Source organism: Phytomonospora endophytica (assembly GCF_014202425.1).
GTDB classification, from domain to species: Bacteria; Actinomycetota; Actinomycetes; order Mycobacteriales; family Micromonosporaceae; genus Phytomonospora; species Phytomonospora endophytica.
This window is the reverse complement of the sequence record NZ_JACHGT010000017.1, coordinates 115344-214495: the sequence shown is the minus strand read 5'-3', so window position 1 is coordinate 214495 and position 99152 is coordinate 115344. Positions and strand designations below refer to the sequence as shown.

The following is a 99152-nucleotide window of genomic DNA, read 5'->3' as shown; positions in this document are numbered from 1 at the left end:
CACCTACCCCACTACATGATCCCCGCCATCTTCATCCCACTCACAACACTCCCTCTCAACAACAACGGAAAACTCGACCGCAACGCACTACCCAAACCCGACAACAACAGACCACAAATCCAGCAAAAATACCAACCCCCAGCCCCCGGAATCGCCACCACCATCGCCAACACCTGGACCCAAATACTAGGCATCCACAACATCGGCGCAAACGACAACTTCTTCGAACTCGGCGGCGACTCCATCCTCACCATCCAAGTCGTCTCCACACTCGCCAAACACGGCATCACCATCACCCCCAGAAACATCTTCGAACACCAAACCATCAACGAACTCACCACCATCGCCACCCACAACACCAACACCCCCACACCCACACCCACACCACAAAACAACACGCCACTCGTCGAACTCACCGACGAGGAACTGGCCGGCTTGTTGCGACCCGATTCGAATCGAGGCACCCCATGAACACCGACTCCACCGCGTCGCAGGGAACGTTCGCCGTTGTCTTGAACGACGAGGAGCAGTACTCCATCTGGCCCGAGACCCGTGCTATGCCCACCGGCTGGCGGCACGAGGGGTTCACGGGCTCACGCGAGGCCTGCCTCGCGCACATCGACGTCGTGTGGACGGACATGCGCCCGCTGTCCATCCGATGACGCCGGGGGCAGCCGAATGACGAGGCGGGTCTGGGTCACGCTAGGCGGGCAGCGGAACAGCTCGCACCAACTTTTCCTCTTTCCTTGCGCCGGCGGCGGAGTGGGTTCGGTAGCGCCGCTCGCCGGGGAGTTGTCGCAGGAGTTCGCGGTGTCGGCGTTGCGGCTGCCCGGGCGTGAAGACCGGTTCGCCGAACCGCCGATGGGCGACCTCGGGGAGGCGGTCGATCTGGTGGCGGCGGAGTTGGAACCCATGCTGGACGGGCGTCTCACGGTCATGTTCGGGCACAGCTTCGGTGCCCTGCTCGCCTACCTGACGCTCCTTCGCCTGGGCCAGCCGGACTCGGTCCAGATCCTGGCGGTCGCAGGCCGGCAGGCACCGCACTTGCCTGTCGAGGGAATGCGGCTCCAGGACCTGCCGGATTCCGCTCTCCTGGCCGCGTTGGACGAGGCCGGCGGACTGCCGACCGGAATCGGGCGGGGCGAGACCGCCGATCTGCTGTCGCCGATCCGGGCGGACTTGGCGCTCGACGAGCAGCACACCCACGACGCACGGCTGCCCGCGGTCCGCCCGCTCCTGTTCGCGCTCAGCGGATCGCGGGACCCGTGGGCGGCTCCCGGAGCCGTCGGTGCCTGGTGTGAGCGGGCGGCGGACGGCTTCACCCATCTTCGGTGCGATGCGGGTCATTTCTTCCCCTCCTCGCACGCCACTGTGATCCGCCGCAGGCTGGCGGCACTCCGAGACGGAGTCGAGGACTGACATGACCATCGCGTCAACCGGACTCGCCGCGGCGGGTATAGCGGAGCTCCTGCCGCTGGCCCCCTTGCAGGCGAGCATGCTGAGCCAGGAAACGGACCCGTCGAACACGTCGATCAACATGGTGCAGCAGGTCTACCTGGTCAATGGTTCCTTCACCGTCGACGACATCGCGGACACATGGGCGGCGGTGGTCCGGCGCCACGACGGCCTCAGGACGCGATTCGCCTGGCGGGGTCTGCGTGCCCCCATCCAAATCGTCGACGCCGCCCCGCAGGCGGACCTCGCCGTCGAGCGGTGCCTGACGCTCGACGATTGCCTGGCCGCAGACCGCGACCGGGGCTTCGACCTGGAACGCGGTCCGCTCGTCCGGCTCATCGCCCATCGGGCACCCGACGGGTGGCGCCTGATCCTGAGTTTCCACCACGCGGCGCTGGACGGGTGGAGTGCAGCCCAGGTCGCCGGCGAGCTCAGCGGAGCGCCACAACCGGTCCAACGGGCCCGGTACGGCGACTACTTCCGGTGGTTGCGATCGACTGACGACCGGGCCGCGCTGGACTTCTGGCGGGCGGATCTGGCGTCGGTCGGTCATCCGACCCTGGTCAGCCGTACCGGGGACCTGGGCTACGGACGACCGGAGACCATCTCGTGGGAGCTGGCCGCGAACACCGGCCGCGAGTTGCGGACCGTCGCCCGGGACCACGGTCTGACGCTCGGCACCATCGTCCAGAGCTGTTGGGGCATGGCACTGGCTGACCACCTCCAGGAACGCGATGTGCTGTTCGGTGTCGCCACCTCGGGCCGACCGGCCGAACTCGTCCACAGCGACACGATCGTCGGAATGCTCATGAACACCCTGCCCGCACGGATCGAGATCCGACCGGATCTGCCCTTCACTCGCTGGGCGGGCGAGTTTCAGCGTCGGCAGGCGGAACGGCGCGAGTGGCAGTGCCTACCGCTGTCGGCGGTCCGCGGATGTGTTCCGAGCAGCAGCCGACGGCTGTTCGACACGATCATCACGATGGAGAACTATCCGCACGGAGTGCCGGACGAGCACGCCTGGTGGCTCACGTTCGAGCGGACCGTCGAGAACAACGGGTTCCCGCTCACGTTGTCGGTCGGGGTGGCGCCGTCCCTGGCGGTCGAGTACAGGTACGACCCCGCGGTGCTGGAAGGGTCTGAGGTGGGGCTGCTGGCCGAACGTTTCGCCACTGCCGTCGAGCACGTAGCCCGCAGGCCGGGGGCCGCCCTCGGCGCGTTCGAGCCGCCTTCGCGGGCACCGGCGCGGCAGGACGGCCGGTACGTCGACCGGGGCCGAGCGACCTTGCACGGGCTGGTCGAGGCCCGGTGCGACCGTGCTCCCGAGGCCGTGGCCGTGCAGACCCGGCATGGGGTCACCACCTACCGAGATCTCGATGTCCGTGCGAACCGGATCGCGCACCGACTACGGCGGCAGGGTGTTTCGCCTCGATCGGCGGTCGGGATCCATCTCCCGCGGGGGGCGGACCTGGTCGTGGCGATACTGGGAGTGCTCAAGGCCGGCTGCGCCTATGTTCCTTTGGATCCCCGCTATCCGCGTGCCCGCCTCAACGCGATGGTGGCGCGGTCCGGACTCGTTGCCGTCGTGACGCATTCAGAGCTGGGGGAGGACAGCCGAGCATGGTCGTCCGGGGACGCGCACCGGGAGTGCTTGATGGTGGACGACCCCGCCCTCGGAGAGGAGGAGGATTCCCGGCCACGGCTCGCCGTTGATCCGCTGGACCTCGCTTACACGGTGTTCACCTCGGGGTCCACGGGCGCTCCCAAGGGTGTCGCCGTTCCGCACCGGGGCGTCGTCAATCACGTGCTCGGGGTGGGCGAGATGCTCGCACTGGTCCCTGAGGATGTCGTGTCCGCCTTGACCTCGGTCAGTTTCGACCCGTCGGTGCGTGAGATCTTCAGCGCGTTGGCCCATGGGGCGCGGGTCGCCATGATCGGCGACGAGGAGAGCCGGGTGCCGTCCCTGCTCGCGCGATGTCTGCACGATGCGAGGGTCACCGTGGTACCCGCGATCGTGCCTTCGCTGCTCGAACGGCTGGTGGAGCACCTCGGCGGCGATGACGCCGTGCGTGCCCTGGTCACCTGCGGGGAGTCGCTGCGGGTGTCGCTCGCCGCGCGCACCGCATCCCGGCTCGGTTGCAGAGTCGCGAGCATGTACGGGCCCACGGAGTCGTCGCTGGCGGCCTCCCTCGCTTGGCACACGGATACTGACGGTGGCGCTGATGGCGCCATCCTCCCGTTGGGACAGCCGCTGCCGAACTACGCGGTGCACCTGCTCGACGAGCTTCTCCGCCCCGTCCCACAAGGCGCTGTCGGGCAGATCCATGTGGGCGGGCCGGGGGTTTCTCGGGGCTACCACCGTCAGCCCCGGGAGACGGCGGCGGCGTTCCTGCCCTGCGCCCTCGGAGGGAGCGCCGGCGGGAGGATGTACGCGACCGGGGACTTCGCCCGGCAGCTCGACGACAGCACGCTCATGTTCATCGGCCGTCGCGACAACCAGATCAAGGTGAACGGTGTGCGTCTTGATCTCGCCGAGGTCGATGCGGCGATGCTCGGCGTTCCAGGTGTGCGCGCGGCGGCGGCGGTCGTGACCGGTGACCGGAGGAAGAGGATCGCGGCCTTCGTGGTCCTTGATGAGGGCGCGGACGTCGAGATGGTTCGACGCGCCGTCCGACACCAGTTGCCCCCGGCGCTCGTACCCGATCGCGTTGTGGGTGTCGGAGCTCTGCCCCGGCTGCCGAACGGGAAACTGGACCGGCGGACGCTGGGATCGATGGTCCCCGCGGAGCAGGCGCTGGTCGAGTCCCGGCCCCCGGTCAGCCCGGAGGAGGTCTCCGTCGCGGCCTTGTGGTGTGAGGTGCTCGGGACTGGGCCCGCCACAGTCGACGATGACTTTTTCGCGCTCGGCGGTGATTCGCTCCAACTCGCCGCCGTCTGGAACCGGCTGCGAACGGACTTCGGCGCCGACCTGTCCCTCAACGCCATGATGCACGTGGCCACCGTCCGCGACCAGGCCCGCCGTTGCGCGCATCCGCCGGTGCCATCGGCCGCCGGTGCCGATGTCGCACGCATGGTCCCGATCCGGCTCACGGCTCGGCAGCGCGCTGACGAGCGGATCGTCGCATTCCACGACGGGACCGGCTCGCTCAGCCACTTCGCCGCATTGACGTCGAAGACGCGCGGCGATCTGCCCTGGTATGGGATGACCGTCACCGGAATGCTCCCGTCCGGCACCGCGCTGGCCGACCTGCTGGGCCGGTACACGGAGATCATCCGGCGGTCCGGTGGTCAAACGTTGTCCCTGATCGGATACTCGATGGGCGGGGTGATCGCCGCAGGGGTCGCCGACCGACTGACCGCCGGCGGCGGCACGCTCCGGAGGCTCGTGCTCATCGACGCGGTGCCGCCTCGCCCGGCGGACCTCCCCGAACGACTGCTCCGCCGAGCGGCCCTGGAGTCGCTCGCCCGCGCCGACAGCGCGGAGGAGATCGCTCGTCGACTCCGTGAGGCCGAACTCCCAGCCGACGCGATCGCCCTGTCCTCGTCCTCGCTTCGTCGCCTACTGCACCAGCGGACGGTCCTCAACGAGGCCATGATCTCGGCGGCGTCCATCGACGAGCCGGCGCCCGGATATGCGGGCAGGGCAGTGCTCATTGTGGCCGGAAAACCCGGATCACCCAGGGTCGTGGAGATCGAGACGGCCTGGCGTGCACGGTATCCGGCACTCGAAGTTCGAACCATCGACAGCACCCATCACGGCATGTTCCAGGCCGACACCATTCATCAGCTGACCGAGCTCGTCGATACGGCGCTGACTGGTCCGTGACACGCACCCCAAGGAGGCGATGACCATGAGCACGAGCGAGAAGCCGGCGTTGGACACCGGTAGTACGGAGTCTCAAGCCGAGAGTGTCGAGATCGAGGCCGCGTTGGCGAAGCATGAGGCGGTCGCTCGGGTGTCGGTCACCGCGACGGGCACGCCCTCGGGATCGAGGAGGTACTCCGCCCACGTCGTGGCGCGTTCACCCGCGTCGGTCTCGTCGGAGGAACTGCTCGCCTGGGTCACCGACCGGGTCCCGGAGCACCTGGTCCCGTCCTCGCTCACCGTGTTCGATGTGCTGCTGCACAAACTGAACGACGTCGACGCCGAAGCACCGGCGGCCTCGGACCGGGCGACCGTGCTGTGCGAGCTGTTCGCCGAGGTCCTCCAGGCGCCGGCGGTCGGCGTCGACGACGACTTGTTCGCGCTGGGCGGCCACTCGCTGCTGATAGTCCGCCTGATCGGACGCATTCGAACGCGTCTGGGGATCGAGGTCGGTTTCCGCGATCTGTTCCAGGCTCCCACCGTCAACTCACTGCTCCGCCGGATCGACGCCCGAGCGGCCGAGAAGGCGTGATCCTCCCCGACATCTCCCTTACTCCTGCTGTCTGAAACGGGTGACCGGCATGGCCAATCACTTCATCTCCACCAACGATGTCTCCAACGACGTACTGCGAGCCCTGGTCGACCGGGCCGTTGAATTCGGGCATGGGCGGGTTCGGCAGACCTTGACAGGGAAACTCGTGGGACTCTATTTCCGGCGATCCTCCACCCGCACCAGGACGGCCTTCTGGACCGGTGCCCTGCGCCTCGGCGCGCAGGTGGTCACCTTCGGTCCCAACGACCTTCAGGTCACGACCGGTGAAACGTGGGGTGACACGACACAGGTCCTGTCCGGCTACCTGGACGGTTTCGTCGCGCGGACGAACGACACCATGGAGGAACTGCGCGAACTGACAGACCAGAACCAGATGGCCGTGATCAACGCGCTCACCGCCCACGAACATCCCACGCAGGCCATCGCGGATCTGACCACCATCACCGAGGAGTTCGGCGACCTCGGCGGCGTGCATGTGCTCTATGTCGGCGAAGGCAATAGCACCGCCGCGGCACTGGCGTTCACCCTTGGCCGGATACGCGGGGCCCGGCTGACAGTCCTGAGCCCCCGGGGTTACGGTCTGCCGGCCGACAGTCTGGAGATCGCCGGGCGCCTCGCCGGCGACAACGGCGGGATCGTGGAACAGCGATTCGAGCTCGACGACGCGCCGACCGACGTCAACGTCGTCTACACGAGTCGCTGGCAGACGATGGGCGTGGCGAAGGCCGATCCGAACTGGCAGCTGGGCTTCACCCCGTACCGGGTGACGCAGGAACTCATGAAGCGGGTATCGGGCGACGACACCATCTTCATGCACGATCTTCCCGCCGTCCGTGGCGGAGACGTCGACGACGCGGTGTTGGACGGCCCGCAGAGTCGCGCGTTCCGGCAGGCGTACCACAAGATGACGGCGGCGATGGCCATCCTCGAATGGTGCGTCGGCACCGAGACCGGGGACCCGGCGTGAACGCGAACCGTCTGGTGCACCGGCTGGTGCGGGACCGCGCGACCTTACATCCCGATGCCATCGCCGTCGAGGACGGAGCGGTCAGGCTGACGTACGGCCAGCTGAACAGCAGGGCCGATCGGATCGCCGCCCGACTGCGCGCCGAGGGGGTGGGACCCGACCACTTGGTCGCCGTGTGTCTGGACAGGTCGGCGGAGCTCGTCGTCGCGATGCTCGCCGTGCTGAAGGCCGGTGGGGCCTACGTACCGTTGGACGCGGACTATCCCGCCCGGCGATTGGCGTTCATCCTGGCCGACACGCGGGCGCGATGGGTACTGACGAGCAGAGAACTCGCCGAGTGCCTGCCCAACGGGCCCGGGCTGGGCGTGCTGTACATCGACGAAGACGCCCCTTCTGCGGATTGGTCCGCGGGCGCCGTCGACATCGACGTTGCTCCCGGGAATCTCGCGTACGTCATTTACACCTCCGGGTCCACGGGGGAGCCGAAGGGCGTCGCCGTCCAGCACAGCGCGGTGACCTGGTTGGTGGACAGCATCGAATACATGCGTGTCGACGAGCACGAATGCCTCGCCCTCGCTTCGAGTCCCGCATTCGACGCGGTGACTTTCGAGGTGTGGGCCGCGCTGGCACACGGCGCACGGATCGCCGTGATGCCCCGCGAGGTCCTGTTGACGCCGCACCGGCTCGGTCCGGAGTTGCGCCGACTGCGTGTCTCGATCCTCTACGTCACGGCCGCGCTGCTGTACGAGCTGTCGACAGAGGCGCCGGACTTCGCCAGGGGCCTGCAAGCGCTCGTCTTCGGGGGGCAGGTCGCCGATACGGCCGGGGTGATGAGAGTGCTCGAAGCCTCGAAACCGCAACGGCTCATCCAGGTGTACGGGCCGACGGAGACTACCGTGTGGTCGTCCTGGTATCTCGTGCGCCCTGGGGACGGGAGCCTTACCCGCATCCCATTGGGCACGCCGATCACCGAGACGTCGGAACATCTCCTGGACGAGGATCTCCGTGTGACGCCCATCGACGTGCCGGGCGAGATCTATATCGGCGGGAATGGGGTGACCCGGGGCTATTTGCACCGCCCGGCGCTCACCGCGTCGCGGTTCGTGCCCGACCCTTTCGGTTCGGGCCGGCTCTACCGCACCGGCGACCGGGCGTGCCTGCGCGCCGACGGCTCCGTCGAGTTCCTCGGCCGGACCGATCGCCAGGTCAAGGTGCGCGGCTTCCGGATCGAGCTGGGCGAGATCGAGGCGGCGCTGACCGCGCACCCGGGGATCGCCGCCGCCGTCGTCGAGCCGGATCCGCGCCCAGAGCAGCAACGGCTGGTCGCCTACATCGTGCCGGTCGGCCCGCCGCCCAGCTCGGTCACGTTGCGCGCGTTCCTCGGTCGGACCCTGCCCCGATACATGCACCCGGGTGCGTTCGTGCACCTCCCCAGGCTTCCGCTCGCGCCGAACGGCAAGCTGGATCGCGGTGCGTTGCCGGCACCGGACGTGACGAGAGGGCCTGTCGTACCTCAGGTATCCATTCCCGACCTTGAGCGGTCTCCTCATCGACAAGGGCGTTCATGACTTCCACGCGAAATACCGAATCCATGGCCGTTCCAGCGCGCTCCATCGGCAGGGACTCGTGCGTCGGCCATCACGGCGAGATTCTTCAGGGAACGTTTCGGATCGCGGGTCGCCTGGTGCGGGCCCTGGTCACCCTGCCGACGCCCGAGGTGGTGGCGGAAGCTTCGGTCGTCCTCGACCACCTCCGGCCCGACATAGTCGTGTCTCCGTCATCGAGGAGGAAGGCCGCCGCGGCCGCCGAACTCGCTTTGCGGACACTCGGCGTCGGTGGAGGATGCCGGGTCACGCTTCGAAGCAATGCACCGGCCGGCATCGGCGTCGGTACGTCGACCTGCGATGTCGTCGCGACGATCCGTGCGGTCGCGGCGGCCGCCGGTCGGACTCTCAGCGCGCTGGAGGTCGCACGCCTGGCCGTGGTCGCCGAAACGGCGTCGGACTCGGTGATGCTGCCGGGTGCCGTGACGCTGTTCGCTCATCGCGAGGGCAGGGTGCTGGAGGTGCTGGCGGCCGCGTTGCCTCCGCTGCTGATAGTCGGCTGCCACACCGGGCCGGCGGGTGGAGTCGATACCCTCGGCCTGCCGCCGGCGCGTTACACCGATGACGAGATCGCCCGGATGAACGTGATGCTGGGCGGGTTGCGCCATGCCGCGCGGCGGTCCGATGCGGTGCTGCTGGGACGGATCGCGACGCTGAGCGCTCAGATGAACCAGCGGTTCCTGCCCGTGCCGCAATTCGCGGAGCTGTGCGGGATCGCCGACGCGGTCGGCGCCGTCGGCGTCCAGGTCGCACACAGCGGCAAGGTGGCCGGCATCATGTTCGACAAGCGTGATCCGGCTGCGGACAAGGCGGCGGAGCTCTGCCGGCGGGAACTGGAGTCGATAGGCATTTCGAACTCCTACCAGTTCGTCCCCGAGATTCCGAGCATGCCGTCGGCCGCCGGTTTCAGCACCGACTGGCTCCGGCGGACCGGCGTCGCCGACCTGCGGCACTCGCAGGGCGTGCCGGTATGACGGCGACGAGGTTCGGTCACGGGCCGACGCGAGCTTGGCCGCCCGCGACCGTACACGGGCTCATCGAAGAACAGGCGGTGAGATCCCCTGACCGGGTGGCCTTGGAACAGGGCGAACGGCGCGTCACATACGCGGAGCTCGACCGAGCCGCCGGGGTACTTGCCGCGAGACTGCTGGCCAAGGGCGTGACGCCGGGCAGTGTGGTGGGAATCCTGGTCGAGAGGTCGCCGGAGACGGCGGTGGCGATCCTGGGTGTGCTCAAGTGCGGCGCCGCGTACCTGCCACTGGATCCGACCCACCCCGAGGAGCGGGTCGAGTACATCGTCGGGCACGCCGGGCCGATGTTCGTGCTCACCGGGACGAACATGGACAGGCGGCTCCCCGCGGGTGTCGAAGCAGTGCCGCTCATGGCCCCCGACGTCGAAGGCGGGAACGTGGCCCCGTCCACCGGCGGACTCCTCGATCCCGCGCACCTCGCCTACGTGATGTACACATCGGGTTCGACGGGCCGGCCCAAGGGTGTGATGCTCCCGCACTCCGCGGTGGTGAACTTCATCCGGACGGCGGCCGAGGACTTCACGCTGACGGCCCGCACCCGGTTCCTGCAGTTCACGACCTACACGTTCGACGTGTCGGTGTGTGACCTGCTCGCGCCCCTGGCCGCCGGGAGCACCGTGGTGTTCCCCCCAGCCGACACCGACCTGGCGAGCGCTGAACTACTGAGCCTGATGCGCGTGTCGGCGGTGACGCATGCGATCGTCACACCTTCTCTTCTCGCGGTGCTGCCCGATGCGGAACTTCCCGACCTGTGCACTCTTGCGGTGATCGGTGAGGCGTGCACCCGCGATGTGGCCGTCCGCTGGGGTCGCGGCCGCCGGTTCCTCAACACGTACGGACCCACGGAGGCGGCGGTGCTGTGCAGTTTCGGTGAGCACCTGCCGGCGCAGGGGCCGCCGCCGATCGGACTCCCGACGGCCAATGTGGACCTGTTCGTGCTCGATGAACGAGGGGACGTGGTGTCTCCGGGGACGGTGGGGGAGTTGTGGATCGGAGGGCGCGGCCTCGCTCGTGGCTATTTGGGGGCGCCGGCGCTGACTGCGGACCGGTTCCGGCCTGATGCCTACTCCGGTCGGTCTGGTGCCCGGCTGTACGGGTCGGGTGATCTGGTGCACTGGCTGCCCGATGGAGAGTTGGCGTATGTCGGCCGGGTCGACGATCAGGTCAAGGTCCGAGGCTTCCGTGTCGAACCGGGTGAGATCGAGGAGGCGCTGGTCGCCCTTCCCGAGGTACGGGCGGCCGCGGTGATCGTCAATGGGGACGGGGCGGGTGCCAAGTTGGTGGCGTTCGTCGTCAGTGACGGTTTCTCGACGGAGGAGCTTCGGGCGGGCCTGCGGCCGGTGTTGCCGCAGTACATGATCCCGTCGGTCTTCATCGCCATGGACACGCTTCCGGTCAATTCCAACGGGAAGGTGGATCGTCCGGCGCTGCGCGCCGTCGCGTTGCCCGAGGGGCGCGCGGGCCTTCCGTACAGTGCGCCACGGGGTGTCCTGGAGGAGGATCTCGCCCGCGTCTGGTCGGCGGTGCTCGTGGTCGATCCGGTAGGTCGCGATGACCGCTTCATGGACCTGGGCGGCACGTCGCTGCAGGCCACCCAGGTCGTGTCGAGAGTCCGTGCCGAACTGGGGCTCCATGTGACCGTACGTGCGCTGTTCGAGGCCCAGACGATCGCCCGGCTCGCGCCGGCCCTTCAGGATGCGGCTCCCGGTCGTGTTCTTCCTGCCGTCCGGCGAGGCGCGGGGGCCGCTGTCCCATCTGTCGCGCAGCAGGCTCTCTGGCTCGACTGCGAGATGCGGCCGGAGCTCAGTGTCGCCTACAACATGCCGGCGGTGCTGCGGATCCGGGGCGAGCTGGACGTCGGTGCGCTCCGCGCGGCCCTGGGTGATCTGCTGGCTCGCCACGACGCCCTGCGCACGGGGTTCTGTTTCGATGGTTGGAAGTTGGCCGCCCGGGTGGTCGACGCGGCGGAGCCGGAACTGCTCCTGATCGACGCGGTGTCCGAGGCCGAGGCCTTCGAAGTGGCGCGAGGAATGGCGGCGCGGCCGTTCGAGCTCGGCAATCCTCCATTGGTGCGCTCGGTCCTGGTTCGGCTCGCCCCCGGTGACCATCTCCTGGTGACGGTCTTCCATCACCTGGTGTTCGACGGGTGGTCCTTGCGGGTGTGGGACGACGACCTCGCCGCCTGCTATGCGGCGAGGGTCGCCGGTCGGGTACCGCGGCTGTCGGCTCCGGTGCTGCGTTTCGCGGACTTCGCACACTGGGAGGAGGAGACCGAGTCAGCCGGTGCGATGAGCGAGGGCGTCTCCTACTGGCGGCGCCAGTTGACCGGTGCACCCTCGGTGCTGGATCTGCCCACCGACCATCGGCGTCCGGCGGAGTCGAGTTCGCGTGGCGGGCAGGTCCGTCGTCCGGTCGACGCCGAACTTCACAAGGGCATCGCGGCACTTGCCCAGGAGGCGGGTGCAACCGCCTATGCGGTGCACGTGACGGCGCTCGCCGTGGTTCTCGCTGGTCTGACGGGGCGGTCCGAGCTGCTCATCGGCTCGCCGGTGGCGGGTCGTCCGAGTGCTGCGTTGGAGAAGGCGATCGGCTATTTCGTTAACACGGTGCCGCTGCGGGTCCGGTTGGACGCGGCCCGAACGTTCGGCCAGACGGTCGCGTCGGTGGGGTGGACGGTGGTGGACGCGTTGGAGCACCAGTACGTGCCGTTCAGCCGGATCGTCCGCGAGGCCGAGGTCGAGCGTGCTGTGGGGGGCCGGCCGCTCATCCAGGTGGTGCTCACCTATCAGGGGATCCGGCGCCCTTCGGCGGGGTTGTCGGGGCTGGTGGTGGAGCGGGTGGCGCTGCACAACGGAACCTGCAAGTTCGATTTGATGCTGGATGTCGAGGATGTTTTGGACGGTGGTCTCTTGAGCCTCGATTTCGATGTCGATCTGTTCACCACCGTGACCGCCGAGCGGCTGATCGATGAGTATCTGGCAGTGCTGCGTGCGGCGATCGCGGATCCGCGCCTGCCGGTGTCGCATGTGCTTCCCGGTTTCGAGGGGTGAGCCGGGTCGGGATCGTCCACTATGGCGGCCCGACCCGGTCGGGCCGTCCTCAGGTGGGCGGCGCGTTGTCCTCGGTGTCGTCGTCGGTCGCGCCCGAAAGGCGTCGAGTCGGCAGGGCCAGGACGAGCACGACGGCGAGCACTGGAATCGCTGCGCCGGTGAGGAAGGCCGTGACGGCGTTGGTGTGGCTGACGAGCACGCCGCCGAGGGCGTAACCTCCGGCACCGCCGAGGCCGGTCGCGGAGGCGAGCCATGTGAACGCCTCAGTGCGGTTGTGCGGGGGTGCGAGCCGACCACAGATCGTGGCCAGCGTGGTCGCCGAAGGTGAGACCGCGAGGCCGGCGAGGAACATCAGGGGATAGAGGACGGCGAGGTTGTGTCCGATCACCAGGGTGCAGAATCCGAGGGCGGTGAGGCCGAGCAGGACTCCGCACTGCTTCTGGACACTACCGGGCCAGTCCCGTGCACCGAAGGTAAGTCCTCCCACGACGCTCCCGGCCGCCCAGATGGCCAGCAGGACTCCGGCCGCGGACGCTGAGTTGAGTTCGATGGCCCGGGCGATGATCGCGACCTCGATAAAGCCGATCGCCGACATCTGCATCGCCACGATGAGCAGTAGCGGAACCAGGCTCCACAGTCCGCGGCTTCGATTGCCTGCCCTGGTGGGCTCATTCTTTGCCCGGCCCGCCGTGGCGGCGAAGAGACCGGTGCCGATCAGGCTCACGACGACGGCGAGCAGCAACCCCGTCTTGGGCGAGGCCAGCGCCACCAGGGCGGCGACGAGCGCGGGGCCTGAGATGAACATGAGCTCCGTGCCGATCGTGTCCAGACTCATGGCGCTGGCCTGGTCGCTCGGGCGGTCGAAGCCTCGGACGAACACCGAGCGGATGGCCGCGCCCAGGGGTGGAGTCGATACGCCGGCGATGGCTGCGAGCGGCCAGATGAGCCCCGTGGGCGCCATGACGATCGCGATGATGCCGGCGGCGTTGATGATCGCGGCGACGATCAACACCGAGGGGCCTCTGCGGTCGACCATCCGGCCGATGACGGGGAAGCCGAAGCTCGCGGTGAGCGCGTAGATGGCCACCACTGTGCCGGCGCCCCCGAACCCGCCGAGTTGTTGCCGGGCGAATAAGAGCAGCGCGAGCGGGACCATGGTCTGGGTGAGCCGGGCGATCAAGGAGCCGAGGAACGCCCATCGGATCGTCCGGTGCGAGATGACCACGATGTACCGGCGCAGTCCAGTGGGGGTGGCCACCGGAGGCGAGGAGGTCCGGTTCGAGGTGGCGCTCATGACCGCCGTCCTCTGGGCATGATCTGCGGGAACCCGTTGAGGATCAGGCGGACGGGTTCCTGCGCATCCGAGGACGCGAGCTCGGCGCGGCGCACATGTTCGCGGGTGATCGCCTCGACTTCGAGCCCCCAGGCGCACAGTTCGGCGGGCGACATCAGCGCGGTGCGGCTGTACATGGTCACCGAGGAGTTCCATCCGGCGTGGCTCTCGTCGTGCAGGGTCACGTAGTCCTGCAGCAGGTCCTGGTCGCGTTGGAGTCGGACGCGCATGAACTGCCCCTGAGCCTCCTCCAGTTCGGGGTCGTCGGTCGGTGTGTCCTCCAGCGGCACGTCGGTTTCCCAGGTCGCCCGTTGCCAGGGGCGCTCCCGAAGGCTGGTTCCTTCCATGATGGCCGGCTCGACCAGGCCCTGAGCGGCCAGGATGTGCAGGTGGTAGGAGCAGACCTTCGGGGTGAGGCTGAGGAGTGTGGCGCATTGGCTCGCCGTCAGTGTGCCCTGCACGCGCAGGAGGTCGAGGAGAGCCAGGCGCGTCGGGTGCGCCAGGGCCCGCAGTCCTGCCAGCGTGGTCACGGATCTGATTGTGGAAGACATATTCCGGAACAGTACTTCCGACGTTGTTCGCAGTCAAGGGACGGTCGTGTGCAGCGCCGCCACAACAGCGGGTTCCCCAGCGTCGGCTGGACCAGTCCGACGCTGATGGCGAGCAGGGCGGCCTGAAGCCGATCGCGGACGCCCAGCTTCTCGAACAGATGCGACGAGTAGGCCTTCACCGTGGTCTCCGCCAGGTGCAGTTTGCGGGCGATCTCCTCATTCGACAGTCCTTCGGAGATCGATCCCAGAACCGCCAGTTCGCGGTCGGTGAGGCCGCGTAGCTCGGGTGAAGCCGTCGGGTTCGCGTTCGCCGGAAGGAGTACGAAATTCGACAACAGCTGCGTGACGAAGCGGGGCGACAGGAAGAAGTGCCGCTCGGAGATCGAGTTCATCGCGACCGGAAGTTCGTTGTGCGCCGTCGACTTCCAGATCACTCCGTCCACCCTGACGGACAGGGCGGCCAGGAGGTCGTCGTTGGTCGCCTCGCGCGCCAGTAACAGGATTCTCGGCATCGTCCCGGTCATCAGCTCCCTCATCCGCACGGCGAATTCGATACCGTTGAGCGGATCGAGGCTGAGGTCGTAGATCATCAGATCAGGGCGCTGTCGGCGCGCGAGATCCAGTGCCTGCCGACTGTCGACCGCCTGGCCAACGACATTGGCTCCCAGGCGTGACTCCAGAAAGTGGCAGAGGCCCATGCGAGTGAATTCCTCGGATTCGGCCACCACGACCTGTACGGCGTCCGGCTTGTCGGCCTTGTTCGAACTCTTCTGATCGTTTGCGCGTGCGATGGCTGAGCCTTTCCGGGCGAGGATGCGAACGGCTGCGGGATCGTGCGGTTCAACGGCGTCAAGATTCCGTGGATCCGGCCTGGTCGGCGACGGTCACCTTGCGGGCGCCGGCGTTCACCTTTTCGTGCGCCGGCCGGGCGGCAAGGGGAGTCGTCGAGGGCGTCTCGATGGCCTCGGCGGCCTCGGTACCGGCCCTCGCCGGGTCGGTGTGCCTATTCCGCCGGGCGGCAGAGGTGGACTCGTCGGGGGAGTCGTGCTCGTGTTCCCGTGGCCGGAGGACGTCTTCCAGAGTCCGCGGTTCGTCGTTGTCGGCGGCCGTGCCGGGGTGACCGCCGATGCCTTACGGGATCGATGGCGCCGTCGGTTCGCGGGCGCCCTGCCGAGCATCGGACTTGCGCCGGCGGTGCACGACGGTGGCCGCCTCACGACGAGAACGCGCCTTCGCGCTGAAACATGGATGCGGTCGGCGTGTTCACCGGTGCTTCGCGCATCGGGCTTGAGGCCTGCTGCTGTCGGCTGCATGAGTTCCCCGTCGACTGGTTTCTGGGCATGCTGACGCCAGGGAGTTCATAAATGGTTCATGACTCCCTAGTTGGCCAGATAAAAAGGCGAGGAATGCGTCCTATTGGGCATTAGGGCGCCATGTCCCTCTTGCGAGTCGACGGCTTACTAGGTGGATCCGTGGGCTTGGGGTGCCTCGGCGGCGTCCGCAGGGGTGACCGGGCGGCTATTCGTGCCGCCTCGCAGCTTATGGGCTCGACGGGCAATGGCGATGTGACTCGCCAGTGTCTGAGTCATATTCTTTTCCTCCACGATTACGGGGGGCACCTCGTCTTGGATTCAGACCACCGTAGCGAGATGACCACTCATCCGGCAACCTTAGTGTGACCTGGATCACAGTACCGGCATTTTGATCATAGGGCATGGTGACATAACGTGCGAGTTTCATTCCCGGTCGCCTTCTATGTGGACTGCACGCTCGAGAATTTTCTCAAATGGCTGCAATCGAGGTGGGAAGCCGTCGGCGCTTACTTCTGGTTCCTGGAAGTCGCCATCCTGAGGGCGCAAGATACGGACGAGTATGGCCCTGCCGCGTGCCTTCTCATCGAAGGTGCCCGTCGTATCGCCCGCCTGAGCGGCCATGTCGTCACTCGGTTCGACGCAGACTCCGGCGCCGACGGTCATGCCCAGAGCGATGACCACGATGACGCTGAGGAAACGTGCCGCCGCCTTCCAACTTCGCTTCCGAGCTTTCTTCGACGCCTCATGCCACGTCGCGGCGACCAGCACACGCAAAGGGCCTCGGCAACCACCGCAGCCTCCCCAACACCATCGCCCGCCTGATCCCCACACCCCGCGCCAGCGACGCAACCAAGGGCCCCCGGCATCGCGGCTGCAAAGGCAACCCCTCCCTGCCCGCCGTCGCCCACGAGATCCATCGCACCTGGACGACGAGACATTGGGGCTGTTCGCGCTGGCCATCAAGGCCTGGGCACCAAGGTGATCGGCCGGCCCCGCCGCCGCCGACCCAGACCGGCACCACGGGCACTCCCGTGCTATCGGCGAGATTCGTCGAGTGGCTCATGGGGCTCGCGCCCGGCTGGGTCACCGAACTCGGACTTCCGCGCACGCGAGCGATCTGTGTCCTTGTAAACGGTGGGCTAGTACGTCAGGCGGAGGCGGAACCTCAACTTCTCCTGCGACCAGACACCAGGTGAACACGGCCGGGCCATCGACGAGTTCCAGAACATGATCGAGGCCTCAATGATGTCAATAGAGTCGCACTCCGGAATTGCTCAGGAGAAGCCGTCGGTGCCCTGGATGACGTGGAACAAGCCGTCTGGTCGCCGAACACGCCGCCTTTGACCTAGAACAAGTCCTGACGGTGTCCGCCATACCTGGCCGTCACTGGGGTCGCCGGTTCACGGTGGCCCGATTGGCAGAGGGCAGTGCGCTGCGGCTCAATACTCGGGCGGCACCAAGGGTTGATACGACCTCCGGTAGGTCAATCGCATCGATTTCATGACATATTGTGCTCCGTCGGCTCGGGCGAGCCGCACGGGAGGAAACCATGACGATCACCGAACATCCTCACGCCGGGGCAACTCAGCTCACCGTCTCCCTGGGTGGCGACACACTCGGCATCGCCGACATCGCGGCCATCGCCCGCCGGAGCGAGGCGGTTGCCGTGACCGTGGCGGCCGACGCGCGCGAGCGCATGCGGGCTTCGGTGGCCCTGCGAGACGACTTGATCGCCACCGGACAGCCGATCTACGGTGTGACCACAGGTGTCGGGAACAGCGTGACCACGCACCTGAGCCCCGAGCGGGCCGAGTACATGATGGCCGTCGGCTTCCGCAAGCTGCTCGTCGGCAGCGGGCCCGCGGCCGCACCCGATGTCACTCGAGCGATGATGCTCGTACGCGCCAACTGCCTGGCCCGGGGGCATTCGGCCATCCGTCCCGAGGCCGTCGACCTCATCCTGGCCTTCCTCGGCCGGGACATTCTTCCGATCGTGCCCGAGTGCGGATCCGTTGGTGCCAGCGGGGATCTGGCCCCGCTCGCCTACCTGGTCGAGGTGTTGACCGGCGGGGGCACCGTGCTGCATCGGGGGCTGCGGCGGAGCACGACCGAAGTGCTCGCTGAGGAGGGACTGAGCCCACTTCGGCTGCAGCCCAAGGAAGGGATGGCGCTGCTCAACGGGACGTCCTTCATGGCGGCGTTCGCCGCGCTCGCCGTGCATGATGCGACCGAACTCGCGCTGGTGTCGGACGTGTGCACGGCGTTGGCTGTTGAGGCGCTGACCGGCAACATGGACCACTTCCACCCTCGACTGCACGCTCAAAAGCCCCATCCCGGGCAGGTGCGGAGCGCCGCCCGGATCAGGTCCCTGCTGGATGGATCCCGGCTCGCGGTCACCCATGCCGACATCCTCGCGGCGACACCGACCGTCGGGAGCGGCGAGATCCAGCGGGTCGAGCGTGGGGTGCAGGATCGGTATTCGATCCGCTGCGCCCCACATGTCGCCGGTGTCCTCGCCGATACCCTCGACTGCTTCAAGACCTGGGTGGAGGTCGAAGTCAACTCCTCCAATGACAACCCGCTCTTCGATGTGGATCTAGGGATCGTCCACAACGGCGGGCACTTCTACGGCGGCCACATGGGCCAGGCGGGAGACGCGCTGAAACTCGCGGTCGCCAACGTCGCCGATCTCCTCGACCGGCAGCTCGCGCTCCTCGTCGACGCCAAGTACAACCGGGGGCTCCCTGACAACCTCGTTCGCCACCATGCCGTCGACGATCCGCGTGCGGGGATGCATCACGGACTGAAGGGCACCCAGATCGCCGCGTCCGCTCTCACCGCCGAGGCCCTGTACCGGGCCGCGCCCGCCACCCTCCACTCCCGATCGACCGAAGCGCACAACCAGGACAAGGTCAGCATGGGCGCGACCGCCGTCAGGGGCGCCCGTGACGTTGTGGAGCTGACGGGCAGGGTCGCTGCGATCCACTTGCTCGCCGCTTGCCAGGCCGTTGACCTGCGGGGCGGGCCGCAGATGTTGGCCGATGGCACCCGTGCGGCGTACGAGGCTGTCCGTGGGCTCGTGCCCTTCGTCGATGTCGAGGGGCGGCTGGACGAGGATCTCGCCTCGATCGCGCGGTTCGTCGCCGAGGGCGGGGTGGGGCGAGCGGTCGCCGGGTCGCTCCCGAACTGCTGAAACCGCCGCGAGCGGGCCGTGGCGCTGGTTAACGTGAGGCCCAAAGGGGGAAAAATGGAGAAGATCAAGAGGGTGACCAGCGCGCTCATCCAGTTGGTGCGTCACCGACGCGGTGAGGTGAGCGGCGCTTACAGCGGACCGTACGCGGTTGAAGCGAAGTGCGGCTGAAGGCCGTGTCGTGGGAGCGGCCGTCGGCCGTTCCCGCGATGCCCTTGGCTCGGGGGCATCGGCTCCTCGGCGCGGGTTACACCTACGAGCTGGATCGTGTGAGTGCCCTGCGGCGCTGGGCCGAGGAGCTCGGGGACGTCTATCGTTTCGGCCCTGAGTCCGTCGTCGTCAACGATCCCGACCTTGTGCAGGATGTTCTGGCAGCGACAGGCCGCGACTTCCACGCTGCCACGCCGCTGATCGAGGACCGCGGTGACGCGGAGGAAAACCGCCTACTGTGGATGCGGGGCCGGCGGCAAGGCGGCCGCGGCATGCACCCTGATGTCATCAACGGCTGCGGGCGCAAGCTTGATGACGGCCTGAAGCGTGCGCTCCGCCGAATCGCGGGACGAAGGCTCGACCTCGTCGAGGCGTGCGAGCGTGTCACGGGTCATGTGGTCACCGACCTTTGCCTCGGTCCCGATGCGCCCGACTTCTACGAGGAGTTGGCCGGCGCCTCGACCGACATCCTCGCGGTGAGCCGTACCTTGAACACCCCGCTGTGGCAGACGAAACGGCGTTTTCGTCGTGCCGCGGCCGCCGAGGAGCAGCTGAAGGACAAACTTTGGCGGCTCGTGGAAGCCCGCCGTGCCCGGGGCGGACCCTACACGCACGATGACATGCTCGACGTTCTCCTGTCGCGACAGCGCCCCCTGCCCGGCGAGGTCATCGCGGCACTCCTGCGCATCACGCTCATCGGTGGGCACGGAACGCCCGGTGCGGCATTGGCGTGGATCGTCACCGTGCTCTGTCGGCGACCGGATCTGGCCGCACGCGTCTGCGACGAGGAACCGCAGTGGCGGGCACAGGCGGCTTCGGGAGGCGTGCGACTACCGCCCTACACCGTGGCGGTCGTCAAGGAGATCCTGCGGATGTACCCCCCGACGTGGTTGCTGGCGCGCAGCACTCCCCGCGATGTGGAACTAGGCGCATGGACGTTGAAGGCGGGCTCGAAGATCGTCTTCAGCCCGTTGCTGATCCAACGGGACCCCCGCTGGTGGTCCGCTCCGAACGAGATCAAGCCGGAACGATGGCTGGAGGATGCGGTGCCGCCCAGGCGAGGTGCCTACCTCCCGTTCGGGGGCGGACCGCGGGTCTGTCCGGGGGCCAGGCTGGGAGTGGCCGTGCTCGCGGTTGCGGCGCTACGGATCCTGAGTGACTACCGGATGACCGTCACCGGATCCGCTGAGCCGTCGCCCGATGTGCTGTACGTCCCTCGGGATTCACAGCTGCTGATCGAGCCGGTGTAAAGCCTCAAGAGCGGACGTTCGGCCAGGCCATTCGGTGCCGACGGCAGGGGTCTGCCCACGGTTCTGCGGCGGTTGTCCCCAGGCGAGTCCGCACCTTCCGTCTTCTTTCCGCCGTCCTCCGAGGAACGTCGTCGGGGACTTGGCTCGCGCGGTAGCCTGCGACAGAAACCTACTGATATCGGGGGAAAACGTGAAGACTTTCACGCGTCGCGGCATTCTGGCTGTCGGGGCCGCCATAGCCGCAGCACCGCTCGTTCGCGGTCTTCCGGCCTCGGGGGCGCCGATCACGTTGCGGTTCGGTGTTCTGGTGGACAGCAGCGGATCCACCTCCGTCCACGGACAGCGCCAGTTGCTGGGCATCCGCTATCAGGCCGACGCCATCAACAAGGCGGCGGGATACACCCGCGTTGAGCTGCTGGTCGAAGACACCGGCGGTGACGAGGCGCAGACCAGGGAGGGCGTCGCCCGCCTGCTTGAACAGAAGCCGAACGCCCTGATCGGGACATCGACACCGTGGACCGGCCGCATCGTCGCCGAGGCCGGCCAGGCCGCCGGCGTGCCCGTGGCCATTCCGAGTCTCGGTCCGATACCGACTCAGTCTTGGGTCTTCCGTGTCGGCCCTGCTTACCGGCGGTTCGCCCCTGGGTATTTTCGCACCGTGGCCCAGCAGGGCCGGACCGTGGCACTACTCAAACTCGATGCGCTGGATGGCCCCGCAGACCGTGAGATCGACGCCGCCGCGGCCGCCGAGGCCGGGGTGGACATCCTCCAGACCTTGGCCGTACCCGCCGGCACCACCGAGCTGACCGGTCCCGTCCGTGAACTGATGGCCCTCGGCCCGGACGTCCTCGGTATCAGCGTCCTGCCGCCGTCCAACGGTTCTGGTGTACGCGATGCGCGCGCTGCGGGCTGGAACGGACCGATCTGCGTGACGCCGAGCGCCGGACACCCCGGCTTCCTGGCTACCGCCGGTACCGCCGCCGAGGGGGTACGCATGTACGGACCGTGGCTGCTGGCGTGGAGGGACGCTCCCGTGACCTTGCCCAACTACGTGAACATGACCAGCTGGGCCGAGGACTTCGAGGCCGTCAACGGTGCGGTCGGAAGTTACGCGGGCTTCGGCGCCGATGCGGTCGGCATTCTCGACCAGGCCTATCAAGACGGCCAGGATCCGGCCGTCGCGCGCGAACGCCTGGAGACCATTGAATATCTGGGAGCCAGCGGCACGATCCGGATGGCCCCGGAGAACCACGCCGGAGTGACCGACGAATCGTGCACATCCATGGAGGTGCGAGAAGGGGTATGGAAGCCGGTCGAATGAGCACCACCCTCCTGCCGGTCCTCGGCGGAATTTCGGTATCGGTCACGGCTGTGCCAGCTTGATGCCGTGCTGATCCCGGAAATGTCCATCCGGAAGAACTGTGCGGCACATGGCCGGCGTGGTTCGCCCACACCGGTTCGCCGTTGGTTGGAAGTGTGCACTTTCCACGGCGGCTGAAATCCGACACCGGGTGGCGCTTTGTGTGCTCGTCACGGGGATGCCGATCTATCTAGAATTGCCTTGGGTAGGGGTGCTCGGGTCCTCGGGTGGTGGGTAACGTGCGCGTGGTCGAGGGCGAGTCCTCCACGGTCATCGGCAGGTCCCTGGCCATTCTCGAGGTGATCGGCTCGACGCGGCGTCCCTTGAGTTTGTCGGAGATCGCCCGGGGGGCGAGGTTGCCGAAGACGACGACGTTGCGGTTGCTGGGAACGCTGGTGGAGCATCGCGTGGTCATGCGAGGTCACGCCGGGTACGGGTTGGGCTCTCGGCTCCAGGCGGCCATCGAGGGCGCCCACACCGTCGGGAGGCGCCTGCGTCGTCTCCTCATGCCGTACCTACTCGAATTGCATCGGGTCACGGGCCTGACGGTCAGTCTCGGAGTGCTCAACTATTACGAGGTCCATTTCGTTGAAACGCTGCTCACCCACCGTCAGTTCGCTCGAATGCGAACCACCGGCGAACCTCTGCCGGCGCACCGGACGGCGAGCGGCAAAGCCATCCTCGCCTACAATCCAGAAGCTTTGGCGAGGTTGGCCGATCTTGCCGAATATGACGAACTGGTCGAGGAGACCGTTCTGATCCGCGGATCGGGGTTGGCCCACACCGATCCCGGCCTCGCATCAGGTCTGCAGGGTGTGGCTGCTCCGATCTTCGCGCGGTCGGGGGTCGCCGTGGCGGCGATCAGCATCGGCGGTATGACTCCAACCGACCTGATCGGCCAAGAGGCCGTGGCCGCTCTGCGCAGGGTGGCGCACGCCGCCTCGGTGGAGGTGAGACGCAGCCATCGCAGGCGGCCTTCCGGTTCACGTCAGGGGGCGGTGTCGGCCCGCAGGCGTTCCTAGCGTGCGCAGCACGGACACTGAGCCTCACCTGGAGGTGTTCCGCTCATCGGAACGGCGACTGGCCGAATTCTCCAGCGGCGGCGATCGTCGAAGTTGTCCCGCACGATCAAATCGGCTGGGAGCTCACATGACTTCGAACGATACGTTCCTCGACCGGGTGACGGTCGTGGCAGAGGAAATCGCCTCGGGCGAAAGGAGGGTCCATCAGCTCCCCGACGACCTGAGCGCCGAGCAGAAAGGCGAGGCGCGGCGAAGGGCGTTGGAACTGCACAGCGGCACGACTCTCGACGCGATCGGCGACTACTGCCTCGATGCCGCTCTCGTGTCGGCAAAGCACTGCGAGAACTTCATCGGTGCCGCACAGGTGCCGATGGGTGTGGTGGGGCCCTTGTCGATGTCGGGCCGGCACGTCGACGTAGAGGAGCGGATCTTCGTTCCCCTGGCCACCACCGAAGGAGCCCTGCTGGCGAGTACCGCGCGCGGCTGCCGGGCGATCAGCGGCAAGGTCACCGTGGACGTCGAGGACACCGGGATGACACGGGCACCGGTGTTCCGGACCTCCGGCATCACCCACACCCGGCGCCTTCTCGACTGGGTCGCCGAACACACGCCCGACATCCGGTCGCTCGCCGAGCAGACCAGCCGACATCTGCAGCTGACCGGCATCCAGCCGCTGGCCGTGGGAACGACGGTCTTCCTGCGTTTCGCTTTCACCACCGATGACGCGATGGGCATGAACATGGTGACCCTCGCCGTCGACCAGGTGGTGACCGAACTGATCGAACCGCAGACGGGCGCGCAGTGCGTGGCACTGTCGGGCAACGTGTGCGTCGACAAGAAGCCCGCCTGGATCAACGTCATCGAGGGCCGGGGCAAACGCGTCTACGCCGAAGCCGTGCTCGACGCCGAGACGCTGGAGGACACCCTCAAGACCAGCGCCGAGGCGTTGTGCGAGGTGCAGTATCGCAAGAACCTCATCGGCTCGGCGATGGCCGGAGCGATGGGCTCCAACGCGCATCATGCCAACCTGGTCGCCGCGCTGTTCCTGGCCACCGGTCAGGATCTGGCGCACGTGACCACCGGCGCCACCGGAATCACCTGCGTCGAGGCCAGGCCCGACGGCGCCGCCTACGTGTCGGTGTACCTGCCCGAACTCACGCTCGGAACCGTGGGCGGCGGGACCGCTTTGGAAACCCAGAAGGAAGCCCTGGGACTGCTCGGAATCCACGGCGGAGACGATGGACGCACGGCACTGCGGCTCGCCGAGATCCTCGGCGCCACCGTCCTGGCCGGTGAGGTCTCGCTCTTGGCGGCCCTGGCCTCCCGAGACCTCGCCCGCGCACACCGCACACTGGCTCGGTGACACCGTGACCACGACGGCGAGTCGACCCCAGACCGTGGTCGCGACCGCACCGGGAAAGATGATCTTGATGGGCGAGCATTCCGCCGTCTACGGTGGGCCGGCGGTGGTCACGACCGTGGGGATGACCTGCCGGACGTCCGCCGATCGGCCGAACTCCGGCGCGGTGCGGCTCACCCTGGACGACGAAGCCACGCTCGTGGACGCATCCTGGGACCGCCTGCGCGAATACGCCGCACAGGCCGGCGACGACCAGGTGCGCCCCACGGTCTTCGACCTCGCCGAACCCGAGCACGCCCACCGCATCCACCTGCCCCTGATCGCGCTCGGTGAATTCGCGGCGGCGCATCCTCCATGTTCACTGCCGCCGTTGAACTTGCGGATCACCTCAACCGTTCCGCCCTCCCGTGGGATGGGCAGTTCGGCGGCCCTGGCGGTCTCCGTCCTCGCCGCTCTCGGGTCGGTGTGCGGGACTTCAGGCGGCATCGAGGCTCTGGAACCCCTCATCGCGGCCGTCGAACAGCGACAACACCACGCAGCCTCCGGCATCGACCACCGCACGATCATGCTCGGCCGAACGGTGGCGTTCCGACGGCGCGGAGATCGGTCGCACGGAGTCCCGGTTCCCGACAAGACAGAGGTTCTGACCCGGCTCGCGATCTACGACACCGGCCCCACAGAGGCGACCGGGCAGGTCGTCGCCGGTGTCCGGCAACACCTCCTCCACGATGAGCGCCGTTTGCGCCAAGTGCTCGACGCGATGGCGAAGCGCACCGATACCTTCATCCGCGCGCTCGACGGCGACGGCGACGCACGGGCCGTCACCGAGTCCATCACCTCTTACCAGCGCGGCCTCGAAGCACTCGGTGTGGTCCCCGACCCCATCCGGATCCTCGTGCGGCGAATCGAAGCGGCGGGCGGCGCGGCGAAGATCTCGGGCAGCGGCTCACTCACCGGCCCGGGCGCCGGCGCACTGATCGTGTACTGGCCACTCGGCCCGCCCTCGGTTCCTCTCAACGCGCTCGCGCCCTACCCGCGAATCGTCGCGCCACTTGGTGTCGATGGACTCAAGGTGACAACATGCCCGTGACCGCCGTCGCTCCCGCCAATATCGCCTTCATCAAATACTGGGGCCTGGCCGACCGCGCCTTGGGTGTGCCGGCGAACCAGTCGCTGTCAATGACCCTGTCCAGATGCGTCTCCCGCTGCACCGTCGACACGATCAAAGGACCCGACGAGGTGTGGTGGCACGAAGACGGCCGGGCCAGGCCGGCGGATCCGGTATTCGCCGCGCGTGTCGTCGAGCACCTCGACCGCCTGCGCGCCTTCGCCGAGGTCGACGTCTCGATGCGGATCATCACCACCAACAGCTTTCCGACCGCAGCAGGCATCGCCTCGTCCGCATCCGGCTTCGCCGCGCTGACCCTCGCGGCCCTCACCCGGGTCGATGCGGCCGTGGATCCCGGTCGGCTCTCGATACTCGCCCGCAAGTCGGGATCGGGTTCAGCGGCGAGGTCCGTTCTCGGCGGATACGTCCTGTGGCCGGAAGACTCCGAGGACCCGGCGTCGGCGGCGACGACCTTTCTGCCACGCGAGCACTGGGCACTGTCCGATGTCATCGCGGTCGTCGACTCCGGCCCGAAGGCCACCAGTTCCAGGGAAGGCCACTTCAGAGCCTCGACGAGCCCACATTTCGGGCGCCGTGTGGAACTGCTCGGCGAGCGGCTCCAACGTGTCCGCACCGCGCTTCGCGAACGAGACTTCGCCACCCTCGCCGAGGCCGTCGAGGAGGAGATGTACGAGATGCAGGCGATCGCCACGACTTCCCGACCGCCGTTGCGCTACTGGCGACCGGGCACCTTGCGCGTTCTTGAACGCATCGAGGCGCTGCGCGCGTCCGGCGTGCCCGTCTGCGCCACGACCGACGCCGGCCCGAACGTGCACGCGTTGTGCCCCGACGACGCGGTTACCGCTGTCGCCGCAGCGCTCTCCGACGACTGCGAAACCATCATCATCGACAAGGTCGGCGCGGGCCCGGCACTGTCCTCCGAACACCTCGGAATGCCCACATCACCAGGCACAAACGACTGATCTTTCCATTCGGTGGGCGGCCGCCTGGCCGCGGCCCGGATTGTCGGCCACCGTGTTCGCCCTGCACGCGGGGTTTGGGTGGGAATGGTGAATCAGCCGGCCCGGAATGAACCGCATCCTGCGGCGGTCAGGCGTCGACCCTTCACGCGGGAGGGCCGGTGCGCGCCACAGTCCTGTTCCCCGCGTGAGTATCCACTCCAGACATGAGCGAGGGAACCAATCGAAGGTTCGCGAGTGGCGCCCTTCGAAAAGGAGGAAACGTGAAAGATATCGACGTTGGTGGCTCGACTGAAATCGAGCCGGAAAAGGGTGGTTCCGCAAAGGAGACGGGCAACTCGCCGTACTCGCCCGAAGGTACAAGACCCGGGTGCCCGAGCGGCACGGGCTCGGATGCGCAACGAGTTCTTATCACCGGTATCGGCCTGATCATGCCCGGTGCCACCAGTGCCACGGACTTCTGGCGGCACCTGGCCGATGGGCGAAGCCAGATGACCCGGGTGCCCCGACTCGTCGACGCCGGCCTGCCAACACAAACGGCCGCAGTCGTCGACGGGTTCGACTACCGCTGCCACCTGCCCGATCTGCGGGAATCGTACGCGGCGAAGTACTCCCGTGAACAGCTGATCGTGATCGCGTCGGTCGCCAACGCACTACAGGACGCCGGGGTAGTCGACGGGGACATCGATCCGCAACGGATCGGCGTGGTCGGTTCGTCGTCGCGAGGGCCCGTCCAATGGTGGGATGAGACGCTCGGCATGGGTCAGTCCCCGGGGCCCCAGGCGGCCCTGAAGAGTCTCCCCGGATCGCCCACCAGCCTCGCCGCGATCCACTGCGGCCTCCAGGGACCCGTCGTCACGCTCAGCAATGCCTGCGTAGGTGGCAGTCAGGCGATCGGCATGGCGCTCGACAAACTGCGGTCCGGGGAGGTCGACGCGATGTTGGCGGGCGGGTACGAGTTCCCGGTCACCCGGTCGGTGGTCGAGTCGTTCCTGGCGCTGGGCGACGGGGTGCTGTGCCGTGCGACCGATCCCGACGACACGATGCGGCCCTACGACAAGCGCCGCCGGGGATTCCAGTTCGGTGAGGGCTCGCTGTGGATGTTCCTGGAGACCGCCGAGTCGGCCAGGCGGCGCGGAGCCGTCGCGTATGCCGAGATCACCGCGCAGCGCTCCGGTTGCGAAGCCGGGCACCCGACGACGATGGACTTGACCGGTGCGCACGGAGCGGCCCTCGTGAACCGCACCCTGGCCGACGCGGGAATCGAGGCCGCCGACGTCGGCTACATGTGTGGGCACGGCACCGCCACCCGCTATAACGACGCCACCGAGTGCCGCATCGTCGACCGCGTGTTCGGCACCGAACCGGGTACGCGCCCGGCGCTGGGATCGGTCAAACCCGTCTACGGGCACAGCTTCGGGTTGTCCGCCGCCGTCAACGTCGCCGCGACCGCCCTGATGTTGCACCGGCAAGTCCTTACGCCGACCGTGGGATGCGTCCAGGTCGACCCGGAGTGCGCCGGCGACCACGTGCAGGGCGGTGCACGACCACAGGCGTTCCAGCACGCGCTGTCCTTGGCGTTCGCGCTCGGCAGCCAGACGGCGGTGGTCGCGCTGAGCCGCGCGCCAGAGGCCATGCGCCGGCCACTTTCCATGGCGGGGGAGTTGGCATGCGGATAGCCGAGCCGGGTGTTCGCGCACCGCTGAGCGGGCGCGTCCCCGTCGCCGCCGGGCCCGACGAACTGGTGACGACACATCTGCGTCCGGGTACGCACTTGCACTTCGCCCTGACTCCTTCGAGGCCCAATGCGCTGATGCACGCGGTGTGCCGGACCTTCGAAGGGCGTGGTGAGTTCACCGTCAGCATCCCGGCGATCTACTCCAGTGCGCACGCCCTCGCCTTGTCCGGTGCCGTGCGGAAGGTCATCACCTGTTTTCTGGGCGAGACGGACCCGTCGCCGCGGCCATGCGGGCTGTACCGCGATCTCCGGCAGGGGCATCCGTTCGAGGCCGAACTGTGGTCGCTGTTGAGCTTTCAGCAGCGACTCATGGCAGGCGCACAGGGATTGCCTTATGCCGTCACCCGTTCTCTGGCCGGGACAGACCTGGTCGAGGGCAAGGAAGGCGACTTGTGGGCGGTGCCGGATCCCGGTGCCTGAGGTTCCCCCGGCTGTTCGGAGACTTTTGATCATGGTCTGATGGACCTGTAGGAGGTTTCCTTGTCCGCCCCTCGTAAGTACCCCCAGGAGCTTCGTGACCGGGCCGTGAGGCTGTATCTGGACTCCGATCCCAGGCCGGTGATCCGGCAGTTGGCGATGCAGCTGGGCATCCACCCCGAAGCGTTGCGCAACTGGATCCGGCAGGCCGAGGCAGATGCCGGCCACCGCTCGGACCGGGCAACCACAGCCGAGACCGAAGAGCTGCGGCGGTTGAGGAAAGAGAACGCCGAACTCAAGCGCGCCAACGAAATCCTGAAGGCCGCCTCAGCGTTTTTCGCCTCGGAACTCGACTGAGACCCGGCGACGGTCATGAGCCTCGTGAACGAGCTCCAAGACCGCTTCGCAGTCGAGCCCATCCTCAGGGTCCTCGCCATCGCCCCCTCCACCTATTACGGGTGGCTGCAACGCGAGAACGAACCGTCGATGCGGGAACAGGAAGACCGCGGGCTCTTGTCGGTGATCCACGAGATCTGGGACAACTCCGGCGCCACCTATGGCAGTCCACGTGTCCACCAGATCCTCAAACGCCGCGGGATCTACGTGTCCCGCAAACGCGTGGAGCGCCTGATGCGCGAACACGACCTCCAGGGCGCGTTCCTGCGTCGTGGCTGGAAAGGCGGGTCCACGAAACCCGACCCGCGCCATGATCCCGCCCCCGACCTGGTCAACCGCGACTTCACCGCGCCGGCCCCGAACAGGTTGTGGGTCGCCGACGCGACCAGGATCACCACCGGCGAAGGCATCCTCTGGCTGGCCGCGGTGCGTGACGCGTTCTCCAACCGCATCGTCGGCTGGAAAACCAGCCACCGCTGCGACACCGACCTCGTCCTCGGCGCCCTCGAATACGCCACCTGGTCCCGCGACATCGGCGCCGGCGAGCTGATTCATCACTCGGATCGCGGGTCGACCTACACGTCGTTTCGGTTCTCGCAACGCCTGGCAGACAACGGGATCGCCGCATCCATGGGCTCGGTCGGCGACTCCTACGACAACGCGCTCATGGAGAACTTCTTCTCGACCTTGAAGACCGAACTCGTCTACCGCAGCTCGTGGCGGACCCGTGATGAGGCCGACAACGCTCTGTTCGCCTATATCGATGCCTGGTACAACACCGAACGCATCCAAGCCCGCCTCGGCTGGCTATCGCCAGCCGAATACGAGACCGCCTGGCTCAACCAACCCCAACCCGCCCTGACACCCACATAACCCTCCGACAAACCGGGGGAACCTCAGACAGCGCCAATAACGGCTGGATGTACTACCGATACATCCGTAACCAGAAATCGGGCTACTGTGTGGACAACCGCAGTGACGACACTGACGGGCTAGCACTGTGGCAGGCGATCTGTCACGAAAGTGCCTTGGCGCAACTGTTCCGACTGAAAGACGCATGACCTCGAACCTGGTCAGCACGCTGCCCTCAAGGCCCGGCTGGCGGCGCCCGTACCGCCCCCGGTTGTCCGATCAGGACCGCTTCTGCTTAACTGCCCGTTCCCGAGGACAGGTACGACCTGCCGGTACGGAGGGACCTTCCGGCGGACGGGACTTCGGTTGCTACCCGATCCGGGAGGCTCGTCCCGTCGAGGGAGGCTACGTCTTCTATCACGATGCGGGGACCCCGTTCGACGAGGCAGGCTTCGCCTACCACCTCCGGCTTCGGCGGCCACACTCCGGCGGCACCGTGACCCCTTCAGCAAGCCGGGGGAACGGCACGATGCCCCGCGCGAGCACTTCGCCTCGGAGATGGCGCCGTTCAGGCGGCTTTGAACGCGAACCGCGAGGGCTGGAACCGGTTGGTGACGTCTCCGTTCAGGTCGTGGCCGACGAGTTCCAGGCGCTGTGTGGTCGTCGGGTCCAGGCGGTCCATGTGCACCCAGACGATGTCGGGGCTAAAGGCCGACTCGAATGCGTAGACGCGCTTCGACAGGTCGGCGAGGGTGCGCCAGATCGTCATGGAGATGTTGGGCCGACTGGGGTCGGGTGTGCCGAAGGGCTGTGCGGCGTTGCGCATGACGCTGAGGAGGGCGGCGTAGCCGCGTTGCGGGTTGTCGACCTTCGGTAGCCGGTCGGTGTAGTAGGCGGCGCGGACGAACCGGTCGGCGGCTTCGGTGGTGCCGGGCAGTGGGAGTTGTCCGCCGAAGCCTTCGTACTGTTTGAGGTGCTCCAGCTGTGCGCTGAACGGCGGCGAGTTGGTCATCACGTCGTAGTGGTCGCCGTGGTGGACGTCCAGGCGTCCGTCGAGGTACTCGAAGATCGCCGAGTCGCCGCCGGCGTCATCGATGGCGAGGTGCACCGTGGCCGTGGTTCCTGACGGGCCGCCCTGTGGACGCACTTGGAACGGGTGCCGCCGCACGTGTTCCACGGCTTCGGCGACTGTGGCGAAACGGTCGAGGAAGAACTGGGTCCACATGGACACCGGTATGCCCGGAAGCGCGATGTCGCGGTCACCGAAGTCCGATTCGGCCAGCCACAGCAGGTGCGCACCGAGACCGGCCTCGTTGATGCCGTCGGTCGCGGCCTTGTCGAAGACGCCCGCGATGACGCTGGCGTATTCCGCCCTCCAGATCAGCGGATTCGTGTCGCCGCCGTGGTCGCCGCGCTGCTCGCCGCGCGGCATCGCCCACAGGTTGGTTCCGAGGTCTTCGCGCCAGTCCATGTTGCGCCCGACCAGCATGCCCTCACCGCTGTCCCACAGCACTCGCGTGCACATGTCGGCCCCGCATTCCTGAAAGGCGGCGGCGTCCGCAGCCGTTCACGGCGAACGGCGCGGCCGGCGCCGGTCACGCCACCTGCGATCTGACAGTAGGACACGCCCCGGAGCCTTGATCATGTTTCCGGGAGTTTCGGCCGGGTCGGGCGACGGATGTTCTAGCAGTCCGCGACGTGCGCAACGGCCGCTGCGCGGAGAACCGGTCATGTGGGTCCGTGTCGCGCTCGAAGCCTCCGCCCGTGGCTCCAGCGGATCTGGCCGGCGCGATGCCGCGGGTGCGGATGTTCGTGACGGCAGCGCCGACGAGGTCACCGTCGCCGGACACGACGGGTCGCTCCTCGTCGTCTGGCGGGCGACGGTTCAACCGAGCAACCCCAGCCTGGTCGCGACCACGGCGGTCTGGAAGCGGCTGCTGGTGCCCAGCGCTTCGTGCACCTCGCTGACGAGGCGGCTGACGGTGCGCGGCGAGATGCCCATGGCCCGGCCGATCGCTTCGTCCTTGGCGCCGCCGGCCTGCATGCGCAGGACGTGCAGGTGCTGGTCGGTGAGGGTGTCGGTGAGTTCTGGTCCCGGGGGACCGCTGGGCACCGCCGCGTGTTGCCAGGCGTGCTCGAAGACCGCCACGAGGCTGCGTGCCAGCACCTGCCCGCGGATGACGAGGGCTCCGGCCGCGGTGTCGTCGGGATCGACGGGAAGTACGGCGATGCGCCGGTCGTACACCGCCATCTGCACGGGGATCGCCGGCATCAGCCGGATCTCGTGCCCGAGGTCGCGCAAGTGCATCACGTGCGGCCCGAAATGGGGGACGGTGCCGACCCGGTTGATGAAGATCGTGCGTGCCGCGACGCCCCGGTCGTGGAGGGCGATCATGCTGGCCAGGCCGCGTTCGGTCGCCTCGGGTGAGCGTGGCGCCGATGCCCGCCAGCCGAACATGGACAGGATTTCCCGCTCGACGGAGGCACCGAGGTCCTCGAAGAGCCGGTCGACCTCGTCAAGGCCTTCGATGATCTCCACGTCGACCTCATTCGGGCGCGTGGAGACCGAGTACCGGGTGCTCAGGGCGTGCCCGAGTTCGTCGAGGGCGGTCAGATCGGTTCGGAGATGCTCGACGAGGGTGTGGAGGGCACGGGCCGGATCGGCGGGAGGTTGATCCATGGGGATGCATTGAACGTGCTCCTGCTCAACGGTGTGCAGGCGGGTCCGGCCGGGGCGTGGGCTGGCGCCCCGGCCGGACCCTGGTGGAGTGAGGTCAGGTGACGGTGACGGTCACCGGGATCCGCTGCACGGGTGTGCGTCCGGAGTCGTTGCGCACGACCAGTTCGGTCGTGTACACGCCTGGCGCCAGGCCCGTGGTGTCGACGGTGAGGGTGATCGTCCGGTCGTGGCCGCGTTTGACGGTGCCGATCGCCCCGTCGAGACGAAGCCAGCCCGGACTCATCACCGCGGCGTCACCGGTCTCGATGACGTAGCCGCGCCCGGTTCCCGGGCTGATCGCCGTCAGCCGCCCGCGCTCGTCGACTTCGATGCCGCCGGGGATCCAACCCGCGTCGGGCCAGGCGATGGTCCGCACGACCTCGCAGGTATCGGGATTGAGCCCGTAGATCAGCCCGGACCAGTCGAAGGTGGTCGTCCACAGCAGCCCCGAGGTGGGGTGCCAGGCCAGGCCCGAGATGGGCATCCCGGTCGCGCAGGACCCGAGCTGGGCGCCCGGGTTGGACGCGCCGCCGACCTTGTGGATGAGGCCGGTGAGGGCACTGCCGACGTAGAACGCGTCTTGGTCCGCGCGGTAGGCCAGCCCGTTGTTCTGCACGTAGTTCGACGGGTACCCGGTGATGCGTTTGACGAGTTTGCCGGTGTCGGGGTCCATGCACTGGATCGCGTAGTCCATGTCCTGGGGCATGGAGCACACCAGCCCGCGGCTGCTGTCGTAGGCCATGTCGAGTGCGTAGGACTGAAGGTAGTAACCGTACGGGCGCCAGCTCCGGCCGGTGGCCACCTGGTCGACGGTGTGTTCGGCGATGGAACCGTTGGCGTACCCGATCCAGCGGGTGCCGGCCGGGGCGACGCTCCACGCCTGAGTCGGGGTCGTGAAGGTCTCGACGACGGTTCCCGGTGTGCCGCCGTCGCCGGTGGCGGGCAGCAGCGCGCCGAGCGCGACGGTGTCGTAGTGCAGCCGGTCCTTGGAGCCGTTGCGGACGGTCAGTTCCCGGGTGGTGCCGGTACCGGCGGGCACCGTCAGGTCCAGCGAGTCCCGGCCGATCGAGATGTCGGGCGTCCTGAGGGAGAAGTCGGCCGTGAAGGTCTGGCCCTGGCGCCGGACGTCGACCCTGTCGTCGTCGGTCTCGTAGTAGTCCTCGGCGGCCTCGACACTGCTCCTGCCCTTGAAGACCTCAAGGCGGTAGCGGCCCTCGGCGTCGGTGGTCTGGGCCGTGCCGGTGAAGTCCTCGTCGGCGACGTCGACCGTGGCCCCGGCGATCGGCAGACGGTCGTTGGCGTCGGTCACCACGCCCTCGACCCAGCCGTGCGTCGGCAGGACCCAGCGGATCGACTGCCCGTCGTGGAGGGACGCGGCCTTCAGCGAGTACTGGAAGCCCCGCTTTCCGGCGCGGTCCTCGATGCCGATGCTGGCGTTCTGCCCGCGCGTGGCCGGAGCGTCACCGAGGCCGCGGTAGTTGAACACGATCCCGCCCTGTTCGTCGATGACGACCTCGTAGGAGATCCGGTCTCCCGTCCCGGCGATCGGCACGTCGCGCCACTCCACGACGACCTCGCGGTGGGGGGCCTTGCCGCGTGTCGCGGTGTACACCCCGGAGGTCTCGTCGAGAGTCGTGTCCGTCCAGAACGGGAACAGCGCGTGGTTGGGGTGGAGGCCGGAGGGTAGCTTGACGGGGCCGACCTGGCCGTCGTCGTCCTTGAAGGACAGCACGCCGCTGGTGGTGGCGTAGGCCGAGGCGGAGGAGTCCCCGTAGAGGGTGAACGTGAACGGCAACGCGATGCGCGCCGTCCCGAGCCGGTCGCCCGACATCGTGAGCTTCTCGGTCCCCTCGACCCACGCGGTCTTCCCGTTGCGGCAGCCGTAACCGTAGGCGTCGGTGACCCAAGCCAGGCGAACGTTCGCCGCGGTGTCGCCGCCGACCGTCATGTCCTCGGCGTAGGGGACTTCGCAGGTGCTGCGGGTGACCCCGAGGCGGTAGTCGCCGGCGGGGACACCGGGGAAGGTGTATCGGCCGTCCGCGCCGGTGGTCACCGGCGTGTACGGGGTGCCGCCAAGGCTGACCGAGGCACCGGGGAGCGGTGCGCCGTCGCCGTCGGTGGCGAGCCCGGAGACGGTGTATCTGGGGAGCGGGGTGAGTGAGCTGTCCGCGACCGAGGCGGCGTCGGCGGTGACGGTCAGCGCCGAGGTCGCGGTCTCGTACCCGAAGTACGAGGTGGTCACGGCGTACTGCCCGATCGGCAGGCGGATCGCGTACGCGCCCGAGGCGTCGGCGGTGGCGTAGGTGCCGCGTGGTCCGGTGAAGGTGACACGCGCGCCTTCGATCGCCTGCCCCGTGTCGGCGTCGGTGGCCGTCCCGGTCACCGCGCCCACGGCCACCCGCGGTGCCGCGCTCGCCGCGGCGTACACGTCGAGGCGGCCCTCGCCGGCGGCGTTGTTGTCGGCGGCGGTGCCGCCGCACTTGGTGTCGTTGACGTCGACGGCCGACCCGTCCAGAAGGGCGGTTATCGCGGCCTCGTCGCCGACGAGACTCGGCGCTGCCGACATCAGCAGTGCCACCGCGCCGGCGACGTGCGGGGTGGCCATCGAGGTCCCGTTGGAGGCGCCGTACTTGCCGCCGGGCAGTGAGGAGCGGATCGAGACGCCGGGTGCGGCGATGTCGGGTGTGATCTCGGCGTCTGAGGCGGCACCGCGGCTGGAGAAAGACGCGACGGCGTCCGTCGAGGCCGTCGCGGCGACGCTGTAGACCCCGGGGTTGTCGCCGGGCGAGCCGCTGGTGCCGCAGCCCGGGCCGTTGTTGCCGTTGGCGAACAGCGGCACGATCCCCGCGGCCTTCCACGCGTTGATGACGTCGGCGTACCAGAGGTCCACGGACGTGCCGTTTCCGGAGCCCCAGGAGTTGTTGATGACGTTGGGTCGCTGCTCCGGCTTCGGGTTCTGGCCGGCGAGGTCGGTCGGGGCGAGCAGGAACTGCCCGGCGCCCAGGAGCATCGTCTCCGGGCAGCCGCTGGGCAGGCAGCCTCGTGCGGCGATCCAGGTCGCGCCGGGCGCGACGCCGATCTGGTTTCCGGCGCCGTCGTCGCCGACCATGGTGCCCATGGTGTGGGTGCCGTGGCCGTGCGGGTCGCAGGGGCCTTCGGCGCACTCCCCGGACGGATCGAACCAGTTGTGGGCGTGGTCGTAGGCGCCCCCTCCGAGGCTGCCGCGGTAGGCGTTGGCCAGGGCGGGATGGTCGTACTGCACGCCGGTGTCGACGTTGGCGACGACGACGCCCTCACCGCGTGCGGCGTATTCCGACCAGACCTTGTCGGCGCCGATCTTCGCCACGCCCCACTCGGTCGTGCCGGTCGCGGCGGCGGCCTCCCGGGTCTCGGCGGGAAGTTCCAGCACCGTCGACTCGGCGATGCGTCCGACGTCCTCGCGCGCGGCGAGGGAGGCGACCAGGTCGGGGGTGGCCTCTTCGACGTGGACGGCGTTGGAGATGAAGTACGAGGTGTACGTAGCGCCTGTGGCGTCGAGCTGCGTCAGCAGCGGCGCCTGTGACGCCTCGGCGTTGGCGCGCAGGGCGTCCAGGACGTACTCGCCGCGCTCGGTCCAGTCGGCGATGCGGTAGGCGGCCGACAGGTCCGCGGTGTCGGTGAGCTTGACCCACACGTCGGTGGGCTGCCGGTCGCTGAGCTGGGCGCGGACGCCGACGCTGACCTTGGCGTCGAACGCGGAGATCGCCGACGGGCTCTCACCGCCCGGGTCGGTCACCTCGGCCTGGGCCGGGGCGGCCGGGGTCAGCAGCGCCGCGGAGAAGGTGAGGACGGACAGCGCCGTGGTGCGCGTCCGTCTCCCCGTCGCGGGCGTGGGGGTGCGGGGCATGGGGGCTCCAGTGGACTTCGAGGGGTGGAAACGCTGTCGACGGTCGCATGCGCGGGTTGCTGTGGGAACGGCGTGAGCACTGCGGGTCCTCGCCATGGCGAGGACCCGCCACCCCGGTCCCGGCCGCGACACGGGCGGGCCGGCTCTTCGCCGAATGGCCCGCGGCACGGCTGTGACCAGTCGATACTGGCCGGAGTCAGCACCACCGAGCGAGGGAGCGGCCGTGATCACCGAAGACCGCGTGTTGTTCGAGCCGGCCGACGGCGACTATCTGAGCGTGCGGGAGCTGACCGTCGAGGGCGGTGACCGCCAGATCGGCCGTGATCTGGCCGAACTGGCGCGTTCGGCCTACGGGAGTCGCCTGGCCCGCTACGCCGACCCGCTGTACGGGCGGGCACGGCTGGCCTACCTGGACCGGAACTGGCCGCGGCTGGGCCTGCGGGCCCGGGGCGTGGCCGATGCGTTCGGGCTGGCCGAGGACGGTGCCGGTTTCGACCCGACCGCCCTGGGCTACGACTTTCCCGTATCGCACGGCTGCTCGGCGGTGTGGTTCCCGCCGGCGCTGACCGACGTGGGCAGGCCGCTGGTCGGCCGCAACCTCGACTGGTACACGCTGACCTTCTCCGAGATGGCCGGGCGCGAACCCGATGCCGGTGAGCATCCGTCGTACTCGCGGGTCACGGTGAACAGGTGCCGGCCCGACGACGGCCGGGCGACACTCCAGATCGGCAGCCACGACCTGCTCAACCCGATGATCGACGGCGTCAACGACGCCGGGTTGTTCGTGTGCATCCTGGTCGACTCCACCGGGCACGGAGACCCTGGCGCGTCACCGGCCGGCGGGTACGACTCGGGCCTGTCGACCAACCAGGTCCTCGGATTCGTCCTGGACAACGCCGCCACCGTCGGCGAGGCGAAGACGGCCCTGCTCGGGCAGCACTTCTTCACCCCGATGGCTCAGGGCGAGCACTGGCTCATCGCCGACGCCGACGGCGCGGCCACCGTGTTCGAGATCGACCAGGCCAGTCATCAGTACCGCTTCACCGACGGCCGCCCCGACGCTCCGCTGGTGGTCACCAACCACGCGCTGCACACCTACCCGACCGCCGACATGTTCCCCGAGGTGGATGCGAACGCCGAGCACAACACCTTCGTGCGCCACCGGATCCTCACCGACGCGATCGCCGCGCACACCGGCGTCTGGACCGGGGCCGACATCACCGCGCTGCTCGCCACCGTCAACTGCGCCTTCGCCGACAACGCACGCGCCGGAGTGTCCCACGGATGGCCCGAGCGGACACTGTGGACATATCTCGCCGATCCCGCGGAGCGACGGTTGACCACCCGCTTCTACCGTCGCGACACCGGCACCGTGCCCGGTACCAACCACGTCACCACCGCCTACACCGATCCGATCGCCATCGAACTCAAGTCGTGACCGTCACCTGTCGTGCGATCCCGTGTCCGCGTCGGCCGGTGTCGCCGTATACGTCTCGTATCCATGGACCGGCGCCGGCCCTTCGGGTCACTAACCTCCGAATCGCGAGCTCGCCCGAGCTCGATGGAGGAGGCAATGGTGAGGCTTTTAGCGGCCCGCCGACGTCTGCGGATCGCCTTGGTCGTGCCCACGATGGTGTTGGGCGCGTTCTTCGCGAGCATGTTGGCGTCGGGGATGGCATATGCGGATGACGGTTCGTACGGGGGTGACTCCTACGGCGGAGACTCGTACAGCGGTGACTCCTATGGAGATGACTCCTACGGTGGCGATTCCTACGGGGATGATTCCTACGGGGATGATTCCTACGGAGATGATTCCTACGGAGATGACTCCTACGGAGATGATTCCTACGGAGATGACTCCTACGGGGAAGACTCGTACACGAGCGACGACTACGGCGACTCGTACGGGGACGGCTCGTACGAGGACTCGTACGACGACTACTCGGGCTCGCTAGCCGAGGGCGATGCCTTCGGCGAGGAGGCTCTCGGCGAAGACCCGGTCGCCGCCGGCGAGGTCGGCACCCGCGGAGTCGAACTGTCGGCCGAGCAGGTCGAACAGGTCGAACAGAAGGAGGAACTCGGCGAGGAGGTCTCGCCGGACGACGTTCAGGAGAACGTCCAGGACGCCGTCGAGACCGAGACCGTCGAGGTCGACGCCCCCATGGCGGAGGAGCCCTCGCCCGCGATCGACGCCGAGGCCGTCAACGAATACACGGCGATGGCCCCGAGCGTCGACATGTCGGCGTACGCGCCCGGTGTCGAGGAGGCGGTCGCCGAGTTCGACTCCTTTGTGGACTCCAGCCCGGTGGCGGACTTCACGGCGATATCACCGGACGGCGTGTTCGCCGCCGAGCCGCAGGCACCGGTCGAACAGGGCCCGGTCGTCGCCGACCTGGTCGGCGCGTTCGGGACCGGCACGGGGCCGGTCCAGGATTACAGCGCCTACGCCCCGGGCATGGAACTCAGCGGGGTCGAGGCATGGACCGGTACGACCACCGGGTACTCGCAGCTGGATTCGTCCACTGTGACCGGTTGGGACGCGCCCTACGGTCCGGGAACCGCGGTGGGCCTCGACGCCTACGGCGCCCCGGGCTGGCCGGACGGCTGGACCGCGCCGCCGGCGGAGTTCGGTGAGGCGGTCGATCCGTCACTGATCGGCACCACCACGTCGATCTCGCCGTCGCTGCAGCCGCAGGAGAACTGGAGCCTCAACACGGTCGTCACCCCCGGGGTCGAGTACTACGACCCGGGCCCGGAGGACATCGATCCGGCGACCGGTTCCTGGGGACTCGGGCTGAGCCTCGATCTCTCCGGGGGCGTGGGGCTCTTCGGCGGTAAGGGCTACACCCTCACCGACGACGGCCGGGTCCTGGAGACGACCAAGCAGGGCGGCGGCATCGGACTCGAAGGCACCGCCGAGGTCGGCACCTATCAACAGCCGGGCGACTACCACGTCGAGCAGTACGGCGGTCTGACGAAGACCACGAACACCGCGACCGGCGAGGTCTCCTGGGCGTACTCCGCCGAGATCGGCACGCTTACCGGCAAGGTCGAACTCGACTCAAGCGGTAGGCCGGTCGGCGGTGCGGTGGGGACCGGCATCGGTCTCGGTGTGCCGGCGTCCTCGTACGACATGAGCGTCAAGGAGGTCTACAACCCGAACCCGGCGCCGAACCCCGACGGCTACCAGCTCCCCGCGGATGAGGCGGAGCTCGACATGGCACCGATCCCGTCCGGAGGCGACGAACCGGCCGACGGCACGGAGAACAAGAAGGACGAGGAGAAGGACTCGACGGTCCCGCAGTCCTGACCGAACCGAAGGGAGGGCCCCGTCGGGGGTCCTCCCTTCGGGGCGCCGCGGGTCAGAGTTCGGCCAGTTTCCGGCGGATCGCTCGGTCGGCGCCGGTCTTGTGCTCACGATGGATCGCCAAGGCCCGGTTCCAGGCGTCCCGGGCCGACGCGGGGTCGCCCATCGTGCGGTGAACCTCCGCCAGGCCCTCATAGGTCCGGGCCAGCAGAACCTCGCCGCCGACTCTGCCCGCCAGCGCGACCGCCGCCTTCACGCACTCCAGCGCCCGAGTGTGCGCGCCGGTCTTGAGGTGGATCTGTCCGAGGCTGTCCCACGTGGCGACGGCCCCGTACTCGTCGTCTTCGAGCTGGATGGCGAGGGCCTCCTCGCAGGCCGACAGCGCGTCCGCGTACTCGCCGAGGGTGAAGTGCGCCCAGCCGATCCCGTTGAGGGTGTTGGCGACACCGGAGCCGTTGCCGGCGGCACGGTACATCTTCAAAGCCCGGCGGTTGTGCTCCAGCGACTCCCGTGGACGGCCCCACCGGAGCATCGCGCCGCCCAGTTGCCGCTCCAGCTGCCCGACACCGTCCGGGTCGCCGACTTCGAGGTACAGGTCGGCCGAGGCACGGTAGTGCTCATCGACCTCGGCCGGACCGGCCAGGTAGGACAGTGCGTAGCCGCACATGCGATGCGCGTAGGCCGCCGCCGGCTTGCTGCCGAGCCGATCGGCGGCCTCCACCGTGGACCTGCAGGAAGCCAGCATGTCGCCCCAGCGCCATTCCCGGCTCAGCGTCCAGGCGATGGCCTCGGTCATCGGCCAGACGAAGGCGTCGTGGCCGTTCTTCGTGGCCATGGTGATCAGGGCGAGCACGGTGTCGGCATTGGCGAACAACCAGGTGGCCGCCGTCTCCTTGTCCAGAAAGGGCTCCCGGCGCACACCGTCCACAAAGGGTGGTGACTTGCACTCGCTCCTGCCCGCCTGCAGGACCGAGGAGGCGTCGTGCGCGGCGTGTGCGAGGTAGCCGAGTATCCGCTCGCGGGCGGCCCGGCGCTCGGCCTCCTCGCACTCCAGTTCCGCGCGCTCTGAACCGTACTCGCGCAGCAAATCATGGGCTCCGAAGCGGCCCTGGGCGCGTTCGGTGAACAGGTGTGCCGCGGCCAGTTCGGCGAGCGCGTCCCGCGTCTCGCTTTCACCGTTTCCGGTGAGGGCGACGGCCTCGGCCACCGACAGGTCGGGCAGCGGGAGCAGCCCGAAGAGCCGGAACAGGCGTGCCGCCGGTGCCGAGAGAGCCGTGTACGACCAGGAGAAGACGGTGCGCAGGTCGGCTTCGGGGTCGTGGTCGGCGAAGGCGTCGAGTCTGGCTTCGGCCAGCTCGCCGCCGAGAGCGTGCAGCGACTTCCCCGTACTGACGGCGGCACGGGCCGCGGTGATCGCCAGGGCCAGCGGGAGGTGCGCGCACAGCTCGATCAAGCGGCGGACGGCCGCCGGCTCGGCGGCGACCCGATCGGTGCCCAGGCGCGCGGCGAGGAGGTCGCGGGACTCCGCGAACGTGAGCGCGCCGAGGACGACGGGACGCGCGGCGTGGGTGGTCACCAGACCGGACAGCAGATCGCGGCTGGTCACCACGGTCACCGAACCGGCGGAGCCGGGCAGAAGGGGACGGACCTGCGCGGCGTCGCGGGCGTTGTCGAGGACCACCAGGAGCCCGCGTCCATCCACAAGGGAGCGGAAGTGGGCGGCGCGTTCGTCGAGTCCGTCGGGGATCTCGCGCCCGGCGGCACCGAGCGCGGTGAGGAGACGCCTCAGCGCCTCCGACGGATCCACCACGGCCGCGGCCGGACCGAAACCGTGCAGGTCCACGTACAGCTGACCGTCGGGAAAGGCGCCTCGCGCACGATGTGCCCAATGCACCGCGAGGGTGGTCTTGCCGACCCCGGCCGAGCCCGAGACCACCGCGACGGCGCGGGATCCGGCCAGCAGACCGTCCAGTTCGGACAGTGCCGCCGCGCGTCCGGCGAAGGCCTCCACGGTGTGCGGGAGCTGCGCCGGGACGTCCGGGCTGTCCGGGACCGAACGCGTGACGGGTGGCCTCTCGGCGCCGAGAACGGGATCGTCGCGGAGGACCCCGCGGTGCAATTCGGCCAGCGGCGCACCGGGCTCCAGTCCCTGGTCGGCGAGGCGTTCGCTCGTCGCGCGGAACAGCGCCAGGGCCTCGCTGCGACGCCCGGCGCGGTACAGGGCGAGCATGGACAGCCGGACGACCTCCTCGCGCGTCGGGTCGGCGATCAGGAGCCCGCGCAGGTCGCCGACCACGTCCTGATGTTCACCGAGAGCGAGCCGGGCGCGCGCGTGGAGAAGCTCGACGGCCGCCCGCTGCTCGGTGAGGCCGAGCGCGACGGCGGTGAGCCGCTCGGTCGGTTCGACGCCCGTGAGCGCGTCGCCGCGCCAGGCGGCCAGGGCCGCGCGAAGTTCGCCGGCGGCGGTTCGCGGATCCCCGGCGGCCAAGGCGATCCGGCCCTTGTCCGCGTGCGCGGTGAAGACGTCGGTGTCGAGCTCACCGGGTCCGACGGTGAGCAGGACCCCGCCTTCACCGGTGAGTCGAGTGGCCGGGAGCCCGGCGACGTTGAACGCACGGCGCAGCTGCCAGACGTACTTGCGCAGATTCGCCAGCGCCGAACCCGGTGGCACGTCCCAGACCAGCGGGACGAGCGCACGGTAGGGAACCTCGACATTGGCGTGCAGCAGGAGCGCGGCGAGCACCGACCGCTGGCGAGGACCGCCGAGCTGCACCGACACCGGCCCGTCGGGCCCGACGGAAACGGCGCTCACCGGGCCGAGGAGGCGGAACATCACGGCGCCCACTATGGACGATCCGGCGATTGCGCGGCCCTCGGGGTGAACTGCTGCTCGGAGTGAACTCCTTGCCCGGCTCCGCCACCATGTCGCCATGACCTCACGGCGACGACGCATCACCGCACTCATTACGGCCGCGTTCGCGCTCGCCGGTGCCATCGTCCTCGCGGTCATGTTCGCCGCCGCGCCGGTCAAGGACTTCGCGGCCGTCGCCACTCTCGTCGGCGGTGTCATCGGTGCGTTCGGCCTGGCGGCCGGTGTCTTCTCGTTCCTCGCGACCTACCGGCGCGCGCCCGAGGACCCAGCCGTGCTGCTCGCCCGCGCGGTGGAGCGCGAGTGGCGGACGGAGTCCGCGGTCCGGGGCCTGGAGCGTCCCGAGCCTCTCCGCGTGCGCTGGGCGTCCACCCGCCGGCCGGTCACCGCCGCCCCCGGCGACGCCGCCGGAGACGTCACCGCCATCGCCGACGCCTGGCGTGCGCTTCCAGCGCCCCAGCTCGTCGTCATCGGCGAGCCGGGCGCGGGGAAGACCTCGGCGGCCGTGCTGCTCGTGCGCCGGATCCTGGCCACGCGAACGGAAGGTGATCCGGTGCCGGTCCTGCTGAACGTGACCGACTGGGATCCGGCGACGAAGCACCTGGACGCGTGGCTGGCTGAGCGGCTCCACGGGCTGTACCGGTGGCTGCCCAGGGAGGAAGCCGCCGGGTTGGTCGAACGTGAACGCGTGATTCCGGTCCTCGACGGGCTCGACGAGATGACCGGCCCGGTTCGGACGGCCGCGGCGGCGGCCTTGACCGAGGCGGTCGGCTCGGACCGGCCGTTCGTCGTCACCTGCCGGTCCCGCGAGTACGAGGAGCTGATCGGCGCCACCGGGATGCCCTTGGCACGGGCCGCCGTCGTGGAACTGACGCCCGTCGATCCGGCCGACGTCGCGGCCTATCTGGGTGCGGGGCGCGTCGGGGGTGACGCGCACTGGGCGGGCGTGCGGGAACGCCTGGCGGCTGAGCCGGCCGGGCCGTTGGCGACGGCGCTGCGCACGCCGCTCATGGCCTTCCTCGCACGTGAGGAGTACGGCCGGTCCAACGCCGATCCCGGCGAACTCCTGGCCTTGGGGGCCGCCGGGGACATCGAGGAGGCTCTGCTCGCCGGGTACGTCCCGGCCGTCTACCGTGAGCGCGGTCCGGTGCGGCCCGGTGCGAAGAGGCTTCCCGTCTACGCCGCCGAGGACGCCGAGCGGTGGCTCGGATTCCTGGCGCGGCATGCCGAGAACGGCAGGGTCGCGTGGTGGCGGCTGCCGAGCACGGTCGAGGCCGCGCGCTCGTTCGGCGGCGACGTCTTGACGATGATCGGGTTCGGCCGGGTCGCGGTCGCCCCGAAACCCTGGCGGTGGCGGCCCAGGTTCCTGTTCGGCGCGCTGCTTCGCATAGCCACACCGGCAGGGCTGGTCGTGGGCGTACTCGGTTGTTTCATGTTCGGCCGGTCCTGGCTCGCGATTCCGCTGGGCCTGGTCGCCGCCTGGACGTTCGTCGGCTCGTTGTATCTGAGCCTGAGCACCGGCGGGTTCGACGAGGCCGACGGGGCCGTCGAGCGGCACCGGCGAGACAGGCACGCCATGATCGGGATCGGAGCCGTGCTCGGCTTCTGGACGGTCGTGTTGTTCGGGAATCGTGGTCCCGAAACCGTGGTGGACTGGATCGTGGTGCCCTTCATCTGGGCAGCACCCCTCCTGGGCCCGCTCGTCTTCACCGCGTCCGGGCAGCTGATCGTGACCGCGTTCGTCCTGTCCCGCTCCGGGCTGCTGCCCATCAGTCTCATGAGGTTCCTCGACGACGCCCACCGGCGCGGCGTGCTCCGGCAAGTCGGCGCCGAATACCAATTCCGGCACGCCCGGCTCGCCGACCATCTCGGCGGGACGCGAGACGATGATGCGTAGTCGCTGCTCGTCCACATCGCCTTGACGCATACCGGCTGCTGAGCGGCGGCGAACACGCAGTGTGTCAGCGGCCGTCGCAGGGTCCCCACGCCACTCGTCCGCCGGGCCGTTTCGTCACGTCGACGTGGCTTCGATCTCGATCGCCTGTGCCAGCGTGCCTTTCAGCGCGGCGAACTGCTCCTCGCCGATCAGTCCGGCCCAGCGTCTTTCGGTGTCGCCGAGGATGCGGGCCGCCGCGGCCTGTGCCTCCCGGCCCGCCTTGGTGAGCCGGATGATCTTCGCGCGGCGGTCGGTCGCGTCGGCCAGTCGTTCCACATAGCCGCGGTTTTCCAGGTCCATCACCAGTTCGGCCATGGCCTGCTTGGTGAGTCCGGCGCGTTCGGCGAGGGTGGTCAGCCGTGAGCCCTCGGGGTCGATGGTGCGGAAGACCGATCCGTGGACGCTGCGGACTCCTTCGAAACCCTCTTCGGCGAGGCGGTCGTGGAGTCCATTGAGGATGGTGTCGCGCATCCGCGTCAGCAGCATGAGCAGCGGCGGTCCACCGGTTCCGGTCGTCATCGTCAGGTCCTCACCGCAGGTTGATCAGGCCTCTTGACAATATCATTCAGGATGGTACGGTTGCCTGACTGTCAGGGAGCATGACTAAATTCTCGGAGGAACGATGACCGCCATCGCCGAACAGCGCGCGCACTTCGCGTCGCTCTTCACCCGCCCCATCCCGGCCGGCGTCGAGGCGTCGGAGACGACCCTCGGTGGACGGCCGGCACTGGCCCTGTCCACCGCGGCAGGCGGCGACGTCCTGCTGTACTTCCACGGCGGCGGCTTCGTGGTCGGATCGGCTCGCTCGACCGCCCACCTGCCCGCCGCGTTGGTGCGCCACCTGGACGGCCGCGCGATCTCGCTCGACTACCGCCTGGCCCCCGAGCACCCCTACCCCGCCGCGCCCGATGACTGCCTGGCCGCCTACCGCGAACTGCTCGACTCCGGCCTCGACGCGCGCCGCGTGGTCTTCGCCGGTGACTCCGCCGGCGCCGCGCTGGCCGTGACCACCATGCTGCGGGCCCGCGACGCGGGCCTCCCGCTGCCGGCCGCCGCGGTCTTGTTCTCCCCGGCGGTGGACCTGACGGTCAGCGGGGAGACCATGCGGACCAAGAACGGCGTCGACCCGATCTTCACCCCCGACGCCATCGCCTGGCTGTTCGGGCAGTACCTGGACGGTGCCGACGCCCACGAGGCCAGCCCGCTCTTCGGCGACCTCGCCGGGCTGCCGCCACTGCTGATCCAGGCCGGCTCCAGCGAACTCCTGCTGGACGACGCCGTCCGCCTGGCCGGGCACGCCGCCTCCGCTGAGGTCGCGGTGACCCTGGAGGTCGCTCCCCGGCAACCGCACGTCTTCCAGCACGGCGAGTCTCCTGAGGCGGTGTCGGCGCTGGAGCGCGCCGGCCGCTTCCTCGCCACCCGCCTGCAGAACCAGAAGGAGCAGTCGTGAAGCAGCTGACCGAGCGGTTCACCGGCCCCGTCCTCACCCCCGATGACGAGCGTTACGACGCCGAGCGCACCGGCTGGCAGACCGCCCGCGCGCACCGCCCCGACCTGGTGGTGGGCGCCGCCACCCCCGCCGACGTGCAGGCGGCCGTGAAGCACGCCGCCGACCACGGACTTCCCGTCGCCGTGCAGGGCACAGGACACGCCTCGGCCGCCGTCGCCGCCGAAGGCGGCGTCCTGATCACCACCGAGCGCATGGCCGCCGTCCGGGTCGATCCCGACGCGGCGACCGCGTGGGTCGCCGCCGGGACGCGCTGGAACCAGGTGGTCAGCGAGACCGCGCCGTTCGGGCTGGCTCCACTGTCCGGCTCGGCACCGCACGTCGGCGCGGTCTCCTACACACTCGGCGGTGGTCTGGGGCTGCTGTCGCGGACCTACGGCTACGCCGCCGACCATGTGCGCTCCCTCGACGTCGTCACGGCAGACGGCCACCTGCGGCACGTCACCCCCGACAATGAACCCGACCTGTTCTGGGCCCTGCGCGGTGGCCGCGACAACTTCGGCGTGGTGACCGGGATGGAGATCGACCTCGTGCCGGTCACGACCATCTACGGCGGCACCCTGATCTTCTCCGGTGAGCGGACCGCCGAGATCTTCGACGCCTACCTCCAATGGACCGCGACGGTCCCCGAGGCGATGAACTCCTCCATCGCCTCGATCCTGTCGCCGAACCTGCCCGCGATCCCCGAGCCCCTGCGTGGACGCCGGACGGTCCACATCCGCATCTCCTACACCGCAGGCGATCTGGCCACCGCCGAGAGCCTGGTCGCGCCACTGCGGACGCTGGGGACGATGATCGACACCGTCGGGAAGATGGCCTTCGCCGACTCCGGTGTCATCCACAACGATCCCGTCGCGCCGACCGCCGCCGAATCGTCCACCGCCATGCTCGGCGATCTGAACTCCGACGCGCTGCCGGCACTGCTGGAACAGGAGCCGACGCCGCACATCGTCGAGCTGCGTCACCTCGGCGGGGCGATGGCGCGGCCGCCGGCCATCCCCAACGCCGTCGGCAACCGGGACGCGCGGTTCCTGCTCAACCTGGTGTCCCCACTCGCAAGCGCCGAGCTGAGCCGGATCCGTACCGCGCACGAGCGCATCATCGCGGCTCTTGGTCCGTGGGACACCGGCGGCCGGTTCCTCAACTACCTCAGCGGTCACGGCGCCGCGTCCCAGGTCCGCGCCGCCTACAGCCCCGCCGACTATCGGCGACTCAGCGAGATCAAGGCCGTCTACGACCCCCACAACACCTTCCGTCTCAACCACAACATCGCCCCCGCCAAGGATTGAGGAACCAATGCTCACCACCATCGCCACCGTGCTCGCCGGGCTGACCGGCGTGGGCGTCGTATTCATGGGCACCGCTCCGTTCTGGGTGCCGAAGGCCTCCGCCGGATTCGGCATTCCCGGGACCGACACCGACGACCCCACATTTCGTTCGTGGCTTCGGGTCAAGGCCATGCGCGACATCGGGCTGGGACTGGTCATCCTGGTCGTCCTGATCGGCGGGACGCCCCACCTGCTGGCCGCGGTCATGCTGGCCGCCACCGTCGTACCGGCCGGAGACGCGCTGATCGTGTTGCGCGCCAAGGGCCCCAAGGCGACCGCTTACGGCGTGCACGCCGCCACCGCGCTGGCCATGCTCGTGATCGGCGCGCTGCTGCTCATCGCGTGACCCCGAACGGGAAGCGGCCCGGGCGAATGGTGGATTCCAGGGGCCGTGGCAACACGTGGTTGGTTTTGGCTGGCCGCGAGGAGTGTGGCGAGGCGCTCGGCTGGGGTTTCCCAGTCGAGCGTTTTGCGTGGGCGGGTGTTGAGTGCGGCGGCGACGGTGCCTAGCCCGACCCGTTGCGCGCGGCCGAACCGGCGAGTCTGGCCCGCACCGTTTCGAGGAACGGGTGCCGGATCTCCTCCACAATGGACTCGGCCTCGCGCCAAGCGCGGCGAGCCGCGTCGGGGTCGTTCATGGCCTCGTAGGTGTCCCCGAGGTTGATGAGGCTGCGGGCCGCGTAGGCGCGGTTCTCCGTCTGCCGGGCCAGGCGGATCGCCTCGTGATAGCTGTCGATCGCGTCGGTGAATCGCCTCAGCTTCTGGTAGGCGTCGCCGATGGTGTCCAGGGCGGCCGATTCGGCGTCGGGGGCTTTGAGCTCCCGGAAGGCGGCCAGGGCCCGGCGGCCGTGGTCGAGGGCCAGTTGGTGCTGTCCGACCTGGATGTAGCAGCAGGCCACGGAGTTGAGGGCGTTGGCGTGGGAGCCGGCGTCCCCCAGCCGTCGGTGCAGTTCCAGTGCGCGCAGGGCGTGCTCCAGCGCTTCCGGGTGCCGGCCCTGGTGTTCGCGGAAGGCCGCCAGGCCCATTTCGACGTGCGCCTCGCCGAACTCGTCGCGGTTGTCGCGGTAGAGCGCCAGCGCCGTTTCGAGGTGCCGTTCGGCGTCTTCGACCTGTGCCGTCCTGAAGTAGAGGTTTCCCAGGCCGCGATGCGCTCGTGCCCGCATGAGCGGTTCACCGAGCCGTTCACCGGCCTTCAGTGCCGCCCGCAGGCATTTGACGCACTGCGCGGAGTTGCCGTGCCGGTCGAAGTACGGGACCAGGACCCACACCAGTTGCCATACCTGCCGGTCGAATCCGGCGTCGGCGGCCCAGTCCAGGATGGACACGAGCACCTCCTGCTCGGCCGTGATCCAGTGCATGGCGGCTTCGCGGTCGGACATCTTCTCCAGCACGACCTCGGGCAGCGCGTCGGCGGGCCCCTCCCCGGTCAGCATCGGGTCGATGACGTTGATGGCGGTGTATCCGTTGTGCAGATAGTGGTCCAGCAGTCGCCGGACGGCCCGATCGCGGTCGGTCCCGGCGTCTTCCGCGGCGGCCAGTTCGACGGCGTACTCCCGCATCAGGTCGTGCAGGGCGAAGCGGCCGGGGCGCTGTTCGATGACGAGGTGCGCGCGGGCGAGTTCTGCCAGCTTCACCTCGGCTTCTTCGGGGGACAGTCCGGCGAGGCTCGCTGCGGCGGCCATCGTCACCTGCGGTCCCGGGTGCAGCCCCAGCAGTCGCAGCATGCGGGCGGCGTCGGCGCTCAAGGCCCGGTAGGACCACGAGAAGACCGCGCGGACGTCGGTAGTGGCCGAGTCGGTGTCGAAGGCGTCGAGTCCGTCTCGCAGTTGCGCGGCGAGGACGCTGAGCCGGGTGTCGCCGTCGATGACGGCTCGGGCGGCGGCGATCGCGAGTGCCAGTGGGAGGCGGGCGCTGGCGGCGATGATGTCGTCGGCCGCCCGCGCCTCGACGGCCAGCCGCCGGGGACCGAGCCGGCGGGTGAGCAGTTCGCGGGCCTCGGTGAGGCTGAACAGGTCGAGGTTGACGCGGTGGGCGCCGTCGCTGGCGATCAGGCTGATCAGCACGTCGCGGCTGGTGATCACGACGAGGCAGCCCGCCGTTCCGGGCAGCAGGGGGCGGACCTGGTCGGCGCTGCCGGCGTTGTCGAGCATCAGGAGCATGCGGCGGCCGTCGAGGGTGGAGCGGTAGAGGGCGGTCAGTTCGTCGGGGTCGGTGGGGATGTTCTCGCCTCGGACGCCGAGGGCGCGCAGGAAACGGGACTGGACGCGATGTGCCGACAGTGCCTGGCCGGGGTGGTAGCCGCGCAGGTCGGCGAACAGCTGCCCGTCGGGGAACTCGTCGGCGATCCCGCGTGCCCAGTGGACGGCCAGGGAGGTCTTGCCGACCCCGGCGGTCCCGGTGACCACGCCGATGACCGGGCCGGGCGAGGTGTCCACCATCGCGAGCAGGCCGTCGAGTGCGGTCCGCTGCTCGGTACGTCCGGCGAAGGAGGGCAGGTCGGAGGGGAGTTCGCGCGGGACCGGGAGGGGGAGGCGGGCCACGTCGGGGCCGGTGTCGGGCCGGCTGGTCAGGATCGTGGCGTGCAGGTCTTGCAGCGCTTCGCCGGGGTCGGTCCCGAACTCCTCGCGCAACAGGCGGCGGAAGCGGTGGTAGACGTCGAGGGCCTCGCCGCGCCGTCCAAGGCGGTGGAGCGCGAGCATGAGCCGCCCGCAGAATCCTTCCCGCAGCGGATGGCGCGCCGTGAGGGTGGTCAGTTCGCTGACGAGGTCGGCGACGGTTCCGTTGCGCAGCAGGATGTCGACGCGGCGTTCCACCAGCCGCAGTTGCTGTTCGCGCAGGCCGGGCGCCATTTCACGGTGCAGCACATCGGAAGGCACGTCGGCTAAAGGGTCACCGCGCCACAAGGCGAGCGCCAGGGTGACCGCGGCCAGCTCACGTTCGGTGTGGCCCTCGTCGGCGGCCGCGTCGGCTTCGCGCAGCCGGGCTTCAACAAGGCCGAGGTCGGTGCGCTCCGGCGGGACATCGAGCCGGTAGCCGTCGGGGCAGGTCACCACGAGCTCGCCGGCGCCGATCCGATCGAGCTGGGCGCGGACCCGTACGGCGCACAACTGCACCGCACGTCGTGGGTTCTGCGGCAGATCGGCGCCCCAGATCGCATCGGCGAAGGTGTAGAGGCTTACCTGCCGTCCCGGGTTGAGCAATAGCAGGGCCAGGAAGGCGCGCGAACGCGGTGACGTCATCTTCAGTTCGGTGCCGCCGGAGGTGATTCGCAACGGCCCGAGTACGCCGAACTCGATGGTGCCGCCGGGCGGGGTGGTGCTGACGTCGGTGTGGGCGAGGTCTGACACCTGGCCACTCTAGTCCCGCCGAACTCACCGATTCACCAGGGCGGATTCCGTCGTCGGGTGCGATGAAGCCGATGTGAAGCCGGTCGAGGTCATAGTCGCTGGCGTCGGCCGCGAGGGCGGCGCGAAGACACAGATTGAGGAAACCGATGTCCGTTCGTTCCATCTCCACGCTCGCGCTGGGGCTGCTCGTGGTGCTCGCAGGCTGTTCCGACGACGGCCGGCCGTCGTCGGACGAATCGACGGCGCAGGCGGTGGAGTCGTCCAGCCCCGCTCCGCCTTCGTACTCGACGTTCGCCGACTATCCCGGCGAGGAGATGCTGTACACCGACGGCCGTGATTCGTACCGGGTACGGGTCAAGGCCGTGGAGGCCGCCTGGCTCACCGAGTTGGCGGGCACCTCGGCGCAGATCGGATCCCACTATCTCGCGGTCTATGTCGTGGTGACCGGCGAACTGGCGGACCGGGGCGTGGAGGAGGCGTACCTGAACGCCATGTCGCTGGGGCTGCGATTCGGATCGGGTGACGACTGCGTGCGCGACAAGCTCGGCGGCCGGGAAGCGTCGATGGAGGAGATCTGTCACGACAACGCCACCCTCACCTCGTACCTCTGGGACGTCCCCTACCGGGACTGGGGCACGTACGAATGGGAAGAGGCGGGTCTGGCGGGTATCCCTCTCGATGCGGGCGAGACGGCGGCCGGGGTCGTGGCCTTCACCGTCCGGGACGACTTCGAGGCGACCGATGCGATCGAGTTCTGCGGCGGCGGCGACTCGATTCTGATGGAGTACGACAACTGCATCGCCGTCCCCGCACCGAAAGGGGCGCGAAGCTGATGTCTGTCCGCTCTCTTTCCGTGCTGGGCCTCGCGCTGCTGCTCCTCGCCGGTTGTTCGATGACGTCGCGCCCTTCTCCGATGGCGGCACGGCGCAGGAGGACTCGTCCTCCGCGCCGGCCGGCCCGGCCTATACCTCCTTCGCCGATTTCCCCGGCGAGGAACTGCTGTACGCCGAGTACGGGGCGTCGCCGTACCGCCTGCGGCTCAAGACCGTCGACACCGCGTGGGGGGTGGAGCTGGCCGATCGGGTCGCCGCCGCGGGCACGCACGTGCTGGTGATCTACATCGCGGTGACCGGCGAGGCCGCCGATCGCGGTGTGGAGAACGTCAGCTTGACCTATAACGACTTCGAGTTGCGCTTCCCCGCCGCGGGCGACGCCTGCGGACCGGGCGAGATCGACACCTTCACCAGCGAGTGCGCGCTCCCGCCGAAGGTCATCACCCGGCCCGAGACGGTCGCCGACAACGCGTGGCACGAACAGCGCTGGGGCGACGCCGCCAGCTCGGTGGACCCGTCGCTGGACGCCGGCGGGACGCTGATCGCGGCTGTGGCGTTCGAGGTCGCCGACGACGTCGGGCTCCCCGCCGACACCGCGTTCTGCGCGGCGATAGCCGACAGGCTCACGCGGGACAACTGCCTGGCGGTCACGGCGCCGCCGCTGGGGTGAAGGGCCGGGACCCGGGCGTCGTGGGGGTGGCGGCGTCCGGCCCGGAGCTTCGAGATCAGTCCTCATGGGAACGTCGTCGAAGCGGGTCCGTTGTGCGTCCCGTGTCGTGCGGCGGGGTGCGGAAGGTCCATTCGAGGGTGGCCGAGTCGTGAGGATACGGATGGCCTCTCGCAAACCGGCGCCCGTTGCCAATGGTTTGCAATAGCGTCGGTGTCGCCATGGGGACAGACGAAGTCGGTCGATCCGCATCCTCTGCTAAAGTTCTCGCTACATGTTGCCTGAACCGGTCCACTGGGGATGATCGGTCGGCCGACCGAGCGGGGCTCAGAGCGTGACCGAGACTCTCGGAAGATTCCTGTCGAATGTGATCGAGTTCGTTATAGCCGGGGTGCTGTTCACGACGGCGCTGGTGCTGCCCTTCAACGCGTTCTTCCCCGCGGAGGCCGCCCGAGTCTGGAAGCAGCTGACCGGAGGCCTCGCCGGTGCGCCCTCCGACGCCTTATTGTTCGTCGTAGGATCGGCCTTCGCCTATGCCGCGGGCACTTTCGCGGAGAATATGAGTCGGCTGGCATTCGAGTGGCGGCTGAACAAGGTCAAGCGATCCCGTGCGGTACCGATATCGCACGGCCGCATGCGAACGGCCATAATGGCCCGAAATCCCGACCTCTACCTGGAGGTCGAGTCGCAGCTGAAGCGAATGCGGATCGAGCGGGTCTTGTGTCTCTGCCTGCTGCTTCTGCTGCCGGGCCTGATCGCCTCCCTTGCACGCCACGCGACCGGGGCACGTGTCTGCGCGCTCGTCGCGGCCAGTCTGGCGCTCGTGCTGACGCTGCTTCAGGTCGAGCAGCGCTTCAGGCGTTACTGCCGGGCCATCGAACGTGGCTACGAGGAGTCGAGTGCGGTGCAGCCGGATGCCGCCAAGGAACCGGTAGTCCGCAAAAAGCGGAGGTAGCGTCCGTTGTCGCACGACACCAGCCCCGCCCTCACCGCGCTGGGGATCCGCATCACTGATGGCACCCAGGTCACCATCAGCGGACCGGATGGCGTCAGTGCCTCCTACGCCATGCCCCACTGGTCCGGCCCGCCCGGCCCGCCGACCGCCATTTTCATGGATCTTGACGGGACGACCCTCAGAAGCGAACAGTTCTGGATCGACATCCTCGAAGCGACCGCACGAGCCGCGGGCGGAAACGACATTCGCCTGCGGGCTGAGGATCGGATCCTCTTGCAGGGGGCGCCGACGCGAACGCACTTAGCCCACATCATGCGCCGCTATGCGTTAGATGCGAGCCTGACCGAGCTGGCGGCCACCTACGAGCAGGTCTGCGAGGCCCTCTACTTCACCCGATCGATTCCCGCCCTCGCCGCGGAGATCTCTCTAGAGCCCGGATTCGGGGAGGTGAGGGACTGGGCTCGCAGGCACGATGTCCCTTTGATTCTGGTAACGAACGGCAACGAGCGAAAAGCCGGGGTCGGGCTTGAGGTCATCGCCCACCATCTGGCATGCGCCAGTGGATCCGAGGTCTGCGACGGCGTGTGGTGTGCGCCGATGCGGAGCAGTTGGCTACGCCCGTTCGGTGCCAACGCGGGGAAGCCGCATCCGTGGCCGTATCTGGAAGCCGCGACGCGCGGAGCCCAGCTGGATCCCACCGCCCTGCGCCACGCTGTGGCGGTCGACGACAGCGCGGCCGGCGTATGCAGCATTCGACTCGCGGGGATCCGCAGTGTTGGTTTCGCCAGCGGGAACATTCGAGGGACTGGCGCCCATGTCTTCTGCGATCACATCGTCGACTCGCTCTTCGGTCTGCTGACGCTTTTGGACGAGCTGACGGCTTAGATCATTTGGGCGAGTTCGACGAGCTCGGCGTGGGCGACGCCATTGGAAATGATCGCTCCGCCGATCGCGCGGTCGAGAACCAGTCGCGAGCCGTCAAGCCCGGTGACCTTCCCGCCGGCCTCCTCGACGATCAACGCGGAAGGGGCGACGTCGTGAAAGTCGGCCTGCTGGCGGATCGTGGCCACCGCGCTGCCTTTGGCGATCATCATGCTCTTGTAGCCGCTGCCCGAGACGGGCTCGACACGTCCACCGGCGTTAAGGATTCCCTCGATGAACGGATAGGAGTCGGTGCCCAAGACGACGTATCCCTCATCGAGCCGCTGCTCGCTGACGTGAATTCTGTCATTGTTGCAGTATGCGCCCCGACCCCTTATCGCATGAAACATGTTTTTAGTGAACGGATCGTAGACAACGGCCAAAAGTAGATTGCCGGCATGCATGAGAGCGATCATGAAGACACTGTTCGGAACGCCGAGTAGAAACGGTTTTGTGCCATCGAGAGGATCGCATATCCATTTGAATTCCTCTTTCCCGGAACCCACCGCGCCTTCTTCTCCCAGAATGGCGTGATGAGGATGGCGCTCCTGGATCGCATCGATGACCAGGCGGTTGATCTCCCGGTCCACCTCCGTTACGGGTGAGCCGTCGCTTTTGACGTCAGCCTGCACGTTCGTGTTGAAGGCGTCGGCGATGAGTCCTCCAGCGCGCCGAGCCAAGGACAGCGCGAACTCAAGGTAATCGGCGGTGGTAGCTGGTTTAGTCATCGGCACAACCTGTAAACCAGGGATGTTCCGGTAGGCATTCGTATGCATTGCGTGCTTCCCTTGGGGTCGTCGGAGCGGTGTGGCAGGCAAGTCTTCCTCATGTTTCGATGGAACCGGGCCGCTTCGTGATCACATTGCATCGGCGTCGCCGACCGTAAGGTACCGCACCGAACCCAATCCAACGCCGAAGACGCGGACGGGTGGCCGATCAATTCACCGAGTAAACGGCGCACCCACCCAAACTGGGTGACGTAGTCGGATGCCTTGGCTGCATCGCACGCGCTACGGTCGCGGCCCGAACGGAGGGCGCCGAACATCGGCGCGAGGCCCTGCAAACACTCAACGAGCGGACCGCTGCTTCGATACGGCAAGGGCTTGGGGGTCGTCGGCACATCAAGGGTCACGTGCGCGCTCCTCGTGCTCAGGGACGGTTTTCTCACCGCCCTGGGGTCCCTTGACAGCCTATCTTTCGAGGCGTCCATCCCCCGTTTGTACGGGCTCGACCGACCAGTCCGGCCCACGCCCGGCGCGACCTGGCCTTTGAGTGGAGATCCTCTATACCTCCATCCACCCCGATGTGAGGGTGCCCCGATCGGACCGCTCGGAATTTAGCGTTCGTGGCCTGGGGGACAACGAAACGCCGAGGGCAGCGGTGAGACATTCAGTCCGACGCCGACCTCGGGCCGGTCGCTACGGGCTCCGCCAGTCGGTCGCGGGTGGGCCTTTGAGGGTGGCGGGCTCGCGGTAGGGCGTGTGGTCGATTCGGATGACGATGGTGCGTACGGCCTTGTCGTGAAGTGTCTGCCGGTTGGGTTTGTCCCACAGGCACCACATCGGGTCGAGGTAGCCGACGCACGGGACCAGGCCGAAGACGCCGCTGACGAGCGCGCGGAAGGTCGAGGCGGTCCAGCCGGGGATCCGCGCGTCGGACACCCGCACGACGCGCAGTTTCATCGCCTTCTTACCGAAGGTGGCACCCCACACGGCGGTGAGGACGATTTCGTAGAGCAGCGGCGACAGCACCGCGATGAGAGCCGAGCCGGCGACCATGACCGTGCGCGCGACACTGCCGCGTTCGGTGTTCTCGGCGAGCAGGAATCCCGGGACGAGGAAGGCCAGGAACAGCCCGATCCCGATGGCGTTGTCGATCAGGCGGGCCAGGAACCGCTGCCCGGGATCGGCGAGCGAAGGTGTTTCGAGGGCGATGGGCACGGTGAAGTCGTCGATGGGCGTCGTGAATCGGGACTGTTCGGTGGTCATACGGGCGTCCTTGGGCACTGGGGCGGGGCAGAACCCGGCGGGCAACGGCCGGGACCGCGTACGCTACCGCACCGTCCACGTTGGACTGAACCGCTCTTGGTGGGGTCGGCCATGACGCGACCGTGGCTTCCATCTCGTCTGGTCACCCGAGCGCGCGTGCCCGCCGTTCCAGGTATTCCCGCTCCGGCCGGCTCAGTGTCGCCTTCGCCGCGGCGAGGTACTGCGCCTGGGCTTCACGTGGACGGCCGAGTCGCTCCAGGAGGTGCGCCCGCACGGCCGCGACGCGGTGGTGACCGGCGAGGCCCGGTTCGTTCGCCGCGGCGTCGAGGGCGTCCAGGGCTACGTCGGGCCCGTCGGTCTCGGCGACGGCGACGATGCGGTTGAGCGTCACCATCGGGCCTGGGGCGAGGGTGTCGAGCAGGTCGTAGAGGCCTCGGATCTGCTACCAGTCGGTGTCCTCGTGGCGTCCGGCCTCGCCGTGCACGGCGGCGATCGCGGCCTGAAGCTGGAAGGGCCCGATGGGTGTGCTGGCGAGCGCGTTGCTGACCAGGGTGGTGCCCTCGGCGATGATGCCGTGGTCCCAGCGGGTGCGGTCTTGTTCGTCGAGGGGTACGAGGGTGCCGTCGTGGGTCGTGCGGGCCGGGCGGCGGGCGTCGGTGAGGAGCATGAGGGCGAGCAGTCCGGCGACTTCGCCGTCGTCGGGCAGGGTCGTGTGGAGCATGCGGGTCAGGCGCAGGGCCTCGGCGCCGAGTTCGGTCCGGGTGAGGCGGTCACCGGAGCCGGCGGTGTGGCCTTCGGTGTAGATCAGGTACAGCACGTTGAGGACGGTGGCGAGTCGTTCGCCGCGTTCGCTGCCGGGTGGCATGGCGAAGCGGGCACCGTCGCGTTTGATGGTCGCCTTGGCTCTGCTGATGCGTTGCGCGACGGTCGCTTCGGGGACGAGCAGTCCGCGCGCGATCTCGGCGGTGGTCAGGCCGCCGACCGCGCGGAGCGTGAGCGCCACCTGCGAGGGCATCGTCAGCGAGGGGTGGCAGCACAGGAACAGCAGGGTCAGCGAGTCGTCGGTGTCTGGTACGGGTCCGCCGGGTGTCAGGGCCGCGACGGTCTCTTCGCGTTTGCGCCGGGCGGTGTCGGTGCGCCACCGGCCGATCCGGCGGCGGGACGCCACGGTGATGAGCCAGCCTTTCGGGTTGCCGGGCAGGCCGTCTCGCGGCCATTGGACGGCGGCGGCCGCCAGTGCCTCCTGCAGCGCGTCTTCGCAGCTTTCGAAGTCACCGAAGTGGCGGATGAGCGCGCCGAGGACCTCCGGGGTGAGTTCCCGGAGCAGTTCGGTGGTCATTCATCCAGCCACGACAGGTCTTGCACGGGGCGCACCTCGACGAAACCGGTCGCCGCGTCGGGTGCGCGGGCGGCGAGTGCGGTGGCGTGGTCGAGGTCGTCGGCCTCGACGAGGTACACGCCCGCGAGGTACTCCTTGGTCTCGGCGAAAGGTCCGTCGGCGGCGATGGTGCGTCCGTCGCGGACGCTGACCCGGCGAGCGGTCTCGGGGCCCTGTAGCCCGGCCGACGACAGCAGCACTCCCTCGTCGGTCAGCTGCCGGGTGAGGTCGAGGTGGCCTCGCCCGAAGCGCGTGCGCTGCTCGTCGGTCAGTTCCTCCCACAGCGCACGGGACTCGGGGTTGCTGTGGATCAGGATGAGGAACTTCACCGGTGCCTCCGTCGTCGCGGGCGTGTGACCACACGATAGGCGCCGGGATGGAAAAAGGTTCGGTGACCGTGTCGAGAACCGGGAGCTGGCCGCTACGTCCCGGGTGAGAGGCGCCCACCGGGAGCGCCGAACCGGAGAGGACCGGTCCGATGAGCACTGCCGAGAAGGAGATCGCCGACCTCGTCGCCGTGCACGCTTCGACCCCGTTCTACATGGACGGTTCGGTACGCGCGGCCGTCGACCTCAAGCCGTGACCACCTGCGACGATCAGAAGGAGCGCATCATGTTCGAGCACACCAAGGCGTTCAGCGGGTTCTCCGTGGACGACGTGCCGAAGGCCCGCGAGTTCTACGAGCGGACGCTCGGGCTGCGGGTGTCGGAGGCCAACGGGATGCTGACGCTGCACATCGCCGGGGACCGTGACGTCCTCGTCTACCCGAAGCCCGGCCACGAGCCGGCGACCTTCACGATCCTCAACTTCCCGGTCCCCGACATCGAGGCCGCCGTCGACGCCCTGACCGGACTCGGCGTGGTCTTCGAGCGGCTGCCCGGTACCGACGGCAAGGGCGTCAACCGGGCGGGCGGGCCGCTCATAGCCTGGTTCAAGGACCCGGCGGGCAACTGGCTGTCGGTCATCCAGGAGTGACCGTTTCGGCTCCCGGGCCCATGGGCCCGGGAGCCGGTCGGCCGCGTGGCTTCGGCCGGTCTCGTCCTGGCGTGCGGGCGAGTACGAGAGCGCACCGATCGGTACGCGCCGGCAGGTCGCATCGGTGCGTCGCCGTCACTGGTCGGCGTGTGCCGGGGCCGACCAGTCCGGATCGAGGGCGGCCTCTCCGTACTCCGTTACCAGTTCGACGAGCCGGTCCACTTCTCGCACTCCGTCGTCGATGGCGGCGGGTGGAAACTCCTTCAGCGCCTGCACGCCGGCCGAGACCATGGCGGCGATCGACGGCCCGTACGTGGGGCTCCGCATCGCCTCGACCCAGCTGTAGCGCCCGGCCATGATCTCGTCGACCACCTCCTTGAGCAGGGGATCGTCGGTCTCGTCGCGGATGTCGGTCAGGAGACGGTGGTCGAGGACGCGGGTCACGATCTCGCGTGGGGTTTCGGCCATGCTCGCCTCACTTCGCGGGCTGGTAGGGGCCCTGCTTCGTCTTGCCGAACCAGCCTCCCCGGTCGGGGTTCACGACGTCGGGAATGCCCATGGCGCCGGGATCCCAGTGCACGTTGAGGATCCCTTTGGAGTACTTCACGATGTCGTCGAAGAGCCCGTACCGCTTGGTGGAGAAGTCGTACTCCTTGCGTGCCGCGGCGACCTTCGAGGCGTACTTCGCCGGGAACTTCACGCTCTTGCCGACGATCGAGGCGACGTTGGCGACGGGGATCATCTGGTCGATGATGAACTTCACCGCCGTGGACAGAGCGCCGTAGGCGTCGTAGGCATCCTGCGCGGCCTGTTTGAGGAGCGTGCCGGCGTTCTTGAAGTGCGCCGCGTGCTGCTCGACGCGCTGCCCGAGGACCAGCATGTGCTCGCGGGCGTTTCCGGCGGCGTTGCCGTCCCAGACCACGGGGATCTGGTTCGACAGGAACTGGAGGTTGCGACCGGTCTTGGCGACCGACTGTTCGTAGCGCTCGAACTCCACACCCGCCTTGTACAACTGGTCCCAGTCACCGACGAAGGGTTTCAGGAACTTCTCGACGGGGTCGCGCCCGAACAGCAGGACGCACAGTGCCGCCACGTCCTCGCTGATGCTGAGGATGTCGCCGGCCAAGACGTTGAACTCGTACTTGAAGGCGTCACTGGTCTGCGGTGCCCCGTCCCGGATCGCCGGGTCCTCGGGCCAGGTGCAGCCCAGGTCGTACGCCGTGGACTTCGCGTCCGGCTTGGGCTGACCGGCGAACGCGGTGGCGTTGTCCGCGCCCAGGTCGATGATGAGGCCGTCGAAACTCGCTCCCGCGCGGGCGTCGCCGCTGGCGTAGAAGCTGTTGCTGGCGGCGACACCGCCGGCGAGGTCGCCGATCATGAGCCCGGTACGGATGCCAAAGCGCTCGGACTGCTGGTAGACGGTGTCGACCCCGGGATACAGCTCGTGGATGAGGAGCCCCGAACCGGCCGACAGCAGGTCCGGCCGGGCGTACTTGCGAGTGCGGTTGCGAACCTCGACGATCACGTTCGCCAGTTGCAGGGTCTTGTTGGTCAGCGAGCTCATGCCGCTGTGGTTGACGTGGAACTTGCCCGTCATGTGCCGCCTCCCGCGTCGTGTTACACGGTCAGCCTGCGCGTCCGGGTGGTGTTCGAGTACGGCCGAACAGGCGGATTCCGGGATGAGGACTCATCGGGCTCGAAGGGTTCGGGCGGAGCTGCGCCCTAGGTTGTGCCGCCTCCGGCTAGAGCCGCGTCGCGGTGCGGACGAGGTCGGCGACGGCGGTGGATCTGCTGTGCGGCGGCCAGGCGATGACGGTGGTGACGGCCGGTGCGTCCGGGACCGGCACCGTCGCGTGCTCGTCGCGAAGGGTGGCACGGAGGGATTCGGGCACGATCGCGCAGGCGCGTCCGAGTGCGATCAGCTGGAAGAGCTGGGTGTGGTCGCGGACCTGTGGGCCGGGTCCGCCGGGATGGCTTCCGTCTCGTCGGGGCCAGCGTGGCAGGGGCAGGTCGGTCAGGGTGGTGACCTCGGCCATCGACATGTGGGTTCGGTCGGCCAGGGGGTGTCCCGCCGGCAGGACCACGACCTGCTGTTCGGTGTGCAGGTCCTCGGTGTCGAATCCGGCCGTGGTGTCGAAGGGCCGTTGGAGCAGAGCGACGTCGGCGCGCCCGTCGCGCAGCAGCCTCTCCTGCTCGCCGGGCCCGCACAGGACCACCTCGACGGCGACCGCGCCGGGTTCGGCGGCGTAGCCGTCCAGCAGCTTCGACAACAGCTCGCGGGACGCTCCGGCCTTCGTCGCCAGCACCAGACCGGGCGTTTCGGTGGCCGCGCGGCGGGTGCGGCGCTCGGCGGCTTCGACCGCGTCGAGGGCGGTGCGGGCCTCTCGCAGGAGCACCGACCCGGCCTCGGTCAGGGCGACCCCGCGGGCGTTGCGGTGCAGCAGAACCACGCCGAGCCGCCGTTCGAGTCGCTGGATCGCGCGCGACAGCGGTGGTTGCGCCATGGTGAGCCGCTGTGCCGCCCGCCCGAAGTGCAGTTCTTCGGCGACGGCGACGAAGTATCGCAACTCCCGGGTCTCCACCGCGTGATCATATCGGGCGTTCACCACGGCTGATACCCGTGCGGTATCGCTGTGCACCCGGTTGGTCTTGGACGCCGCACCCGGGTCGGCACCACGATCGGTGACATGAGTGGACGAAAGATCGTGCTGGTGACCGGTGCGAACAAAGGGATCGGGTACGAGATCGCGGCGGGCCTTGGCGCCCTCGGCTGGCGGGTCGGCGTGGGCGCGCGGGACCAGTGGCGCCGGGACACCGCGGTGGAGAAGCTGCGTGCGGACGGCATCGACGCGTTTGGGGTTCCGCTCGACGTTGCCGACGACGCGAGCGCGGCCGCCGCGGCCGAGCTGGTCGCCGGTCACGCCGGCGGGCTCGACGTGCTGGTCAACAACGCCGCGATCACCGGTGGCGTGCCGCAGACGCCCACCACGGTCGATCCCGCGACAGTGCGGGAGGTCGTGGAGACCAACGTCATCGGCGTCATCCGCGTCACCAACGCGATGCTGCCCATGCTGCGCGGCTCGGCATCGCCGCGGATCGTGAACATGTCCAGCAGCGTCGGCTCGCTCACCCTGCAGACCACGCCCGGCGTCGACATGGGGCCGGTTCCCGCCGCTTACCTGGCGTCGAAGACCTTCCTCAACGCCATCACCGTCCAGTACGCCAGGGAACTGGGCGACACCAGGATCCTGGTCAACTCCTGCTGCCCCGGCTTCACCGCCACCGACCTCAACGGCTTCCAGGGCGTGCGCACTCCGCAGGAAGGCGCGGCGATCGCGATGCGACTGGCGACCTTGCCCGACGACGGACCGACCGGCGGATTCTTCGACGACGCGGGCACCGTGCCCTGGTGACGGGCGTCCGTGCCGGGTCTTGAGTGGACGGACGCGATGGGGGTGCGGTGACCGCACCCCCATCGCGGGTAGGAATGTCCTGCGGGTCAGGCGCGACGGGATCCGATGAGTCGTTGGAGCAAGATGAAAGCCAGCAGCAGGACACCGATGACGATCTTCGTCCACCAGGAGCTCAAGGTCCCCTGGAAGTTGATGATCGTCTGGATCATGCCGAGGACGAGCACGCCGAGCACCGTGCCCAGCACGAAGCCCGAGCCGCCGGTGAGGAGGGTGCCGCCGATGACGACCGCCGCGATCGCGTCGAGTTCCATCCCGATCGCGTGTTGCCCGTAGCCGGACAGCATGTAGAAGGTGAACAGCACGCCGCCGAGGGCCGAGCAGAGGCCGCTGACGGCGTAGACCGCGACCTTCGTGCGGGCCACCGGCAGGCCCATCATGAGCGCCGACTGCTCACTGCCGCCCAGGGCGTAGACGCTGCGGCCGAAGCGCGTGTAGTGCAGCACGACGAAGGCGATCGCCACGACGGCCAGGGCGATGAGCATGCTCACCGAGACGAACAGGTCCTCGCCGAGCCAGATGCGCTGCTGTGCCAGCTCGGTGAACAGCGGGTCGTCGATGGAGATCGAGTCGACGCTGATCATGTAGCAGAGGCCGCGGGCCAGGAACATCCCGGCGAGGGTGACGATGAACGGCTGGATCTCGAAGTGGTGGATGATCGCGCCCATCCCGGCTCCGGCGAGGGCGCCGACGGCGAGGACGAGCGGGATCACCAGTACCGGCGGCCAGCCGTACTCGGTGACCAGCCACGCACTGAGCATCGTGGACAGTGCGAGCATCGCGCCGACCGACAGGTCGATGCCGCCGGTGAGCAGGACGAAGGTCATGCCGACGGCGACGACGAGCAGGAACGCGTTGTCGATGAACAGGTTCACGGCCACCTGCGGGTAGCCGAAGGCGTCGTAGTTGGCCGCGCCGATCCCGTACATCAGCGCCAACAGCGCGGTGGTGGCCAGGACGGAGACGTAGCGTCGCGACGCGGTCCGCAGCCGGTGGGCGGGCGGACCGGGGCGGGCGAGGACGGTCACGCCGTCACCTCCACCTTCTCCGCCGCGGCCGGTGCGGCCGCGGGCGGTCGGCGGCGCCGGAACTTCGCGCGCAGTCGCGGCGACTGGATGAGGCAGACGGCCAGCACCACGACGGCTTTGAACACCAGGGTCGTCTCCGGTGGCACGCCGACGGTGTAGATCGTGGTGGACAGGGTCTGGATGATGAGCGCTCCCAGGACGGTTCCGGTCAGGTGGAAACGGCCGCCGGTCAGGGCGGTGCCGCCGATGACGACGGCGAGGATGGCGTCGAGTTCGATCCACAGCCCGGCGTTGTTCCCGTCGGCGGTCGAGACGTTCGAGCTGATCATCAGTCCCGCGATCGCCGCGCACAGGGCGGCGGCGATGTACACGGTCGCGACGAGCCCTCGGGCGCGGATCCCGACCAGGCGGCCGGCGGCCGGGTTCCCGCCGACCGACTCCAGGAGCAGTCCGAGGGCGGTGCGGCGGGTCAGCAGAGCGGTCAGCAGGAAGGCTGCCGCGGCGACCAGGACCGGGAAGGGCAGGGTGAGCCAATAGCCCCCGCCGAAGACCTTGAAGGTGGGGCTGGTGACCGAGGTGTTCTGCCCGGCGGTGATCAACTGTGCGACACCGCGTCCGGCGACCATGAGGACGAGTGTCGCCACGATCGGCTGAACGCCGAAGCCCGCGACCAGCAGTCCGTTCCACGCCCCGAGCACCACCGCGGCGGCCAGGGCGATCCCGATCGCGGTCAGCACGCCCGCGAGGTCGTCCTGGTCGGGCAGGTCCACGATGTACTCGCAGGCGAGCGCTCCCGCGATCGCCACGACCGAGCCGACCGACAGGTCGATGCCGCCGGTGGCGATGACCAGGGTCATGCCGAGCGCGACGAGGATCAGCGGGGCGCCGAAGCGGACGATGTCGATGAGGCTGCCGTAGAGGTGGCCGTCTTGTACGCGGATCGCGAGGAATCCCGGGGTGAAGGCGGTGTTGACCGCGAGGAGCGCGGCGAGTACGGCCAGGGGCCAGAAGAGGCGGTGCCGGAGGAGGCTCATCGGCCGCCTCCGCTCGCGATGATCTCCATGAGACCGTCGAGGGTGAGGGTCTCGTCGTTGGCGAGTTCGGCGACGAGTTCGCGGTCGCGGACGACGGCGACCTTGTGGCTGAGCCGCAGGACCTCTTCGAGTTCGGCGGAGACGAACACCACGGCCATGCCGTCGGCGGCGAGTGTCACCACGAGGCGCTGGATCTCGGCTTTGGCGCCGATGTCGATGCCTCGGGTCGGTTCGTCGAGGATGAGCAGGTTCGGGTGGGTGGCCAGCCAGCGGGCGAGGAGCACCTTCTGCTGGTTGCCTCCGCTGAGGTCGCCGACTCGTGCGTCGGGGTCGGCGGGGCGGATGCGCAGGGCCTTGATGTACTCGTCGACGAGTGCCGTCCGGCGGTGCGCGGGGAGTGGTCTGGCCCAGCCGCGAGCGGCTTGCAGGGCCAGGATGATGTTCTCGCCGACCGACAGGTCGGCGATCAGTCCTTCGGTCTTGCGGTCTTCGGGGCAGAAGGCGAGGCGGCGGGCGATCGCGGTGCGTGGTGTTCGCAGTGTGGTGCGGCGTCCGGCGATGCGGGTGTGACCGCCGGTGGAGCGGTCGGCGCCGAACAGCAGGCGGACGATTTCGGTGCGCCCTGAACCGAGCAGGCCCGCCAGGCCGACGACTTCTCCTTTGTGGATGGACAGGTCGAAGGGCCGGATGCCGCCTCGGCGGGTGAGGCCTTCGGCGCGGAGGAGCGGGTCGCCGTGCTCGACGGCGGCGAGGTCTGGTTTCGGTTGTTCCTCGATGGCGTCGAGGACCGTGAGTTCCTTGCCGATCATTTTGGTGACGAGGTCGACGTGGGCGAGGCCGGCTGTCGGGTACTCGCCGACGAGGCGGCCGTTGCGCAGGATCGTGGCGCGTTCGCAGATGTCGTAGATCTGGTCGATGAAGTGGGTGACGAAGGCGATGGCGACTCCGTCGTGTTTCAGGCGGCGCATCAGTGTGAAGAGCTGGTCGACTTCTTCGCGGTCGAGGCTGGAGGTGGGTTCGTCGAGGATGAGGACCTTGGCCGACAGGTCGACGGCTCGGACGATGGCGACCAGTTGCCGGATCGCGGGGGAGTAGGCCGACAGTGGGGCTGACACGTCGATGTCGAGGCCGAGACGGGCGACGAGTTCGCGGGCGCGGCGGCGCATCGCGCCGAAGCGGACGAGGCCGAGGCGGCGCGGTTCGCGTCCGATGTGGATGTTCTCGGCGACCGAGAGGTTCGGGCAGAGGTTGAGTTCCTGGTAGACGGTGCTCACACCGGCCTGCTGTGCCTGTTGGGGTCCGGTGACATGGGCCGGTGTGCCGTTCATGGTGATGGTGCCGGAGTCGAGGTGGTGGACTCCGGTGAGCACTTTGATGAGGGTCGACTTGCCGGCCCCGTTCTCCCCGACGAGGGCGTGGGCCTCGCCGGGGAACAAGCGGAAGTCGACGTCGTCGAGGGCCGTGACGCCGGCGAATCGTTTCGTGATGCCGGACAGTTCCAGCACCGGTGCCGTCGGCGACGGTTCCGCTGGGGACATCCCGGGCTCCTCTCGTCGTCGCGGCGGGTCAGTACTTGCGGTTGGGCAGTTCGGCGGCGGCCTGGTCCATGGTGAAGACGCCCTCTTCGGTGAGGATCCGCTTCTCGGTGGGCTGGCCTGCGGCGATCTTGGCGACGACGTCCATCAACTGCGGGCCGAGCAGGGGGTTGCATTCGACGACGACGTTGATCTTGCCTTCGGTCATCGCGACGAAGGCGTCCTTCACGCCGTCGACGGAGATGATCTTGATGTCCTCGCCGGGCTTGAGTCCGGCCTCCTCGATCGCCTGGATCGCGCCGAGGGCCATGTCGTCGTTGTGGGCGTAGAGGACGTCGATGTCCTTGTTCGCCGACAGGAAGGCCTGCATGACCTCCTTGCCCTTGGCCCTGGTGAAGTCGGCGGCCTGAGAGGCGATGGTCTGGAACTTCGGGTCGGCCGAGGTGATCTCCTCGAAGCCGGTCTTGCGGTCGATCGCCGGCGCGGAGCCGGTGGTGCCCTGGAGTTCGACGATGTTGACCGTCTCGTCGCTGTCCTTGTACTCCTCGACCAGCCAGTTGGCCGCGCGCCTGCCCTCTTCGACGAAGTCCGAGCCGAGGAAGGTGACATAGAGGGAGTCGTCGGCGGAGTCGACGGCGCGGTCGGTGAGCACCACCGGGATCTTGGCGTCCTTGGCCTCTTTGAGGACGGTGTCCCAGCCGGTCTCGACGATGGGGGAGAAGGCGATGACGTCGACGCGCTGCTGGATGAAGGAGCGGATCGCCTTGATCTGGTTCTCCTGCTTCTGCTGGGCGTCGGAGAACTTCAGCTCGATCCCGGCGGCGGCGGCCGATTCCTGGATCGAGGTGGTGTTGGCGGTGCGCCAGGCGCTTTCGGCGCCGACCTGGGCGAAGCCGAGGACGGTCTTGCCGTCCCCGGAGCCGTCACCGCCGCCGTCGCCGCAGGCGGCGAGAGCGGACAGGGCCAGGCTCGCGGTGGCGAGGGTGGTTAAGAGCTTTTTCAGCACGTGCTTCTCCTTGTTGGTCGACGGCTCGATGAGCGGTTCGTGTCGCACCCGTCGGGTAATCGGCCGCGGCCCGGACTCGGCCGGGCCGCGATGAGGTCGAGGGGTGGCGATCGTGACCGCTGGATATCGGCCGCGTTTCGCCTTGACTGCCTGACAGTGTTAACGCTCACATTGCTGTCGTCAAGGGTTCTGGATGATTCCAGTTCGGCAACGGAAGTCGCGTCGGTATGCCGCTGACATCGCCAAGGAAGTCGCGTTCTGGGCACAAAACCGGGCGCACCGCCGCAATGGCAGCGCGCTGGGAAGGCCCGGAACACTCCTTCGGGCGAATGGTGCGGGCCCACCTAGTGTTAGCGCAAACATTCCTGGTGATTCGGCGCGCCCGGCTTCTCGTGTCGCAGCGGAGACCGTCGGTTCGCCATACGACGCTCGGCCGCCGCGGCCTGCGAACCGAGGTTCGCAGGCCGCGGCGGCCGGCACTCCACCGCGCGGTGTGCTCGCCCGGGAGTGCTCGCGGGTCAGCAGGTCGAGTTCGTCTGGGTCAGCAGGCCGAGGCGCCAGGGCAGGCTGTTGTAGTCGCCGCCGGCGTTCGGGTCGAGGCCCTGGTACAGGTAACGCATCTGGCATGGGCTGACGGTGAGCGTCTGGTCGGTGCCCGCGCGGATCAGTTCACCGTGGCTGATGTCCCTCGTCCACGCAGTGCCGGCGAACGTGGTGTTGTTGGCGCGTGCGAAGGGGTTGGCCTCACTGGCCGCGAGCGGCGTCCATGCCCCGTTGATCGCCGACGAGGTCCACGACCGGAACCATCGGCGGCCGTCGGAGCCGATCGCCTCGACGAGCAGCAGATACTGGTTGGAGCCTTGGACCTTGTAGACGTTGCTGGCCTCGAACAGGTTGTTGCGGTTGGGGTCCTGGGCGGCGATGACGGTGTTGGTCATCCCGTTGGGGAAGTTCGCCAGGCTGGTCTCGGAGCGGTAGAGGTGGCCGTTGTCGTCGGAGGAGAACAGGTAGCAGTTCGCCGCGTCGCAGATGACCCACATGTCGACCCAGTAGCCGTTGCCGATGTTGTCGCGGATGATCTGCGGCATGCCGGAGTAGAAGTGGCGCGGAGCGGTCCACCCGTTGGGGTTGGAGATGTCGGGGTTGGTGGAGAAGGACGCGTTGCCGGTCTGGTAGACGAGGTACCACAGGCCCTGGGGTGCGAAGTAGAAGACCTGCGGCGCGGCTCGGTACCCGGCCCCGACGGGGGACTGGTCGAGATAGTGGAAGGTCGCGCTGTTCGCCTGGGACCAGTCGGTGAAGTTGAAGTAGACCAGGTTGTAGCCCGCGGACTTCGCGGTGCTGGCGAAGACGTGGTAGCGGCCGTTGTGCTGGACGACCGTCGGATCCTTGATGCCGGCGATGCCGCGGCCGTCGTTCTTCGGTCCCACCAGCGAACCGCTGGAACTCCACTGGTAGCTGCTCGGCAGTGAGCCCGAACCGCCGGAGGTGTAGCCCGGGACCCGCCAGACGCGCGAGGCGGCGGTGCCGCACGGCGCCTGCACGAGCAGGGTGGTGTTGGCGGTGGCGTCGGCCCTGGGCGCGACGCACTTGCCGGAGTGGACGGCCACGACGTTGAAGGTGTTCGTCGCGCCGCTGACCGTCACCGGCGCAAGCCGGAAGCGCTGGTTGTTGTTGGCGTGGCAGGTCCACTGCACGACCGCGGCGTTGTCGGCCGAGGATGCGCCGGAGACGTCGACGCAGGAGCCCGCCACGGTCCGGATGTTGTACTGGTCGGCCGTTCCGGCGGCCGGCGCGAAGGTGAAGTTCTGGTTGGTGCCGCCCCAGCACGAGTAGATCTGGAGCTGGGTGCCGTTGGCGGCCGAACCGTTGGGCACGTCGGCGCAGGTGCCGGAGGCCTGGCCGATCATCGTGCTGGTGAAGCTCACGGCCGCGGCGCGCGGCGGCGGGTCGGCCGCGGCGGGCGTCTCGGCGGTCGCGGTCAAGGTGATCGTCCCGGCCAGCAGCGTCAGTGCCGTGAGCCGGGCGAACCACCGGAGATGGTCGCGCATGTCTTCCTCCTGGTATTCGGGGGGTTCGGGTCGGGTGAAGGTTCAGAGGCGCTCGGCGGTGCCGTTGCCGGCCGAGCGGCCGCCGATGCGCCAGTAGGCCGCGTAGTTGAAGCCCTGTGCGTCGTGGAAAGGCGTCAGGCGCACCGGTCTGCCGTCGGCCGTGGCGGTGAAGGCCAGAGCGGTCGTGCTCGTGCGGGTGATCGAGGCGACGTCGAGGGCGGGTGGTGCGCTCAGGGCGGTGTCGCCGTAGTTTCCGCACAGCACGGCGGGCCCGTAGGTGATCGCGGCGAGGTCGGCGTCGTCGTCGGCCGCGTGCGTGGCGACCCTCATGGGCAGGCGGACGGTGACGGTGTCGCCGGAGGTCCACGAGCGGGTGAGTGTCGCGTAGGTGCCGGGTGTGGCGGTGACGTTCTGGGCGGTGCCGTTGACGCCGATCGTGGCGCCGGAGGTCCAGGCGGGGATGCGGATCCGCATCGACCAGGACCCGCCGACGTCGCCGGTGACCTGGAGGGCGGTGGTGTCGCTCGCCGGGTAGGCCGTCGACTGCCGGACGGTGATCCCGCGCTGGTTCCAGTCGAGGACCGAGGGGAGGAACAGGTTGACCGTCAGCGTGGTGCCGTTGTGGAAGTAGACGGAGTCGGTGAGCCTGGTGCCCGCCTCGACGCCGGTGCCCTGGCAGCACCAGAACGACTGGTAGTCGGTGCTCCAGGTACCTCCGCCCCATGCGGGTCCACGGCCGCGTCGGCCGCCGGGGTTGAGCGGGGTGAAGTAGGTGATGTGCCCGTGGGGGTCGGAGGGGTTCTGGGCGCCGATGACGTGGTTGAGCAGCGCGCGTTCGTAGTAGTCGACGTAGGCGACCCTGCCGGGGTTGAGCTGCCACAGTTCACGGGTCAGGGTCAGCATGTTGTGGGTGTTGCAGAGTTCGCAGGTGTCGGCCGTCAGGTGGCCGGCGATCGCGTGGGGCGCCCGGAAGTGTTCGGCCTGGCTGTTGCCGCCGATGGCGTAGCTGTGCGCGCCGACGCAGAAGTTCCAGGCGTTCGCCGCTATGTCGCGATAGCGGGTGGTGCCGGTGGCCTTGTACTCGCGTGCGGCGCCGATCCACTGGGGAACCTGCGTGTTGGCGTGCAGGCCGTTGAGCCGGTCCTGGTTGGAGGCCAGCGGGTCGAAGACGGCGGCGTGGTCGAAGCGTTGCGCGACCGCCAGCCATCGGGCGTCGCCGGTCTGCTGGTACAGGTCGGTCAGTACGGCGTTCATCCCGCCGAACTCGGTCCGCAGGACGGCCCGCATCCGGGCGGCGCTCAAGCGCTTGGTGCGGTCGTCGACCCAGCCGGCGAGCGCGAGAAGGACGGCGCGGGCCCGCGTGCTGCCGAGGTGGCGCCAGACGTCGAGGAGACCGGTGAGGGTCTTGTGGATGCAGTAGTAGGGCACGTTGCCGTTGGTGAGTGTGCCGGCCTCAAGTGCGGTGAAGTCGGATTCGGGGAAGCCCGCGAGGTAGCCGGCGCCGAATCCGGCCGCGCTGTTGTTGGCCTGGCATCCGGCGAGTTCGGTGACCATCCGGTCGGCCTTGTCGCGGCAGACGGTGTCGCCGAGGGCGGCGTAGGCCTGTGCCCAGGCGGTGAGGAAGTGCCCTTGCACGTGGGTGCGGAAGGGGAAGGCGGGTGCGTCCCAGCCGCCGTTGGCGGTCGCGCCGTTGGTGGAGAGGCGGTGGTTCGCCCGGAAGTTGTAGAGCAGCCGTTCGGCGTCGACGAAGCGCAGGTAGGCCAGGGTGCGGTGCTGGTTGTCGAGCCACCGGCTCGGGCCGAGCCGTACTCGGCCGAGTGCGAAGGCGTAGGCCGAGACGCCGATGTCGGAGCGTGCGGGGGTGAGGGACGCCGGGCCGGGGGTCGCTTCGGTGGCCGGGGCGACGGCGGCGACGGCGCCGGCTCCGGCCGCTTGGAGCAGGCGGCGGCGGTCGAGGGTCGAGGACATGGGTGCTCCCGGGGGACGTGGGCGGCGCCGGCCGGCCCAACCCGGTCGGCGACGTGAACGGTCCGTCTATGAGAGGAGGCACCGCCGGTGGCCTTGTCGTAACGGAAATCCCGGCGTGTTCGCTGCGTCGTCTCGGTGAGAGGGATCACCGGGAGAAGTCGTTATGGACGGGGGCTCCGGTACGCCGCACCGATCGTGTGCGGTCTCAGCCGGTGAGCGGGTCGCGGATGACGAAGGAGCTCTCGCGGGCGAAGACCTCGCTGCCGTCGGAGCCGTCGAGGAAGATGCCGCCGTCGCGGGATCGCATGACCGACCCGGGGTAGTTGTGCGCTCGCAGGGTCACCGATCCGTCCGTCGCTCCGGCGACGGGGCAGAAGGTGGCGTCCTCGCGGAACAGGGCGGTGCCCTGGTCTGCGTCGAGTCGCAGGCGGAGTTCGTAGTGGCGGAGGTAGCGGCCGTCGGCGGCGCGGAAGGTGACGCAGTCGGGGTCGGCGAGTCCTGCGACGACGGTGAAGGTGGCGCGCCGGCGGTTCTGCTCGTCGCCGGCCACCGCGAGGGCGGCGAGGTCTCCGGTGTGGGTGAGGTATTGGCCGTTGGCGGCGACCGACTCCAGTGACCAGGACCCGTGCGGGACGAGCGGGCTCCGCGGTGGGTTCGGGTCGGACGGGGAGGGGCGTGGTGGGGAGACGGGGGTTTCCTGGGGGGTGGCCGGGAGTTGTTCGGGCTTGCCCGCTGTCGGGGCGGTGACCACGACCGGTGGCCGGGGTTCGGGGGCGGTGACGTAGGCGACCGTGCCGGCGACGACGAGCGCGGTCCCGGTGAGCGTTCCGGCGACCGGGTGGGAGATGAGCGCCTGGGCGAGTTTTCCGAGTAGGCCGAACTTGATCCCGGTGGCGGTGACCGTCGCGGCGGTCGTCAGTTCTTTGGCGATGAGTCCGGCGGCGAGTCCTGCGGGGACGGTGAGGGGTGCGAAGGTGAGCAGGAGGCGTTCGAGTGGAAGGCGGGATCCGGCCGCGGTCCGGCAGGCCGGGCAGTCGCGGACGTGCCGGGCGATGCGTTTGCGCCACAGTGGACTGTGCCGGCCGTCCCAGCCGTCGATTTCGGCGGTCAGTCGCGGGCAGGCCGGTTCGGTGGCGAGCGCGGCGGCGATCGCGCGGCCCTGGTCGAGTTGTTCGCGCATGCGCTGGAGCCGGACTCCGGCGTGGGCGGCGCTCACGCCGAGTGCGGCGGCGAGGTCGCGTCGGTTCATGGTGCCGGTGGCCTCCTGCCACCACAGCGCGAGGGTGGTTCGGTGTTCGGGGTCGAGCCAGCGGCTCGCCTGGGCGACGTGGCGGCGCTGTTCGGACAGTTCGAGCCGGAGGATGGTCGTCTCCTCGAATCCCGGCTGCGGGTGCGGTGGCTCGGATCGCTCGTCGAAGACGGCGAGGACTTCGCCGCCGGTACGGCGTCGGCGCATGTGGCTGCTGATCTGGTGGATCGCGATGGCCACCAGCCAGGACCGGAAGCTGTTCGGGTCGCGCACGGTGGGCAGGTCGCGAACGGCGCGCAGGAGGGTTTCCTGCACGACGTCGTCGACGTCGGCGTGGCCGCGAAGAGCGTGTCCGACGACGTTGTAGATCAGCGGCAGGTACATCGCGATCAGTGCGTCGCGTGCCCGGTCGTCGCCTCCCTGGGCGGCGACGACGAGGTCGACGTGGCTGGCGTCCATGATGCGCATTCCCGACCACCTTGAGGAGTGCCCGCCGGCCTGGCGGACGTGCGGAGACCTGCGCCGCCTTCCGGCGTCCGTGGGCCGTGCCGACGGCTCACGCAGAGTCGTGGGAGCGGTCCCATCGCGTGTCGGCAGCCAACTTATCGCGAGGGCCGATAAGGGTCAATGCGTTGCTACTCGGGGCATCTGGTCGCTGGGTGACCCGCGCTCGCGGCCGATCGTTGCCGGGCATTCTTCGAAAGTTTCGGCGCCGTGGGGCGCGGTGTCGCGGATTGGCCGTCCGGTGTGCGGGGGCTACCGTGCTTTCGCGGGCGGGGCGGTGCTGCTGCGCACGATCAGCTCGGTGGCGAGTTCCACCCGGCGCTGCGGTGGTTCTTCCCCTTGTGCCAGGGTGACCAGCATCGTCGCCGCGCTCACCGCCATTTCCCTGAGCGGCTGGCGGACGGTGGTGAGCGGGGGGATGTTCCATTCGGCCATCGGGAGGTCGTCGAAGCCGACGACGCTGAGATCGTCGGGAATCCGCAGGCCGGCTTCGGTGGCGGCCTGGTAGACGCCGAGGGCTTCGGCGTCGTTGCAGGCGAAGACGGCGGTGGGTGGTTCGGGGAGGCGCAGCAGTTCGCGGGTGAGGTGCCGGCCGTCGGCGATCTGGAAGTCGCCGATGCGGACCAGTGCCGGGTCGACGGGCACACCGGCCAGGTCCATCGCCGTGCGGTAGCCGTCGAGCCTCGCCCTGCTGGAGAGCATGTGCGGCGGTCCGGTCAGCACCGCGATCCTGGTGTGACCGAGGGCGAGCAGGTGCCGGGTGGCGGCCAGGCCGCCGTTCCAGTTGCCGGCGCCCACCGACGGGATCCCGTCGTCGAGGTCGCCGGTCGGGTCGAGGAGCACCAGGGGCACGCCGCGGCCGCGGAGCCGCTCGGCGTGGTCCGCGGTGAGGCTCGCGAACACCGCGATGACGCCGATCGGGCGGCGGGTCAGGACGTCTTCGAACCAGCCGCGGCCGGGGGTGTGGCGGCCGTGCAGTTCGGACACCACGACGCCGAGGTTGTGGTCGCGGGCGACGTGGCCGACTCCGTTGAGGATCTCGACGGCGTAGAGCCCGTGCAGTTCGCCGAAGACGACTTCCAGGAGCGGTGCGGCCTCGCTGGCGCGCCGCTTGCGGCGGTAGCCGTGCCGTCGGATGAGGCTTTCGATGAGCGCGCGGGTGTCGGGGGCGACGTCGAGGCGGCCGTTGACCACTTTGGACACCGTCGCGATGGAGACCCCCGCGCGTTCGGCGAGCTGCGCGATGGTCAGCGGCTCGCCGCCCGGCTGAGCCTCGTCGCCTGTGGAAGCCATCGCGAGAGTCTAGCCGCAGTGAGCTCGGCGTCCTCGGTTTCGTCCCGGGGGAGTGCTTGACCGGTGCCGTGCCTGATCCCTATAGTCACGGAAGCGTAACTTTCGCGAAAAGTTTCGAAAATAGTCCGTCGCGGGGCGTTGGGTTCCGATCCCGCGGCGTACCCGTTTCCGGTGCGGCGGTGTGCTCGCAACACCGTTCACCGGCAAGGTCCACGGAGTCCCGGCGACTCCTCAGCACAGGCCGGCGCGGACGACGAGTCGAGCCGCCACGCCCGAGTTCGCGATCCGGCCACGTCCGAGTGGAAAGGCACCGCCATGTCCCCACCCGACCGCAGGGATATCACCCCCGCGTCATGGCTCGCCCAGAACACAAGCCGTCGCACCCTCCTCGGAGCGGGCGCCGGGGCGCTGGCCGCCACCGTCGCCGGTGCCGCTTCGGCCGCGGGCCCCGTCGGCACCGCCGCGTTCGCCAACCCCGTCATCTGGCACGACTTCGCCGACATCGACGTGATCCGCGTCGGGGAGGTGTTCTACGCCTCGGCGTCCACCATGCACTACTCGCCCGGCGCGCCGGTCCTTCGCTCGTGGGACCTGGTGAACTGGGAGTTCGCCGGGCATTCGGTACCCCGGCTCGACTTCGGCGCCAAGTACGACCTCAACGGCGGCCGGGGCTACGTCCGCGGGATCTGGGCCTCGTCGCTGGGCCACCGCCGCAGCAACGGCACCTTCTACTGGCTCGGCCAGATCGACTTCGCGCGCACCTACGTCTACACCGCGCGTACCGCCGAGGGCCCCTGGACTCGGCACGCCGAGATCCCGCGCGCCTACTACGACGCCGGGCTCCTTTTCGACGACGACGACACCCCCTACGTCGCCTACGGCAACACCGCCATTCACGTCGCCCGGCTCAGCGCCGACGCGCGCGGCGAGGTCACCACCCGCCAGGTCTTCCAGACCCCGTCGAGCATCGGGACACTGGAGGGCTCCCGCTTCTACAAGATCAACGGCCGGTACTACATCTTCCTGACGCGTCCGGCGAACGGGCAGTACATCCTCAAGTCGACCGCCGGTCCCTTCGGGCCCTACGAACTGCGACAGGTGCTGCTGAACATGCCCGGCCCCGTGCCCGGCGGCGGCGTGCCCCACCAGGGCGGTCTGGTCTCGACTCCCGGCGGCCAGTGGTACTACATGGCCTTCGTCGACGCCTACCCCGGCGGCCGTGTTCCCGCGCTGGCTCCGATCACGTGGACCGCGGACGGCTGGCCGCAGGTCGACACCGTCGGCGGCGCCTGGGGCGCGTCGTACCCCTTACCGAACCTCGCACCCCGTCCTGCCGCGCCGCTCACCGGCACCGACACCTTCCAGGGCACCGCGCTTCGACCGCACTGGGAGTGGAACCACAACCCCGACACGGCCCGCTACCACGTCGGCAACGGACTGACCCTGCAGACCGCGACGGTCACCACCGACCTGTACTGGGCCCGCAACACCCTCACCCACCGGATACCGGGACCGAACTCCACCGCGACGGTCGAGCTCGACCTGACCGGCATGGCCGACGGCGACCGGGCCGGACTCGCGATGCTGCGCGACTCCTCGGCGTGGATCGGCGTCAAACGCGACGGCACCGCCGGCCGCGTCGTCACCGTCGCCGGGATCGAGATGGACGCCGCCTGGAACACCACGAGCACCGGATCCGAAACCGCCGGCGCCGCCGTCACCGGTACCCGGATCTGGCTGCGCGCCACCGCCGACATCCGCGCCGGAAGCGGCCGGCAGGCACGCTTCTCCTACAGCCTCGACGGCACGAACTTCACCGTCCTGGGGCCGCCGTTCACCTTGAAGAACGCCTGGCAGTTCTTCATGGGCTACCGCTACGGCGTCTTCAACTACGCCACCAAGGCCCTCGGCGGGCGCGTCATCGTCCGGCGCTTCGTGCTCGCGGGTCCGGGAGAGGACCCCGGCGGTGATCCTCCCGGACCGGGCCCAGACCCCGACGCGCCGTCCGCGGCGATCACGGTGACCGGCGACTGGGGCCAGGGATGGCAGGGATCCGTGACCGTCACCGCCGGTGCCACCGCGATCGACGGCTGGACCCTGCGATGGACCTGGCCCGGCGCGCAGACCGTCTACTCGGCCTGGAACACCACGTGGTCGCAGTCGGGAGCGACCGTGACCGCCACCGACCTCGGCTGGAACGGCCGCGTGGAGGCCGGGCAGACCCGCGAGGTCTTCGGCTTCACCGCGACCGGTCCGGCCACGGCACCCACCGTCACCGTCGGCCCGGGCTGAGCCCGGGCCGGTGACAACCACACGCCCCCACCTCGATCAAGGAGTCGTCATGTCCACCAGCTCACCCTTACGAAGGCGGGGCCGCCTGCGGACGGCGCTCGCCGTCGCGCTGACCCTCGGTCTGACCGCGACCGGTGTCGTGGCCTTCAGCGCCCCCGCACAGGCCGCCGAGACCCTCGGCGCCGCCGCCGCCCAGAGCGGCCGCTACTTCGGCGCCGCCGTCGCCCCCAACTATTTCGGCGAGGCCGGTTACGCCTCCACCATGGACCGCGAGTTCAACAGCCTCGTCGCCGAGAACGCGATGAAGTGGGACGCCACCGAACCCAACCGCGGCCAGTTCACCTTCGGCGGCGGCGATCAGATCGTCTCCCGCGCGCAGAGCCGCGGCATGACCGTCCGCGGCCACACCCTCGTCTGGCACGCCCAGTACCCCGGCTGGGTCGGCGGTCTGTCCGGCAACGATCTGCGCCAGGCCATGGTCTCCCACATCAACGGCGTCGCCGGCCACTACCGCGGCAAGATCCACTCTTGGGACGTGGTCAACGAGGCCTTCGAATGGGACGGCAGCCGACGGCAGTCGATCTTCCAGCAGCGACTCGGCGGCGGCTACATCGAGGAGGCCTTCCGCGCGGCCAGAGCCGCCGACCCGGGCGCGAAACTCTGTTACAACGACTACGGCACCGACGGCGTCAACGCCAAGAGCACCGCCATCTACAACATGGTCGTCGACTTCCGCAACCGTGGCGTGCCCATCGACTGCGTCGGCTTCCAGAGCCACCTCGACTGGAACTCCGACCTGAGCAGCTACCAGTCGAACCTCCAGCGCTTCGCCAACCTGGGCGTCGACGTGCAGATCACCGAACTCGACATCGGCGGCTCCGGAACGGGACAGGCCGGTGCCTACCAGCGCGTCACCCAGGCCTGCCTCGCCGTCGCCCGCTGCACCGGCATCACCGTGTGGGGCGTCACCGACAAGTACTCCTGGCGCTCCTCGGCCACGCCGCTGCTCTTCGACGGCAACTACCAGAAGAAGACGGCCTACGCCTCGGTGCTCGCCGCCCTCAACGGCGCCGGTCCGGGCCCGGGCCCAGGTCCCGGCGCGGCTCCGCTGCGCGGCGTCGGCTCGGCGCGATGCCTCGACGTCCCCAACTCGTCGACGACACCCGGCACGCGGGTGCAGATCTGGGACTGTTCAGGCGCGGCCAACCAGCAGTGGACCTACACCAGCGCGGGCGAACTGTCGGTCTACACCGGAGACACCCGCCGCTGTCTGGACGCCTCCGGCGGCGGGACCGCGAACGGCACGGCGGTCATCGTCTGGAACTGCCACGGCGGCGCCAACCAGAAATGGACCCTCAACACCAACGGCACGGTGACCGGCCAGACCTCCGGGCTGTGCCTCGACGTCGTCGGATCCGGCACCGCCAACGGTGCCCAACTGCAGCTCTACGGCTGCTGGGGCGGCGCCAACCAGCAGTGGAGCCGCGGTTGAGCCACCCCGTCCCCTGAACCGGCGCGGGTGCGGTCGGCACCACCGGCCGCACCCGCACCCACGGCGACAAAGGAGCAGAGATGAACCGACCGGCAACGCGACACCGCTTACTGTCCGCAGTGCTGGCCGCCGCGGTCGCCGCGGTACTGGCCACCGTGGCCGTCCCACCCCCGGCCGAAGCCCACGACAACGGGATGGCCCGCACCCCGCCGATGGGCTGGAACACCTGGAACACCTTCGGCTGCAACATCAACGAGACCCTGATCCGCCAGACCGCCGACGCGATCGTCGGCACCGGCATGCGCGAGCGCGGATACCAGTACGTGGTCGTCGACGACTGCTGGTTCAACCCCAACCGCGACCCGGCGGGCAACCTGCAGGGCGACCCGAACCGCTTCCCTTCGGGCATGAAGGCCCTCGGCGACTACCTGCACGGCAAGGGCCTGAAATTCGGCATCTACCAGGTCCCCGTCGACCGCACCTGCGCGCAGTACTTCGGCGCCTATCCGGGCGCCACCGGCAGCCGGGGCCACGAGGTCCAAGACGCCCGCCAGTTCGCCGCCTGGGGCGTCGACTACCTCAAATACGACTGGTGCTCCCCGGAGGGGAGCATCGACGAGCAGGTCGCGACCTTCGCCCGCATGCGCGACGCGCTGGCCGCGACGGGCCGCCCGATCGTCTACAGCATCAACCCCAACAGCATCCACGCCAAGACGGGGCCGTTGCGCGACTGGGGCGACGTCGCCAACCTCTGGCGCACCACCGAGGACATCACCAACGCCTGGGACACCGGTCAGAGCAACGGCTACCCCATGGGAATTCAGAACATCGTCAACGTCAACGTCCCCCTGGCCGGTTACGCACAACCCGGCGGCTTCAACGATCCGGACATGATGGAGATCGGGCGCAGCGGCCTGACCGACACCGAGCAGCGCAGCCACTTCGCGCTGTGGGCGATCATGGCCGCACCCCTGATCGCGGGCAACGACATCCGCGGCAGCAGCGCCGCCACCCTCGCCATCCTGAACAACGCCGACCTGATCGCGGTCGACCAGGATCCCCTCGGCCTGCAGGCGATCCAGGTCGCCGGCGACGGCACCCGGCGCGTCCTGGCCAAACGCCTGGCCGACGGCGACGTCGCGGTGGCCCTGTTCAACCAGGGCAACGCGGCGACCACCGTCTCCACCACGGCCGCGGCGATCGGCAAGACCGGCTCCTCCTTCACCCTCCGCGACCTGTGGACCGGTGCCTCCTCGACGACCACCGGCGCCATCTCGGCGACCGTCCCCGCCCACGGCACCGCCGTCTTCCGCGTCAGCGGAGGCGGGACCACCGAACCGCCGCCCACGTTCCGTCTGCGCGGCGAGGCCTCCGGCCGCTGCCTCGACGTCGACCACGCCTCCTCGGCCAACGGCACCCCGATGCTCATCTGGGACTGCCACAGCGGGACCAACCAGCGCTTCACCCGCAACGGCGAGACCCTGCAGGTCCTCGGCAAATGCCTGGAGGCACCCCCAGGCGCCGCGCCCGGCGCCCGCGCCCGCGTCTGGGACTGCAACGGCCAGGCGAACCAGCGCTGGACCCTCAACAGCGACGGTGCTATCGCCAACGCCCAGAACGGGCTGTGCCTGGACGTCAACGGCGGTGCGACGACGAACGGCACCGCCGTGATCGTCTGGACCTGCCACGGAGGCGCCAACCAGCGCTGGAGCCGACTGGCCGCCACGATCGGCCCACCGCTCACCGATCTCGCCCCGCGGCATACGCCGTCTCCGCCATTCCCTCCCGCGCCGCGCGGCGGCTCCCGGGACGCGGCACACGCACCTTAGGAGAATCGCCATGATTCCACGTTCGGCTCACCTCCGTACCCGCGCCTTAGCGCACCTTCTGACGACGGCGCTGACCCTGGCGGCTGCCCTCGTCGTCGGCACGGCTGTCGCGGCGGCCCCGACCGCGGCTTCGGCCGCCGATCCCGCCGTCGCCGCGCCGACGACGGGATGCGGCAAGAACCCCACACTGGCCAACGGCACCAACACCATCTCCAGCAACGGGGTCAATCGCAGCTTCGTCCTGCGCTTCCCGGCCAACTACAACAACAGCACGCCGTACCGCCTGATCTCCGCCTTCCACTGGCGCGGCGGCACCATGTACGACGTGGCCTCCGGTGGGACGAGCGGGGCCCCGTGGGCCTACTACGGCATGCAGGAGCAGTCCAACGGCACCGCGATCCTCGTCTCGCCCCAGGGCTTCGGCAACGGCTGGGCCAACAACAACGGCGAGGACATCGCCTTCGTCGACACCATGGTCAACCGCATCCAGTCGGACATGTGCGTCGACAGCGCCCAGCTGTTCGCCATGGGATTCAGCTACGGCGGCGGAATGAGCTACGCGATCGCCTGCGGCCGGGCGAACGTGTTCCGGGCCGTGGTCGTCTACTCCGGCGCCCAGCTCAGCGGTTGCGCCGGCGGCGGTGCGCAGCCCATCGGGTACTTCGGGATCCACGGCATCTCCGACAACGTGCTCGGCATCGGGCTCGGCCGCTCCCTGCGCGACACCTTCGTCAGGACCAACGGATGCACCGCCCAAAGCCCGCGGGAACCGTCCCCGGGCAGCCGCACCCACGTGACCACCGTCTACACGGGCTGCCGCTCGGGCTACCCGGTCCAGTGGGCCGCCTTCGACGGCGGCCACATGCCCGGACCCGTGGACGGCTGCGGCTGCGAGGACGGTGTCCGGACCTGGACGAAAGGCGAGGCCTGGCGCTTCATCGCGCAGTTCGGGTCACCGAGCGAACCGCCGCCCACGAAGGAGAACGTGATGGTCGTCGGCGGACAGTCCGGACGCTGCCTCGACGTGCCCGGCTCCAGCACCGCCAACGGCACCCGGCTCCAGCTGTGGGACTGCCACGGCGGCACCAACCAGCGCTGGACCTACACGGCGAACGGGCAGCTGACCGTCTTCGGCGGGAAGTGCCTCGACGCCGGCAACCAGGGCACCGCCAACGGCACGGCCGTCATCGTCTGGGACTGCAACGGCCAGAGCAACCAGCGCTGGAACCTCAACGCCGGCGGCACCATCACCGGCGTCCAGTCCGGACTGTGCCTCGATGCCACCGGCCAAGGCACCACCAATGGCACGCAGCTCCAGCTGTGGGCCTGCTCAAACGGCGCCAACCAGCAGTGGAGCACGCGCGGCTGACCTTGCCCGGGGCCGGGCGCGTGGCCGGCTTCGGCCCCTCCCTTCACCGCAATGCCCGACAAACAAGCGAACGGAGCGGACGCATGAGAACGACGATGACGAGATTCTTCTCGGCGCTGGCCGCCTTGGGCCTCGCGGTCACCCTGGTCGCCGCGGCGGTGGAACCGGCGTCAGCGGAGTCGAACGGCGGCGTGAAGGTCATGCCGCTGGGCGACTCCATCACCGAGGGCACCCAGGTGCCCGGCGGCTACCGGATCGGCCTCTGGCAGCGCCTGGCGAGCGCGCGGTACACCGTCGACCTGGTCGGCTCGCAGTACAACGGCCCCGGGAGCCTCGGCGACCACGACCACGAGGGACATCCGGGCTGGCGCATCGACCAGGTGGCCGCGAACGTGGCGGGCTGGCTGGGCACGTACCAACCGCGCACGGTACTGCTGCACATAGGGACCAACGACGTGCTGCAGAACTACGACCTGGGCAACGCGCCGAACCGCCTGTCGGCGCTGATCGACCGCGTCACGAACGCCGCACCCGGTGCCGACGTGTTCGTCGCCCAGATCATTCCGCTGGCCAACAGCGGGCAGGAGAACGCGGTACGGGCGTTCAACGCGGCGGTTCCAGGGATCGTGCAGGGCAAGGTGAACGCCGGCAAGCGCGTGCACCTGGTGGACATGCACGCTGCGTTGGCGACGGCGGACCTGATCGACGGTGTGCACCCGACGGCCGGGGGCTACGACAAGATGGCCGCGGTCTGGTACGCGGCGTTGTCGTCGGTGCCCGGCAGTATCGGCTCGCCCGGCGCGCAGGCGGGCGCGACCATCGTCGGCGCGCAGTCGGGCCGGTGTGTCGACGTGCCCGGTTCCAGCACGGCCAACGGTGTTCAGGTGCAGTTGTGGGACTGCCACGGTGGCGCGAATCAGCGCTGGACGTACACCTCCGATCGTCGGCTCACGGGCAACGGCGGCAAGTGCCTCGACGCGGCCGGGTCGGCCAACGGAGCCGCGGTCGTCCTGTGGGACTGCAACGGCCAGGCCAACCAGCGGTGGAGCCTCAACGCCGACGGCAGCGTCACCGGCCTCGCCTCGGGGTTGTGCCTGGATGTGAGTGGGGCGGCCACTGCCAACGGGTCGAAGATCCAGCTCTGGGGCTGCTGGGGCGGAGCGAACCAGCGGTGGAGCATCCGCGCCTGACGCCGTGCCGGATCCCCCGGGGCCCCGCCGGCCGGTGCGCCGTCACGTCGGCGGGGTCCCGGGGGACAGGCAGGATCGGTTGCCCGGCACACGGTTTCGAACCGACGGAGGATGTCGAGTTGGGGTGGCGGCGTCGATCGGTTCGTTCCCGACGCCGTCTGGGGGATCGGCGCAACCGGCGAGGTCGTTTCCGGCGTGACCATCGTGTCGTGTCCCGTAGCCCACGGGACCGCACGAACGGGGGATAGAAGTGAATCGCATTCCATCGTCGCGTTTATTCGCGCGTATCGGGGCCGTGCTCCTCGCCGGCACTCTGCTCACCTACGCCGTACCCGCCCATGCCGACCCCGAGGACACCTACCTGAGCGTCGGCGACTGGCAGGACGTCCGGGTGCCCGTCGGCATCGGAACGACCGTGCACGCCATCCCGGTCAGCGCCTACACCTTCGCGCCGCCCGTCACCGTCACGAATGTCACGCTGACCGTGGACGTCTCGGAGCTGACCGGCTTCGCCGACGTCGACGTTCGTGACACCGATGGGATCGTGTCCTGCGACCGACTCGGCGACGTGTTCACCTGCGCCCTCGGTGACGCCGAACTGGGCGACGAGTCCATCGTGGGCCTGCCGGCTCCGGAGCTGCACCTCACCACTCGCGACTGGCAGGAAGGGGCCGGCCGGCTGCATATGCGGGTAACCGGGGACGGCGCCGACACCGGGCTGGGCGACCAGTCGGTGAGCGTGATCGACGGTGTCGCGTTCGGGCTCGGCGAGATGCCCCTGGTGACCGCCGGGATCGGCGAACTCGCCCAGATCCCGGTCACCGTCACCAACACCGGTACGCGGCCGATCTACAACCCGAGGCTGCGGGTCTCCGCCACCGGTCTCAAGGCGCCGTCGAAGGCTCCGGCCAACTGCCTGACCTCCGACTACGAAAGCGGCATGGGGATGAGGTTGGAGTGCGCGTTCCCGGTCGTGCTCGAACCGGGCCGCACCTACGAGCTGTCGGCTCCGGTGCGTCTGAAGGTCAGGCGCGACGCCTACGCGCCCGGCTTCACCGACGCGACGGTCGGTTGGGTGGCCTCCGGTGAGGAGACCTACCTGCCCGACCCGCGTCCGGGCACCGGCCCGAAGCTGACCGTGGTGGACGCGGCTCCCGCGCCGCCGGACGCGCCGGTACAAAGCGTCGTCGTCGAAAACGAGGACTGGGACGGTCCGTTCTTCATCCAGATCACCGGCGACAACCGTCCGAACCTCGTACCGACCGCCGGCAGACTGCCCGCGCGGACAGGTGAGGCGACCTTGACGATCGGCGTCGGCGACGAAGGGCCCGGGATGCTGCCCGACAACCGTGGCCTGAGCAACGTGACGGCCGTGTGGTTCGACCTGCCCGAAGGTGTCGTGGTGACCGGGTTCGGCGACTACTGCGAGGAAGGCGCGGGTCGCGGTGAGAATCCGCCCGCGCGCTACGTCTGCGACGTCCACCAGGGGTTCCTCGTCGGCCGCACGAGCACGTTCGAGCTGACCGTCCGCATCGACAGCGTGAACAGGGACGCCACAGGCATCGTGCTCGCCGGATACGGCGGCTACGGCGATCCCCAGCCCCACTTCAACTGGGACACCTGCGACGACAGCAGACCGATCCGTTTCAAGCGATAGACCTCATGGACCCGATGGCCGCGGAGGCGCCTCCGCGGCCATCGGCGTTGAGGCGACGATCCCCGTGCGGTGTGCCGGGGTCGTGCAGCCCGTGAGGCGAGGTGACCGCCTCATCGCATTCCCGTTGCGGAAATCGACTGGTTTGAATACGTTGGGGTGGAGTCGGTCATGGGGATGACCGGCGCACCGGAAACCGGGGGACGGTATGCGATCTGCCGAGACCAGCACGGCCGCGCGCCTCGCGACATGGCTCGCGGCGCACATGGAACGGCACCGGATCTCGCCGCAGCAGGTCGGGCGCGAACTCGGCGTGGGCGCCGGCGTGGTGCGTCGGTGGCTGTCGGCCGCTCGGCGCGGGGCCGCGTTCGAGGCGGGGGAGTTCGATCACCTCGACACCCCCGTGAAACTCGGTGCCTGGCTGCGGGCGCGGATCGCCGACTCGGGACGAACGGTTCGCGAGATCGCCGCGACGACCGAGGACGTGTCGATGAGCACGATCTACAACTGGCTCAAGGGTGAGCATCTGCCGGCACCTCCGACCACCGACAGTCCCGATCGCTTCGACCTGCTGCTGAGCCATGCCGCGCTCGGACTCGACCTGCATCAGCGGGTCGGGCTCGACGAGGTCCGCCGGCGCCTCACCGGCGCCGCCCCGGATTTCGGGCCGGGGGTGGTGTGGGAGTCACGTGCGCTTCCGGGGGCGAACCGGTCGTTCACCGGGCGGCGCAGGGCCTTGCGGCGCCTGGACCGGCTGCTGGGCGACTACGGGCGCGGGACGGGCGTCCTCGTCGCACTCACCGGCATGGGAGGCGTCGGCAAGACCGCCTTGGCCGTCCATTGGGCCCGATCGGACCAGGTGAAGGCGACCCTCACCGACGGCGCCCTGTACCTGGACTTGAACGGCTACAGCACGTCCACGCCGGTCGACACCGAGACGGCACGGATCCGGTTGCTCTTCCAGCTGGGAGTTCGTCCCGAGGAGATCCCCGCCGACCCCGACGCGCAGCACGCGCTCTACCAGCGTTCGCTCACCGGGCGCCCCGTGTTACTGGTGCTCGACAACGCCCATGCCGCCTCGCAGGTGCGCCCGCTGCTCCCGGCCGATCCGAAGTGCCTCACGGTGGTCACCAGCCGCGGTCGGCTGTCCGGATTGGACGTCACCAGCAGCGGCCTGTCCCGCGTCGCCGTCGACGTCCTCGGGCCGGACGAAGCCGCGTCCCTGCTGCGCGAGCTCCTCGGCCGGCTCGCCGTCAAGTACACCCCCGAAGAGGACGTCGACACCTTGGCCGAGGCCTGCGGACGACTGCCGCTCGCGCTCCAGATCGCCGCGGCGAACTATCTGACCCACCATCACCCGCGCCGCGAGACCGTCGCCGGCTACACGCGCCTGCTCGAAGCCGACCGCCTCGGAGCCTTGGCGATCGGACCCGCCGACCCGGATACCGCGATCACGGCCACTCTCGACCTCTCCCACCACCGCCTCAGTGCGGGTGCTCAGCGCGCGTACCGCATGCTGAGCCTGCATCGGACATCCGACTTCTCGATCCCGTGGGCCGCGAGCGTCCTGGCGGCCGACACCGGCAACGTACCTGGGCTCCTGACGGAGCTGACGCACGCCAACCTGCTCTCACTCGATGCCAACGGCCGCTACTCCTTCCACGATCTCCTGCGGGAACACGCCGCCGGTCTCGCCGAGACCCACGAGAGCGCCGCCGACCGGCGAGACGCGATCGAACGCGGGCTCGACCACTGGCTGCACTCGGGTGTCGCGGCGTCCAGGGCGATCGAGCCGAGCAGAGAGCCGATCGACGTGACCGAACCGGCCGCCGGTACCGCGCCGGAGACCTTCGCCGGCTTCGAGGAGGCGTCGGCGTGGTTCGACGCCGAACACCGGGGGATGCTCGCGGCCGTCGCCCATGCCGCCGAGACCGGGCGCGACCACCACGTGTGGCGGCTGGTGTGGACGATCCTGAACCACCTCGGTGACAGCGGCCTGTGGGGGCGCCAGCTGGAGGCCGCGCGTCTGGCGCTCGAAGCGGGCGATCGCCTGGGCGACCCTGAGGTGCGGGCCCGGGGTCACCGCTTCCTCGCGTCCTCGGCGATCCACCACTCGGCCCTCGGGCGTGCCCGGTTCCATTTTGAGCGGGCGCTCGGCCTCTACGGTGAGTCCGGGAACGTCGCGGGCCAGGCCGCCGTGAACCATGGTCTGTCCTATGTGGAGGAGCGCGCGGAGAGATTCGGAGCCGCCCTGGACCACGCCCATCAGGCCCTGATCCTGGAGCGGGTCGGCGGGTCCCGTCCCGGCCAGGCGCGGGCGCTCAACGCGATCGGCTGGCTGTCGGCCCAACTGGGTCGCCTGGACGAGGCCGTCGAACCGTGCCTGGCGGCCCTGTCGATCCACGAGGAGCTTGGCGACCGCACCAGAATCGCCCATACCCGCGACAGTCTGGGCTACCTCCGCCACCGCCTCGGTGACTCCCGGGGCGCGATCCTCGACCTTGAGCGGGCACTCGACCTGTTCCGCCACGCGGGCAACGCCTACGAGCAGGCCGGAACCCTCGGCCGTCTCGGCGACGTCCACGCGGAGCTGGGCGACCGGGACGCCGCCGCGGGAGCCTGGCGCGAAGCGCTCGGCCTTTACACCAACCTCGGCCACGGGTACGCCGAGACGATGCGTGAACGTCTGCGCGGCCTCGACGGACCCGCACACGGCGAGGGGCCGCGGCCGGCTCTTTGTGAAGAACCGACCGCGGCCCGCCCCGTCAGCAGGCCTTGATTCCGTCGGCCTTGTCGTTGTTGTCCTTACCGACGTTGGGGTTCCACGACTGTGCTTCCCCGGTCGCCCAGAGCTGCACCCAGGCTCCTCGCCAGTCGTAGACCCTCGTGCGGGCCCCTCCGGACTGGTTGTTGTGCCATGAGGTGGTCTGGTCGTTGAAGCCGTAGCCGCCGAGATCCTGGATGTAGCCGCAGGAGGAGAAGCGGAGCCGGCGGCCGTCGTAGTTCGCGTGCTCGTACAGGCAGGTCCAGTAGTACGAGCAGTTCGGGGTCCCCATCGGAACCGCCTTCTCGCCGGGACCGTAGGCGGTCGGCTGACCGGCCGCCGGAATGGTGAGGACCACTGCCCCGTTCTCCCAGGCGATCTCGTTGTCGTTGATCTGCTTTCCGTCCGGGTGCTGCGCCAGCAGGGCGTCGATCTGCGCCTGGACGGAGGAACCGGTCGCGGGTGCGGCCACCGCTGCCGACTCCCCGCCGATCAGGGCGATCACGATGGCCGCGCACGTGATCAGCATGGACGTGAGAATCGGCCTTCGGGTCTTTCGTTGGAGTCGCACGTTGTTTCCTTCCTCGAAGGGTCTCCCGGGAAGGAGGGCGGGCCTCACGAAGCCCTGCCGCGCGACCGATCATTCGCCCGCCCCCGGAGTTCAACGCCTCGTGGGAACACCGCCCCGATCCCGGATTCAGCCCGCCTCCTCGCGTTTCTCCGAGTGCCGGAGCCGCGAAGTGGTGAACGAGGCCCAGTGAACCGAGACCGGAACGCGGCGGCCAGGGATCATTCGAATCCGTTGGAATCGAGGCGAATCGACGATGGCCGCGGCGGTGGAGACCACTGTGGGCGATGCGGCGTTCCGGGCGTCATCGCCGACCAGCGCCTTCACCCGTCGGTGTGTCCGGTCAGGTGGAGTTCGGTGATGAAGGCGCTGATCTCGTCGGCTTCGGGGACGTCGAGGTCGATGTAGAGGTCGAGGGCCTGTCGGGCGTGAGTCCCGGCGTTCGCCATGTCGCCGAGGTCGCGGTGTGCGCGGGCCAGACCGTCGTGGGCGCGGGCCTGTTCGGGGCGGTAGCCGACCTCGCGGGCGATGGCGAGGGCGCCTTCGTGTTCGGTGACGGCCTGGGCCAGGTCGCCCATGGCTCGGGCGGCCTCCGCCAGGGCGTTGAGGGACTCGGCCTCGTCGCCGGGGAAGTCGTACGCACGGCACAGCTCCAGAGCGTCCTGATGGTGACGGCGGGCCTGGTCGTGGCGGCCTTCGCGCCGGCACAGCAGCCCGAGGTTGTTGAGGACGATGGTCTCGCCGATGCGGGAACCGTTCTCGCGGTACAGGCACAGCGCGCGACGCTGGTGCTCGTGGGCGTCTTCGTAGCGGCCGTGATGTTGGTGGATGATGCCGAGTTCGGTGAGGCATCTGGCTTCGCCGCCGTGGTCGTGGAGATCCCCGAAGAGCGTGACGGCCGACCGGAAGTGGTCTTGTGCCTGCTCGTAGGCACGTCGCCGTTGGGCGTGGATGCCGAGGTTCTGCGACGCCCGGGCCTCGGCGACGCGGTCGCCGCTGTCGCGTGCGAGATCGAGGGCGCGCCGGTAGTGTTCACCGGCCTTCTCGTAGTCGCCGTGCCACCAGTAGTGCACTTCACCGGCGTCGAGGAGGGTGCGCGCCTCGGTGGACCGGTCGCCGTTGTGGCGACTGGTGCGCAGCGCGAGCTCGTGGAAGGCCATCGCGTCGGCCTGGTGTGCGTGACCGAGCAGGTAGCGGTGCATGGTGATCGCCAGACGGCCGGTGTCGGCGGGCCGGTCGTGGTCGGCGGTGTGGCGGCCGAAGACGACGAGGTTGGCGCGTTCGGTGTCCAGCCAGGTGAGCGCTTCGGTTTCATCGCGCGGTAGTGCGGTGGGGGTCTCGGGTGTAGGGATCCGCGGTAGGCGGTTCTGTTCGCCGGGATACAGCAGGCTTACGGCCACGCTCGCGGTGTGGAGGTAGTGGTGGATCAGCCGGTCGAGGGCCTGGCGCTGGCCGCTTTCGGGTTCCTCGGCGGTGGCGGTGGCCAGGGCGTGCTCGCGCAGCAGGTCGTGGAAGGTGTAGCGGCCGGGTTCGTGCTGGGCGAGGACATGGGCGTCGAGGAGGTCCTCCAGCAGGGTTTCGGCCTCGGCGAAGGAGACGCCGGCGAGCGCGGCGGCGGCGTCGGCTCCGATGTCGCGGCCCGGCTGTAGCCCGAGGAGCCGGAACATGCGTTGCTGGCCGGCGGTCAGTTGCTGGTACGACAGGGTGAACGCGGCCGCCACGCCGCGTTCGGACGTGTTCAGTTCGGCGAGTCGGCGACGCTGGTCGCGGAGTCGGGTCGCCAGGTACTCGACCGTCCATCGTGGACGGTGGTGGAGGCGGGCGGCGGCGATGCGGACCGCCAGGGGCAGGAACCCGCAGAGTTGGAGCACGTCGAGGACGGCGACCGGTTCGGCCTTCGCGCGTTCGCCGACGATCGCGGTGAACAGCCCCAGGGCGTCGGCGGCGGGCAGTACGTCCATGGACAGTGCTCGTGCGCCGTCGAGGTCGATCAGCCGTCTGCGGCTGGTGATCAGGACGAGGGCTCGGGAGGTGCCGGGCAGCAGCGGGCGTATGTGGTCGGTGCTCAGGGCGTTGTCGAGTACGACCAGGGCCCGCCGCTTCGACAGTTCGGAGCGCCAGATGGCGGAGCGGTCGGCGAGCGTCGCGGGAATACGTTCGCTGGGAACGCCGACTTGTCCCAGGAGGATCGCGAGCGCGGCACTCGCGTCGAGCGGTGCCTGTCCGGCGGTGTGCGCCTGTAGGTCGACGAAGAGTTGCCCGTCGGGGAAGTGCCCGGCGAGGTGGTGTCCGGCGTGGACGGCGAGGGTGGTCTTGCCGACGCCCGCCATCCCGTCGATCGCCGAGATCGTCATGACACCGTCGTCGCGGCCCGTCCACAGGTGTGTCAGGTCGTTGAGTTCGCCGTCGCGTCCGGTGAAGTCGGGTACGTCGTAGGGCAGGAAGTTGACGCGTCGCTGTTCGGTGGGCGCGGGCGCCGGGGGCCGGAGTCCGGGTTCGTCGCGCAGGATGTCTTGTTCGAGTGTGGTGAACGCGGTTCCCGGGTCGAGGCCCTGCTGTTCGGCGAGGTTCGCCCGGAAGGTCCTGGCGACGGCGAGTGCGTCGGGCTGGCGTCCGGCGCGGTGCAGGGCGAGCATCAGCTGGCGGCACAGGCGTTCCCGCGATGGGCTGGCCGCGAGGTGGGCGGCCAGCTCGTCGATGATCTCGTCGTGGTGGCCCGCGTCGAGTTCCAGGTCGCCGAGTTGTTCCACGGCGGTCAGCCGCTGCCCGTTCAACCTGGCCCGGGTGGCCGGTACATAGTGGGCGGTGATGTCGGCCAGGGGCTCGCCGCGCCACAACGCCAGCGCTGAACGGATCAGCGTCGCGGCCTCGTCCGCGGAGGCGGTACGCGCTTCGGTGAGGAGGTTCGTGAACTCCGTCAGGTCGAGCTGCCCGGGCGCGGGGGTGATGACGTACCCGGCGGGCCGTGTCGCGAGGATCGCGTCGGCCGCCGATTCACGCAGCATCCGCCGGATCGCGGCGATCGTGGTCTGGATCTGCGCGCGGGCCGAGTCCGGCGGCGCCGGACCCCACATCGCGTCGATCAGCCGGCCGGTACTGATCACGGTTCCCGCGTGCAGCAGCAGATAAGCGAGCACCGCCCGGTGCCGGGGCGCCAGCGCGGGCGTTCGCGGACCGGGGCCCACCGCCTCGACCGGGCCGAGGATCGCCAAGCGCATGCCGTTCTCCTCTGGCCGCCGAGTCGTGCGTAGAGATCGCATCGGGAATCTATCAAGGGCCACCAGCACGATTACCCCATGGAAGCGCTCCCCTTCGTCGACCCGGAGACCGCCACCGGCGAGACCCATCGACTGCTGACCGCCGCGCACCAGGCGCTGGGGGTGGTCCCCAACCTGGTCAAGGTGATGGCCAACAGCCCCGCGGTACTCGACGGCTACGTCGGTGTACTGAGCGCACTGAGCACCGAGAAGACCCTCCCGGCGGACGTGCTCGAACGCATCGCCTTGCTGGTGGCGCAGGAGAACCGCTGCGACTACGGCCTGTCGGCGCACTCCTTCCTCGGGACCAAGGTCGCCGGGCTCACCGAGGCCGAGGCCACCCGTGCGAGGCACGGGAAGGCCGACACCCCGCGGGCCGCGACCGTCCTGGCCCTGGCCCGCTCGGTGATCCGCGACCACGGTGCCGTCACCGATGAGCAGCTCGCCGGGGCCCGCCGGGCCGGTGTCTCCGACGGCCAGATCGTCGAGGTCATCGCGTTCGTGGCCCTCAACGCCTTCACCAACTACCTCGCCAACGCCGCCCGTGTGGCCATCGACTGGCCGCTGGTACGCCACACCGACCGAGAAGAGCCCCTCATGGATCTCGTCCCCCTGTCCGACGTCAGTGCCGAGAACGCCGCCGCCTGGCACGCGGTGGTGACGGCCTCCCTCGCCCACGATCTGCCCGCCGAGCCCCGGCCCACCGTCGAACAGGTACACGGCCGGCTCACCGCCGCGGGGCTGGACAGTCGCCGCCTTCTCTGGCTGGCAACGGATCCCGGCGGTGCGGTCGTCGGCGTCGCCGGGCTGCGGTTGTTCACCTCGGCCGGTCAGGACCACCTCGCGGAGCTGGAGGCCCACGTCGACCCGGGGCATCGGCGCTTCGGCGTCGGCTCGCGCCTGTTCGACGCGGCCGTGTCCGCCGCGACGGCAGACCGGCGCCGGAGCCTGATCACGGCGGTGACCGGTGACGGACCGGGCGACGCCTTCTGCGCCGCGCGGGGCTTCCGGCGGGTGCTGTCACTCGACCAGTTGCTCCTCGACGTCGCGCACGCCGACGACGCCGAAGCCGACAACGAGCGCACCGGCTATGAGCTGGCCACGTGGACCGGCACCGTTCCCGACGAACTCGCCGAAGCCTTCGCCGCGGCCAAGAACGCGATGAACGACATGCCCACCGGCGACATGGACTACGGCACCCAGACCTGGACCGCCGATCGTGTCCGCGCCATGGCCGCCGTACTCGCCGACCGCGGCGATCAGCTGCTGACGACCGCCGCCGTCGGCGAGGGCGAGATGGCCGGGTACACCGAGCTCGTCATCCGCGCGGGGGAGACCCGCCGGGCGTGGCAGTACGACACCGTCGTCGTACCCGCGCATCGCGGCCACGGCCTCGGGCTGTGGATGAAGGCGGCGATGGTGCGCAGGCTGCGCGCCGAACGCCCCGACATCGTCGAGATCGAGACCGACAACGCCCTCGACAACACCCACATGATCGCCGTCAACCGGCGACTGGGTTTCCGCGCCTACCGCCGTACCCACGAATACCAGCTCGACCTGCCCACCACCTGACCCCCGTTCACCACCCCGGAAAGGGAACATCATGAGCATCGTCACCGCGACCGGTACGACATGGACCGGCATGGTCCCGATCGACGACACGGCTCTGTCCGTCACCGACACCGGCGGCAGGGGCATCCCGGTCATCTACCTCAACGGCCAGTTCGCCACGCAGGGTTACTGGAAACACGTCATCGCCGACCTCGGCCCGGAGTTTCGGCACATCACCTTCGACGAACGCGGTCGAGGCAGGAAGTCGCAGACCTCGGCCGACTACTCCTTCGAGGCGGCGATTCGTGACGTCGACGCGGTCCTCGCCGCCCGGGGCGTGACCGAGAAGGCGGTCGTGATCGGCTGGTCGTACGGGGCCTTCCTCGCCGCGCACTGGACGAGCCGGAACCCCGGCCGCGTCCTCGGTTCGGTGCTGGTCGACGGCGCACAGCCGCACGACTGGCTGGACGACGCGATGGAGGTGCGCATCCGCAAACTGTTCAAGCGCCTGCGTCCGGTCATGGCCCTCCTGCGCCCGACCGGACTCACCCCGCGGCTCAACGCCGTCCAGCAGGCCGAGTGCAACATCGAGCTCGGGAAGATCGCCCGCGCCGCCAATCTGGGGCCGGTGCTGGACGCCATCACCGTGCCCACGCGCTACGTGCTCGCGTCGGGAGTGTCCACCGGCAGCAAGGGCGAGGAACAAGAGGTCATTCGCGCCAGCGTGAAGGACGTGGTCGAACGCAACGCCAACATCGAGAGCACGAAGGTCCCCAGCAACCACGATCAGATCCTGCGCAGGGAGTTCACGGCGATCGCCGACGCCGTGCGCGAGGTCAGCGCCCACGCCGCCGGCTGATTCATCGCCCGGGCGTGCACCGAACGCGGCGCGTTTCCTGGTGGAGGCGCGCCGCTTCCTGTTCGTCCGGCCGTTTCGGTGCTCATCGAGGACGCTGGCCCGCGCGAGGCTTTGACCGTCTCGACGGGCGGCGAGGACCGTCCAGAAGCACCCGGCCCGCCGCGCGGACATTGAACTAAAACCGCGTGGCATCCGTTTAACTATGTGGAGGGGTGGCTTATCACAACGGGGGTTCGTATGGATCGGGTGCAAATCCGGCTGCTGGGGCCCGTCGACGTCGTCGTCGACGGAGCCGTCCGGCCGGTCTCGGGGCAAAGACGCAAAGCCGTGCTCGCCGTCCTGGCCTTACAGGCCGGGGACGTCGTGAGCACCGAGCGGTTGATAGATCTGGTCTGGGACGGTCGTCCACCCGCGACGGCCGTCAACACGCTCCAGAGTCACATCTCCTATCTGCGCGGGGTGCTGAGATCGAAGGCCGCGATCGTGGCGCGACCTCCGGGCTACGTGCTGGCGCTCGGGCCCGACTCCACCGATGTCGGCGTCGCCGAACGCCTGGTGCGGCAGGGAACCGCCGTCACCGAGCCCGCGCGGACCGCCGCGAGTCTCCGGGCGGCGCTCGACTTGTGGCGTGCCCGGCCACTGGCCGATCTGGCCGGCTCGACCTACTTCGACGACCAGGCCGTCCGCCTCGAACTGGCCCACTTGTCGGCTCTCGAATCGCTGTTCGACGCTCGGCTGGCGATGGGGGAGCACGGCGCCGTCGTCGCCGAACTGGAGCGGCTGGTCCGGGAAAATCCCTTCCGCGAACGCCTCCACGCCCAACTCATGATCGCGTTGTACCGGTCCGGGCGCCAGACCGATGCCCTCACGGTCTACCGGTGCCTGCGGAAGGAACTCGACGATCACTTCGGCATCGATCCGTCCCCGGAGCTGCGGGAGCTGGAGGTGGCGCTCCTGCGCCACGACGGCGCGCTCGCCGCGCCGGCAACCGTAGCGGCGGCCGCACCGGATGCGGTGCCGCGCGCCGCCGCCGCGCCGGTGCCCGGCCAGCTTCCCTCGGCCGTACGGGCATTCGCCGGGCGGCGTGGTCCCCTCCGATGGCTCGACGAGGTCATGACAGGACTCGGCCGTGATCCGGGCGCCGGATCCGAGGTGGTCGTGCTCGTCGGCTCCGCCGGCGTCGGCAAGACCTCGCTCGCGGTGCACTGGGCGCACAAGGTCGCCGCCCGTTTTCCGGACGGGCAGTTGTACATCAACCTGCGCGGGTTCGACCCCGGTGGCCCCGCCATGACGCCCGCGGAGGCCCTGCGACGGTTCCTCGACGCCCTCGGCGTCCCGCCGGAATGGATACCGGCGTCGCTGGACGCCCAGGCCGCCCTCTACCGCAGTGTCCTCGCCGGACGGCGGGTGCTGGTGGTGCTTGACAACGCCGCCGACACCGACCAGGTCCGGCACCTGCTGCCCGGCTCACCCGGCTGCCTCGTTCTGGTCACCAGCCGCAGTCGCCTCGTTCCGCTGGTCGTGACCGAAGGGGCGCGAGCCCTGCACCTCGACCTGATGCCGCCCGCCGAGGCGCGTGAACTGCTGGCCGGGCGTCTCGGCACGACTCGCGTCGCCGCCGAACCCGATGTGGTCGACCGGATCATCGCCCATTGCGGCCGCTTGCCGCTGGCGCTGGCCATCGCCGCGGGACGCGTCCTGACCGACCCGGCCCTCGCCCTGTCCGAGCTCGCCCGCGAGCTGAGCGAGACGCCCGGGCGGTTGACCCACCTCGACGGCGGTGACGCCGCGACGAGCGTGCGCCAGGTCTTCGCCGCCTCCTACCGTGCCTTAGCGGATCGCAGCGCCCGGTTCTTCCGTCTGCTCGGCCTGCATTTCGGGCCCGACATCACCGCGGCGGCGGCCGGGAACCTCGCCGGTGTCCCGGTCGCCGACGCGCGTCGGTTGCTGGCCGAGCTGTGCCACGCGCACCTGCTCGTCGACCAGGGGGGCGGTCGCTACGCCTTTCACGACCTGCTCCGCCTGTTCGCCGTCGAGCAGACCGAAGGTCTCGACCCGGCCGCGGAGCGGAGGGCCGCCGTAGGCCAGCTGCTCGACTACTACCTGCACTCGGCCTGCGGGGCCGCGGTTCTGCTGAACCCGACCCGGGCGAGGATCGAGCCGATCGCCGCTTCCGAGGAGGTGTCCGCCGAGGACTTCACCACCTCCGAAGAGGCCACCGCGTGGTTCGCCGAGGAGCACCTGGCCCTGTTCGCCGCCGTCGAGTGTGCGCCCGTCGCCTTCGACGCACACCGGTGGCGCCTGCTGTGGGCCTTGATGCCCTTCGTCTCCTGGCGCGGCCGGTGGCCCGAGCGGAGGGTGCTGCAGTCGGGCGTCGACGCGACCCGGCGTCTGGGGGATCTTCCCGGTGAGGTCGAGATGGTGCGGTGTCTGGGCATCGCCGCCGATCGGCTCGACCGCAACGACGAGGCCGAGGAGTACTTCACGCGGGCGCTCCAGCTGTCGGAGAAGACCGGCGACCTCGCCGGGCGGGCGCGGGGGCACAGCGACGTGTCGTCGGTCATCGCGCGCCTGGGTCGCCCGGAGGAGGCGCTGTGGCACAACGAGCGGGCGCTCGAACTCTACGAGGCCGCGGGGCACCGGGTCGGGCAGGCGAGGGTGCTCAACAGCATCGGCTGGCTCCGCCTGGAGTCCGGGCAGCACGACGCGGCACTGCCCCTGCTGGTGAAAGCCCTGGAGATGCACCAGGAACTCGGCGACCTGCACGGTGGTTCGATCGTGCGCGACAGCATCGGTTGTGTGCACTGCCGACGGGGGGAGTACCACCGGGCGTTCGGAGAGTTCCGGCTGGCGCTGGCCGGTTTCCGTGAGTTCGGGGACGTCTACAACGAGGCCGAGACGCTCACCCGGCTCGGGGACGCCCACCGCGACGCCGGAGACCTCGCCGCCGCTCAGCGGATCTGGCGGCAGGCCCTGGTCATCTTCGACGACCTCGGCCATCCATCGGCCGAAGAGCTCCGCGACAGGCTCGGGTCGCGAGTGTCCTGAGCGGAGCTCTTCGGTCTACGACGGCGCCGATCACGGCCAGGCGGGTGTCGTCGCGTCGAGGGTCATGACCAGCACCACGTCCTCGATGGCGCCTTCGGCGAACGCGGCCCGCACAGCGGGATTGTCGGGGAAGCGAAGCCGCCAGTCGCCGACGGGAGAGCGTCCCGTCAGCGACTGCCAGGCCGCTCCACCGGGGCGCCTGGTGCCGACGATCCCGCCGGTCGTCGCGACCTCGCCTGCGATGGTGTCCACGTCGCCGGCGGTGTGGGCGAAGGAGGTGACGGTGAGTTCCGCACCGCTCTCGGGATCCTCGCGGACGACGAACAGCGTGAGCTCGCGGACCACGAGTCCGTCGACGTGCGGCGGGAAGTCCGTCGTGGTCAGGGAGAGCGCGGCGTTCATGCGCCGATGGGGGTCGGCGACCGTTTCGGGGTTGCTCAGCTCGTACCAGGCGTCCGGGAACTCGTTGCGCAGGCTGAGCACTCGGTCACCGGTGAAGCGCCGGTCGAGGCGCCGCACGACTTTCTGGCGGTACTGGTCGCTGTGCAGCGCGGTGTACTCGATGGTGAAGAGGACGTCGGCGATCGTGTTGTAGTCGAAGGGGTTGGCGGCCTTCGGCAGTTCCAGCCGCCAGGCGGCCTCGGTCCCCATGCCTTCGAAGGGCAGCAGGGTGCCGTCTTCGGCTTCGAGGTCGAACAGGCCGTTGGCTCCCGCCGGTGAGGTGAACGCGATCGTCTCGGGCTCCCGGCGCAGTGTCACGGTGTCGAAGGGACCGCGCGCGACGACCGTGCGCGACACCCCCGCCGTGGACAGCGTCGCCCGGATGCCGCGCACCGGCGGCACCAGCGCGACCAGCGAGGTCCGGATCCTCTTGACCAGGCGCAGGTAATGTCCGGGGAAGTCCCGGTCGAACTGTTCGGCGGTGGTGGCGAAGTCGAGCACGCCGGTTTCCCGGAACCGTTGCAGTTCCGCGCCGGCCACCTGAGCCAGTGAGAAGGTCTGGGTCATGTGGAGTTTGCGGCGGTCGGTGGCGAAGGCGTGCTCGTCGAGTCGGTGGACGTCTTGCAGGAGACGCGCTGATCCGGTGAGCCCGCGCCGGTCGGCGGTGTCGCTTTCGACGGAGGTGGCGTCCTGCCAGTAGTCGCCGGCGATGAAGCCGACCGGTGGTTCCTGGCGTTCGAAGGCCAGCTGGGCTTGCGCGAGTTGTGCGATGGCGGTGGCGTGCTGGAGGAAGTAGGCGTAGACGCGCCCGAGGACGCCGCTCATCCACTGGTGCAGTTCGGCGTTGGTGAACTTCGTGGCGAGGAACTCCGCGACGGCCTCGGCATGGGTGAGCTGCTCCCAGGTGAGCGCCTGTTCCTGTGCGACGATGAGCCGCTGGTTGATGGCGAGGGAGACCTGCAGTCCGCCGGATTCGACGTCCTTGTTCGCGAGGTCGCGTTGCAGGGTCCATTCCTGCTCGCGACGCTCGTAACCGGCCTGACTCTGCATGATGCCGGCGAACTGCGAGAACATGGCCGCCGTCGACGACGCCGCGTTGGCCATCGCACCCGCCCGATCATGGAACGGGTTGGGACTGAACGTGGCACCGGCGAAGGAGAGAGTGGCGGCCACTCCGTGCAACGCGGCGGCGACGGACATCGACGTCATGGCGGTGATCTCGTAACCGTTTAGTCCCTCGTCGATCCAGTCGTTGTAGGTGTTCGCCTGGATCCGCGCGCGGTCGCGCTGGACCGTCGCCTGCCGGATGCCGAGGTCGGCGGCGGAGACCTTGAGGTCCTGGATCGTCAGCGCGGCCTGCGCGACCCGGAGGTCGTGGCCCGCCTGGAGCAGCCCGTAGGCCTCGGCGTCGGTGCGTTCCAGTGCCGCGAAGTAGGCCGATTCGACCTGCTGGGCGATGCCGACGAGGTTCTTGGCCCGTTCGGCGAGTACGGAGTAGCGGTAGTGGCTGGGCAGGACGGAGCCGTCCCCGGCCGTGGTCGCGATCTCGGCCAGTCCGCCGATGTTGAGCCCGGCGTGGATCTTGGCCAGTCCGACGTCGGCGGTCATGCGGAGAGCCGCCCGGAAGGGGTTGGCCGGGAACGGAACCGCGGGTTGGGCCGGCATCGCCGCCTCCGGCAGGCTGAGGAGGTCGATCGCGCTCTGGTAGAGCACTCGGGCGCGCGCGTTGGCGTCGGGTGTGCTGCGGGCGAACTCGGAGTCGGCGAAGCCGATGAGGCACTCCACAATGGACATGACGGTGTACCTGAGGTAGGCGCCCCGGCGTTTGCGCGCGGTGAAGTGCGGGTTGAGTTCCTTGCCCTGCCCGAGCCAGCCCGGGATGCGCTGGTAGTTCGACGGCTGGGCGTCGGTGGCGTCCAGCGCCAGTCCCGCGTAGACCGACCGCTGCGCCGTGGGCAGGTAGTAGGCGAAGACCGTCTGGTACCAGTCCAGCGCGATGGAGTACTCCCCGACATCCTGGAGCTTCTTGGCCAGTGCGACCGGCACCAGCCAGAACAGCTCCCGAATCACCTGCGGTACCTGTGATTCCCTCGTAATGGGGTTGGTGCTCGTACGCGAGGCCTGCACCATGGCGGCGCACTGTGCGCGGTGGGCCAGGAGCTGCGCGCTCGTGCGCTGGTCGGTCAGGACGAAGTCCACCGGCACCCCCAACGGACCCGTGAGCAGATCGCGCACGTCCGACAGGTACTTCGCCGCGAGTTTGCGAGCGGAGGCCGGGGTGAACCGGTGGGCGTCGGCCAGGGCCTTGGTGAAGACCTCGTAGTCGGCGGTCGGTTCGAGCTTCTGCAAGGTCGAGACCTCGTCCTTGCGGAAGAGGTTGGGCTGCAGCTGGTTCTCCGGGTAGGCGAAGGCTCGCATTGCCGAGACCCAGCGGGGATGGGCGACGAGCCACTCCCATTCGTTGTCGAAGGCGACCTCGTTGGCGATGGTGAGGCGGCTGCCGAAGAGTCCCGCGCGCGCCGACACCAGCAGGCTCTGCACCGAGTCGATGGCCTGCGCGACCCGGTCGGTGCGCTGCCCGCCGATGGCGCGCAGGTCGATGCACAGCTCGCGGGACAACCGTTCGGCTGCCTTCTCGGGGGGCTCGGCGTGCTGTCGGCCGATCTCGCCGATGAGGGCGTCGCGCAGAGCGGGCAGGGCCCGCCGTTCGGCGTCGGTGACGACGCGGGCGAAGTCGGACACGAGGGACGCGGCTTCCTGGCCCCGGGCCTCCAGAGTCTGGTGCCAGCGGGCCATGGTGCTCGCGTCCGAACGCCATGGCGTCACCACCGGGCTCGCGCCCGGGTCGTCGGCAACGAAGGTCGCCGGTTGCAGAACGATGCCGAGCTCGCGTTCCTGGAGCCTCCACTGGGCGAACCGGCCACGCTTGCCGACCTGCACCAGGATCGCCGCGACGTCCTGCCACTCACTGTCGACCGCGACTTCGGCCACCAGCAGCGAACGGAAGGTCGCGAGGAAGCGGAACGCCGGCAGGCTCAGCTGGAAGGGCGCGAGCACCGCGGTGAGATCTTCGCCTTCGGCGTCGCGGTCGGCGAGATCGCTCAGGTCGATGGCGCCGACGACGTCGAGGATCGTTTCGTCGAACACCTTCACCGTTCGGTCCCCGGTGTCGAATCCGGCGTCGATCTCGGCGAGCGAGGCGGTGATCGCATCCCTCCGCGCGCTGAATAGCGTGCGCGCCGGGTCGTTCGGTGCGGTGCTGCGCAGGTTGTGCTCGGTGATCACGTCGGGATCGATCACCGGGAGCGGGCCGTCGTCGCCGTCGCGTTCTTCTTCGTCGAGCCGCCGCCACTGCGAGCGGAGCGCGGTCTGCCGCGACAGCAGGACCGCAGGGACGCCCGACGCGGGCTGCAAGGGGTCGGCCGGCGCGGTGGTGCGGTAGCCGAACCGCTGCTCCAGCTGCGCGTCAGTGACCGCGT

The 99152-nt window shown here is 69.1% G+C and carries 69 protein-coding genes and 1 pseudogene (1 of these 70 only partly in view); 42 read left to right on the top strand and 28 right to left on the bottom strand.

Annotated features, from left to right (window positions below):
* The 9 genes from HNR73_RS32230 to HNR73_RS32190 all read left to right on the top strand — a co-directional run.
* On the top strand, nt 1-471 hold a 471-nt coding region (locus HNR73_RS32230; RefSeq protein ID WP_260337556.1), incomplete at its 5' end, for a phosphopantetheine-binding protein.
* Complete coding sequence (locus HNR73_RS32225) at nt 468-662, top strand: MbtH family protein (protein WP_184791468.1); 195 nt, start codon at nt 468-470, stop codon at nt 660-662. The genes HNR73_RS32230 and HNR73_RS32225, both read left to right, overlap by 4 nt.
* Before the next feature lie 16 nt (nt 663-678).
* Nucleotides 679-1419, top strand: coding sequence for a thioesterase II family protein (locus HNR73_RS32220; RefSeq protein WP_260337555.1), 741 nt, complete (start codon nt 679-681; stop codon nt 1417-1419).
* Between the two features lies 1 nt (nt 1420).
* Nucleotides 1421-5281 (top strand): non-ribosomal peptide synthetase, encoded by a 3861-nt coding sequence (locus HNR73_RS32215; RefSeq protein ID WP_184791466.1) that lies wholly within the window; start codon nt 1421-1423, stop codon nt 5279-5281.
* Nucleotides 5282-5306: 25 nt separating this feature from the next.
* On the top strand, nt 5307-5852 hold the full coding sequence (locus HNR73_RS32210) for a phosphopantetheine-binding protein (protein WP_203686680.1): 546 nt from the start codon (nt 5307-5309) through the stop codon (nt 5850-5852).
* A 49-nt stretch (nt 5853-5901) separates the two neighbouring features.
* On the top strand, nt 5902-6840 hold the full coding sequence (locus tag HNR73_RS32205; RefSeq protein ID WP_184791465.1) for an ornithine carbamoyltransferase: 939 nt from the start codon (nt 5902-5904) through the stop codon (nt 6838-6840).
* Nucleotides 6837-8408 (top strand): amino acid adenylation domain-containing protein, encoded by a 1572-nt coding sequence (locus HNR73_RS32200; protein WP_184791464.1) that lies wholly within the window; start codon nt 6837-6839, stop codon nt 8406-8408. The genes HNR73_RS32205 and HNR73_RS32200 overlap by 4 nt, the downstream gene beginning before the upstream one ends.
* A complete protein-coding gene (locus tag HNR73_RS32195) occupies nt 8405-9418 on the top strand; it encodes a GHMP family kinase ATP-binding protein (protein ID WP_184791463.1) in 1014 nt (337 codons plus the stop codon). Before HNR73_RS32200 ends, HNR73_RS32195 begins: the two co-directional genes overlap by 4 nt.
* Complete coding sequence (locus HNR73_RS32190; protein WP_260337553.1) at nt 9415-12525, top strand: non-ribosomal peptide synthetase; 3111 nt, start codon at nt 9415-9417, stop codon at nt 12523-12525. Before HNR73_RS32195 ends, HNR73_RS32190 begins: the two co-directional genes overlap by 4 nt.
* A 49-nt stretch (nt 12526-12574) precedes the next feature.
* On the opposite strand, the gene HNR73_RS32185 is transcribed toward HNR73_RS32190, so the two are convergent.
* The 4 genes from HNR73_RS32185 to HNR73_RS32170 form a co-directional block, all read right to left on the bottom strand.
* Entirely contained in the window at nt 12575-13819 is a 1245-nt protein-coding gene (locus HNR73_RS32185) for an MFS transporter (RefSeq protein WP_184791461.1), read from the bottom strand.
* Complete coding sequence (locus HNR73_RS32180; protein ID WP_184791460.1) at nt 13816-14388, bottom strand: winged helix-turn-helix domain-containing protein; 573 nt, start codon at nt 14386-14388, stop codon at nt 13816-13818. Before HNR73_RS32180 ends, HNR73_RS32185 begins: the two co-directional genes overlap by 4 nt.
* Nucleotides 14385-15137, bottom strand: coding sequence for a LuxR C-terminal-related transcriptional regulator (locus HNR73_RS41010; protein ID WP_184791459.1), 753 nt, complete (start codon nt 15135-15137; stop codon nt 14385-14387). Before HNR73_RS41010 ends, HNR73_RS32180 begins: the two co-directional genes overlap by 4 nt.
* 1008 nt (nt 15138-16145) lie before the next feature.
* Nucleotides 16146-16490, bottom strand: coding sequence for a hypothetical protein (locus HNR73_RS32170; RefSeq protein ID WP_184791458.1), 345 nt, complete (start codon nt 16488-16490; stop codon nt 16146-16148).
* A gap of 781 nt (nt 16491-17271) precedes the next feature.
* Here HNR73_RS32170 and HNR73_RS32165 point away from each other — a divergent pair.
* The 11 genes from HNR73_RS32165 to HNR73_RS32115 all read left to right on the top strand — a co-directional run bounded on the left by HNR73_RS32165 (nt 17272) and on the right by HNR73_RS32115 (nt 29626).
* A complete protein-coding gene (locus HNR73_RS32165) occupies nt 17272-18915 on the top strand; it encodes an HAL/PAL/TAL family ammonia-lyase (RefSeq protein WP_184791457.1) in 1644 nt (547 codons plus the stop codon).
* A 158-nt stretch (nt 18916-19073) separates the two neighbouring features.
* Nucleotides 19074-20372: a cytochrome P450 gene (locus HNR73_RS32160; protein ID WP_184791456.1), complete on the top strand. Its 1299-nt coding sequence runs from the start codon at nt 19074-19076 to the stop codon at nt 20370-20372.
* A 190-nt stretch (nt 20373-20562) separates the two neighbouring features.
* On the top strand, nt 20563-21693 hold the full coding sequence (locus tag HNR73_RS32155; RefSeq protein ID WP_184791455.1) for an ABC transporter substrate-binding protein: 1131 nt from the start codon (nt 20563-20565) through the stop codon (nt 21691-21693).
* 278 nt (nt 21694-21971) lie between these two features.
* The gene (locus HNR73_RS32150) at nt 21972-22754 is read left to right on the top strand and encodes an IclR family transcriptional regulator (RefSeq protein ID WP_184791454.1); all 783 of its coding nucleotides are present in this window, start codon (nt 21972-21974) and stop codon (nt 22752-22754) included.
* A gap of 127 nt (nt 22755-22881) precedes the next feature.
* Complete coding sequence (locus tag HNR73_RS32145) at nt 22882-24117, top strand: hydroxymethylglutaryl-CoA reductase (RefSeq protein ID WP_184791453.1); 1236 nt, start codon at nt 22882-22884, stop codon at nt 24115-24117.
* Between the two features lie 67 nt (nt 24118-24184).
* Nucleotides 24185-25204, top strand: a complete 1020-nt coding sequence (locus tag HNR73_RS32140) for a mevalonate kinase family protein (RefSeq protein WP_184791452.1) — start codon at nt 24185-24187, stop codon at nt 25202-25204.
* Entirely contained in the window at nt 25195-26205 is a 1011-nt protein-coding gene (gene mvaD, locus HNR73_RS32135) for a diphosphomevalonate decarboxylase (RefSeq protein ID WP_184791451.1), read from the top strand. The genes HNR73_RS32140 and mvaD overlap by 10 nt, the downstream gene beginning before the upstream one ends.
* Before the next feature lie 260 nt (nt 26206-26465).
* A complete protein-coding gene (locus HNR73_RS32130; RefSeq protein WP_184791450.1) occupies nt 26466-27881 on the top strand; it encodes a beta-ketoacyl-[acyl-carrier-protein] synthase family protein in 1416 nt (471 codons plus the stop codon).
* Complete coding sequence (locus tag HNR73_RS32125; RefSeq protein WP_184791449.1) at nt 27872-28360, top strand: CoA-transferase; 489 nt, start codon at nt 27872-27874, stop codon at nt 28358-28360. The genes HNR73_RS32130 and HNR73_RS32125 overlap by 10 nt, the downstream gene beginning before the upstream one ends.
* A 60-nt stretch (nt 28361-28420) precedes the next feature.
* Entirely contained in the window at nt 28421-28714 is a 294-nt protein-coding gene (locus HNR73_RS32120) for a transposase (RefSeq protein ID WP_184791448.1), read from the top strand.
* Between the two features lie 15 nt (nt 28715-28729).
* Nucleotides 28730-29626, top strand: coding sequence for an IS3 family transposase (locus HNR73_RS32115; RefSeq protein WP_184791447.1), 897 nt, complete (start codon nt 28730-28732; stop codon nt 29624-29626).
* 547 nt (nt 29627-30173) lie between these two features.
* Here the strand turns inward: HNR73_RS32115 and HNR73_RS32110 are convergent.
* The 3 genes from HNR73_RS32110 to HNR73_RS32100 form a co-directional block, all read right to left on the bottom strand.
* Entirely contained in the window at nt 30174-31130 is a 957-nt protein-coding gene (locus tag HNR73_RS32110) for a linear amide C-N hydrolase (protein ID WP_184791446.1), read from the bottom strand.
* A gap of 360 nt (nt 31131-31490) precedes the next feature.
* Nucleotides 31491-32285 carry a helix-turn-helix domain-containing protein gene (locus tag HNR73_RS32105; RefSeq protein WP_184791445.1) on the bottom strand — a complete coding sequence of 265 codons (795 nt, stop codon included), beginning with the start codon at nt 32283-32285 and terminating at the stop codon, nt 31491-31493.
* A gap of 94 nt (nt 32286-32379) precedes the next feature.
* Nucleotides 32380-36210 carry a S8 family serine peptidase gene (locus HNR73_RS32100; RefSeq protein ID WP_184791444.1) on the bottom strand — a complete coding sequence of 1277 codons (3831 nt, stop codon included), beginning with the start codon at nt 36208-36210 and terminating at the stop codon, nt 32380-32382.
* 223 nt (nt 36211-36433) lie between these two features.
* Here HNR73_RS32100 and HNR73_RS32095 point away from each other — a divergent pair, with 223 nt between their 5' ends.
* Nucleotides 36434-37648 (top strand): C45 family autoproteolytic acyltransferase/hydrolase, encoded by a 1215-nt coding sequence (locus HNR73_RS32095; protein ID WP_184791443.1) that lies wholly within the window; start codon nt 36434-36436, stop codon nt 37646-37648.
* Nucleotides 37649-37783: 135 nt separating this feature from the next.
* The gene (locus HNR73_RS32090; protein WP_184791442.1) at nt 37784-39520 is read left to right on the top strand and encodes a hypothetical protein; all 1737 of its coding nucleotides are present in this window, start codon (nt 37784-37786) and stop codon (nt 39518-39520) included.
* A gap of 52 nt (nt 39521-39572) precedes the next feature.
* On the opposite strand, the gene HNR73_RS32085 is transcribed toward HNR73_RS32090, so the two are convergent.
* Nucleotides 39573-42350, bottom strand: coding sequence for an AfsR/SARP family transcriptional regulator (locus HNR73_RS32085; protein WP_239122276.1), 2778 nt, complete (start codon nt 42348-42350; stop codon nt 39573-39575).
* A 97-nt stretch (nt 42351-42447) separates the two neighbouring features.
* On the opposite strand from HNR73_RS32085, the gene HNR73_RS32080 reads away from it, so the two are divergent.
* A complete protein-coding gene (locus tag HNR73_RS32080; RefSeq protein ID WP_184791440.1) occupies nt 42448-44283 on the top strand; it encodes an NACHT domain-containing protein in 1836 nt (611 codons plus the stop codon).
* A gap of 114 nt (nt 44284-44397) precedes the next feature.
* Here the strand turns inward: HNR73_RS32080 and HNR73_RS32075 are convergent, their stop codons facing one another.
* A complete protein-coding gene (locus HNR73_RS32075; RefSeq protein ID WP_184791439.1) occupies nt 44398-44841 on the bottom strand; it encodes a MarR family winged helix-turn-helix transcriptional regulator in 444 nt (147 codons plus the stop codon).
* Between the two features lie 103 nt (nt 44842-44944).
* On the opposite strand from HNR73_RS32075, the gene HNR73_RS32070 reads away from it, so the two are divergent.
* Genes HNR73_RS32070 through HNR73_RS32060 form a run of 3 tightly spaced genes read left to right on the top strand, consistent with a single transcriptional unit; the run spans nt 44945 to nt 47503 of the window.
* On the top strand, nt 44945-45772 hold the full coding sequence (locus tag HNR73_RS32070; protein ID WP_184791438.1) for an alpha/beta hydrolase: 828 nt from the start codon (nt 44945-44947) through the stop codon (nt 45770-45772).
* Nucleotides 45769-47118, top strand: coding sequence for an FAD-binding oxidoreductase (locus HNR73_RS32065; RefSeq protein WP_184791437.1), 1350 nt, complete (start codon nt 45769-45771; stop codon nt 47116-47118). The genes HNR73_RS32070 and HNR73_RS32065 overlap by 4 nt, the downstream gene beginning before the upstream one ends.
* 7 nt (nt 47119-47125) lie before the next feature.
* A complete protein-coding gene (locus HNR73_RS32060; protein WP_184791436.1) occupies nt 47126-47503 on the top strand; it encodes a DUF4267 domain-containing protein in 378 nt (125 codons plus the stop codon).
* Nucleotides 47504-47663: 160 nt separating this feature from the next.
* Here HNR73_RS32060 and HNR73_RS32055 read toward each other — a convergent pair whose 3' ends face one another.
* A complete protein-coding gene (locus HNR73_RS32055; RefSeq protein WP_260337572.1) occupies nt 47664-50396 on the bottom strand; it encodes an AfsR/SARP family transcriptional regulator in 2733 nt (910 codons plus the stop codon).
* Between the two features lie 254 nt (nt 50397-50650).
* Between HNR73_RS32055 and HNR73_RS32050 the strand changes: the two genes are divergently transcribed.
* From HNR73_RS32050 to HNR73_RS32035, 4 genes are all read left to right on the top strand, one after another.
* Complete coding sequence (locus tag HNR73_RS32050) at nt 50651-51337, top strand: hypothetical protein (protein WP_184791434.1); 687 nt, start codon at nt 50651-50653, stop codon at nt 51335-51337.
* A 52-nt stretch (nt 51338-51389) separates the two neighbouring features.
* Nucleotides 51390-52007, top strand: a complete 618-nt coding sequence (locus HNR73_RS32045; RefSeq protein WP_184791433.1) for a hypothetical protein — start codon at nt 51390-51392, stop codon at nt 52005-52007.
* A 331-nt stretch (nt 52008-52338) separates the two neighbouring features.
* Nucleotides 52339-52959, top strand: a complete 621-nt coding sequence (locus tag HNR73_RS32040) for a hypothetical protein (protein ID WP_184791432.1) — start codon at nt 52339-52341, stop codon at nt 52957-52959.
* 6 nt (nt 52960-52965) lie between these two features.
* Nucleotides 52966-53844 (top strand): HAD family hydrolase, encoded by an 879-nt coding sequence (locus HNR73_RS32035; RefSeq protein ID WP_184791431.1) that lies wholly within the window; start codon nt 52966-52968, stop codon nt 53842-53844.
* Here HNR73_RS32035 and HNR73_RS32030 read toward each other — a convergent pair.
* From HNR73_RS32030 to HNR73_RS32015, 4 genes and pseudogenes are all read right to left on the bottom strand, one after another.
* Nucleotides 53841-54656 carry an inositol monophosphatase family protein gene (locus tag HNR73_RS32030; RefSeq protein ID WP_184791430.1) on the bottom strand — a complete coding sequence of 272 codons (816 nt, stop codon included), beginning with the start codon at nt 54654-54656 and terminating at the stop codon, nt 53841-53843. The genes HNR73_RS32035 and HNR73_RS32030 overlap by 4 nt on opposite strands.
* 642 nt (nt 54657-55298) lie before the next feature.
* Nucleotides 55299-55868, bottom strand: coding sequence for an RDD family protein (locus tag HNR73_RS32025; protein ID WP_184791429.1), 570 nt, complete (start codon nt 55866-55868; stop codon nt 55299-55301).
* A gap of 142 nt (nt 55869-56010) precedes the next feature.
* Nucleotides 56011-57207 (bottom strand): annotated as a pseudogene (locus tag HNR73_RS32020) (RNA polymerase sigma factor).
* On the bottom strand, nt 57204-57575 hold the full coding sequence (locus tag HNR73_RS32015) for a YciI family protein (RefSeq protein ID WP_184791428.1): 372 nt from the start codon (nt 57573-57575) through the stop codon (nt 57204-57206). The pseudogene HNR73_RS32020 and the gene HNR73_RS32015 overlap by 4 nt, the downstream one beginning before the upstream one ends.
* Before the next feature lie 283 nt (nt 57576-57858).
* On the opposite strand from HNR73_RS32015, the gene HNR73_RS32010 reads away from it, so the two are divergent.
* Entirely contained in the window at nt 57859-58221 is a 363-nt protein-coding gene (locus tag HNR73_RS32010) for a VOC family protein (protein WP_184791427.1), read from the top strand.
* A gap of 135 nt (nt 58222-58356) precedes the next feature.
* On the opposite strand, the gene HNR73_RS32005 is transcribed toward HNR73_RS32010, so the two are convergent.
* From HNR73_RS32005 to HNR73_RS31995, 3 genes are all read right to left on the bottom strand, one after another.
* Nucleotides 58357-58689: a hypothetical protein gene (locus HNR73_RS32005; protein ID WP_184791426.1), complete on the bottom strand. Its 333-nt coding sequence runs from the start codon at nt 58687-58689 to the stop codon at nt 58357-58359.
* Between the two features lie 7 nt (nt 58690-58696).
* On the bottom strand, nt 58697-59818 hold the full coding sequence (locus HNR73_RS32000; protein WP_184791425.1) for a hypothetical protein: 1122 nt from the start codon (nt 59816-59818) through the stop codon (nt 58697-58699).
* A gap of 145 nt (nt 59819-59963) precedes the next feature.
* Nucleotides 59964-60803 carry a LysR family transcriptional regulator gene (locus HNR73_RS31995; RefSeq protein WP_184791424.1) on the bottom strand — a complete coding sequence of 280 codons (840 nt, stop codon included), beginning with the start codon at nt 60801-60803 and terminating at the stop codon, nt 59964-59966.
* Nucleotides 60804-60908: 105 nt separating this feature from the next.
* On the opposite strand from HNR73_RS31995, the gene HNR73_RS31990 reads away from it, so the two are divergent.
* Nucleotides 60909-61634 carry an SDR family NAD(P)-dependent oxidoreductase gene (locus HNR73_RS31990; protein WP_184791423.1) on the top strand — a complete coding sequence of 242 codons (726 nt, stop codon included), beginning with the start codon at nt 60909-60911 and terminating at the stop codon, nt 61632-61634.
* Nucleotides 61635-61720: 86 nt separating this feature from the next.
* Here HNR73_RS31990 and yjfF read toward each other — a convergent pair whose 3' ends face one another.
* From yjfF to HNR73_RS31950, 8 genes are all read right to left on the bottom strand, one after another.
* Nucleotides 61721-62719, bottom strand: a complete 999-nt coding sequence (yjfF, locus tag HNR73_RS31985; RefSeq protein WP_184791422.1) for a galactofuranose ABC transporter, permease protein YjfF — start codon at nt 62717-62719, stop codon at nt 61721-61723.
* Nucleotides 62716-63753 carry an ABC transporter permease gene (locus HNR73_RS31980; RefSeq protein WP_184791421.1) on the bottom strand — a complete coding sequence of 346 codons (1038 nt, stop codon included), beginning with the start codon at nt 63751-63753 and terminating at the stop codon, nt 62716-62718. Before HNR73_RS31980 ends, yjfF begins: the two co-directional genes overlap by 4 nt.
* Nucleotides 63750-65291 carry a sugar ABC transporter ATP-binding protein gene (locus HNR73_RS31975; protein WP_184791420.1) on the bottom strand — a complete coding sequence of 514 codons (1542 nt, stop codon included), beginning with the start codon at nt 65289-65291 and terminating at the stop codon, nt 63750-63752. Before HNR73_RS31975 ends, HNR73_RS31980 begins: the two co-directional genes overlap by 4 nt.
* A gap of 28 nt (nt 65292-65319) precedes the next feature.
* Nucleotides 65320-66294, bottom strand: a complete 975-nt coding sequence (locus tag HNR73_RS31970) for an ABC transporter substrate-binding protein (RefSeq protein ID WP_203686692.1) — start codon at nt 66292-66294, stop codon at nt 65320-65322.
* A gap of 518 nt (nt 66295-66812) precedes the next feature.
* Nucleotides 66813-68345: a non-reducing end alpha-L-arabinofuranosidase family hydrolase gene (locus tag HNR73_RS41275; protein WP_184791419.1), complete on the bottom strand. Its 1533-nt coding sequence runs from the start codon at nt 68343-68345 to the stop codon at nt 66813-66815.
* 42 nt (nt 68346-68387) lie between these two features.
* On the bottom strand, nt 68388-70313 hold the full coding sequence (locus tag HNR73_RS31960; RefSeq protein ID WP_184791418.1) for a beta-L-arabinofuranosidase domain-containing protein: 1926 nt from the start codon (nt 70311-70313) through the stop codon (nt 68388-68390).
* 205 nt (nt 70314-70518) lie between these two features.
* Nucleotides 70519-72030 (bottom strand): sigma-70 family RNA polymerase sigma factor, encoded by a 1512-nt coding sequence (locus HNR73_RS31955; RefSeq protein WP_239122267.1) that lies wholly within the window; start codon nt 72028-72030, stop codon nt 70519-70521.
* Between the two features lie 288 nt (nt 72031-72318).
* Entirely contained in the window at nt 72319-73359 is a 1041-nt protein-coding gene (locus HNR73_RS31950; protein WP_184791417.1) for a LacI family DNA-binding transcriptional regulator, read from the bottom strand.
* Nucleotides 73360-73674: 315 nt separating this feature from the next.
* Here HNR73_RS31950 and HNR73_RS31945 point away from each other — a divergent pair, with 315 nt between their 5' ends.
* The 7 genes from HNR73_RS31945 (at nt 73675) to HNR73_RS31915 (ending at nt 85964) form a co-directional block, all read left to right on the top strand.
* Nucleotides 73675-75651: a family 43 glycosylhydrolase gene (locus HNR73_RS31945; RefSeq protein WP_184791416.1), complete on the top strand. Its 1977-nt coding sequence runs from the start codon at nt 73675-73677 to the stop codon at nt 75649-75651.
* 49 nt (nt 75652-75700) lie between these two features.
* A complete protein-coding gene (locus HNR73_RS31940; protein WP_184791415.1) occupies nt 75701-77143 on the top strand; it encodes an endo-1,4-beta-xylanase in 1443 nt (480 codons plus the stop codon).
* Nucleotides 77144-77223: 80 nt separating this feature from the next.
* A complete protein-coding gene (locus HNR73_RS31935; RefSeq protein ID WP_184791414.1) occupies nt 77224-78972 on the top strand; it encodes a glycoside hydrolase family 27 protein in 1749 nt (582 codons plus the stop codon).
* A 10-nt stretch (nt 78973-78982) separates the two neighbouring features.
* Complete coding sequence (locus tag HNR73_RS31930) at nt 78983-80341, top strand: ricin-type beta-trefoil lectin domain protein (protein WP_184791413.1); 1359 nt, start codon at nt 78983-78985, stop codon at nt 80339-80341.
* Nucleotides 80342-80436: 95 nt separating this feature from the next.
* Nucleotides 80437-81531, top strand: a complete 1095-nt coding sequence (locus HNR73_RS31925) for a ricin-type beta-trefoil lectin domain protein (RefSeq protein ID WP_239122268.1) — start codon at nt 80437-80439, stop codon at nt 81529-81531.
* 250 nt (nt 81532-81781) lie between these two features.
* Nucleotides 81782-83188, top strand: coding sequence for a hypothetical protein (locus HNR73_RS31920; protein WP_184791411.1), 1407 nt, complete (start codon nt 81782-81784; stop codon nt 83186-83188).
* 205 nt (nt 83189-83393) lie between these two features.
* A complete protein-coding gene (locus HNR73_RS31915; RefSeq protein WP_184791410.1) occupies nt 83394-85964 on the top strand; it encodes a tetratricopeptide repeat protein in 2571 nt (856 codons plus the stop codon).
* Here HNR73_RS31915 and HNR73_RS31910 read toward each other — a convergent pair.
* Together HNR73_RS31910 and HNR73_RS31905 are read right to left on the bottom strand one after the other, a co-directional pair.
* Entirely contained in the window at nt 85951-86478 is a 528-nt protein-coding gene (locus HNR73_RS31910) for a peptidase inhibitor family I36 protein (RefSeq protein WP_184791409.1), read from the bottom strand. The two genes, HNR73_RS31915 and HNR73_RS31910, sit on opposite strands and share 14 nt — an antisense overlap.
* Before the next feature lie 362 nt (nt 86479-86840).
* On the bottom strand, nt 86841-89735 hold the full coding sequence (locus HNR73_RS31905; protein ID WP_184791408.1) for an AfsR/SARP family transcriptional regulator: 2895 nt from the start codon (nt 89733-89735) through the stop codon (nt 86841-86843).
* A gap of 78 nt (nt 89736-89813) precedes the next feature.
* On the opposite strand from HNR73_RS31905, the gene HNR73_RS40315 reads away from it, so the two are divergent.
* The 3 genes from HNR73_RS40315 (at nt 89814) to HNR73_RS31890 (ending at nt 95232) form a co-directional block, all read left to right on the top strand.
* A complete protein-coding gene (locus HNR73_RS40315) occupies nt 89814-91346 on the top strand; it encodes a GNAT family N-acetyltransferase (protein ID WP_239122269.1) in 1533 nt (510 codons plus the stop codon).
* A gap of 31 nt (nt 91347-91377) precedes the next feature.
* On the top strand, nt 91378-92184 hold the full coding sequence (locus HNR73_RS31895) for an alpha/beta fold hydrolase (RefSeq protein WP_184791407.1): 807 nt from the start codon (nt 91378-91380) through the stop codon (nt 92182-92184).
* A gap of 237 nt (nt 92185-92421) precedes the next feature.
* Nucleotides 92422-95232, top strand: a complete 2811-nt coding sequence (locus HNR73_RS31890) for an AfsR/SARP family transcriptional regulator (protein WP_184791406.1) — start codon at nt 92422-92424, stop codon at nt 95230-95232.
* Between the two features lie 30 nt (nt 95233-95262).
* Here the strand turns inward: HNR73_RS31890 and HNR73_RS31885 are convergent, their stop codons facing one another.
* Nucleotides 95263-99152, bottom strand: partial view of a Tc toxin subunit A-related protein gene (locus tag HNR73_RS31885; RefSeq protein WP_184791405.1) — the 3' portion only. It continues 940 nt past the right edge of the window; only the last 3890 of its 4830 coding nucleotides appear in the window; the start codon falls outside the window, past its right edge; the stop codon is at nt 95263-95265.

What these genes read in the sequence shown, in the direction of transcription:
- HNR73_RS31955 (WP_239122267.1), bottom strand. Translation starts at nt 72,030, where the DNA reads ATGCGCATCATGGACGCCAGCCACGTCGACCTCGTCGTCGCCGCCCAG.
- HNR73_RS32210 (WP_203686680.1), top strand. Translation starts at nt 5,307, where the DNA reads ATGAGCACGAGCGAGAAGCCGGCGTTGGACACCGGTAGTACGGAGTCT.
- HNR73_RS31890 (WP_184791406.1), top strand. Translation starts at nt 92,422, where the DNA reads ATGGATCGGGTGCAAATCCGGCTGCTGGGGCCCGTCGACGTCGTCGTC.
- HNR73_RS32215 (WP_184791466.1), top strand. Translation starts at nt 1,421, where the DNA reads ATGACCATCGCGTCAACCGGACTCGCCGCGGCGGGTATAGCGGAGCTC.
- HNR73_RS32060 (WP_184791436.1), top strand. Translation starts at nt 47,126, where the DNA reads ATGCTCACCACCATCGCCACCGTGCTCGCCGGGCTGACCGGCGTGGGC.
- HNR73_RS31945 (WP_184791416.1), top strand. Translation starts at nt 73,675, where the DNA reads ATGTCCCCACCCGACCGCAGGGATATCACCCCCGCGTCATGGCTCGCC.
- HNR73_RS32005 (WP_184791426.1), bottom strand. Translation starts at nt 58,689, where the DNA reads ATGGCCGAAACCCCACGCGAGATCGTGACCCGCGTCCTCGACCACCGT.
- HNR73_RS32185 (WP_184791461.1), bottom strand. Translation starts at nt 13,819, where the DNA reads ATGAGCGCCACCTCGAACCGGACCTCCTCGCCTCCGGTGGCCACCCCC.
- HNR73_RS32000 (WP_184791425.1), bottom strand. Translation starts at nt 59,818, where the DNA reads ATGACGGGCAAGTTCCACGTCAACCACAGCGGCATGAGCTCGCTGACC.
- HNR73_RS31930 (WP_184791413.1), top strand. Translation starts at nt 78,983, where the DNA reads ATGATTCCACGTTCGGCTCACCTCCGTACCCGCGCCTTAGCGCACCTT.
- HNR73_RS32010 (WP_184791427.1), top strand. Translation starts at nt 57,859, where the DNA reads ATGTTCGAGCACACCAAGGCGTTCAGCGGGTTCTCCGTGGACGACGTG.
- HNR73_RS32055 (WP_260337572.1), bottom strand. Translation starts at nt 50,396, where the DNA reads ATGACGTCACCGCGTTCGCGCGCCTTCCTGGCCCTGCTATTGCTCAAC.
- HNR73_RS32085 (WP_239122276.1), bottom strand. Translation starts at nt 42,350, where the DNA reads ATGTTCCGCCTCCTCGGCCCGGTGAGCGCCGTTTCCGTCGGGCCCGAC.
- HNR73_RS32030 (WP_184791430.1), bottom strand. Translation starts at nt 54,656, where the DNA reads ATGCATACGAATGCCTACCGGAACATCCCTGGTTTACAGGTTGTGCCG.
- HNR73_RS31980 (WP_184791421.1), bottom strand. Translation starts at nt 63,753, where the DNA reads ATGAGCCTCCTCCGGCACCGCCTCTTCTGGCCCCTGGCCGTACTCGCC.
- HNR73_RS40315 (WP_239122269.1), top strand. Translation starts at nt 89,814, where the DNA reads ATGGAAGCGCTCCCCTTCGTCGACCCGGAGACCGCCACCGGCGAGACC.
- HNR73_RS32115 (WP_184791447.1), top strand. Translation starts at nt 28,730, where the DNA reads ATGAGCCTCGTGAACGAGCTCCAAGACCGCTTCGCAGTCGAGCCCATC.
- HNR73_RS31915 (WP_184791410.1), top strand. Translation starts at nt 83,394, where the DNA reads ATGCGATCTGCCGAGACCAGCACGGCCGCGCGCCTCGCGACATGGCTC.
- HNR73_RS31910 (WP_184791409.1), bottom strand. Translation starts at nt 86,478, where the DNA reads ATGCTGATCACGTGCGCGGCCATCGTGATCGCCCTGATCGGCGGGGAG.
- HNR73_RS31940 (WP_184791415.1), top strand. Translation starts at nt 75,701, where the DNA reads ATGTCCACCAGCTCACCCTTACGAAGGCGGGGCCGCCTGCGGACGGCG.
- HNR73_RS32195 (WP_184791463.1), top strand. Translation starts at nt 8,405, where the DNA reads ATGACTTCCACGCGAAATACCGAATCCATGGCCGTTCCAGCGCGCTCC.
- HNR73_RS32145 (WP_184791453.1), top strand. Translation starts at nt 22,882, where the DNA reads ATGACTTCGAACGATACGTTCCTCGACCGGGTGACGGTCGTGGCAGAG.
- HNR73_RS32070 (WP_184791438.1), top strand. Translation starts at nt 44,945, where the DNA reads ATGACCGCCATCGCCGAACAGCGCGCGCACTTCGCGTCGCTCTTCACC.
- HNR73_RS31975 (WP_184791420.1), bottom strand. Translation starts at nt 65,291, where the DNA reads ATGTCCCCAGCGGAACCGTCGCCGACGGCACCGGTGCTGGAACTGTCC.
- HNR73_RS32105 (WP_184791445.1), bottom strand. Translation starts at nt 32,285, where the DNA reads ATGGATCAACCTCCCGCCGATCCGGCCCGTGCCCTCCACACCCTCGTC.
- HNR73_RS31925 (WP_239122268.1), top strand. Translation starts at nt 80,437, where the DNA reads ATGACGAGATTCTTCTCGGCGCTGGCCGCCTTGGGCCTCGCGGTCACC.
- HNR73_RS31935 (WP_184791414.1), top strand. Translation starts at nt 77,224, where the DNA reads ATGAACCGACCGGCAACGCGACACCGCTTACTGTCCGCAGTGCTGGCC.
- HNR73_RS41275 (WP_184791419.1), bottom strand. Translation starts at nt 68,345, where the DNA reads ATGCGCGACCATCTCCGGTGGTTCGCCCGGCTCACGGCACTGACGCTG.
- HNR73_RS32205 (WP_184791465.1), top strand. Translation starts at nt 5,902, where the DNA reads ATGGCCAATCACTTCATCTCCACCAACGATGTCTCCAACGACGTACTG.
- HNR73_RS32140 (WP_184791452.1), top strand. Translation starts at nt 24,185, where the DNA reads ATGGGCGAGCATTCCGCCGTCTACGGTGGGCCGGCGGTGGTCACGACC.
- HNR73_RS32090 (WP_184791442.1), top strand. Translation starts at nt 37,784, where the DNA reads ATGGTGAGGCTTTTAGCGGCCCGCCGACGTCTGCGGATCGCCTTGGTC.
- HNR73_RS31895 (WP_184791407.1), top strand. Translation starts at nt 91,378, where the DNA reads ATGAGCATCGTCACCGCGACCGGTACGACATGGACCGGCATGGTCCCG.
- HNR73_RS32080 (WP_184791440.1), top strand. Translation starts at nt 42,448, where the DNA reads ATGACCTCACGGCGACGACGCATCACCGCACTCATTACGGCCGCGTTC.
- HNR73_RS32100 (WP_184791444.1), bottom strand. Translation starts at nt 36,210, where the DNA reads ATGCCCCGCACCCCCACGCCCGCGACGGGGAGACGGACGCGCACCACG.
- HNR73_RS32110 (WP_184791446.1), bottom strand. Translation starts at nt 31,130, where the DNA reads ATGTGCACGCGAGTGCTGTGGGACAGCGGTGAGGGCATGCTGGTCGGG.
- HNR73_RS32225 (WP_184791468.1), top strand. Translation starts at nt 468, where the DNA reads ATGAACACCGACTCCACCGCGTCGCAGGGAACGTTCGCCGTTGTCTTG.
- HNR73_RS31960 (WP_184791418.1), bottom strand. Translation starts at nt 70,313, where the DNA reads ATGTCCTCGACCCTCGACCGCCGCCGCCTGCTCCAAGCGGCCGGAGCC.
- HNR73_RS32075 (WP_184791439.1), bottom strand. Translation starts at nt 44,841, where the DNA reads ATGACGACCGGAACCGGTGGACCGCCGCTGCTCATGCTGCTGACGCGG.
- HNR73_RS31990 (WP_184791423.1), top strand. Translation starts at nt 60,909, where the DNA reads ATGAGTGGACGAAAGATCGTGCTGGTGACCGGTGCGAACAAAGGGATC.
- HNR73_RS32125 (WP_184791449.1), top strand. Translation starts at nt 27,872, where the DNA reads ATGCGGATAGCCGAGCCGGGTGTTCGCGCACCGCTGAGCGGGCGCGTC.
- HNR73_RS31905 (WP_184791408.1), bottom strand. Translation starts at nt 89,735, where the DNA reads ATGCGCTTGGCGATCCTCGGCCCGGTCGAGGCGGTGGGCCCCGGTCCG.
- HNR73_RS31950 (WP_184791417.1), bottom strand. Translation starts at nt 73,359, where the DNA reads ATGGCTTCCACAGGCGACGAGGCTCAGCCGGGCGGCGAGCCGCTGACC.
- HNR73_RS32190 (WP_260337553.1), top strand. Translation starts at nt 9,415, where the DNA reads ATGACGGCGACGAGGTTCGGTCACGGGCCGACGCGAGCTTGGCCGCCC.
- mvaD (WP_184791451.1), top strand. Translation starts at nt 25,195, where the DNA reads ATGCCCGTGACCGCCGTCGCTCCCGCCAATATCGCCTTCATCAAATAC.
- HNR73_RS32220 (WP_260337555.1), top strand. Translation starts at nt 679, where the DNA reads ATGACGAGGCGGGTCTGGGTCACGCTAGGCGGGCAGCGGAACAGCTCG.
- HNR73_RS32025 (WP_184791429.1), bottom strand. Translation starts at nt 55,868, where the DNA reads ATGACCACCGAACAGTCCCGATTCACGACGCCCATCGACGACTTCACC.
- HNR73_RS32165 (WP_184791457.1), top strand. Translation starts at nt 17,272, where the DNA reads ATGACGATCACCGAACATCCTCACGCCGGGGCAACTCAGCTCACCGTC.
- HNR73_RS32050 (WP_184791434.1), top strand. Translation starts at nt 50,651, where the DNA reads ATGTCCGTTCGTTCCATCTCCACGCTCGCGCTGGGGCTGCTCGTGGTG.